Annotated in this window: 83 protein-coding genes, 1 rRNA gene and 1 pseudogene (1 of these 85 running past the window's edge); 45 read left to right on the forward strand and 40 right to left on the reverse strand. The window is 44.9% G+C overall.

Annotated elements, in window-relative coordinates; all coding sequences use genetic code 11:
- A protein-coding gene (locus BUR09_RS13680) for a rhodanese-like domain-containing protein (protein WP_084539493.1) crosses the window boundary here: on the reverse strand, nt 1-14 show its 5' portion. The gene continues 379 nt to the left of window position 1, outside the view; the window shows 14 of its 393 coding nt (coding positions 1-14); it begins with the start codon at nt 12-14; the stop codon falls past the left edge of the window.
- Nucleotides 15-60: 46 nt separating this feature from the next.
- Nucleotides 61-783 (reverse strand): SIMPL domain-containing protein, encoded by a 723-nt coding sequence (locus BUR09_RS13685; RefSeq protein WP_074217497.1) that lies wholly within the window; start codon nt 781-783, stop codon nt 61-63.
- A 506-nt stretch (nt 784-1,289) separates the two neighbouring features.
- On the opposite strand from BUR09_RS13685, the gene phnD reads away from it, so the two are divergent.
- The 5 genes from phnD (at nt 1,290) to BUR09_RS13710 (ending at nt 5,605) form a co-directional block, all read left to right on the forward strand.
- Nucleotides 1,290-2,300, forward strand: a complete 1,011-nt coding sequence (phnD, locus tag BUR09_RS13690; RefSeq protein WP_074217498.1) for a phosphate/phosphite/phosphonate ABC transporter substrate-binding protein — start codon at nt 1,290-1,292, stop codon at nt 2,298-2,300.
- A 9-nt stretch (nt 2,301-2,309) separates the two neighbouring features.
- A complete protein-coding gene (gene phnC / locus BUR09_RS13695) occupies nt 2,310-3,101 on the forward strand; it encodes a phosphonate ABC transporter ATP-binding protein (protein WP_074217499.1) in 792 nt (263 codons plus the stop codon).
- Nucleotides 3,098-3,886, forward strand: coding sequence for a phosphonate ABC transporter, permease protein PhnE (gene phnE, locus BUR09_RS13700; RefSeq protein ID WP_074217500.1), 789 nt, complete (start codon nt 3,098-3,100; stop codon nt 3,884-3,886). Before phnC ends, phnE (BUR09_RS13700) begins: the two co-directional genes overlap by 4 nt.
- A complete protein-coding gene (phnE, locus tag BUR09_RS13705) occupies nt 3,879-4,676 on the forward strand; it encodes a phosphonate ABC transporter, permease protein PhnE (protein ID WP_074217501.1) in 798 nt (265 codons plus the stop codon). Before phnE (BUR09_RS13700) ends, phnE (BUR09_RS13705) begins: the two co-directional genes overlap by 8 nt.
- Before the next feature lie 134 nt (nt 4,677-4,810).
- Entirely contained in the window at nt 4,811-5,605 is a 795-nt protein-coding gene (locus BUR09_RS13710) for an HAD-IIB family hydrolase (RefSeq protein WP_074217502.1), read from the forward strand.
- A 179-nt stretch (nt 5,606-5,784) separates the two neighbouring features.
- Here the strand turns inward: BUR09_RS13710 and BUR09_RS13715 are convergent, their stop codons facing one another.
- The 4 genes from BUR09_RS13715 to BUR09_RS13730 form a co-directional block, all read right to left on the reverse strand.
- On the reverse strand, nt 5,785-6,207 hold the full coding sequence (locus tag BUR09_RS13715; protein ID WP_074217503.1) for a hypothetical protein: 423 nt from the start codon (nt 6,205-6,207) through the stop codon (nt 5,785-5,787).
- A gap of 11 nt (nt 6,208-6,218) precedes the next feature.
- On the reverse strand, nt 6,219-6,692 hold the full coding sequence (locus BUR09_RS13720; protein WP_074217504.1) for a MoaF-related domain-containing protein: 474 nt from the start codon (nt 6,690-6,692) through the stop codon (nt 6,219-6,221).
- A gap of 40 nt (nt 6,693-6,732) precedes the next feature.
- Complete coding sequence (locus tag BUR09_RS13725) at nt 6,733-7,092, reverse strand: MoaF N-terminal domain-containing protein (protein WP_139296850.1); 360 nt, start codon at nt 7,090-7,092, stop codon at nt 6,733-6,735.
- 123 nt (nt 7,093-7,215) lie between these two features.
- Entirely contained in the window at nt 7,216-7,548 is a 333-nt protein-coding gene (locus tag BUR09_RS13730; protein ID WP_074217506.1) for a hypothetical protein, read from the reverse strand.
- Nucleotides 7,549-7,923: 375 nt separating this feature from the next.
- Between BUR09_RS13730 and BUR09_RS13735 the strand changes: the two genes are divergently transcribed.
- The 8 genes from BUR09_RS13735 (at nt 7,924) to BUR09_RS13770 (ending at nt 18,511) form a co-directional block, all read left to right on the forward strand.
- Nucleotides 7,924-8,217: a YciI family protein gene (locus BUR09_RS13735; protein ID WP_074217507.1), complete on the forward strand. Its 294-nt coding sequence runs from the start codon at nt 7,924-7,926 to the stop codon at nt 8,215-8,217.
- Nucleotides 8,218-8,476: 259 nt separating this feature from the next.
- The gene (locus BUR09_RS13740) at nt 8,477-9,772 is read left to right on the forward strand and encodes a 4Fe-4S dicluster domain-containing protein (RefSeq protein WP_074217508.1); all 1,296 of its coding nucleotides are present in this window, start codon (nt 8,477-8,479) and stop codon (nt 9,770-9,772) included.
- Nucleotides 9,773-9,907: 135 nt separating this feature from the next.
- Nucleotides 9,908-12,283, forward strand: coding sequence for a type IA DNA topoisomerase (locus BUR09_RS13745; RefSeq protein ID WP_245796737.1), 2,376 nt, complete (start codon nt 9,908-9,910; stop codon nt 12,281-12,283).
- A 263-nt stretch (nt 12,284-12,546) separates the two neighbouring features.
- Nucleotides 12,547-13,044 carry a rubrerythrin family protein gene (locus BUR09_RS13750; protein ID WP_074217509.1) on the forward strand — a complete coding sequence of 166 codons (498 nt, stop codon included), beginning with the start codon at nt 12,547-12,549 and terminating at the stop codon, nt 13,042-13,044.
- A gap of 416 nt (nt 13,045-13,460) precedes the next feature.
- Complete coding sequence (locus BUR09_RS13755) at nt 13,461-13,955, forward strand: rubrerythrin family protein (RefSeq protein ID WP_074217510.1); 495 nt, start codon at nt 13,461-13,463, stop codon at nt 13,953-13,955.
- Between the two features lie 501 nt (nt 13,956-14,456).
- Nucleotides 14,457-16,298 (forward strand): UbiD family decarboxylase, encoded by a 1,842-nt coding sequence (locus BUR09_RS13760; RefSeq protein WP_074217511.1) that lies wholly within the window; start codon nt 14,457-14,459, stop codon nt 16,296-16,298.
- 185 nt (nt 16,299-16,483) lie between these two features.
- Nucleotides 16,484-17,971: a UTP--glucose-1-phosphate uridylyltransferase gene (locus BUR09_RS13765; RefSeq protein ID WP_074217512.1), complete on the forward strand. Its 1,488-nt coding sequence runs from the start codon at nt 16,484-16,486 to the stop codon at nt 17,969-17,971.
- 117 nt (nt 17,972-18,088) lie between these two features.
- Complete coding sequence (locus tag BUR09_RS13770) at nt 18,089-18,511, forward strand: hypothetical protein (protein ID WP_074217513.1); 423 nt, start codon at nt 18,089-18,091, stop codon at nt 18,509-18,511.
- A 178-nt stretch (nt 18,512-18,689) separates the two neighbouring features.
- On the opposite strand, the gene BUR09_RS13775 is transcribed toward BUR09_RS13770, so the two are convergent.
- Nucleotides 18,690-21,236, reverse strand: coding sequence for a heavy metal translocating P-type ATPase (locus tag BUR09_RS13775; protein ID WP_084539494.1), 2,547 nt, complete (start codon nt 21,234-21,236; stop codon nt 18,690-18,692).
- A 155-nt stretch (nt 21,237-21,391) separates the two neighbouring features.
- On the opposite strand from BUR09_RS13775, the gene BUR09_RS13780 reads away from it, so the two are divergent.
- Nucleotides 21,392-21,592, forward strand: a complete 201-nt coding sequence (locus tag BUR09_RS13780; protein WP_074217514.1) for a heavy-metal-associated domain-containing protein — start codon at nt 21,392-21,394, stop codon at nt 21,590-21,592.
- Nucleotides 21,593-21,673: 81 nt separating this feature from the next.
- On the opposite strand, the gene BUR09_RS13785 is transcribed toward BUR09_RS13780, so the two are convergent.
- From BUR09_RS13785 to BUR09_RS13795, 3 genes are read right to left on the reverse strand one after another with little or no spacing between them, the layout of a single operon-like run.
- Nucleotides 21,674-22,408, reverse strand: a complete 735-nt coding sequence (locus BUR09_RS13785; protein ID WP_074217515.1) for an AMIN domain-containing protein — start codon at nt 22,406-22,408, stop codon at nt 21,674-21,676.
- Nucleotides 22,409-22,432: 24 nt separating this feature from the next.
- Nucleotides 22,433-23,236 carry a tetratricopeptide repeat protein gene (locus BUR09_RS13790; protein WP_074217516.1) on the reverse strand — a complete coding sequence of 268 codons (804 nt, stop codon included), beginning with the start codon at nt 23,234-23,236 and terminating at the stop codon, nt 22,433-22,435.
- A gap of 37 nt (nt 23,237-23,273) precedes the next feature.
- Nucleotides 23,274-23,993 carry a tetratricopeptide repeat protein gene (locus BUR09_RS13795; protein WP_074217517.1) on the reverse strand — a complete coding sequence of 240 codons (720 nt, stop codon included), beginning with the start codon at nt 23,991-23,993 and terminating at the stop codon, nt 23,274-23,276.
- Nucleotides 23,994-24,142: 149 nt separating this feature from the next.
- Between BUR09_RS13795 and BUR09_RS13800 the strand changes: the two genes are divergently transcribed.
- The 4 genes from BUR09_RS13800 (at nt 24,143) to BUR09_RS13815 (ending at nt 28,393) form a co-directional block, all read left to right on the forward strand.
- Nucleotides 24,143-24,487 carry a hydrogenase maturation nickel metallochaperone HypA/HybF gene (locus tag BUR09_RS13800; RefSeq protein ID WP_322788058.1) on the forward strand — a complete coding sequence of 115 codons (345 nt, stop codon included), beginning with the start codon at nt 24,143-24,145 and terminating at the stop codon, nt 24,485-24,487.
- Between the two features lie 9 nt (nt 24,488-24,496).
- On the forward strand, nt 24,497-25,153 hold the full coding sequence (gene hypB, locus BUR09_RS13805; protein ID WP_074217519.1) for a hydrogenase nickel incorporation protein HypB: 657 nt from the start codon (nt 24,497-24,499) through the stop codon (nt 25,151-25,153).
- A 274-nt stretch (nt 25,154-25,427) separates the two neighbouring features.
- A complete protein-coding gene (locus BUR09_RS13810; protein WP_074217520.1) occupies nt 25,428-26,663 on the forward strand; it encodes a P-loop NTPase in 1,236 nt (411 codons plus the stop codon).
- A gap of 173 nt (nt 26,664-26,836) precedes the next feature.
- Complete coding sequence (locus BUR09_RS13815) at nt 26,837-28,393, forward strand: phosphoethanolamine transferase (RefSeq protein ID WP_074217521.1); 1,557 nt, start codon at nt 26,837-26,839, stop codon at nt 28,391-28,393.
- 66 nt (nt 28,394-28,459) lie between these two features.
- Here BUR09_RS13815 and BUR09_RS13820 read toward each other — a convergent pair whose 3' ends face one another.
- The 7 genes from BUR09_RS13820 to BUR09_RS16750 form a co-directional block, all read right to left on the reverse strand.
- A complete protein-coding gene (locus BUR09_RS13820; protein ID WP_074217522.1) occupies nt 28,460-29,329 on the reverse strand; it encodes a 4-hydroxybenzoate octaprenyltransferase in 870 nt (289 codons plus the stop codon).
- Nucleotides 29,326-30,654 carry an HD domain-containing phosphohydrolase gene (locus BUR09_RS13825; protein ID WP_084539496.1) on the reverse strand — a complete coding sequence of 443 codons (1,329 nt, stop codon included), beginning with the start codon at nt 30,652-30,654 and terminating at the stop codon, nt 29,326-29,328. The genes BUR09_RS13820 and BUR09_RS13825 overlap by 4 nt, the downstream gene beginning before the upstream one ends.
- A gap of 12 nt (nt 30,655-30,666) precedes the next feature.
- The gene (locus BUR09_RS13830; protein WP_074217523.1) at nt 30,667-31,461 is read right to left on the reverse strand and encodes a MogA/MoaB family molybdenum cofactor biosynthesis protein; all 795 of its coding nucleotides are present in this window, start codon (nt 31,459-31,461) and stop codon (nt 30,667-30,669) included.
- 496 nt (nt 31,462-31,957) lie between these two features.
- A complete protein-coding gene (locus tag BUR09_RS13835; RefSeq protein ID WP_074217524.1) occupies nt 31,958-32,689 on the reverse strand; it encodes an amino acid ABC transporter ATP-binding protein in 732 nt (243 codons plus the stop codon).
- Nucleotides 32,686-33,696 (reverse strand): amino acid ABC transporter permease, encoded by a 1,011-nt coding sequence (locus tag BUR09_RS13840; protein ID WP_074217525.1) that lies wholly within the window; start codon nt 33,694-33,696, stop codon nt 32,686-32,688. The genes BUR09_RS13835 and BUR09_RS13840 overlap by 4 nt, the downstream gene beginning before the upstream one ends.
- A 214-nt stretch (nt 33,697-33,910) precedes the next feature.
- Nucleotides 33,911-34,732: a transporter substrate-binding domain-containing protein gene (locus BUR09_RS13845; protein WP_074217526.1), complete on the reverse strand. Its 822-nt coding sequence runs from the start codon at nt 34,730-34,732 to the stop codon at nt 33,911-33,913.
- 44 nt (nt 34,733-34,776) lie between these two features.
- Nucleotides 34,777-34,944 (reverse strand): hypothetical protein, encoded by a 168-nt coding sequence (locus BUR09_RS16750; protein ID WP_139296851.1) that lies wholly within the window; start codon nt 34,942-34,944, stop codon nt 34,777-34,779.
- Between the two features lie 494 nt (nt 34,945-35,438).
- Between BUR09_RS16750 and BUR09_RS13850 the strand changes: the two genes are divergently transcribed.
- Complete coding sequence (locus BUR09_RS13850) at nt 35,439-36,809, forward strand: amidohydrolase (RefSeq protein WP_074217527.1); 1,371 nt, start codon at nt 35,439-35,441, stop codon at nt 36,807-36,809.
- 205 nt (nt 36,810-37,014) lie between these two features.
- Here the strand turns inward: BUR09_RS13850 and BUR09_RS13855 are convergent, their stop codons facing one another.
- Nucleotides 37,015-40,056, reverse strand: a complete 3,042-nt coding sequence (locus BUR09_RS13855; protein WP_074217528.1) for an efflux RND transporter permease subunit — start codon at nt 40,054-40,056, stop codon at nt 37,015-37,017.
- 5 nt (nt 40,057-40,061) lie between these two features.
- Nucleotides 40,062-41,195, reverse strand: coding sequence for an efflux RND transporter periplasmic adaptor subunit (locus BUR09_RS13860; RefSeq protein WP_074217529.1), 1,134 nt, complete (start codon nt 41,193-41,195; stop codon nt 40,062-40,064).
- 459 nt (nt 41,196-41,654) lie between these two features.
- On the opposite strand from BUR09_RS13860, the gene BUR09_RS13865 reads away from it, so the two are divergent.
- Nucleotides 41,655-43,211, forward strand: a complete 1,557-nt coding sequence (locus tag BUR09_RS13865; RefSeq protein WP_074217530.1) for a sigma-54-dependent Fis family transcriptional regulator — start codon at nt 41,655-41,657, stop codon at nt 43,209-43,211.
- 92 nt (nt 43,212-43,303) lie between these two features.
- On the opposite strand, the pseudogene BUR09_RS16590 reads toward BUR09_RS13865, so the two are convergent.
- The 4 genes and pseudogenes from BUR09_RS16590 to BUR09_RS13880 form a co-directional block, all read right to left on the reverse strand.
- Nucleotides 43,304-43,687 (reverse strand): annotated as a pseudogene (locus BUR09_RS16590) (redoxin domain-containing protein); the annotation flags it as partial.
- A gap of 12 nt (nt 43,688-43,699) precedes the next feature.
- Entirely contained in the window at nt 43,700-43,954 is a 255-nt protein-coding gene (locus BUR09_RS17165) for a redoxin domain-containing protein (protein ID WP_084539499.1), read from the reverse strand.
- A 31-nt stretch (nt 43,955-43,985) separates the two neighbouring features.
- Nucleotides 43,986-44,843 carry an HAD-IA family hydrolase gene (locus tag BUR09_RS13875; RefSeq protein ID WP_074217531.1) on the reverse strand — a complete coding sequence of 286 codons (858 nt, stop codon included), beginning with the start codon at nt 44,841-44,843 and terminating at the stop codon, nt 43,986-43,988.
- Between the two features lie 93 nt (nt 44,844-44,936).
- Nucleotides 44,937-47,393 carry a PAS domain-containing protein gene (locus BUR09_RS13880; protein WP_245796738.1) on the reverse strand — a complete coding sequence of 819 codons (2,457 nt, stop codon included), beginning with the start codon at nt 47,391-47,393 and terminating at the stop codon, nt 44,937-44,939.
- A 329-nt stretch (nt 47,394-47,722) separates the two neighbouring features.
- Here BUR09_RS13880 and BUR09_RS13885 point away from each other — a divergent pair, with 329 nt between their 5' ends.
- The 5 genes from BUR09_RS13885 to BUR09_RS13905 all read left to right on the forward strand — a co-directional run bounded on the left by BUR09_RS13885 (nt 47,723) and on the right by BUR09_RS13905 (nt 53,910).
- Complete coding sequence (locus tag BUR09_RS13885) at nt 47,723-49,165, forward strand: sigma-54-dependent transcriptional regulator (protein WP_074217533.1); 1,443 nt, start codon at nt 47,723-47,725, stop codon at nt 49,163-49,165.
- A gap of 550 nt (nt 49,166-49,715) precedes the next feature.
- Nucleotides 49,716-50,741, forward strand: coding sequence for a TRAP transporter substrate-binding protein DctP (dctP, locus tag BUR09_RS13890; protein WP_074217534.1), 1,026 nt, complete (start codon nt 49,716-49,718; stop codon nt 50,739-50,741).
- 80 nt (nt 50,742-50,821) lie between these two features.
- Complete coding sequence (locus BUR09_RS13895; RefSeq protein ID WP_074217535.1) at nt 50,822-51,355, forward strand: TRAP transporter small permease; 534 nt, start codon at nt 50,822-50,824, stop codon at nt 51,353-51,355.
- Nucleotides 51,356-52,657, forward strand: a complete 1,302-nt coding sequence (locus BUR09_RS13900; protein ID WP_074217536.1) for a TRAP transporter large permease — start codon at nt 51,356-51,358, stop codon at nt 52,655-52,657.
- Between the two features lie 14 nt (nt 52,658-52,671).
- Nucleotides 52,672-53,910 (forward strand): L-serine ammonia-lyase, encoded by a 1,239-nt coding sequence (locus tag BUR09_RS13905; protein WP_074217537.1) that lies wholly within the window; start codon nt 52,672-52,674, stop codon nt 53,908-53,910.
- A gap of 866 nt (nt 53,911-54,776) precedes the next feature.
- Here the strand turns inward: BUR09_RS13905 and BUR09_RS13910 are convergent.
- Nucleotides 54,777-55,454 (reverse strand): carbonic anhydrase, encoded by a 678-nt coding sequence (locus BUR09_RS13910; RefSeq protein WP_175566040.1) that lies wholly within the window; start codon nt 55,452-55,454, stop codon nt 54,777-54,779.
- A 300-nt stretch (nt 55,455-55,754) separates the two neighbouring features.
- Nucleotides 55,755-58,088, reverse strand: coding sequence for an LPS-assembly protein LptD (locus BUR09_RS13915; RefSeq protein ID WP_084539501.1), 2,334 nt, complete (start codon nt 58,086-58,088; stop codon nt 55,755-55,757).
- A gap of 397 nt (nt 58,089-58,485) precedes the next feature.
- Here BUR09_RS13915 and rpsF point away from each other — a divergent pair, with 397 nt between their 5' ends.
- The 5 genes from rpsF (at nt 58,486) to BUR09_RS13940 (ending at nt 62,419) form a co-directional block, all read left to right on the forward strand.
- Entirely contained in the window at nt 58,486-58,779 is a 294-nt protein-coding gene (gene rpsF, locus BUR09_RS13920; protein WP_019999352.1) for a 30S ribosomal protein S6, read from the forward strand.
- Between the two features lies 1 nt (nt 58,780).
- Nucleotides 58,781-59,044, forward strand: a complete 264-nt coding sequence (gene rpsR / locus BUR09_RS13925; protein WP_019999353.1) for a 30S ribosomal protein S18 — start codon at nt 58,781-58,783, stop codon at nt 59,042-59,044.
- An 11-nt stretch (nt 59,045-59,055) separates the two neighbouring features.
- Complete coding sequence (rplI, locus tag BUR09_RS13930; RefSeq protein ID WP_074217539.1) at nt 59,056-59,580, forward strand: 50S ribosomal protein L9; 525 nt, start codon at nt 59,056-59,058, stop codon at nt 59,578-59,580.
- The gene (gene dnaB / locus BUR09_RS13935) at nt 59,534-61,018 is read left to right on the forward strand and encodes a replicative DNA helicase (RefSeq protein ID WP_139296852.1); all 1,485 of its coding nucleotides are present in this window, start codon (nt 59,534-59,536) and stop codon (nt 61,016-61,018) included. Before rplI ends, dnaB begins: the two co-directional genes overlap by 47 nt.
- Before the next feature lie 237 nt (nt 61,019-61,255).
- Nucleotides 61,256-62,419 carry a GGDEF domain-containing protein gene (locus BUR09_RS13940; RefSeq protein ID WP_074217540.1) on the forward strand — a complete coding sequence of 388 codons (1,164 nt, stop codon included), beginning with the start codon at nt 61,256-61,258 and terminating at the stop codon, nt 62,417-62,419.
- Between the two features lie 62 nt (nt 62,420-62,481).
- Here BUR09_RS13940 and BUR09_RS13945 read toward each other — a convergent pair whose 3' ends face one another.
- From BUR09_RS13945 to BUR09_RS13970, 6 genes are all read right to left on the reverse strand, one after another.
- A complete protein-coding gene (locus BUR09_RS13945; RefSeq protein ID WP_074217541.1) occupies nt 62,482-62,787 on the reverse strand; it encodes a YciI family protein in 306 nt (101 codons plus the stop codon).
- Nucleotides 62,788-62,990: 203 nt separating this feature from the next.
- The gene (locus tag BUR09_RS13950) at nt 62,991-64,112 is read right to left on the reverse strand and encodes an NADH:flavin oxidoreductase (RefSeq protein ID WP_074217542.1); all 1,122 of its coding nucleotides are present in this window, start codon (nt 64,110-64,112) and stop codon (nt 62,991-62,993) included.
- 167 nt (nt 64,113-64,279) lie between these two features.
- Nucleotides 64,280-65,188 carry an EamA family transporter RarD gene (gene rarD, locus BUR09_RS13955; RefSeq protein WP_139296853.1) on the reverse strand — a complete coding sequence of 303 codons (909 nt, stop codon included), beginning with the start codon at nt 65,186-65,188 and terminating at the stop codon, nt 64,280-64,282.
- 83 nt (nt 65,189-65,271) lie between these two features.
- Nucleotides 65,272-65,823 (reverse strand): hypothetical protein, encoded by a 552-nt coding sequence (locus BUR09_RS13960; RefSeq protein ID WP_074217543.1) that lies wholly within the window; start codon nt 65,821-65,823, stop codon nt 65,272-65,274.
- A gap of 162 nt (nt 65,824-65,985) precedes the next feature.
- A complete protein-coding gene (locus BUR09_RS13965; protein ID WP_074217544.1) occupies nt 65,986-67,044 on the reverse strand; it encodes a hypothetical protein in 1,059 nt (352 codons plus the stop codon).
- 729 nt (nt 67,045-67,773) lie between these two features.
- Entirely contained in the window at nt 67,774-68,616 is an 843-nt protein-coding gene (locus BUR09_RS13970; RefSeq protein WP_074217545.1) for a hypothetical protein, read from the reverse strand.
- 224 nt (nt 68,617-68,840) lie between these two features.
- On the opposite strand from BUR09_RS13970, the gene BUR09_RS13975 reads away from it, so the two are divergent.
- From BUR09_RS13975 to BUR09_RS13990, 4 genes are all read left to right on the forward strand, one after another.
- Nucleotides 68,841-69,731: a DMT family transporter gene (locus BUR09_RS13975; protein ID WP_074217546.1), complete on the forward strand. Its 891-nt coding sequence runs from the start codon at nt 68,841-68,843 to the stop codon at nt 69,729-69,731.
- 293 nt (nt 69,732-70,024) lie between these two features.
- Nucleotides 70,025-71,137: a hypothetical protein gene (locus BUR09_RS13980; RefSeq protein ID WP_074217547.1), complete on the forward strand. Its 1,113-nt coding sequence runs from the start codon at nt 70,025-70,027 to the stop codon at nt 71,135-71,137.
- 108 nt (nt 71,138-71,245) lie between these two features.
- Nucleotides 71,246-71,689 (forward strand): alanyl-tRNA editing protein, encoded by a 444-nt coding sequence (locus BUR09_RS13985; protein WP_074217548.1) that lies wholly within the window; start codon nt 71,246-71,248, stop codon nt 71,687-71,689.
- A gap of 11 nt (nt 71,690-71,700) precedes the next feature.
- Complete coding sequence (locus tag BUR09_RS13990; protein WP_074217549.1) at nt 71,701-72,339, forward strand: hypothetical protein; 639 nt, start codon at nt 71,701-71,703, stop codon at nt 72,337-72,339.
- Nucleotides 72,340-72,516: 177 nt separating this feature from the next.
- Here the strand turns inward: BUR09_RS13990 and panB are convergent, their stop codons facing one another.
- Nucleotides 72,517-73,374, reverse strand: a complete 858-nt coding sequence (gene panB, locus BUR09_RS13995; protein WP_074217550.1) for a 3-methyl-2-oxobutanoate hydroxymethyltransferase — start codon at nt 73,372-73,374, stop codon at nt 72,517-72,519.
- A 316-nt stretch (nt 73,375-73,690) separates the two neighbouring features.
- On the opposite strand from panB, the gene htpG reads away from it, so the two are divergent.
- Complete coding sequence (htpG, locus tag BUR09_RS14000) at nt 73,691-75,577, forward strand: molecular chaperone HtpG (RefSeq protein ID WP_074217551.1); 1,887 nt, start codon at nt 73,691-73,693, stop codon at nt 75,575-75,577.
- Nucleotides 75,578-76,267: 690 nt separating this feature from the next.
- On the opposite strand, the gene BUR09_RS14005 is transcribed toward htpG, so the two are convergent.
- Nucleotides 76,268-76,522, reverse strand: coding sequence for a hypothetical protein (locus BUR09_RS14005; RefSeq protein ID WP_074217552.1), 255 nt, complete (start codon nt 76,520-76,522; stop codon nt 76,268-76,270).
- A gap of 848 nt (nt 76,523-77,370) precedes the next feature.
- On the opposite strand from BUR09_RS14005, the gene BUR09_RS14010 reads away from it, so the two are divergent.
- The 4 genes from BUR09_RS14010 to BUR09_RS14025 all read left to right on the forward strand — a co-directional run bounded on the left by BUR09_RS14010 (nt 77,371) and on the right by BUR09_RS14025 (nt 81,700).
- Nucleotides 77,371-77,718, forward strand: a complete 348-nt coding sequence (locus tag BUR09_RS14010; RefSeq protein ID WP_074217553.1) for a DVU0772 family protein — start codon at nt 77,371-77,373, stop codon at nt 77,716-77,718.
- A 274-nt stretch (nt 77,719-77,992) separates the two neighbouring features.
- On the forward strand, nt 77,993-79,189 hold the full coding sequence (locus tag BUR09_RS14015; RefSeq protein ID WP_074217554.1) for an aminotransferase class I/II-fold pyridoxal phosphate-dependent enzyme: 1,197 nt from the start codon (nt 77,993-77,995) through the stop codon (nt 79,187-79,189).
- Nucleotides 79,176-80,465 (forward strand): homoserine dehydrogenase, encoded by a 1,290-nt coding sequence (locus BUR09_RS14020; protein ID WP_074217555.1) that lies wholly within the window; start codon nt 79,176-79,178, stop codon nt 80,463-80,465. The genes BUR09_RS14015 and BUR09_RS14020 overlap by 14 nt, the downstream gene beginning before the upstream one ends.
- On the forward strand, nt 80,465-81,700 hold the full coding sequence (locus BUR09_RS14025) for an alkaline phosphatase family protein (RefSeq protein ID WP_074217556.1): 1,236 nt from the start codon (nt 80,465-80,467) through the stop codon (nt 81,698-81,700). The genes BUR09_RS14020 and BUR09_RS14025 overlap by 1 nt, the downstream gene beginning before the upstream one ends.
- Here BUR09_RS14025 and BUR09_RS14030 read toward each other — a convergent pair.
- From BUR09_RS14030 to BUR09_RS14055, 6 genes are all read right to left on the reverse strand, one after another.
- Entirely contained in the window at nt 81,663-83,192 is a 1,530-nt protein-coding gene (locus BUR09_RS14030) for a response regulator (RefSeq protein WP_074217557.1), read from the reverse strand. The genes BUR09_RS14025 and BUR09_RS14030 overlap by 38 nt on opposite strands.
- A 248-nt stretch (nt 83,193-83,440) precedes the next feature.
- On the reverse strand, nt 83,441-85,642 hold the full coding sequence (recD2, locus tag BUR09_RS14035; protein ID WP_074217558.1) for an SF1B family DNA helicase RecD2: 2,202 nt from the start codon (nt 85,640-85,642) through the stop codon (nt 83,441-83,443).
- A gap of 24 nt (nt 85,643-85,666) precedes the next feature.
- The gene (gene aroC / locus BUR09_RS14040; RefSeq protein ID WP_074217559.1) at nt 85,667-86,767 is read right to left on the reverse strand and encodes a chorismate synthase; all 1,101 of its coding nucleotides are present in this window, start codon (nt 86,765-86,767) and stop codon (nt 85,667-85,669) included.
- A 105-nt stretch (nt 86,768-86,872) separates the two neighbouring features.
- Complete coding sequence (locus BUR09_RS14045; RefSeq protein ID WP_074217560.1) at nt 86,873-87,295, reverse strand: universal stress protein; 423 nt, start codon at nt 87,293-87,295, stop codon at nt 86,873-86,875.
- A gap of 55 nt (nt 87,296-87,350) precedes the next feature.
- Nucleotides 87,351-87,884, reverse strand: a complete 534-nt coding sequence (aroL, locus tag BUR09_RS14050) for a shikimate kinase AroL (RefSeq protein WP_074217561.1) — start codon at nt 87,882-87,884, stop codon at nt 87,351-87,353.
- A 6-nt stretch (nt 87,885-87,890) separates the two neighbouring features.
- Nucleotides 87,891-88,625, reverse strand: a complete 735-nt coding sequence (locus BUR09_RS14055; protein WP_074217562.1) for a YkgJ family cysteine cluster protein — start codon at nt 88,623-88,625, stop codon at nt 87,891-87,893.
- Nucleotides 88,626-88,824: 199 nt separating this feature from the next.
- Between BUR09_RS14055 and mltA the strand changes: the two genes are divergently transcribed.
- The 6 genes from mltA to BUR09_RS14085 all read left to right on the forward strand — a co-directional run bounded on the left by mltA (nt 88,825) and on the right by BUR09_RS14085 (nt 95,312).
- Nucleotides 88,825-90,054 carry a murein transglycosylase A gene (mltA, locus tag BUR09_RS14060; protein WP_084539502.1) on the forward strand — a complete coding sequence of 410 codons (1,230 nt, stop codon included), beginning with the start codon at nt 88,825-88,827 and terminating at the stop codon, nt 90,052-90,054.
- Between the two features lie 250 nt (nt 90,055-90,304).
- Nucleotides 90,305-91,732 carry a Na+/H+ antiporter NhaC gene (nhaC, locus tag BUR09_RS14065; RefSeq protein ID WP_074217564.1) on the forward strand — a complete coding sequence of 476 codons (1,428 nt, stop codon included), beginning with the start codon at nt 90,305-90,307 and terminating at the stop codon, nt 91,730-91,732.
- Between the two features lie 17 nt (nt 91,733-91,749).
- Nucleotides 91,750-93,312: a sulfatase gene (locus BUR09_RS14070; protein WP_074217565.1), complete on the forward strand. Its 1,563-nt coding sequence runs from the start codon at nt 91,750-91,752 to the stop codon at nt 93,310-93,312.
- Between the two features lie 52 nt (nt 93,313-93,364).
- Entirely contained in the window at nt 93,365-94,042 is a 678-nt protein-coding gene (locus BUR09_RS14075; RefSeq protein WP_074217566.1) for a Crp/Fnr family transcriptional regulator, read from the forward strand.
- Between the two features lie 17 nt (nt 94,043-94,059).
- Nucleotides 94,060-94,374: a thioredoxin family protein gene (locus BUR09_RS14080; RefSeq protein WP_074217567.1), complete on the forward strand. Its 315-nt coding sequence runs from the start codon at nt 94,060-94,062 to the stop codon at nt 94,372-94,374.
- Nucleotides 94,375-94,394: 20 nt separating this feature from the next.
- Nucleotides 94,395-95,312 carry an NAD(P)/FAD-dependent oxidoreductase gene (locus tag BUR09_RS14085; protein ID WP_074217568.1) on the forward strand — a complete coding sequence of 306 codons (918 nt, stop codon included), beginning with the start codon at nt 94,395-94,397 and terminating at the stop codon, nt 95,310-95,312.
- A gap of 905 nt (nt 95,313-96,217) precedes the next feature.
- On the opposite strand, the gene rrf is transcribed toward BUR09_RS14085, so the two are convergent.
- A 5S ribosomal RNA gene (rrf, locus tag BUR09_RS14095) occupies nt 96,218-96,321 on the reverse strand; the annotation flags it as partial.

A 96,321-nucleotide genomic window follows, 5' to 3' on the forward strand; every position in this document is an offset into this window, starting at 1 on the left:
TGTAGTTTTTTCATCTCTTACGGCTACCCTGTCTTATTTTTTCAACATTACAGTTCAGTGTTACTCAACGGAAAAAACAAGTTCAACACGAACGGTACATGTTGAAGCCTGCGGCTCGTACATGTTGGCATCTTCTGCCATAGCAGATTTAGCCATGTACATTCGTGGAGTCATTTCTCCATTAATTACGGCAGTACTAATCTTTCCAAGCTCAGCATCCATCAATTCTGCCATAATTGCAGCACGTTCTTTCCCACGTTCAACTGCGCGCTTTAATGCTTCTTTTTCACATGAACGGCGTGAAGTCTCATCAATCTGAGTGTACAGAGGAGACACCTCTTCTACTCCGCTGTTAAGAACAGCCTGTGTCACTTCCTGTGCTTTTTTAAGATTAAGCACTTTTATAGAATAGCTTGCACGAGCCTGATAGCCGATAATAATACTCTCATTATCTACACGTTTGTATCGAGGAGAAAATGAAACGTTTGCTTCAAAATCCTTAGTAAAATCCTGAGCAAACGCTAAGTTCTTTTTCAGTGTTCCGGTTAATGCTTTTGCCTGTTCTGCAAGCTTGTTCTTAGCTTCCTTGGCTGTCATTGTTTTGCCATTCTCTTTAAGCAAAGCGACAATCACCTGAGAAAACGAAAGAGTACCAGAAGTAGGCATAACTTCTGCCTTACCGGTTTCATTCAAAACGATCTGACGTGGAAGTTCCTGAGCGCTCTGAGCAACGGCAGGTGCCATCAACAACGCAAACACAAAAAAAACAGACATATATCGCATATACTTTCTCCTAATCTTCTTTGATTGTTGTCACCGTACCAATGTGTACTGTACGATGTCACCGAATACATATTTTTCTCAACTATTCGCACTTTTTCAATGTGTTTTTTCACTACATAAAAAGGACTACACTAAGATATTTGGCAATACATCTCTTAGACATCATAAGCGAATCATCACTAACTTTATTGTTTAACATAGTGATACCGCTTACGTTCCCCGCGTCACCCATTTCCTACTAATCTAGACTATATTTGCCCATACTCCCACACTCTTCGCAATACAACATAACCATATACAATATATATACTTTTTTATTGTTTTTTTGACATTTTTTTGACACAGTCCCTCTGAAAACTTGAAAAAAAAGTTTCGTTCCTATTGTCTTAACCGGTTACATGCCCTATGAGAGGCGAAGAATAGGTCGTTCGAGTTTTTTTCGTTTAACGATGTGTGCACACCGCTCCTTGGATGTGCAAATTGCTTACTCTATGCTGGAGAAACACATGAAAAAAATTATGTTGCTTGTTGCCATGGCATTTCTGTTAGCGTCTGTACCTGCTCTCGCTGCAGACTGCACCAACCGCGGTGGTCTGGACATGAACTACTGTGATGAGGACAATGACCTCGTTGCAGACCTCGCTCCTGCCGGCGAGTGTAAAGATCCAAGCACCTTAGTATTTACCTACACTCCTGTAGAAGATCCTGCTGTATACAGAGACGCTTTTGCTGATTTTCAGGCTTACCTTGAAGAAGCTACCGGTAAACGCGTAATTTACTATACTGTTCAGTCTAACGCTGCTGAAGTTGAAGCTATGCGCTCCGGTAAACTGCACATTGCAGGCTTCTCAACCGGTCCTACCGGCTTTGCTGTTAACCTCGCAGGTTACGTACCAATGGCAGTTAAAGGCTACCCAGAAGGCTTCCAGGGTTACAACCTTATCGTAGTTGTACCACAAGACAGCCCAATCAAATCCCTTGCTGACCTTAAAGGTAAAAAAGTAGCACACACTTCTGCTTCTTCTAACTCCGGTAACCTTGCTCCACGTGCACTCTTCCCGAAAGAAGGCATTACTCCTGACAAAGACTACACTGTTGTTTACTCCGGCAAACATGACCAGTCTATTCTTGGTGTAGTTCACGGTGACTACGACGCAGCACCTGTTGCTTCTGACGTATACGACCGTATGGTAGCTGCAGGCCGCGTTGATGCTGATGCACTCCGCGTTGTTTACCGCAGCCCTAAATTCCCTACTTCTTCTTTCGGCTACTCCAGCCAGCTCTGTGCTCCTCTTGCTCAGAAAATCATCGGTGCATTCAGCACTTACCGTTTCCCTGAGTCCATGCAGAAGTCTTTCCACGGCGCTGACCGCTTCTACCCAATCACCTACAAGGCTGACTGGAAAGTTATTCGCGACATCGCTGATGCAACCGGCACCAGCTACAATGCTGAAGGCCTGAAGAAAATGGCTGCTAAAGAAGCTGCTAAAAAAGCAAAAAAAGCTAAAAAGAAATAAGAGTCTTACGTGTCTGTTGAAAATACCATTAAAGGGAACGGGGAAACCCGTTCCCTTTTGATCGAGAATTTGGAAAAGGAATATGTAAAAGGAAAACCTGTTCTTAAAGGTCTTTCTTTTGAGGTTTCTGGCGAAGAAACTGTTGGTATTATCGGCCCTTCCGGTACCGGTAAATCCACCCTTCTACGTTGCATCAACCGCCTTATCGAACCAACCAAAGGTTCCATTACCGTAGCCGGTCACGAAATCACTTCCTGCTCAGGTAAAGATCTTCGTCTTGCACGACGCCGCATCGGTATGGTTTTCCAAGAGTACAACCTCGTTGAGCGCTTAACCGTTATCGAAAACGTACTCTGTGGTCGCCTTGGTTACATACCTGTATGGCGTGCTTGGCTTCGCAAATTTGATCAGGCTGATATTACCCGCGCATTCCGGCTTATTGACCATGTAGGCCTCAGTGAGTTTGCCACACAGCGTGCGGACAGCCTTTCCGGTGGTCAGCGTCAGCGCGTAGGTATTGCCCGCGCAATGATGCAGAGCCCGGACGTCATCATGGCGGACGAACCTACAAGTTCTCTTGACCCGAAAACATCTGTTGAAATTATGGAACTGCTTAAGAAAGTATCTTCTACCGAGCACATTCCAGTACTTATCAACATTCACGATGTGAACCTTGCCAAACGATTCTGCGATCGCATTATCGGTATGAGCAAAGGCAAAATCATCTTTGATGGAAAACCGTCCGATCTCAAAGACAGCCATTTATCTGAAATTTACGGCGGTGAGGACTGGCTCTCATGACCACGGATGCACAAAGAAAATCACCATTCAAACCAAGCATCGTAGCACGTCTTGGCTGGCTTCTTATTGCCTGCTACGTGTTTTATGCATTGAATGCACTTGATTTTACGTGGGTACGCTTCATTGATGGTCTTGGTAACGGTGCTAAGTTCCTTGGCGAAATGATTCCACCAAACTTTGCCCGCTGGAAGCTGCTTGTTGAGAACCTGATTGAGACCATCGAAATTGCAGTTATTGCTTCTGCTTTCGGTATTGGTCTTTCCTTGCCTATCGGCATGTGTGCAGCACGAAACCTCATGCCAGACTGGATTACATGGGTAGCTCGAACTATTATTGCAATCTGTCGATCTTTCCATCCTGTTATCTTTGCGATTCTTTTCGTAAAAGCAGTAGGTTTTGGTCCACTTGCAGGTATTCTTACTTTGATTTTCCTTTCAATCGGCTTCATCGGCAAACTGTTTGCCGAAGCTATTGAAGAGATTTCTTTGAAGCCTGTTGAAGCAATGAAAGCAGCTGGCGCACCATTTATGAGCGTACTTATCTTTGCAGTACTTCCTCAGGTGTTTAACCGCTTCATCGGTTTTGCCACATACCAGTTTGACGCAAACCTTCGAAACTCAACCATGGTTGGTATTGTTGGTGCGGGTGGTATCGGTGGTACCCTATTTGCTGCATTCCAGCGCTTTGACTATGATTTCCTCGCTGCAATTCTTCTTTCAATCATTGCACTTATCATGCTTAGCGAACTTCTTTCCGTAAAGATAAAGGCGATTTTCAATGACTGATACTATGACATGGGAACGATTCACACCCGGGCAGCGCCTTGCCCGCTTTGCGGTGTATCTTGGTGCAGTTTCCCTGTTTGTATTTTCTCTGAGCACCGTAGAAATTATTCCAGAATTTCTCTACGACGCGCCGTACCAGCTGCAGGACTTATTTGCCCGCATGTGGCCAATTGATTTTGCATCGTACACTCAAGAAAATATTCACGAAGCACTCATCGAAACACTGAACATTGCATCGCTCGGAACAATCCTTGCCCTGTTTTTAGCAGTACCTGTTGCATTGCTTTCTGCAAAAAACATTACCAAATCCCCAGTGCTCAACTGGTGCGGTAAGTTCATTCTTGTTTCTTCCCGTACTGTTAACTCACTGGTATGGGCTATCTTGTTCGTAGCGATTTTTGGCCCAGGTGCTCTGGCTGGTACCTTCGCTATTGGCTTCCGTTCCATCGGTTTCTGTGGCAAATTGCTTGCGGAAGCACTGGAAGAAGTAGATCACGGCCCTATTGAAGCGCTTCGCGCTGCCGGTGCTCCAACTGTCAGCATCCTTCTTAAAGGATACTGGCCGCAGGTTGCTCCAGCATTCTGGGGTCTTGCACTCTTCCGTTGGGACATTAACGTTCGTGAATCCTCTGTTATCGGCCTTGTAGGTGCAGGTGGTATCGGCGTAGCGCTTGATACTGCACTCAACCTCTTCCGTTGGCAGCAGGTTGCACTCATTCTGTTGTGCATCTTCACCATCGTTATTATTGCAGAAGTAGTTGTTACCAAGATTCGTCAAAGCATCATTTAGTACAACAACGCTGCACAGTAATTGCACCACGCAGTTACCGGATACAAACAAGAAGAGGGCAAATACTATTTGCCCTCTTTTTTAATAGATTGTCTCAGCAGTTATGCTGAGCATTCTTTGGGGAATACCGTTTCATGAAGCCTTTTTCTACTATGCCGGCAGATGTTAAACAAAACATTCGCTACATTCTTACAGATATTGACGACACCCTCACCGACGAAGGCCGCCTGCGCGCAGAAGCATACACTGCTCTTGAACGATTGCGTGAAAATGGCTTTGTTGTAATCCCAATCACTGGACGCCCTGCAGGCTGGTGTGATCAGATTGCCCGCATGTGGCCTGTTGACGGTGTAGTTGGCGAAAACGGCGCATTTTATTTCCGCTATGACGACACATCAAAAAAGATGATCCGTCGCTATGCTACTGAAGATGAACTGCGCGCCCAACACAAAATCAAGCTCGCAGAACTTGGCGAACTGGTAGTAGAAGAAGTTCCCGGCTGTGCAATTTCTGCGGATCAAGCATACCGTGAAACAGACATCGCTATCGACTTCTGCGAAGATGTGCCTCCTCTTTCTTCTGAATCAGTTCATAAAATAAAAGAAATTTGCGTAAAGGCAGGCACTACAGCAAAAATCAGCTCTATTCATGTAAACGCATGGTTCGGCCAGTATGACAAACTCGCCATGTCTTCCCGTATTCTTAAAGAAGAATTCAATGTTGAACTTGAAGCTGTTCGTGAACAGGTTGTCTATGCAGGTGATTCACCAAACGATGCTCCTATGTTCGGATATTTCCCTAACTCTGTAGGCGTTGCAAACGTGCTTGAGTTTGAAGACACCATTGAACACAAGCCATCATGGATTACTGAAAAACGCGGCGGATCCGGGTTTGCCCAAATTGCAGATGGCCTGCTTGCTGTTAAGTAACGAACGCCAAAGACTGACATCATCAAAAAAGCCCTCGTAATGAGGGCTTTTTTCTACCAGCTTGTAACCACTTGGCAATATATAGAAACTAGCACTAATCATAAGACCTTCCAACACACCTGACACATAAAAAATATTACTTTGGGGTTAGCTCAAAGGCTAAAAGCATAACTGTGCCCTTAGTTGTTTATAGTAAAAGGCCCTTTCGACAGATAATTAGTTTTCTCAGACACAACGACTTCGTAAATCATATTTGTTTCAAAATTAAATGTCAGAACAAGGGTTTGGTCGTACTCTTCACTTCGCCATGTAAGATAAAAAACCTGATCAGAAATCTGCACGACATCACATTTTATCGTGATAGGATCTGCCACCTCCATACCGGACTCTACTGAGAGTTGCATGGTATTCGGATCAACAACAAGTAATTTATGTGAAGCTCCTTTAAACGGTCCAGCCTGCCACGTATATAAGATAGTTTTGCCAATTAAGTCCTGCATCTTGATCGTATTGTCCTGCTCTACGGCGACGACTTCATCCTCTGCATAGGCTGAAGTTGTACACATCACCGCAAGCATTATCGCTACTAACAGCCTCTTCATAGCCCACCCACCTATTGGTCGCTTGTGGCTTCTTTTTTAAACAGCTCCGGCAAGTCTTTTCCGTCGCTGACCTCGCCTTTCGACTGTTCAATCGTAAAAGTACCCTGCAACAGGAAATCACGCTCTTCTTCCACAATTACACCAAACATTTTCATCGTCTTAAAGTTGTAGGTAACAACAGCCTGGGACCCCGTTGTTTTTTCACGCCACGACACCTGCAGTATCTCGCGCCCTACTTTGGTGCACTCATATTCAACTTCTTCACTTTTGCCCTTTAAATTTCCTGTCAACGCATACCAGCGCATGTGTGTCGACGAAAGAATAGACGTTTTATAAGAAGCTCCTACAAAACTTCCCCGCCGCCATGTCTCATTTAACGTCTTTCCAACCAGATCTTCCGGCTGGATATCAACCTGTTGAGCCATACCACATGCCGTAATCTGCACAAAAAATATAAAAAAAAGTAGAATGGGAATCTTACGCATAACTACACCCGCTATGTACCTATCCTTTAATAGCCCTGAACTACTCGAATGCAAATACACCCTCGGATAATAAATTATTGCCTTTATCTACCCGCACCAAAAAACATCGCTCTGACCCAAAATCCATTGTGATGACATAACTTACATGAGCCTGCCCGCTCCGCCATGTCAGCAATATGGTATTTGGATTTACCCTGGAAATCAGATAATCCGCCGACCCTGTCGAATTTCCGAGATTGCCAGTAATTTTCCACACAATATCTTTGGAGGAAATAAACTGCATCGTAATAGTAGAATCAGGAAATGCCCCCGACTCTAATGTCGCAATTAAGGTCTGGCCTATCAGCTCATTTGGTGCAACTTCTGATGTGCACCAATGACAGCCTGACAGAACAGACATAAGCAACAAAAGCCCCAACACTCTCTGTCTCATGGACAAAATACCTCACATATGCCGCAAGAGATCTGTTTGTCTTAAAGAACAGAAAACAACGCACCAACATGCTTTCTGCTCAACCCAAAATTATATCTTCACTCCACCAGTAACGGGATAATTCCCTTTGAAGGTATTCTTTTCGGGCATTGTCTTATCCATATCTTCTTTCATGGAACCTTCGCCCTTTTCTTCCTCTTCCTGAGACATACCCTTTTTTGCATTTTCTTCAGGCATTGCTTTCTTATCGCCAGTCTCTTCATTCTCCGTATGATCTTTTTGCATAGCGCCAGCTGATGTATCTTTTTGCACTTCCTGCTGTGTGTTTGGAGCCTTAGTATCTGTAGTGGAGTTATCGCTGCCACAACCAGCCAACAGTAATACTGCGCAACCAGCTAACAATATAGCGTATTTTCTCAACATACTATTTCCCCGCTATCTATCCGATCAATTTAACAATCTTAAAATGACACAAAATAGCATGCACTAGATAGTATAGGCATGGAAAAATAATTTAGATTTCAGCATATAATGCACATTTAAAAACTATTTAACTGTAATTATGCATCATTTTTAACACACTGCAAACAGATCAACATTTTTAACATGTTACAACAGTAGAGCACAAACCATCTGCAAACATTACAATATCTATTTTAAATATTCACAACCTATTGCTTTACAAGTCCATATTGCTCATTGCTATTGACTTCACACAACAAGCTCCTACAATGCGAAAAATTTTTTACTTAATGTACAAACATTTACACTCAACTTGCCTACCTAAAGGATAAAACTATGTTTATTGTCTCTCTCACATATACTTGCGAACTGGATCAGATTGACGCTCACCTTGCTGCCCACGTTGAATACCTTAAGGAGCAGTATGCGCTAGGTCACTTTGTAGCTTCAGGCAGAAAGGTTCCGCGTACAGGCGGGGTCATTCTGGCTCGTTTTGACTCCCGAGAAAAACTTAATGCAGCCTTACAGCAAGACCCATTTTACAAAGAGAAACTTGCTTCCTACGATGTTCAAGAATTTATTCCAACAATGGTCGGTGAGGGACTTGAGGCAATGCGCGAAGACGCGTAACTACAAACAATGACCAAATTATCTTCTGATAGAAAAACAGTGTTGGAGCAGGAAACACTGCTCCAATCCAGAGGATTTTCAAAAGCCCCTAAAGAAAAAACACCGTTACCGGGGCAATATGCAATCCTAAAAAAGTATGACACTACAACCTCGCAGACTCTGTATACCTTCCTCGTAAATTCAGGACACAGCATGCGAACGTTGAACGATTTTATAGCCACCCCCTAGCCTTCCTACACCTAAGCACAAGGACACCATCATGGGACATATCATCGCTAAAGATATCTACAAAGAACTCGGAGAAAAGCTCGACGGCTCTATGGTACGTATGCCTTGGAATGATGCCATGAAGGAAATGGTGACTTACCTTTACACTCCGGCCGAAGCTGAACTCATTGTAACAATGCCATACCGTCCAGCCACGTTGGAACGCATTGCAGGAATGACGCATCTTGATAAAACAAAACTACATTTCATGCTTGATGGAATGTGTAAGAAAGGACTTGTGTGCGACATTTGGAACGGTGAGCAATATGAGTACATGATCAGCCCTTTTGTTGTGGGCTTTTTCGAATTTACAATGATGCGCACCGGAAAAAATTTACCACAGAAAAAATGGGCAGAGCTGTTTCAAAGCTACATGTTCGGCAACAAAGATTTTCTGGATGCAAACTTTGCTGATGGGCAAAAAATTTCTGTCATGCGCGCACTTCCTCACGAAGAAGCCATCATAAAAGACCCGCATGTTGAAGTACTGGATTACGAACGGGCAACCACCCTTATTGATGCGCAATCTTCTTTCGCCGTAAGCCTCTGCTCCTGCCGCCACGAAAAACATCACCTTGGAGAACAAAAATGTGACGTCCCGTTGGATACCTGTACCACAATGGGCGACGGAGCTGAGTTTCTCATTCGAAACAACCTCGGGCGACGCTGCAGCAAAGAAGAGATGTACGACATCCTTGCCCGCTCAAAAGATATGGGATTCACTCTCACAGCAGACAATGTAAAACAGGACGTAGGGTTCATATGCCACTGCTGCGGTTGCTGCTGTAATCTCATGAACGGTATTAAAAAAACTGGATACACCAACATTCTGGTATCATCCTCATTTATTGCCACTTGTAGCGCTGATGACTGCATCGGCTGTGGTCTCTGCGCTAAGGCATGTCCTGTTGACGCCATCACTATGCAGGAGCGGTATGGCGCTATTATCGATGGCAACCGTCCTAAAAAACTTGCTGTTATCAACGAAGACCGTTGTCTTGGCTGTGGTGTCTGCGTATTTCAATGCAAACCCAAAGCATTAATCCTGGAAAAATCCACAAAGCGCGTTATTCACCCAGAAGACACATTTGAAAGGGTCATTCTTCAGTCATTAGAAAGAGACACCCTGCAAAACCTCTTATTTGACAACCCGAACAGCAAAGCAGAAAGCTTTATGCGCTCCGTTCTTGGAGGCTTCCTTAAACTTCCTGCTGTTAAAAAACGCCTTATGAGTGACACGCTACGCTCACGTTTTTTACAAACTCTACGATCAGTGTCAGGAGATTGATCTTTACAAAGCTGAAGGTAAAAAAGACAGACGACCATCACACTGCCACAAAAAATTTCCGGTGTGTTCCCAAAAATGCGGGGTAAAAAATAGCTCATTGACGCAACGCCCAGTTCGTCCTACCTGTGTCTGACAATGCCAAAGACACTAATTATTGCAGAAAAACCTTCGGTTGCACGCGAAATTGCCCCGCATGTGAACGCCACCAACCGAAAGGAAGGATATTTAGAAGGTGCCACCCATATCGTCAGCTGGGCGGTAGGCCATCTTGTAGGTATTGCTGAACCTGAAGAACAGCATGAAGCATGGCAGGGACGCTGGACAATTGAGCAACTGCCGATAATCCCCCCAAAATTTAAACTTGCCGTCCTTAAAGAAGGTCAACGGCAATACACAGTTCTTAATCGCCTTCTGAACGATCAGAACGTCTCTGATATTGTCAATGCAACAGACGCAGGGCGCGAAGGTGAACTTATCTTCCGCCGCATCTACCTCATGGCAGGCTGCAATAAGCCTGTAAAACGTCTGTGGGCAAACGACATGACCGAAGAGGGCTTGAAAAAGAGCTTAAACAAGCTCATGCCCGACGCCAAAAAACGTAATCTGGGACTCGCAGCCTTTGCCAGAGCAGAAGCCGACTGGCTTATAGGCATGAACTTTTCCCGCATATTTACCATTAAAGCGAACCGTCTCATCTCTGTAGGACGAGTGCAGACTCCTGTCCTCAAACTACTTGCAGAGCGCCGCAACGAAATCGAACACTTTGTCCCCAAAGATTACTGGACAGTTGAAGCTACCTTCTGCCGTCCTGAAAAAACCAGTACACCCAAAAAGGTAGATCCCGAATCAGACCAGCAGGAAGAAGCCCCTGCTGATTGCTTTGCTGCAACATACCATCTCCCCGAAGATGAAAAAGAAACACGTATCGACTTTGAGTCCCGTGCACAAAAAGTCGTTGACGAATGTAAGGATAAAGAAGGAAAGGTGGAAGGTGTCACCAGCCGAAAAGGCACTACTAAGCCGCCACTCCCGTTTGACCTGACCACACTTCAGCGTGAAGCAAACACCCGCTTCGGACTTTCTGCAAAGGACACGCTCACTATTGCACAGGCATTATATGAGCAGAAAAAGCTGATAACCTACCCGCGTACTGATTCACGCCATTTAACAAAAGAACTGTTTGGTGAAATCCTTACATACTTCCGCGCCATTTATCCTCTCTACAAAGAGGAAACAGTTCCCGCTGTGAACAGGATTAAAGACGGCAAAAAATTTCCATGCGTTAACGATAAAAAAGTTACCGATCACCATGCCATCATTCCCACAGCACGTAAGGCGAACATGCTCCAACTCTCCGGTGACGAGCAGAAAATTTATGACATGATCTGCCGCCGTTTCATCGCTGCCTTCAGTCAGGAAGCAACGTATCAATCATCTACCGTGCGCGTGCTGATAGGTGAACATCTGTTCATTGCTAAGGGAAAAGTATTTAAAGACAAAGGATGGCTTGTGGTTGAACCTTGGAGAACTGCACAGGACAATCCCCTACCTTCTCTCCGCAAAGGAAGTACCGTCAACACAGAAGCTGTTGACACCATAAAGCGCCAGACAAAAGCTCCGGCACATTTCACGGATGCATCACTTCTGAGCGCCATGGAAACAGCCGGTAAGTATGTAGAAGACGAAGAGCTTCGCCTTGCAATGAAAGAGCGCGGGTTAGGCACCCCAGCTACCCGTGCGCAGATTATAGAGACTCTGCTTTCACGTAAGTATATTGAGCGTAAAGGCAAAAAACTTCAGGCAACAAACTCTGGTCAGGAAGTCATTGAAGTTATTTCCGCCATGCTTCCGGATATTGTTTCTCCTGAAATGACCGGACAATGGGAAAAGAAGCTAAAGGATATCGAAAACGGCAATGCGACCTACCCAGAGTTCATGCATTCCATACGCCACATTGTAGCTGGCGGCATTCACCATATTAAGGATAGAAGCCTTGCGCCAATCTTGCTAACCCTAAAAGCCAAAGAAGTCGGAGAACGTGAACCGGACGGGAAATGCCCGCTTTGCGGCGGTGATGTTGTCGATCTGGAAAAACGATACGCCTGTTCCAACTGGAAACGTGACGACGGCGGCTGTCTTTTCGTTATCTGGAAAAACATGTTCGGTCGTACAATGGATCAAGCAATTGTCGACGACCTACTGAACAAAGGACGCACTTCCACCCCTCTTGACCTAGTATCCAAGGCTGGCAAGGAATACTCAGCCTATTTAAAAATCGAGATGGGGCAGGTAAAACTTGAATTTGCAAACTCCCCTCGTCCACCTGCACCTGCCCAACAGGCTGCACCATACTACGATGGAGTGGCGCCGGAAGACATGCCGCCTCCTGCCCCACTTCCCGGGCAAGAGGATTTTATCCCTCCGTCAGCTCAATATAATGGGTCACCTGTTATAGAGCATACTCCACCAACAGCTGCTGAGGAGCCTGTAAAAACAGCTCCTCAAGACTAGCCAACTCTACTGTTACTAGAAAGCCCGCAAACTTAGCGGGCTTTTTTATTCTCATCCGTCCAAATGAAAATATCTTTCATAAATACTGGTAATAAGATGCTACAAAGGTAGTTTACTCTTTTGAGTAATGCATCCTCTTTTGCGTTCAACAGCTAAAGAAATTTAGAAAAATAACCTTTCTACTTTACAAGCTTTCTACGCTCCTTTAAATAGTAACAGTTCTCATTAACGGTCAATGTAACAACAAACTTACGGAGTAACCCATGAGTAAAACTGCTGAAAACTTAATGGCGGCATTTGCTGGTGAATCCCAAGCTAACCGTAAATACCTTGCTTACGCTAAAAAAGCTGAAAAAGAAGGATATTCACAAGTCGCAAAACTTTTCCGTGCTGCTGCGGATGCTGAAACTATCCACGCACACGCGCATCTCCGTAATGCTGGTAAGATTGGAACCACCCTTGAGAACCTCAAGGACGCCATCGCAGGTGAGACTCACGAATTTAAGAACATGTATCCTGAAATGATCAAGGACGCTGAAGCTGAAGGTGAAAAAGCAGCACATCGCTTCTTCAGCTACGCCAACAAAGCAGAAGAAGTTCACGCTAACTTGTACCAGAAGATGATGGATACAATCGATAATCCAGTAGAGACAGACTACTACAACTGCTCTGTTTGCGGCTACACACACGAAGGACCGTTCAAAGATGCCAAGTGCCCTATCTGTAATGCCGCCCCTTCAGCTTTCTATAAGGTAGATTAGGCCAATAGAGGTAACGCTGACAATAAGTACAAAAGCAGGAGCCACTACAAAACAACTTGTAGTCAGGCTCCCGCTCTTAACAGATATCACACATACATTGCTGCGGAAAATATCCAAAAAACATGAGTAGGTCGATTCTATTAGTTTGCTGGAAAACCATTCCTACTTACACAGTTAGGATAGCCTCAGTCTTTGGCTATGTATGGTTTTCCAGCAAACAACTGTCCCTACACAACACAAACCACACTACGCTGACGGCCTTGCATTGCAGAGATCTGTATAAATTTATTTGTGAAAAATAAAATCAGATAAAAATCTTATTTTTTACTTTACAAAGTTGCACTCAAAATATAAATAGTAATCATTCCTGTTAAGGGAAACCTAAACAATAATTAAACACACTTGTGGAGTGAATAATGTCCAAGACTCTTGAAAACCTCATGGCTGCTTTTGCTGGTGAATCTCAGGCTAACCGTAAATACCTTGCTTACGCTAAAAAAGCTGAAAAAGAAGGCTACACTCAGGTTGCAAAACTTTTCCGTGCTGCTGCTGATGCAGAGACCATTCACGCACATGCTCACCTTCGTAACGCTGGTAAAATCGGCGACACCATTGCAAACCTTAAAGATGCAATCGCAGGTGAAACCCACGAGTTTGAAAACATGTACCCTGCAATGATCAAAGATGCTGAAGCAGAAGGCGAAAAAGTTGCAGCACGCTACTTCGGCTTTGCAAACAAAGCAGAAGCAGTACATGCAGAGCTCTACGCTAACGCTCTTGAAAACATTGAGAACCCAGTAGAAGTAGACTACTACAACTGTTCCGTTTGTGGCCACACCCACGAAGGTCCAACTGAAGAAAAATGTCCAATTTGTGGTGCAGCAGCTTCTGCTTACTACAAAGTAGACTAATACATCCTACTGGCCGGTATTATTTCCGGTCACCAGTAGAAAGAGTCACAACATATAGCGGCTCTTACTGAGTTGAGCGCAGGCCCCTCGTTATCGCCGTGATAAGGAGGGGCTTTTTTGTATCTGTGCCCCAATAAGGTAACCGTATCACCATTCCATTCGCTTGCCACTCAAGCTTCTTGCGGGCTGGGATGGTTTACTCTATTATTCCGCAAAATCTTCACACAGAGTACCATTACAACATGCCAAAGGTTCTGACCGTAACAGCCGCTCTTTCATCCTGGTTAGTTAGCCTGTTCATGAAGGCTGTTTTGAGTACTCATTCAGACACCTGTACCTGTACAAACAGTAGCGCCAACAGTAAGCCGTCTATTCCAATTGTATTGATGTTAAAAAGGGTCGGATGACACAGTGCAGCAATCCAGTGGTATTCACGGCATACATTTTCAGGCATGATAGTAATGTTTTCTTCACCCCAGCTTGATATAAAAGGAAGTTCTCTTGCGATACAGAAATACACAGCAGCTTATTGCTGATCTGGAACAAAGCGGCCAGCTCATCCGCATCCATGAGGAAGTAGACCCGCACCTGCAAGTGGCTGAAATCCAGCGTCGTGCTTTCCGTGCGAAAGCACCTGCTATTATGTTCACCAACGTAAAAGGCACCAAGTTCCCGATGGTATGTAACATCTTCGGTACAATGGAACGTACTCGCTGGATTTTCCGCGATACCTTGCGTGCGCTGGAAGGTATTTTCAAGCTGAAGGTTGATCCATTTGATTTCTTCAAACGTCCATGGCGCTATGCCGGTGTGCCGCGTGCCGGTTTAGCCACTATCCCTAAAAAGGTAAAAGCTGGCCCTGTACTTGAAAATACAACCACTGTAAGCCAGCTGCCGCAGCTACACTCATGGCCTATGGATGGTGGCGGATACGTTACTCTGCCGCAAGTATACACTGAAAGTCCGGACAAACCGGGTTTCATGAATTCAAACATCGGCATGTACCGTGTACAACTTACCGGTGCTCCGTTTGAAAAAGATAAAGAAATAGGTCTCCATTACCAAATTCACCGCGGTATCGGTTACCACCATGCAGAAGCGCTCCGCCGCAACGAACCTTTAAAAGTTAACGTCTTTGTTGGTGGCCCTCCTGCCATGACCATGGCAGCAATTATGCCGTTGCCAGAAGGAATTGCGGAACTGATCTTCGCCGGCGCTCTCGGTGGATTCCGTATGCCGATGATCACCCGCGAAGGCCAACTGCCTATTCTTGCTGAAGCAGACTTCTGCATCAGCGGCACAGTGTACCCGAACGAGCAAAAGCCTGAAGGTCCATTCGGGGACCATCTCGGCTATTACAGTCTTGCTCATGACTTCCCGCTCATGCGTGTGGACAACGTGTACCACCGTAATGACGCAGTATGGCCGTTCACAACTGTTGGTCGCCCTCCTCAGGAGGACACCGTATTCGGCGAATTTATCCACGATCTCACAGCAGATCTTGTTCCAACTGTCTTTAACGGTGTGCATGAAGTACACGCAGTTGATCCGGCAGGCGTGCACCCGCTTCTGCTTGCAATCGGTAGTGAACGCTATGTGCCATATGCAGAGGAACGCCAGCCTCAGGAACTGATCACCTGTGGTCTGTCCCTGCTCGGCAACACACAGACATCTCTGTCCAAGTACGCAATTCTTGCAGCGAAGGAAGACAATCCGGGACTCACCACCCACAACTACAAAGATTTCTTCACACACATGCTTGAACGTACCGATTTTGCGCGTGACTTCCATTTCATCACTCGAACCACTATCGATACACTCGACTATACAGGCATCAGCCTGAACCAAGGCTCCAAGCTCATCTGGACAGCTTGTGGTCCAGTTAAACGTACCCTTGGTTCAAACATTCCATCCCACTTCACACTGCCGGAAGGCTTTGGTGATGCAAAACTGTTCATGTCCGGTGTAGTTGTTATTAAAGGACCTAAGCACACAGCTGCACGCGACGAACACGATGACGCAATGTTCCGTCTTGCTGAACACCTGAAAAATGTAGGTAACCTTGACTCACTCCCACTCGTCGTTGTTGTGGATGATGCAGAGTTCACCGCAGCAAACTGGGACAACTTCCTCTGGGTAACATTCACCCGCTCAGACCCTGCAACCGACATGTACGGTGCTGGTGCATTCACCCACTGCAAGCACTGGGGTTGCAGTGGCCCTATGATTATCGATGCACGTCTCAAGTCATTCCATGCTCCGGCACTGGAAGAAGACCCAGATGTCACGAAGTCTGTAGACAAAATGGCAGCCAGAGGCGGTTGCCTGCACAATATCATTTAAGCATAAAGCCTGCGGTGTTGCCATTCACCGCAGGCTTTTTTGTCCATTCTCAGCTAGCTAAGCTCTCCCTTTACTCAAAAATTATACTTCCAGCTTCTCCTCAGTATGGTAGTGGGTAATTTCATCCGTAAATTCATGTCATTACCCGTGTGAAATATAACGAGTCTTGTGAAAAGGGAGTCAATATGTCTACATCCGGTTCTCGCAACACATGTTCAAATACATCCGTGCATAGTCAACTAGCTCCAGACGCACCACAACAGCAATATGCTTCAGAATCCCCACTTAATGCATTTGTTGAAAAAATGCGCCACGAAGGGCTTCCTGCAAAAGTTATCGACCTCTTCACAAGCTACATTTCTGACGTTTCCGAACAAGCAACAGGACATATTCCAGAACAGGACATATCTCCTGTAAATCAAAGTCAGTTAAAGCACGTTAACGAACTGGATCAGTACGAAAAAACAGGAAAAGCCCTTGCACGCAAGGCCGTTGCCATAAAACTTAATGGCGGCTTAGGTACCAGCATGGGCATGCAGTTTGCCAAATCTCTACTGCCCGTAAAAGATCATATGTCTTTTCTGGACATCACCATCAAGCAAGCAATCACATGGCAAGAAGAGTACGGCGGTTCACTTCCGCTTGTACTTATGAACAGCTACAACACACATAAAGATACACTTAATGAATTGCGGTACATGAATGGCTTATCTCAATTGCCGCTCTGCTTTGTTCAGCACAAGTTTCCTAAAATACAACGTGATACATTGCAGCCTGCCGAGTGTCCCGACAATCAAGAGTGCGAATGGAACCCTCCAGGGCACGGTGATATTTATGCGTCACTCTATCTTTCCGGTGTGCTGGACACGCTTATCAGACAAGGGCGACAATATGCTCTCGTATCCAACATAGACAACCTTGGTGCCAAGCTTGATCTACGCATGCTTGGATACATGGCTGAAGAACAAATTCCATTTCTTATGGAAGTTACAGCACGTACCGAAAATGACCGTAAAGGTGGCCACCTAGCCAGATTTAAAGACGGACGCCTTATCTTACGTGAAGTCAGCCAATGCCAGGAATGCGATCTTGATCACTTCCAGAACATCACACGACACTGCCTATTCAACACAAACAATATCTGGATTGACCTTGTTGCTCTGAAAAAAAATATGCAACAAAAAGGGCTTCCAAAGCTTCCACTTATTCTAAATCCTAAGACTATAAACCCTCATGACAGCTCCTCAACTCCGATCTATCAAATCGAAACCGCCATGGGCGCAGCTATTTCCCACTTCAAAAACGCACAGGCTATTATCACTACACGTGACCGGTTTATCCCTGTCAAACGTACTGATGACCTGCTCAAAGTAATGTCTGACTACTACCTTCTTGACCATTCCGGCACGCTCAAAATGAACGAAGCCAATATTACGCAGGATCTTCAGGTACATCTTGACCCTCGCTATTACAGCAAATTCGACAACATCTATGAAAAATTTAAAGAAGGTGTGCCGTCCCTTTCTTCCTGCACCAAGCTTGGAATCTCCGGTGACATTATCTTCAACCCTTCTGTATCGCTCAAAGGGGATGTCACAATAAACAACCAGACAGGCAACATCCTGCTGCTACCGGATGACATTGCCCTAGAAGGATTAGTCGAAATCAAGTAGCCATCTACGATACATAATTACAATACAATCAAGGCTATCATACGTATATAGTGATATTTTTTCGGAACCGGTACACTCCGAAGATTTACCCCCGAGACACATTGGAGGTTCTTCTGTATGCCGCAAGTTGCCGCCCGTATTACAAACGAACAGGAAAAATGGCTGAAAGACTACTTTCGCACCAAAAGTGCCGGAGCTGAATTTATTCTGCCTTGGGTAGTTGATACTTTCTTTCGTGCAATTACATCCATTAAGCACAGCTTTTCGGACAGTGAGCTTGCACTCATTATCGCTGCGCACAAAAACCTGCGTATACAGCCGGACAATTCCAGCAAAGACTACCTCTACTTACGCGTGCAGGATGCCTGTAATATTAAGCAACTGCATAACATCTACGGTATTAGCAGGGAAACACTGCAAGCAAAAATTTACAGACTCAACAACACCGATGCAACAGCACTCATGGTCTGGGCCGCCGCCTTCTGGGTGAGTAAAACCTGCTCGGCTGACAATATTTCCGAATATATTAGGCAATACTGATTATAAAAAAAGGTGACGCTGATAACGTCACCTTTTTTTATTTAACTCTATTTTTTGATAGCCTCCGTGGGGCTCCGACGGGCAGGCGGGCTCCGTCCCCTTGCCCCCCATTAGGTAAGTACACCTTAGGCGAATCATCAGAATCTAACCGGAAACCAACGTTGCCGAGTCACCCAAATTAAACGTCTTGAGGCTTGAACCACCGTAAGCGAAGCGCGTTGGAAACAACTGACACAGAACTCAATGCCATTGCACCACCTGCGATCATTGGTGACAGCGTCGGGCCATTAAACAATGCAAACAACAGCCCCATCGCTATAGGAATCCCCAACGTGTTATAACCAAATGCCCAAAAGAGATTCTGTTTAATGTTTGTTACAGCTGCACGGCTCAGTTCAACTGCGGTAATTATGCCGGTTAACTCACCAGACATAAGAACTACGTCGCCTGCTTCAACTGCCACATCAATACCTGTTCCCATAGCTATACCTACATCCGCAGTAGCCAACGCCGGAGCATCATTAATACCATCACCCACCATGGCAACAAGCTGTCCCTGCTTCTGAAGACTCGCGATTGTGTCACTCTTATCTTCCGGATGAACTTCAGAAATTACAGTATCAATACCAGCCTGCTTTGCCATTGCAGCAGCAGTAACGCTATTATCACCTGTAAGCATGACAACAGATACATCACGTTTTTTAAGCCTGTCCACGACAGCCGCAGCTTCAGGTTTGATAGTATCGGCAACAGCAAGCAGCAAAGCAGGTTCATCATTTACCGTCATTACAAGCGCAGTACGCCCCTGCTGGGCCTGTGTATTCATACGCGCCAGAACATCTTTGTTTTCTTCCACTCCGGCATATGAGGCATTACCCACACGAATGCTCTTGTCATCCACTGTTCCGTAAATACCTTTGCCAGATTCTGCGGTAGCATCTTTGGCGTCCAAAAGAGCTACACCACGCTCTTTCGCACCTTTTACTATGGCAGTTGCCAATGGATGTTCTGAAACACTTTCAAGGGAGGCGGCATAGGCGAGAGCTGTTATTTCATCAATACCGCTTAAGGATTCCACATGAACAAGCTCAGGCTTACCATGCGTAATTGTACCTGTCTTATCGAAAACAACAGTCTGGATACGCCCTGTCTGTTCCAATGCAGTACCGTTTTTAAACAATACACCCAACTGAGCACCACGTCCTGTGGCAACCATAATGGATGTTGGCGTCGCAAGTCCCATAGCACACGGACAGGCAATAACCATTACTGCAACAAAAATACGTAATGCAAATGGAAAGGAAGCTCCCGCAACAAGCCATGCAATACCGGAAAGCACCGCAATGCACATTACAATAGGCACAAAATACAAGCTCACGGTATCTGCCATGGAAGCGATTGGTGCTTTTGAACCTTGTGCGTCCTGAACCACACGAATAATACGGGAAAGAACTGTATCTGCTCCCACATGCTCTGCCTTCATAGTCAAAACGCTATGGGTGTTTACAGTACCACCAGCAAGAGAATCACCCACTGTTTTTGAAACTGGCAAAGACTCACCAGTCAACATGGATTCATCCACACTGGAAGAACCTTCAATAATGCTGCCGTCTACCGGAATGCGCTCACCCGGTCGAATAAGCAGAATATCCCCTGCCATCACATCAGTTGCAGGCACGATTTGCTGCTCTCCATCTACAATGCGAATAGCAGTGTCAGGAGTTAAATCCATCAACCCCTTAATGGCATCTGAAGTATGGGAACGAGAGCGGGTTTCAAGGAACTTACCTAACGATACAAGGGCGATCAGCACACCTGCAGACTCAAAGTATAAGTCCATAACACGCGCTATCACATCAATACCAAGGTAGATTTCTACAGTTCCCCAAAGGCTATAAGCAAAGGCAGCCCCCGTACCCACGGCGATGAGTGAATCCATATTTGGGGCACCCTTGAACAAGTTCTTAAAACCATGAGTATAGAAATCACGCCCTAACCATATGATAGGGATTACCAATATCAATTGAATCAAAGAAAAAGTTCTTGGTGAAGAATGAGGAGCCAACCATTCTGGCAAGCTAAGACCAATCATGTCGGCCATAGCGATGACCAGAAGGAGCGCAGCAAAGATAATTTTAGGAATAAGCTTTGCTTTCATCTCAGCAAGGCGTTCCCGCATAGCCTCCTGCTGCTCTTCCCACATTGCAGTTACATCCTGCACACCGCCGCCTTCGGAATCTTTTAATTCTGCCCCGAAACCCAGCATGGCTACTTTTTCAGTAAACGCAGCAACTGCAGCACCCTTCTCCACACCAGCAGCCGGTGTTACTCTAGCAGACTCTGTTGCCAGATTGACTTCAACAGAAGCAAATTCCGGCATCTGCGATGTCACTTTTTCAATACGTGTAGAACACGCAGCGCAATGCATCCCACTAATAGCAAAACGCAAAGCTTCAACTTCATCAGAGCTTCCCGCCGGTACCACAGCTTCATACCCGATATCAGCAACCTTCTGCACAATATCAGCAAGACTGCCTTGTGATGAATCGAACTCTACCTGCATAGAATCCGTCGCCAAATTAACACCAATTGTTTTTACCCCGCTCACTTCCGAAACACCCTTTTCAATACGGGCAGCACAAGAAGCACACGTCATACCTTTTACAGGCATGGTGACCTTACGGAGCACCTTTGGATCAATCGACTTGATATTAGTATCAGTCATACAAACCTCATTGTTTCACAAAGACACTATGACATATGGGTCAGCACCGACATAAACCTCTGAGAAACGGTTGAGCGGCACTAGATGTTTGGGTATGCTACGCCTGAGACTGAGTTAACACAATTCTTTCTAAACTGTTATATAAGGATGATGCAATGCCAACAATTACTGTTACCGGAATGTCCTGCCAACACTGCGTTAACGCAGTTACCAAAGCACTCGAAGACATTGACGGAGTTTTTGATGTTACCGTTGACCTGCTCTCTGGAAAAGTAGAATGGAAAGAAGAAAGCCCAATTCCAATAGAAAACATCGAAGCAGCCATCACTGGAATTGGGTTTGAAGTCAAAAAGTAACTACGCCCTCAAATAAAAAAGAGCCGGATCTTCCGGCTCTTTTTATCGACTCATCGGATGTGCTAAAAGCAGCAGATACATCTACTGTAAAACAGCAGACAACGTTCCGTTAGTTTGCGTTGCAGACCAGTTAGCAGGAAACTTCCCTTTTAAATCGAGTACAATGCGAACTCGGTCATCGTGATGACCAAGACGAACAGCCTTCACTAAACTATCCGGTGCAACTTTAGGCACCGGTACTTCATCACTGAAATGTCCAACGACATCTACAACAAATCTATCCGGTTCTTTTAATCCAAAGATTTTATACGTAAATTTATTTGTAGCAAAAACTGTAAGCTTCTTATCTGAATACGAGACAGAGACTAAGGGAGACAGCTGTGCACTATCTTTCTTAGTGCATTCCGTTAAAGAAGTTGCAACGTTTTTTGACGGCGCAACCTGAACAGTAGCTTTTGCAGAAGGAACCGCCACTGTGACCGTTTTTGTTACAAGGGTAAGTGTATTCTCTGTCTTAGCCTGAGGTGCCTTGGCTTGCGAATCTGTTACCTTCAATGAAGGAGACTGCTTTGCCTTTGTGGTCACAGCTGCCCCGTTACCTACTTCAGACACCGCAGATGCGAGGATGTCAGAGGTACTCTTATCAATAACAACATGCTGCAAAGACTGGCTATCCTGTTTTCCACCAACAACTGCCAGAGAGGACGCATCTTCAGGAGTAATATACGCATCCCGCATCATCCACTTATTATAACCAATAAGCACAGCCCCGATCACAAGCGCCAATAAAATCATCATAGAAATGTTACGGTTCATGCATCCTCCCCTCAGCGGTTTCATCTACTTTGCTGACTTTCCCTCACTGCGTACATATTCAAGAAAACGCTGCGCTGGTTTCAAATTTCCATTCAGCGCAATTGCACGATTTAAGTATCTAATTGTATTACCATAATCACCCATATCATAATACACTCGTGCAACATTAAATAATGCATGGTCATCTTCAGGGCTTAATTCCACCACTCGCAACTGGTGCTGTAAAGCAGCAGCCGGAAGTTTCTGCTTACGCAGGTCAGAACCAAATTCTGCAAACACATGTTTGTGTTCCGGCACTACCCCTTCTTTTACATCAGCTAATTTTGTAAGTTCCTTCAGAGCATTGCGCCTATCACCTTTCTCAAGCGCAGCCAACGCATCTTCAAAACTTGATTTTAAATTCTTTGTTACATTTTCAGGTGTTTTTTGCTCACGGGCAAAGACTTCTGCCTCTTTACGGGCAATGTCCAGAGCTTGCGAAGAAGAAATAAGCTCCGGCTTTACATCGTCACCATTTTTATCTTTAAGAATAAACACATATGGTTCATCAGGTAAAGAACGGGCTTCGTGCTCTACCAAATGTGCGTGTGCAAGCACTTGTGGCTGCAACAAAAAATCTTGTTCCTTACTGAACCTATGCACAAAATCCTCAACTCTGAGGCGATATTGTTTTCCAACGACAGTGCGCTGTGCTGACAAGGCTTGAATCATGACAGTGTCATCATCTGTAAACCAGACAAGCCAATAGCGTTTTTCCTGTTCTGCTGATGCAGCGTCCTGTTCAGATTCAAATGTGGAATACACACCTTTATATTCTAAATGCAACACAACGTACTTCCTAATAACGTTCGAATTACTAAGGATACTACCTGTTCTTTATTGCCTGCAGGAACTTTTGCGCAGGTTCCAACTTTGGATTTTCCACAAGAGCGCGATGCAGCCATCTTTTACAATCGGACATTTTTCGTAAATCGTAATATACACGAGCGATGTTATAACACAGATGATCATCATTAGGAGAAAGCTCAATTGCTTTCAAGTAATGTTTTAAAGCAATTTCCGGCTCCTGCACTTTTCTCAAACGCTTCCCGAAATCATTAAACAGATGTTTATGCCTAGGTTTCCATGGAACATCCTTTTCAGGAACCGCCAACAATATGCGCCTGCCCTGCTTCAAGTATCCACCGCGCAGCATTGTCATGCCCTTATCAAACTTCTCTACAGCCTCTTCCTCTTCCTGCTTCAAGCCTGTTGTCTTTGCACTATGCGTCGGGACCTGTGCCAGCAGGGCATTTACGGCTTCCGTCTCCTGCAACTGAAGTTCAAGTTGCTCAGCTCCCACATTCACTGACTTTGCATCTAAAGCAAGCAAATTGGGTTCAAAAACATATTCCTCTTCAAACTCATCCCGATCAACAACTCGCTTACCACCAACCGGAGTCAAGTTACTTGTCAGTAACTGCACATATACGTTGCCTTCAGTACCTTCGCTTGCATACCAGTACCGCTTGGAAATGCTCTTTCTTCTCGTTGCACCCGCACCAATCCAAAGGCTGGACGACGTATGATAAACACCTTCTGTCATCTATTGCCCCCAATAATACACTTATAACGTGGCTAAACATTATCACACCGCTTTTATCTTGAAAACAGTATGTTAGGACTTCAAACTAGTATTTAAAAAACATTGTGGACGGTTAATATGTTTTCCTTTACGTTTCTGGCATGCATGAAATGGCAATAGCAGCAAGTCTTATTGATATCGTCAAGGAAGAGATGGCAAAGCATAATGCCTCTAAATTACTTATGGTTCGCGTTTGCTATGGAAAACTGACCAACGTAGTGCCTGACGCACTTTCGTTTGCTTTTGAAGTGCAGACCAAACAAAGTCCTTTAGAAGGTGCTGAGCTTGAGCTTAAAGAAATTCCTGTAACTGTTACTTGCGGTGAATGCTCTACTGAGTTTACACCTGAAGGAACGGATCTTTTCTATATGCCGTGTCCTTCGTGCGAAAACTTATTCGGACACACCGTGCTTACAGGAAAAGAACTTTACGTAGATCATCTTGAAGCGGAGTAAATAATTTCCATGGAAATCCCAGTAGTACGCAATATACTTGAAGCGAACGACAAAATCGCAGTTAATTTGAAAGAACTCTTTGCCGAACATGGCATTCTTGTTCTTAACCTCATCAGTTCACCGGGCGCAGGCAAGACCTCGATTCTTGAACGCACCCTTACAGACCTTAAAGATGAATTCACCATGGCTGTAATTGAAGGTGACTGCCAAACTGACAATGATGCCCGCAGAGTTGCAGAAACTGGAGCCAAAGCTGTTCAGATCAACACCGACGGCGGCTGCCACCTTGATAGCAACATGATCACTGCTGCGCTCGCTAACTTCAACTTGGACGAAATCGATATCCTGTTTATCGAGAACGTTGGCAACCTTGTTTGCCCAGTTGAGTTTGATTGCGGTGAAGACTTTAAAATCGCCCTCCTCAGTGTTCCTGAAGGTGACGACAAGCCGGAAAAATATCCAGCCTTGTTCGAAAAATCTTCAGCTATGATTCTGAACAAGTGCGACCTGCTTCCATACGTACAGTTTGATGTTGAGCGTGCAAAACAATTTGCTACCCAGCTGAACAAGGACATGCCTGTATTCCAGACTTCCTGCACCACCAGCGAAGGTCTCGACACTTGGTACGAATGGCTGCGCAAGGCGCATGCTGCTAAACAAAAGTAGTGTCACAATAAATGTCATTACCGTGCAGTGCATAAGGAACATACGCCCCCGACTCTCGGGGGCTTTTTTTTCCAATTAAACAAAATTACAGTGAGATAGTTGGAAAACGTCCTGAGCAATATGTATAAAAAAACACATTCACCTCTGGACAACCCTCAAGTTAGTGACTACTAACTTTATACTCAGATTTCATACAGACTGCCCAAGGTAACCGCCGCACTGGACAGACTGTTTTTTTTCGTAACGCGGCATATTCTACTGTTTGGAGACCATTATGAGTTCAGACTGCAGCAGTGGTAACTGTTCTTCCGGTTCCTGCGGCGGAGCACCTACTGAATTAGATGCTGGCGAAGCACGGATGAAGCGTACCATCAGCCGTATTAAACATAAAATTGTTGTTATGTCCGGTAAAGGCGGCGTTGGTAAAAGTACTGTAGCTACCAACATTGCTATCGGTCTTTCCCTTGCAGGAAAAAAAGTCGGTCTGCTTGACGTGGACGTACACGGCCCTAGTGTTCCTCGTCTGCTGAGCATGCGCGACTCTAAAGTTCATATCGAAGAATCTTTCATTGAGCCTGTGGCATGGAGTAAAAACCTCTCCGTTATGTCTCTTGGCTTCCTGTTGCCTAACTCCTACCAACCGGTAGTATGGCGCGGCCCTGTAAAAATGGGCTTCATCAAACAGCTTCTTTCTGACGTTGTTTGGGGAGACCTTGACTACATGGTAGTAGACTGCCCTCCAGGCACTGGCGATGAACCACTGTCTGTAATGCAACTCCTCGGCAACGATGCTCAAGCTGTTATTGTTACCACTCCACAAGGGGTTGCTATCGATGACGTTCGCCGTTCTGTTACCTTCGTAGGAGATGTTGGCAACCAGGTTCTCGGTATCGTCGAGAACATGAGCGGCGTTGTTTGCTCTCAGTGTGGCAACGTTGAAAATATCTTCGGTAAAGGTGGCGGTAAAAAACTTGCTCAAGAAGTTGGTGTCCGCTTCCTTGGTGACATCCCGCTTGATCCAGAAATCGTCCGCTCAGGTGATGAAGGTTACGCCTTCCTTTCTGTAAAACAGGACAGCCCAACCGCACAGAGCATCCAGAAAATCATAAAACCAATCCTTATGCTTGATAACGACGCTGCACCATCCACAAAGCTGCGTCCTGTCCTTCCTCCTCATAAAGGAACCATTAAAGTTGCTCTGCCTGTAACCAAAGGTACTCTGTCACCATCTATGCACCTTGCTGAACAGTATATAATCGCTGTTGCAGATGCAGAGACTAAAAAAATTGTATCCACCGAAACTGTTGATGCTCCAGCATACGAGCCTAAGGCAGCAGCTTCGTTCCTTGAACGCCTTGATGCAGGCTATGTCCTTGCTAAAGACGTTCCAGAAGAGGCGTGCGATGCACTGAAAGAAAAACACATCTCTCTTGTAAAAGGCATTACAGTAAACGCACCGGTTGCTGTTGTGACTGACTTTATCGAAGGAAAACTACTCGCTGCAGGTTAGTAACTTTTCTTCATAAAAATTGTTTTGAAAAGCAACTTTCTTTCATTAGGAAAAAAGTTGCTTTTCTTTTTTTTGACTGGCATAGCGAATCGATTTACAAAAAAAAACATTTTAAAATATATTACAAAATATTGTTAAGAACTTCTAAACGATTGTTATGGAGACAAACAACGATGTTTGCATTGGACAAAAAGCACCTTGCCTCTGCTCTTACGGTTGCTTTCTCAGCTCTCATGCTTCCAGACCTTATCCGGCTCCCTGCTGTCTACGCTATTCCGTCTGCAATCTATCTCTTTCTTTTCAATTTCTGTGTAATGTACGCAGCCTGCCAACTACAAAAAGTAACTTACATTCTTATTCCACCAATATTCTTTATAAGTGCCCTAGCCAGCTATTTTCGCGGCACCTACCGTGTAAAAATTGACAGAGAACTTATCTTTCTTCTGCTCGAAACAAACAGAGGTGAAGCAGGAGAAATTATTACTTCGAAAGTTGTTCTGTTCGGCATAGCGGCCTTACTAGTGGCATTAATATTCGGCTTTTTACTGAAACACGCAAAAGGTAAATTCCAACTAAAACCGCTCGCAATTACTTTACTTTTTGTTGTTCCTACAACAGTTTTCCTAGGTAAATTTAAAAAAGATCCTCAGGTACGCCTCATTCGTCCTGCAGTAGCAACAAAGCGCGTGCTCCCATACTGTATATTTAACGCCTTCGGGCAATTCTCAAAATTTCATGTACAGAATATTATTAAGGGAAAGCCTGTCGACTCTGCCAAGTTAGAGTCTGTTGCAATCACCCCAACTGAACCATTAACCGTTATTACAATTATCGGTGAATCTGCTCGGGCTGACAGGTTTCAAATTAATGGATACCAAAGAGAAACGACACCACTCCTTAACAAGGAGAACAACCTTGTTAACTTTGGAGCCATTAAATCTTTCTCTGCATACACTCGTCTTTCTGTACCAGCTATGATCACCCCTGCAACACTTGCAAGACCAGAAACAACCATGACGTCTTTCCTTGGGGTGTTTAAAAAGCATGGTTTTAAAACAACATGGCTATCTGCAAATGACCGCACGGACAGTCACAACACTCCTACCACAAACGCTATCGGTGATATTGATCAAAAATTATTTCGAAATCGCTTTTGCAAAGTTTCGTATGGACAGTTTTACGACGAAATGCTTCTTCCCCCATTAAAGAAAGTTCTTGAAAGCACTTCCTCCAGTCAGGCCATTACAATTCACACTCGTGGCAGTCACGCCTCTTACAACGCAAGATATACTAAAGAGTTCGCTAAATTCACTCCAGACGATTACGAGCAGGGGGTTTATAGTGATGGGCTCGAAAATGCATATGACAACAGCATCTTGGCTACAGACTCATTTATTGTTTCTGTAATTAACCTCGTGCGCGATAAAAATGCAGTTGTAATATACAGTTCAGACCATGGTGAGTCTCTCGGTGAAGACGGTCGCTTTATGCATGGCAACCCTGCCATCAAAGAACAACGTGAAGTGCCTTTTTTAGTCTGGTTCTCGGACACCTACGCAAAGCTTTATCCCCATACAGTTACAGCCTTACGAAAACAACAAGGCGCTCATCTTTCCCATGATGTATTCTTCCCATGGACTGTGAATTTGGGGGGAATTCTGCTCCCAAACAGCTCTCAGCCTGTGCTATTATCTAGTTCGCCAATGCAAGCACATCTCACAGAACAATAACAACAAAAAAGGGAGAAGCTGAATCATCAGCCTCTCCCTTTTTTATCGTCAGTTAGAAAACAATCGTTAGATAAAAATTCCTGCAAGAGCGCCTGCGAAGAGCATTACGGAAATAAAACCGTTCATTGTGAAAAATGCCATATTAACACGGCTCATATCATCAGCACTAATAATGGTGTGTTCCCAGTATAGGATGCCGGAAACAACAGCCCATACAGCAAAATACGGCCATGCCAGCCCTGCTGCCCAACCTCCCATGAGGAACATTATTGAGGTTACCACATGGCAAAAAGATGAAATCACAAGGGCTGATTCTAATCCAAAATGAGCAGGCACTGAGTTCAGCCCTACAGAACGGTCGTACTCTGCATCCTGACAAGAATAGATAATGTCAAAACCTGCAACCCAGAACAGAATGCCCCATGCGAATAGCACCGCTGGCACTGTAAACTGTGGATCTACACTAATCCAGCCTGCGAGCGGAGACAGCGCAAGCACAGCCCCAAGCCAGAAATGACAAAGCCACGTAAAACGTTTGAGCAAGCTGTAGAACGCAGCAACAAACAAAGCAACTGGTGACAGCATGAAGCTCAACTCGTTAATGAAAAAACATGCAACCACAAAAATGGCAACCATGATTGCGATAAATGCCCATGTCTGCGCCGGTGAAATTTCTCCAGTAACCAGAGGGCGCTGCTGTGTACGCGGATTTTTCGCATCAAAAGGTAAGTCAATTACCCTGTTGAATGCCATAGCTACAGAGCGCACGGCCACCATGGCTACAGTAAGCAGCAAAAAAGGCTTCAACGAAGGAAATCCGCCAGCCGCAATAAACTGTCCGAGATATGCAAACGGAAGTGCAAACACAGAGTGTTCAATTTTAATCATTCGGCATACTGCACCGAACTTAGCTAAAGGGGTGGAAGCCGAGCTCATGAAACATCCTTAGTAACAATACCGTACTTGCTATACAGTACTTTTGAATAGTTAGAGAAATGCTCAAGGGCTTGATTCTGCCCTTTGCTACGTAATTCATTAATCTCATCATACCGCTCTATAAGCACTTCAACAACGATAGGGTCGAGTTTTTCTGAGTCACCAAGCTGCCTCAACACCTTCGTTGTCTGCTCAAAATCCATCCCGCGACGATACGGGCGGTCTTCAGTAATTGCAGTAAATACATCCGCTACCTGAAGAATTCGAGAGCCCAAAGAAATATCTCTACCTGCAAGCCCACTCGGGTAGCCGGTTCCGTCTATACGTTCATGGTGCTGACATGCCCAGTCCCGAATAACCTCCAACCCGGGAATTCCTGACAAAATATGCTCGGTGTATGTTGCATGGCCTTGAATGATAGCAAACTCTTCTTTGGTCAAACGACCATTCTTCTCCAGAAGAGCTGCCGGAACAGCAAGCTTACCAATATCATGCAAACGCCCTGCTATCTGGAAAAAGACCTGCTCAACTTCATTAAAGCCAAGCCAACGTCCGAGCACACTGGAAGTAACCGCAACACCTTGAGAATGCGTTGCAGTAAAACGGCTACGAAAATCAATAACCTTCGCAAACAACCCAGTGAAATCCAAGACGCCTTCCGCATCCAGAATGTCAGAATCAAATTGTGTTGAAAGAGTAAGTGTCTTTTCGGCGCGCGCAGAGTGCAATCTGTGGTAATAATTACGCTTTGCCTCTGATTCACGCAATGCTTCAACGTAGTCAGGATTAAACAACGTACCGGAATGCTTGCGGCACAGCTCAATTAAAACAGGGATCTGATGTCTTGCAGGACGATCTCTACGAGTATTAACATCAATAAAATCAGCAAGGTTAATAATGTTGCTGATTTCATAGTGCTTCTTTCGTTCCCGCAGTTCTTCCCACGGGGTATGGTGGTACTCTACAAGCTTAGAAACATCGTGCAGTTTTTTTGAGGAACTGATTATTACCGAGCCGGCAATAGAATGTTTAATCGTATCATCTTCAAATAGAAGAGAATCAACAGCTGGATACAATGAAACGGCACCGATATCATGCAACATGGCAGCCAGAACCACATTACGCTTCTCAAAACTGCTCAGCCCGTAAAAATCTGCTATACGTGAAGCAAAAAAGCCAACATTAGTATGGTGTCCCGCAAGTGTTTGCGAAACCATATCCAACGAACGAGCTAATGCGCTAACAAGATCAAATAACCGAACCTTAAAATCGCTGTCTTCAGTATATACTAACCCAGGCCCCTGACACTCATGCTGAAATACCACAGCTTCTCCTACCTAATTCCCGCAATCTGCTGGATCGCCCTGAAGTTTGGCAATAGTATGACCAAACGCAGAAAGAACAGCCTCTAAATTTTCTGCAACAGCCTTTGTGCTTCCAGGCATATTAACAATAAGTGATGTACCAAGCGTACCTGCAACTGCGCGTGAAATAACTGCATGAGGAGTTTTTTTCAGACTCGCTGCCATCATTGCCTGCTCAATCCCTCGAAGACGGCGATCGATCACCTTAAGAGTCGCCTCAGGGGTAACATCACGAGGAGCAACACCAGTACCGCCAGTAGTTAAAATCAGATCAAACTTCTGGTGCAATGCTAAGTTGGTAATAAGTTGACGAAGCTGCAATTCTTCATCTGGAATAATATAGCCACGAGCATAAGCCAGTTCATATTTTTCCCGAACCAAAGCTTCAATCAATGGCCCGCTGCCATCTTCACGCTGCACGCGCGCGCCCTTATCTGAAAGAGTAACCCATGCAAGACTTAACGCCTCTTTTACAGGCGTCACAAAACATGAAGTTCCCTCTTCAACGTCGCAGAGCATTTGAACCCACATGCCCTCAACAGAATGCATGCCAGTATGCGATGGAACGTATCCATTTTGGACAACAAGGCACTGGGGAGTGGTACTGCCGGATTCAACAGCTGTAAGTACTGTACCTACAGGGAAGTATGCAGGAGGCAGGGAGGTGTTAAGACTTGCAGCAAGATCAGCCTCCTCACCAGTTCTACCGATGAAGACAGTCTGTCCCTGAGTTAATGGCCGTTGTGCTGTGAAAGAAATTTTTGTCATATAATTACAACTGCAAAGTCTTGCAGTTCAGTCTGCTTGTAGATCTTATTTTATCATGTAATGGCATTGCCAGATGCAACATCACCATACGGTAGCAAGGGATATATTTGCTTGCCATCCAGCCGCAACAACTGAAGATTTAACAGCAAAGTGTTGTGTCGTTATCACAACAAATTAACGCTGTTCAATCTTTCGAAGTGACCTTAGTATATCCGCTTAAAATCAGTTTGATATCCTAGTGAAAAATCACAACAAAAACAATACACCTTTTTATGGCTTTCCCACTAAATCAGTCAAAAAATGTGAACGTCTACATACAATAGCATACTAACAGTATTAACAAAAATGTATCTACTCGCCCCTGTCAAAAACCAAGGCACATCACAGCAGGTTCCAAGCGCATTATGTTACACATGAAAAAAGGCACAAAAAAAGAACGACCCCTAACCGAGACCGTTCTTTTTATTAGCAAATCACAATCTAAGCCATGGTGTTCTTACAAAATCTGACTCAGGAATAACTTGGTGCGTTCATGTTCCGGATTAGTAAAGAAGTGTTCAGGCGTACCCTGCTCAACAAGCTGTCCACCATCCATAAATACAACACGGTCTGCAACCTCACGGGCAAAACCCATTTCGTGGGTAACAACAACCATTGTCATACCTTCCTTTGCAAGATTCTTCATAACATCAAGAACCTCACCTACCATCTCCGGATCAAGCGCGGAAGTAGGTTCGTCGAACAGCAGAACTTTTGGATCCATTGCTAATGCGCGAGCAATTGCAATACGCTGCTGCTGACCACCGGAAAGCTGGTCTGGGTACACATTATACTTGTGTGCAAGACCTACTTTTTCAAGCAGTTCCATACCCTTTTTCTCTGCATCTTTCTTAGAGCGCTTGCGCACAGTCATCTGTGCCATGGTGATATTATCAATCACACTCAAATGCGGGAATAGGTTAAATGACTGGAACACCATGCCAACTTCTGCACGAATTTCGTTAATGTCACAGTCTGGATCAAGCACCTCAGTGCCTTCAATGGTAATAGAACCACTGTTTGCATACTCCAGACGGTTCAGACAACGCAGGAAAGTGGATTTACCGGAACCGGAAGGACCGATAACAACAAGCACTTCACCCGCTGCAACGTCCATAGAGACATCTTTAAGAGCATGAAGCTCTTCAGGAGTGTAGAAATATTTATTAACATTCTTTGCGCTAATCATCGTACAGCTCTCCTTTCAAGGTACTGAATAGCCACAGAAAGGGCAAAGGTAAGTACAAGGTACATAAGAGTACAGGAAATCCAGAGTTCGTACGACATAAGAGACGAACTGATAACCTCACGAGTAGCTTTGGTAAGTTCACGGACTGCAATAACACCAAGAAGTGATGAGTCCTTAATCAAACTAATGAACTGCCCCGCAAGTGGAGGAAGAATACGACGGAATGCCTGTGGAAGAATAATCTTACGCATAGCCTGTGCGCCAGATAAGCCAAGTGCACGTGCTGCTTCACTCTGCCCACGATGAACCGACTGGACACCAGCTCGAACAATTTCTGCCACGTATGCGCCTGTAAAAATAGCCAGTGCGAACACACCGTACCACAATGCAGGAATAGCGCTCAGACCAATCTTAGCAAGCATAGCGTTGATAAGAGAACCAGCTACAAAGTACCATAAGAAAATCTGAACAAGCAGTGGAGAACCACGAATAAGTTCAACGTAGGTGATAGCAAGCCAGCGCAGACATGGATTTTCTGAAATACGCATCAAGCCTGTGAGAATGCCTACAATAATGCCAAGAACAATGGCCAGCATGGATACTTTAAGTGTTACGAATGTCGCTTCGAGCAAGATACCCGGCTTACTTACGCGATACTCAGCAAGAGTATCACCCATGTATACGTAATCACCTTCCATCATGAAAACATTAGCATCTGAAGGCAACTTAATAACTTCTTCGTAACCGCCGTCCTGTACTACAAGCGTGTAGCCTTCAGCAGTTTTTTCAATTTTAGTTACATCACCTTCGACTTCGGAGCGTACTTCAAGATCTTTATCAAGCCAGAAATACTGCGGCACCTGTTCCCAGCGCCAGTTGTAGTCTACAAAATCTGCAGCAGCGTAAATAAAGCCGATGCCAAGCAGGCAAATTGCCACAAACATGGCTTTCCAGAACAGGAAATACCCCGGCTTTTTAGGACGATCGAGTCCTGTATAATTCATCATCTGCGTATCCTTATCTCAACACGTTACAAACAAGTTCTTAAAAACAGTAAACCTTCCGGCTCCATATCACGCTGTGCTTACCACAGCGAGCCATGAAACCAGAAGGAAGCTTTGTATGCCTTCAATTATCGGCACTGTCCCTGCGAGGCAGGTGAGCGTGACAGTGGAATAAATGAGGTCGGCAAAACGCCGACCTCTTAGTAGACAAAAAAAACTATTTCTTCAACTGGGATTTCCAAGCCTCAGAACGGAACCATTTGTCGTAAAGACGCTGGTAACGACCATCGTTTTTAAACTGGAAGATAAAGTTGTTGAGGAAGTTAGCGAAATCAGGGTCGCCCTGTTTGTAACCAATTGCCATAGGCTCAAAGGTGAAAGGATCGTTGAGTACGAATACTTTGCCTTTCCCCTGAACAGAAGCGATGTTCTCAAGAGCAGGAATGTCGAAAACAAAAGCGTCAGCGCGACCAGCAATAACTTCCATACCGCAGTCTACTTCTTTTTCAAAAGATTTGTAGGTTGCTTTTGGCAGGTATTTTTTTACAGCTTCTTCACCGGTAGTACCAAGGCGGGAAACAACAACGTATTTAGGATCGTTCAGCTCTTTGTAACGAGCAATTTTACCCTGAAGTTTGTTGGAAACCATTACACCCTGCCCCATGAGGAAGTAAGGATTGGAGAAACCAATCTGCAGGTTACGCTGCTGGGTAAGAGTCATACCGGAAATGATAACATCAAACTTGTTAGAAAGCAGAGAAGGAATGATGCCGTCAAAATCAGTGTTAACCGGCACAAATTTCACGCCCATTGCTTTTGCAAGCTCTTTTGCAAGGTCGATATCGAAACCAATGTAACGGCCGTTTTTATCAGTAATCTCGAAAGGAGCGTAGCTTGCGTCAAAACCAACGCGGAGTTCGCCACTCTTAAGAATTTTATTGATAGTAGACTGCTTAGCAAGTTCAATATCAGCCGCAGAAGCAGGTGCTGCAAGCATAAAGGTTAATGCGAGCACCATAAGTACTTTTACAAATTTCATCCCTATTCTCCCATAATAGATAAATAGACTATAACCACAAAGAGTTAGTATTTCCCTTCGGTCAAAACTTCCTTAATGACCATATCCCGTTTGCACTTGTCACATTTAGGCAGTGACTCTTCGGGTACAGCAATAATCTGAGTTTTGCGGCAGATAGGACATACAACCTCAACAAACTCACGCTTATAACGATCTTTAAGTACTCGTTCCATACCTACTAACTCCTTACAAAGAAAATGACGCTTAAGCATTTCGCCAAAGACATCTCTTCGGCATCTTTAACATATATGTAAAAATCGATCAAAATCAAAGTTTACATGCCATCGTCTGCTGTACGTCAGCTCTTCAATGGTTAACCCATAAAACACGTCGGATTCCCTCCCAGCATATTGAAATTATACAATTACTGTAAATACAACATGACAGGTCCGACTCCGGCGACAACGGCTGTTTCCCGCAGCACGGTTGCCGATTGATATATGTAGTATATTCACTCCCTAACGTCTACTCTAAAACGCGCTACTCCGCATTATTCTTGCTAGAAAACAAATTTGTACATTTAAAATTGTCTCGCAGATTGTCTCAAGGCAGACTAAATTGACAGTATGCCCCCTCAGGCATATTCCCCTCGTGGCTTTTATGTACTGCCCCTGCTACCCGCAGTTCTGACAGTACTTTTTATAAACGATCTCTTTGCGGAGGACACATGTCACAAGTACTCTTGAGCAACGCGCTCATTCTTTCCATGAACGAAAATCGGGAGATGTTCGTCAACGGCGACATTCTTATTACCGATGACCGCATTACTACTGTTGGTGCAGTAGCTCCGCACGAAATTTCACCGGATGCAGAAATTATCGACTGTACGGGTTCCATCATCATCCCGGGCCTGATCAATACCCATGTCCACTTATGCCAGCAATTAGGCCGCGGCCTCGGCGACGATGTTAACTTGCTCACATGGCTGCACGAGCGAACCTGGCCGTACGAACTGGCTATGACTGAAGAAGACGTTGAAGTTTCCGCCCTCGCCTGCTGCGCAGAGCTTATCCGCTCCGGCGTAACATGTTTTGCTGAACCGGGAGGGCAGCACGTGGACGCCATGGGGCGTGCCGTCACCAAAGCCGGCATCCGAGGCATACTTGCCCGCTCTACCATGGACTGCGGAGAGGGAATCCCAGAAGATCGTCAGGAAACCACCGACGAGACGCTCGACATACAGCTTGATCTTATCAAACGATGGAATGGCGCAGAAAATGATAGAATCCGCTGCTGGTTCGGCTTACGCACTATCTTTAACAACTCAGATGAGTTGATCACCCGTACTAAGAAGCTTGCTGACGAACTAAACGTCGGCATCCATATGCACGTGGCAGAAATCAAAGAAGAAGTTGAATTTGCACATGAAACACGAGGGGCAACAACAGTAGAACATCTCGCGAAACTTGGTGTTCTCGGCCCTAACCTTCTTGCTGTCCACACTGTATGGTTGACCGAAAACGAAATCGCCCTGTTTGCAAAACACGACGTTAAAGTATCCCATAACCCGGGTGCTGCCATGCGTGTACTGGGCTTTGCCCCCGTACCGGAAATGCTCAAGCAAGGCGTCTGTGTCAGCATCGCTACGGATGGTGCCCCGTGTAACAACCGTATGGACATGATCGATGAACTGTACCTGACCGCCCTTATCCATAAAGGTCGCACTCTTGATCCGACTACTGTCCCAGCAGAAACCATTCTGGAAATGGCAACTGTTAACGGTGCTAAGGCCCTACTATGGGAGGATCAGATTGGTTCATTAAGCGTTGGGAAAAAAGCTGACCTCGCCATCATCAAACCTTCTCTCATGCCTGGTTCTGTTCCAGTGCATGACCCTGTATCCAGTCTTGTGTACTCCATGCACTCAAGCAACGTCACACACACAATGTGTGACGGTAAATGGCTGATGAAAGACAAAGAGATCGTAACATTTAATGAGGCATCCTTGCTGAAAAAAGCACAACAACACGCCGATGCTATACGAGAACGAGCTGGAATTAAACTCAAGCCACGTTTTCCGGTAGTCAACGTTCGCTAACAAAACAAAAGCCCATGTGAAAAATTCACATGGGCTTTTTCTTCGCAGAATAGGGCTCGAGGAGAGCGTAACAACTTAGGGGGAGCGTTACTATCCCTATTGCTGCAAGGTACATGATAGGAAACGAAATTTACTTCAAGACAACCTCAATAGTTTCACAATTACCTAATCAGGGCGTGCCGTTAACCGGCACGCCCTTCATACATTATGCTGCCTGTTCACGGATCTTGAACAGAATTACGTAAAGCGTTGGTACTACAATCAACGTCAATACGGTTGCGAAGGTAAGACCTGCCATGATTGTCACAGCCATGGAGACAAAGAATGCATCTCCAAGCAACGGAAGCATGCCAAGTACAGTAGTACTTGCTGCCATCATAACAGGACGAACACGACTTACAGAGGCGTCAAGTACTGCTGTAAACGGCTCTTTCCCTTCACGGATTTGCAGGTTGATCTCATCCAGCAACACGATTGCGTTTTTAATGAGCATCCCCATAAGACTCAAGAAACCAAGCAGAGCCATAAAGCCGAATGGCTGACCTGCAGCCAGCAGTCCCCAAGCGACACCGATAATTGCAAGAGGTACTGTAAGCCAGATGATTAACGGCTCACGCAGAGCGTTAAAGAGCGCAATGGTAATGATGATCATCAATACGATGGTTACTGGAATGGTTGCAAACAAACCAGCCTGCGCGTCAGTTGAATCTTCATACTCACCGCCCCACTCCATAGTGTAGCCAGCCGGAAGTTTCATCGATTCAATCTGCGGACGAAGCTCTTTAAATAGTGTTGTTGGCTGTCCAACTTTTGCTTCACAAGAAACGGTAATAGTCAGTTTTCTATTACGTCTGTGTAATGAGTTGTTTTTAAATTCGGTTTTAACTTCCGATACAAGCTGTCCCAGCGGAACCATGCTGTTTGAAACATTGCTGAACACCTGTACGGAATTCATAGATCCAACATCGGAACGCTCTTCTTCCGGTGGACGCATTACAATCGGGAGTAATGTGTCTCCTTCACGATATACTCCAACTGGCATACCTACGTATGCAGCCTTCAAAGCATTTGCGATATCAGGACGGTCTAATCCAGCACGACGTACGGCTTGCTCGTTCAACACCGGAACAATAACTTTAGATTTCTGACGCCAGTCATCACGGACACCACGGGCGTTATCATTTTCACTGAAGATATTCTGAGCTTCAAGAGAAAGAGCACGGAGCACTTCCAGATCCGGACCGGAGAAACGCACCTCAATAGGGTCATCTCGTCCCGGACCGAGACGAACTTTTTTGAATTTAAAGAACGCTTCAGGGAAGGTTTGGCTCGTATAGTTCCTGTACTCTTCAATCATTACCGGAACATCATGGTAATCTTTAATGGTTACAATAACCTGACCATAGTTCGGATACTCCTTCTCAGGAGCGTACACCAACATGAAACGAGGAGCACCGCTACCAACAAAGGTGGTTGTAAACTCAACCCGATCATCTTCTGCCAGTTTCTTTTCAAGAATCTTCAGGTCTTCGCTTACAGCACTGATATCAGATCCTTCAGGCTTCCACATATCAATAAAGAACTGAGGCTGAGTAGATGCAGGGAAAAACATCTGATCTACATACTTCATCGCATAACCGGATGTGAACATCAGCGCGAGCAACGCACCAACGGTCACCCAACGATGGTTCAAGCACGCTCTCAAGCACCCTCTATATGCTCTAAAAAGTTTGCTACCATACGGGTCGGCATCACCATCACCATCACCTTTATGTAAAAACATTTCGCACAACAGTGGTGTAATAGTCAGCGCAGTGACCCAACTAAGCATCAGAGAAATAAGCAATACCCAGAACAAGGAACCACAATATTCACCTGTGGAGTCAGAAGACAGGCCGATTGCAGCAAATGCCATTACAGCAACTACGGTTGCGCCAAGCAACGGCCACATAGTCTGTGCAACAACTGCACGGGCTGCAGCAATCTTGTCTTCGCCCTGCTGTATTCGTATGAGCATCCCTTCTGTAACAACGATTGCGTTGTCTACCAACATCCCCAGAGCAATAATCAACGCACCAAGCGAAATCCTCTGCAGCTGAATGTCCATCATCTTCATAAAGATAAATGAACCACACACAGTGATCAGAAGCACAGCACCAATAAGCAGGCCACTGCGCAATCCCATAAAGATCATCAAAATGACGATTACGATACCCACAGCTTCAAGTAAGCTGACAGCAAAACCGTCAACAGCCTTTGTTACATAATCCGGCTGGAAATAGACCGGCTTAATTTCAAAACCGACAGGGGTAGAACCATCTAGCTCCGCAATGCGTTTTGTAACGCGGTCACCAAGGTCTACGATGTTGCCACCTGAAGCCAGAGAAATACCCACAGCAAGAGCACGCGTGCTATCCTGTCGCATTATCTTTTTAGATGGCTCAATGTATCCACGGGTAATAGTCGCAAGGTCACTCAGGTACACCAACTTGCCGGAACCTTCATCTGTTACGTAGATGTCACCCAAATCCTCAACCGAGGTTATACCACCGGAAGGATGAATTCGAATATATTCCGGACCAACATGCGCATTACCGGCATCGGAAACAAGGTTACGCTGCTTAAGAGCATCTAGAACAGACTTTACAGTCACTCCGAGCTGACGAAGCTTTGCACGGGGGATTTCAACAAACACAGCTTCCTGCTGTTCACCCCACACTGTTACTTTTGCAACGTCTGGAATGAGAAGTAGCTCTTTACGCAAAAATGTTACGTAATCTTGAAGCTCTTTGTATGAATACCCGTCTGCTGTTACGGAATACAAAATCCCGTACACATCACCAAAGTCATCAACTACGACGGAAGAATTGGCTCCCGGAGGCAAATTAGCCTGCGCATCACCAACTTTTCTTCGCAATTCGTCCCAAACCTGAGGCAGGGTATTCTTGTCATAGTTTTCTTTAATCTCAACTGTAATAATAGATTTGCCCGGAGTAGAAACGGACTTAATTTTTTCAAGCTGACCTAGCTGTTGGATCTCACTTTCCAAACGATCAGTTACTTCTTCGGTTACTTCTTCTGCTGTCGCACCTGGATATGTGGTGATGACCAGAGCTTCTTTAATAGTAAATTCAGGATCTTCTAAGCGGCCCATGGACTGGTAAGCAAACAGTCCACCAACAATCAATATTACGGTCATCGTAAGCGTGGTCACACGCTTACGAATCGCCCATTCTCCAAGACTCATGACAGCTATTCTCCAATCTCGCCCTGCAACACTCGCACAGACTGACCGTCTTTAAGGTAATGTACGCCAGCGGTCACAATCTGCATGCCGGATTTAAGCCCTGATTTTAAGATATATTCATTCTGCTGCATGGAACCCAGTTCAACAGAAACACGTTTAACCGTATTATCTTTCTGCACTATCCACACAAACGGAGTATCTGCACTATCAACAGCTACGGCACTCACAGGTACTCGAAGACCTATAGCGTTACCATTTGCACCACCTGGGAAGTAGCCAATAACTTCCGCAGTCATACCGGAATAGATGCTTACCCCTTCAGGCTGCGGCAAAGAAACAGTTACTGTATAGGTACTAGTCTGCTCATTGGCAGTTGTCTCAAACTCTTTAAGTTCACCTTCATAAAGCTTGTTTGGCATTGCAGCAAAACGTACAGAAGGCTTCTTAAGCATTTTTGTATTCTTAGCCTGAAGAATAGCAATCACCAATTCAGGAACCTGCACTTCAACATCAAGATTGCCCACATCATCAAGACGGACAATATACTGCTGCGCCTGAACATTTTCAAAATTCTTTACATAGGTCTGTGCCACAACACCATCAAAAGGCGCGCGAAGCACAGTATACTCCAGATTGAGACGAGCCTGTTCACGCTCCTGCTCAAGCTGCTTCACCTGTGCTCGAGCATTTTCAAAAACACTAAGTGCGCTGTCATATGTTGCTTTTGAAACAATATCATCTTTCAACAACACAGAGTTACGCTTATAGTTGAGTTTCGCTTCCTGCAAAGAAGCACGGGCTCCTAACAGCTTTGAATCCAGCCCACGCAATTTAGTCTGAAAATCATTTTTATCTAATGTAGCAATGATCTGCCCGCGTTTAACATGCTGGCCAGCTTTCACAAGCAACTCGCTCAACTGTCCTGCAACACGAAAACCGATTTCAGCTTTCTCGCCAGCAACAACAGTTCCCGGAAACGCACGTTCTACAAGCTCAGATTCACCACTTACAATCATTGTTTTTACAGGTTTTGCAACGACTACTTCTTTAGCTACCCCTTCGCCGTTGCAGCCTTGAAGGCATAATAAAAAGAGTCCTGCAAGGACAAAAAACAAACTCTTAACGTTTAACTTTTCCATGAAATGCTCCCCAGCAAATTCAGATGTACGCTCCTCGAAAGTCATACTCTGTAGTCATGAATTTATACAATGAACCAATGTACTGTTATGGATTGGTCAGTCCATAACAGCTTGGTCCGTAATGAGTAGAAACTGCCGAAAGGTCGATCTTTTTAAAACAGTCTTCTTAATGAAAAGCCCACACAACAATAGTACTAGTTTTCGTACAACCATTATTGGATACAGAGCTTGCATTGAAGTGCTAATAAAAGCTGTCTTAATGATAATGTGCTGATTTATTTATTTCGGCAGCAGCACTAACAAAGCAATCTGCATGCCAATAAAACAGTTATTAGATTACAGAAGGTTAACTCGCCCCCCGTCTTCCCTCCCCTAATAACTGTTGTATTTGACAGTGCACCTGTTATATTTAACAGAAGCCGCCGCAACTATCATATGTGACAGGATGAAGGTGCCCATATGCCGCCACAAAATTTTTTTAGAAGCGTTACCAAAATCATTTGCTCAACGCTCAACCTGCAAAACGCGATTACAAACCTGTATCAATATCTTCAGAAAAACCTGCCTGTAGATACAATAAATTTCGATATTTACGATGATGAGAAGCGTGTATTACACAACATAATATCTGTGCATGAAGGTGCCACACGCCTTATTGCGGACCTTACGATCAATGAATCCATCCATCAAAAATTCATGCGTACCGCTGCTGATGTGAATATGCTCTCAGGCTATATTCCCAATTCGAACGACGAAGACATCACACGCAAAGTCAGTAAGCGCATCGGCATCAAGGATTTTTCCGGTGTAATCTGCTACCTGCGTATTGATGGTGAACTCTTAGGAGTCGCTACCTTTGCACGGTCCAAAGTACATGCCTTCTCAGAAGAAGAAATTGATACGCTTTCTTCCCTTAACGACCCTCTTACTATTGCAATGGTCAATGCTCTTCGCTTTGATGAGCTAAAAGCAGTTAAAGATCAGCTTCAAGACGACAACAAATTTCTGCAACGCGAACTTGCTAAAAAGGCAGGTGAAACTGTTATCGGTGCGCGCACTGGATTAAAAAACACACTCAATATGCTTTCACAGGTAGCAAACACCGATGTGCCTGTAATGCTGCTGGGAGAAACCGGTGTTGGTAAGGAAGTATTGGCAAATGCCCTGCACCGCATGTCACCAAGACACGATAAACCTTTCATCACAGTTAACTGTGGGGCTATTCCGGAATCCCTTGTAGACAGCGTCCTCTTTGGACACGAGAAGGGAGCATTTACAGGTGCAGCTCAACAACGAAAAGGACGTTTTGAACGCGCTAACGGTGGCACCCTGCTCCTTGACGAAATAGGCGAGCTTCCACCGGATGCACAGGTGCGTCTCCTCCGCGTATTGCAGGAAAAGACCATTGAACGTGTCGGCGGCGACACAGAGATACCTATTGATGCCCGAATCATTGCCGCAACACACAGGGACTTGAAAAAACTGGTGGATGAAGGAAAGTTCCGCGAAGACTTATGGTTCCGGCTCAGTACCTTTCCAGTTGTCGTCCCTCCCCTTCGAGAGCGCAAGGTAGATATTCCTCTACTACTGGCGCATTTCTTGACAACCTGTTCTGCTAAACTTGGCGTACCACAGCCGGCCGTAACACCTGAAGGCATAGAAAACTTAACGAGCTATCATTGGCCCGGAAATGTACGTGAAATGCACAATGTAGTGGAACGCCAAATAATTTTAGGGCAAGGCAAGCCGCTAACATTTTCTAGCCTGAAATTTTCTGGGGATTCTCAAGACTCTGTTGCAACTACTAAAGCCACCGCAACGCCTCTAGTGCTCAATAGCCAACAAGCCTTTCCGACGCTCGACGAGGTTACACGCATGTACATTGAAAAAGCCTTGCAGCACTGTAACGGAAAAATTGAAGGGGCAGACGGAGCCGCTCAGCTTCTCGGGGTTAATGCATCCACCCTTCGCCATCGGATGCGAAAGCTAGGAATAGTTTTTGGAAAAAAGCGATAATACAAAAGCCCCCTCGCATATCCATTATGTAGGCGAGGGGGCTTTAATCATTGAAATTCATTCTACTTGGTCTCCAACGAAAGCTGCTCCGTTTAAAGCGCATCAAGCTGAATCAAAATCTCTGAAGGTTCAAGCCGAACGGTATAGTCCGTATCCAAAAACGTGTACAAGATGGTACTGTCAGTATCTATAATATAGACAGCAGGAATAGGCAGTTCCCATTTTGCATTTCCATTGGCTTTTTCAAGATTGATGTTGAAGCCTTTGTATACCTCACACAAATCTTCATCCAAGGAAAAGACTATTCCGAACTGACGCGCAACGCCGTTATCTGGGTCTGTCAGCACCTCAAACGGAATAACACGTTTTTCTTCCTCTGACAGAGAGTCATCCGGTAGCTGCGGAGAAATGGCGACCAAGACTGCTCCGCGCGCTTCGATTTCTTGTTGAACATCACGTAATGCCTTCAACTGAAGGTTACAGTATGGTCACCACCCGCCCCTATAGAAGCAGATAACCAAACGTTTTGCCTTACGCAATTTTGTAGAATCAACAGGAACACCCTGAACATTTTTCAAAACAAAGTCAGGAGCACGGTCTCCTACGTGTTTGGCATTATCAAGAATACCTGAGTCCTTTAACAGCTGTGCAGAATTGTTCATGGTATCCTGCACTGACTGGAGAGCCATTCTTGTAAATTCTTCTCTTACTGCGGCAAGCTTATCTGATAATCTTTCTACCATATCTTTGTCCCGTTTCACTTACTATGCCTTACTATAACGGATTAATTGCGTTCCGATATCGTAACACGTCATAGAGTTCATTCAGATTCTCAACCGTTATGGTCGGCTCTATGCCCCATGGGTCAAATACACTGGAGGCTGAACGACGAATCCAAGCCGCCTGTAAACCAGCTACCTTTGCTCCAATCACATCAAACGGATTGGAAGAAATAAGCCAGATCTTGTGTAGTTCCGGTGTAATAGTTAAAAATGCATCGTCTTGCATTTCAGGCTCAGCATCCTCAAGACCAGATTCTACGTAGTGCAGACACTGCCGATCCTGCACATTCAGATCAACTATCCGTTTTTTCTCAAGTACGGATGAATTTTCATCCAAGCATGTACCACTATTAGAATGAAATTGCGTAATATATTCTACAAGATATCTATACGCAATGCGCGACGGCTTATACATCTTAATAGAATCCACACTCACAATATCCTGCACATATGAACGTAATCCTGCATAAGATAAAGCCGCATCGACATCATCCGCTGTACCATTACTAAATACAAAACATTCGGCATCGGTAAAGGCGAATTTAGGTAGTGCAATCTTGGCGTCCTCAAATGCAGGTAAGGCTACGTGACGGAGAAAAAGGGCTTCTTTTTCCTCACTTGTAAAGCAAACGCGAAACTCCTCGCAGGTATATTCAAAGGCATACCGCATACACTGCGAAAACGGTTCATACCGTCGCATAAGCCCCATCCGGTACGAATACTCAAGCTGCTTATTTCGCCATTGGCTGGCAAAAAAAGCAGCACATTCGCCCAACTTTATCTCAAGCAATGCGGTTACATCCGCAGTGTCCACAAGCGTTCCATATACATCAAAAACAAGGGTATGCATCTCTACTCCTGCCTGACCTTACTCTTTACTTCTATTTTTAAGAGTACCACAGGGACACCTGCTCAGCGATACCTTTATCCCACTAGGCCACAATTACAGCTTACGTCGCAGTAATTCCTGCACCGCTCTTCCCAAATCTTGTAGCTCAAAAGGCTTAAGTAATACCTTTCGAATACCGTTCTGACCTTCTTTAATAGAATCAATTGCATCGGAGTATCCAGAACATAGGATTATTGGAAGATCAGGACGTATTATATGAACAGCGGTCGCCAGTTTATCCCCAGTCAGTTTCGGCATGGTTTGATCAGTTATCAGTAAGTCAATCGAATACGGATTATCCCGAAACGCACCGAGGGCTTCAGCTGAATCATTATATGGCCTGACATCGTATCCCAAATCTTCCAATGCTGCTGAATACACCTTCACAAGGTCTTCTTCATCATCCACTAACATTATACTTCCTTCACCTTCCGTGAGAGGCACGGCTGTAGGTATTTCTCCTTCTTCCTCACCTTTGCTGTACGGAATAAGGACAGTAAAACGAGTTCCTACCCCTTCACTACTTTCAACAGAAATATGACCACGCATACTGGTAATGATGCCATGCACCATGGAAAGGCCCATACCAGTCCCTTCACCTTTCGGCTTTGTAGTGAAAAACGGATCAAAAATACGTCGAACATGATGCGCAGGAATGCCCTCACCTGTATCCTCAACAACTAGAGAAACATACCTCCCCCTCGACAACCCCATAAGCCGGGCTGTTCCGGCAAGCAGCTGTATGCTGGATATTGAAATAGTCAGGATTCCCCCGTTGGTACGCATGGCATATCCAGCGTTTGTTCCAAGGTTCATCACGACCTGATGCAATTGGCTGGCATCCGCCATAACCGTACAGCCATCGGCAAGCTTACTTTTTATCTCAATAGTAGAAGGAAGGGAGGGACGAAGGAGCTGTAAGACTTCCTTCACCATTGCCGAGACATCTACAAGTACCTTCTCTGGTTTTCTACGACGGGAAAAAACAAGAATTTGATGCACCATTGCCCGTGCACGCTCTGCCACTTGCTGGATGCGTTCCAAATTTGTGTGAGCACGACTTCCTTTTTCGGTGGATGGCAAAGCAAGCTCAGCATACCCTGAAATCGCGGCAATAATGTTATTGAAATCATGAGCAATACCACCAGCAAGCGTTCCTAGCTCTTCAAGCTTCTGGCTTTGCTTAAGATGTTCTTCCATCTTGCGTTGCTCGGTAACATCACGAATCAACTCGACAATATTTATTAGCGCACCTGTTTCATCAAATACCGGAGTCGCAGTAACTTCGGCAGAAATCTCTTCACCGTTCTTCTTCACATAAACGGTCTCACCACGCCACACTCCACCGCTGCGCAACACTTTCCATAACTCTTCAAAAAATTCCTGCGGATGTTGTTTCGCTCGCAGCATAGAGATATGTCTTCCCAGCATTTCCTCTTCTGTATATTGCGTTAGATTCAACAGAGAGGCATTCACATATTCCAAAATCCCATCTGTATCTAAAATAAAGATACCATCTTCAGCCTGATCAAGCGCTGCCAGAAAACGAGTTCTATCTTTAAGCTCACGCTTTAACTCTCTAGTTCGTTCATTAACCCGTAACCGCAAGGTTCTGTTCCAAAAAATGATTCCCACAAATGCAAGAAGCGTAAAGGAAACAATGCTAACAATTATGTACCAGATAAAACGGTTAGAAAAGAAAGCCGACAAGTAATCCTGCTGCAAATGAACCCAGCGCTTCAGAATACGTTCCCGCTCAACCGGTGTAATGTTATCCAGCGCTTTCTGAAAAATGTCCGCAAGAATGGGCATGTCTGAACGCACCCCCATACGGTAATACAAGCGGTAGTCGGTATATCCTGCTACACGCAGGTTAGTGATTCCTTTATCTTCAATAAAATAACTTGCTTGAGGTAGAGAAATGATAGTTGCATCAATTTCATTGAATGAAACATGCAGTAGCGCGGCTAGATAGTTGTATGTGGTCTGTATATGAATATCCGGATAAAACTTTTCCACATAAGAAAGAACGTCATACCCCTTCGGCAGTGCCAGCCCCATTTTCTTTTCACTTATAACAGATAAGGAGAGCGGCTCCTTACCACTCCTGTTCGCCAGAATAGCTGTAGACAATTCAAGATAGGGATTTGTAAAAAGCATAGCATCAGTACTTGCGGGATTCCCTGCAAATGCCGCAATAACATCAACTCTCCGTTGCTTAGCAAGCCAAAGTAATTCCTGCATGTTAGCCGGCTCAACAACCTCAAACTCTATATTCAATTCTTCCGCAACACGATGCACGTAATCTGCAACCATTCCCTGATATTCACCCTGTGCATCAACGAACTCAAGCGGGCGTGTGTCAGGCGTGACAGCCAACACTAATGGACGATCCAGCCTTCCCAACCATTCTCGTTCCATTTCAGATAATGGATCTGTAAGACGTGTATTCTCATAAAAATACCAATATACCGGAAGAGTTGCACACAACGGCAGCAGTAAAAAAAGCACCAGATATACTGGGCTCGACTTTCGTAAGGAAGACAAGAATTCATTAATCATAACAAGATATTTTGTATAAATGTTATTAATATTGCATACTGAAAGTTAAGACTACTTTAATGACTGCACCATGCACTTCCATTTTTCACTTTTGTACTTTTACACCCTATACCGTATTATATTTGAGTGAGTTGATTAATGTAGCGCCACTGTTTACTAAAGCATGTCTTTACTGGCAGCATATTCCATATCTATCTTACGAAGAGATTTTGTACTCCCATGCCTTTTTTGCTTCTTTTTATAACGCTATTTAGTGGTTGAACAAAGCTGGAGTCGTGATGTTTCGTATTTTAATTATTGACGATGACCCAAACATTTCCAACATCATATCCCAACTGGCGGAAGACAGCGGGTTTGAGTCCTCCATTGCCAGCAATTTAACTGATGGTATTGCCACGCTGGAAAAGAAATCATTCGACCTGGTGTTTCTTGATGTACGCCTTCCGGACGGAAGCGGAATAAGTGCCTTACCACGCATTCGCTCTTCAAAAGGACAACCAGACGTTATCATCATCACCGGTGCAGGCGACCCTGACGGAGCAGAACTGGCAATTCAAAACGGCGCATGGGACTACATAGAGAAGGGAAGCAGCTTAAAACAAATTACTTTTTCAATGGAACGAGCCCTCAAATTCAGAGAGAGAAACAAGGAGTGGTCTGAGCGCATCATTAAAAGGGATTCACTTATAGGTGACAGCCCCGCTCTGCAGTCTGTTTTGGAAAACATTTCCGTTGCAGCCACTGGTGATGCAAGTGTTTTGATTACAGGTGAAACAGGTACAGGGAAGGAAGTTGTTGCACGCACCGTTCATGAAAACAGCAGCCGTGCAGAGGGCCCTTTTGTGGTGCTGGACTGTGCCTCCATTCCAGAAAACCTTGTGGAAGGTGAACTCTTCGGACACATCAAAGGTTCATTCACCGGAGCCACTACCACCCAGAAAGGGGTTATCGAACAAGCTGACGGCGGCACTCTCTTTCTAGATGAGGTTGGCGAACTCCCGCTTCCTACCCAATCCGCATTCCTGCGCGTATTACAAGAAAAACGCTACCGTCCGATCGGTTCCACATCTGAAAAGACAAGCAACTTCCGCCTTGTTGCTGCAACAAACCGGAATCTTGAAAAAATGTGCGAAGAAGGCACGTTTAGAACCGACTTATACTACCGACTAAAATCCTGTTCCATGGAAATACCTCCCCTTCGAAATCGTCTTGAGGACGTTCCCGCTCTTACAAAATTCCACACAAAACGTCTTTGTGCCAAATACAGCACATCCACCAAAAGACTTTCAAAAGAACTTATCACGACACTTATGCATTATGAGTGGCCAGGCAACGTACGAGAACTAGTGCAAACACTTGAACGCATCATCATGCGTGCAAAAGGCGAGTCAACACTCTATCCGGAACATCTGCCTGTGGACATCCGTGCACGTGCCGCAGGTAAGATGCTGCGCCCTATTGGGGAAGAAACTCCGCTTGCAGAACAAAATGATTCCAGCATTCTTACACCAGTCCCTGCGGAGGCTCTCTCATCACTCTTCAGTGGAGAATTCCCTTCTTTCAAGTTATTCCGCACAACCTGCATTGCTCAAATTGAAAAGGTTTATCTCGAGAACCTTATCCGACAAGCTAACGGTTCTATTAAGGAAGCCTGTAAACTTTCTGGTCTGTCACGTACCCGTTTATATGTTCTCATGAAAGAGCATGACATCTCCAGATAAAGCACATGTAATCCGCAAGTGAATATAAACAAATGATTGATGTTCACTTTTACAAAACATTCTGACTGATTACGCAAACAACTCAATCCTCCATCCCTCTCCATCTTCACATCATCCGGTAAACAAAGATAAGCTCTGCTGTGCAGAAATCAGTAACTCCTTCCTTTACGCTTAACTGCTGAGCAACCATTCAATTCCTTGTGCTACCCAAAATAACTTTGACCTTATGATCAAAGAAACAAGTTTACAATAACAATCCTAAATAAAACATATAGATAACTCATCTACCCAATAAAAAAACATACTGCATGTACTGTTTTTATGAACACCCACTTTACCCTGTCCCGTTTTTGTGAACATTCCAATATGCATTTTCATTCACTTTTGCAGGACAAAAAGAGCGGTTAAATTAATAACCACTCTAAAAGATGATTTTTTCTACATATGGCACACTCTACGCATAAAGTGGGCGTGAGCTGTGATGCTCGCGTGGGAGGAAGGACTCTGAAGTGGATCAGAGTTCGATCAATAAATTCTAGGAGTTACTGTAATGAAACGTTTTGCAGCACTTATGCTATGTTTTGCAGCTGCCCTTGGTCTTACCGCATGTTCCGGCGGCGAAGAGCAACCAGCAAGCAAGAAAGACGAAAAAGTTGTTCTCAAACTCGCAACCCAGCATCCAATTGAGCATATGGCTCAAAAATCTGCTGAACGCATTAAAGCTCGCATTGAAAAAGAAACAAACGGCCGCATCGAAATTAAAATTTACCCAGCTAACCAGCTTGGTGATGCTAGCCAGTTGTATGAAGAAGTTATCCGCGGTTCTATCGACATCGCGCACATCACCGTACCGGACCAGTTTGACGCTCGTCTCGGTGTTGGCTTCCTTCCATATATTGCACGTGACTACGAACAGGCTCGTAAGGTTTACGATAAAAACGCCTTCCTTCCAAAAGAAATGGCAAAAATGCACGACGCTCTTGGCGTTAAATTCCTCGGCTACTACGGTGAAGGTTTCATCGGCGTAGGTACTGTTAAGCCGCTTGAAAACGCTAACGAACCTGGCAAAGAAAAAGGCTTCATGATCCGTGTACCAGGTCTTGATGTATTTAAATTCGGCGCAGAAGAACTCGGCTTCCGTACTTCTTCCCTACCTTACACAGATGTTTACTCCGCATTGCAGACCGGTGTTGTTGACGGTTGGCTCGGTGGTCCTCCAAACCTGAACTACCTCGGCTTCCGCGACGTAATTAAGTACTACTACCAGTACAACGTTAACTTCGAGTCTACCCAGTACGTAATGAACAAGAAGACTTTCGAAGGCATGTCTGCTGAAGATCAGAAAATTGTTGAATCCGCATTCAGCGACGAGTCCCAGAACTCCTTCCTCATGGCTGAAAGCGAAGACGAAATGTACCGTAAAAAGCTTGCTGAAGCAGGCATTGAAGTAATTATGTTTACCACTCAGGAACTCGAACAGATGGCAGACTATGTACGTGCAAAAGCATGGCCTCGCCTTGAACAAAACCTCACTCCTGAGCTGCTCAACGGTATTAAAGCCTCTTACAACGAATAAGAGCAAACCAGTTCTAAACCTACACGGCGGTGCGGAATTCCGCACCGCCGACTTCCTGAGTTGCTCAAGGGATACTTACTATGACTAAATCACTGCTAAATGCTCTTAGCATTCCATGGATTGGGCTTGGCCTTTTCCAAAAATTCGTAATGGCAAGCACCAGCATCATTATTGTTGCTATGATCTGCTATACCATTGTGATCCGCTATGTCTTCGGCTCTGACTTTTACGGTTCAGAAGAACTTATCTCTATGCTTGCCTTCTGGCTCTATTTTATGGGTGCCGCACAGGGAAGCCGTGAAAAAAGCCAAATTTCAGCAGACCTGCTCTCCTGCTACATTAGAAATGATTTTATAAGAGGCGCTGTTCTTCTTTTAAAAGATGCCATTACCTGTGGTATCTGCCTTCTCTTTACCTACTGGGCGCTGCAATTTGTTGCATGGGCTTTTGTCATGCATCCAAAGTCCCCTGTATTCCGTCTGCCAATGCTTATTCCACAATCCGCAGTCGGTCTGGGCTTTGTTCTCATGTCTTTGTACCACGTAGTATACTTTGTACAGGACCTTATCGCTTTCATTAAAGGCGAAAGATTCGGCTGCACGGGGGATTTTTAAATGTCTATAACTATCGCAATTGCAATCGGTATTCTGGTATTCACACTGTTCATTGGTGTACCAATTCCGTTTGCGTTCTTCAGCTCTGCTGCGTTCTTAATTTTTCAGGGTGGCTACGATCCTAGCTTCCTACTGCCATACGGCTTTGCTAAAATGAACTCTGTTGTTCTTCTCACTATTCCGCTCTTCATTATGGCGGGTGGTGTAATGGACAAAGGGGGCATCGGTGACAAACTAATCGATGTTGTTGACGTTATTGCCGGTCGCATCCGCGGTGGGCTTGGCGTAGTATGTGTTATTACATGTGCTATCTTCGGTGCAGTATCCGGTTCTTCTTCCGCAACCGTATCCTGTATCGGTTCCATCATGATGCCTAAGCTCAAACGTGCAGGCTACCCTACCGGACATGCTGCGGCGCTCCTCGCAAGCTCCGGCGTACTTGGTATCCTTATCCCACCATCTATGCTTATGATTCTCTATGCATGGATGGGTAACCAGTCCGTACTTGCTTGCTTCCTCGCAGCATTTGTTCCGGGTGTTATCCTTACAACCTTGCTCAGCCTTGTTAACCTGTACTTGCTGCGCAACAACAAAAACATTCAAGTTGCTGACCACGGCGACCTTGCCACTACCGGCAAACTTTTTATTAAAAAAGGTGCAAAAGCATCTCCTGCTCTTATGATGCCTGTAATTATCCTCGGCGGTATTTACGGCGGTATCATGACCCCTACAGAAGCAGCTGCTGCTGCGGTTCTGTACGCGATTCCAGTTGCACTCTTCGTATACCGTGGCCTTAAAGCTCGTGACCTGATGAAGACTCTCATTGAGTCCGCAACTACTACAGGTGTTATTATGGCTATGACCTTCGCGGTTATGATCCTTTCCCGCCTGTACATTATGGAAGATCTTCCAACTCAGGTAATGGATGTTTTAACTTCCGTATCCGAAAACAAGTATGTCATCCTTATGATGATCAACGTATTCATGCTCATCATGGGTATGCTTATGGACGACGTTTCCGGTGTACTTCTGGGCACACCGCTATTGCTGCCACTAGTAACACAACTTGGTGTTGATCCTATTCACTTTGCAGCTATCATGGGTGTTAACCTCGGTATGGGTAACGTTACCCCGCCAACTGCGCCACTGCTCTACCTTTCCGGTCGAATCTCCGGTGCACGTGTAAACACCATGCTCAAACCGACCATCATTCTCATTCTTTTTGCATGGCTGCCAACACTGCTTATTACAACTTATATTCCTGAAGTATCCCTCTGGCTCGTTAATCTGGCCATGAATTAAGGAGAGTAATCCTCATGCAGAGCATAAAAGAACTCTACCGAATTGGTCTTGGTCCTTCCTCATCACACACAATGGGACCAAAGTTTGCCGCAGAGCGTTTTCTCGCTGCACATCCCAATGCTGCAAGCTACCGAGTCCACCTGTTTGAAAGCATGGGTGCCACAGGTAAAGGGCACCTTACAGACTGGGCAATCCTTCAGGTTCTCGGTGAGGAACGGACAGAGATCGTATGGCGTCCGGACGACAAACTTCCAGACCATCCGAACGGAATGATCTTTGAAGCTCTGGATACAGACGGTAATGTAACAGCAGACTACACCGTCTACTCTGTAGGTGGTGGAGCGTTACGCGAATCAGGAAAAGAAGATGAAGCCACGGAAGCAGTTTATGACCTAACCACCATGGCTGACATCATGAAGTATTGTTCTGACAAGGGTCTTACATACTGGGAATACGTTGAGCAACGAGAAGGGAAAGACATCTGGGATTTCCTGAAAGAAATCTGGAAAGTCATGTCCTCTGCTATTGAAAATGGGCTCACCAATCAGGGCGTACTCCCTGGTTCCATCGGACTACGACGTCAAGCATGGAACTACTATAAGAAAAGCAAACTTGCCGGAAAAGAACTCCAGCATACAGGGCTTGTAACAGCATATGCGCTTGCTGTGTCTGAAGAAAACGCCGGTGGTGGAACAATTGTTACAGCACCGACATGTGGCTCCTGCGGCATTGTACCAGCAGTCCTGCGCTACATTAAGGAAAAGCATGATTCAACAGAAAAAGACATCCTGCGTGCACTTGCAACAGCTGGCCTTTTTGGCAACGTCATCAAGCACAACGGCTCCATTTCCGGTGCCGAGGTTGGCTGTCAGGGCGAAGTAGGTTCAGCCTGTTCCATGGCGGCAGCAGCTGCTACACAGCTACTGGGTGGCTCAATCAAGCAAATTGAGTACGCTGCTGAAATGGGGCTTGAACATCACCTCGGTCTGACCTGCGACCCTGTTGACGGACTGGTTCAGATTCCTTGCATTGAACGTAACGCATGCGCTGCAACACGTGCTCTTTCTCTCGCGGAAATGACGCTCTTCTCAGACGGTACCCATCATATTCCGTTTGATGAAGTGGTGGCAGTCATGACCCAAACAGGCCATGACCTCCCAAGCCTCTACCGCGAAACATCTACAGGAGGTCTTGCCGTAGCTTACGCAGACAGAAAGTCATCACCGTGCAAAGACTGCCCAGGCTGCAGTTAGAACTAGCCCACCTTCTTATATTTGCAGATTGGCGGTACCAGTATAACACCTGTCCGTAAGTGTTCATCGCTACGGACAAACTGGACACCGTGAGAGCAACAATCTGCTTGCCTAAGGCATATAGAGCACCGTAAAGGCGCCATCGGTATCATCCCTCCGATGGCGCCTTTACACGTTTATTGAACCTATAATTCTCAAATATAATGATAAGAAAACTGGCAATAAAACTTTGCCTTCTTAGTTCCGACAATTAGTACACAGGCTCTTAAACACGAATGAGACCGGTGATGGTGCACCGGTCTCCCCCATTGGCTCACTCTACGTTGCGAGAAGAGTTAGCTTTCAGCCCCTTGCATGGGCATGAATTGGTATCAACGTAAGCCTGTTGAGCTTACATTAAGATCATTCGTGTAGCCTTTTTATGCAATTCGGCATTGTCATCTATTCCTGCTAAAAAACAGTGAATCTCTCACTGCATTAGTACCACTCTACAGTGAAACTGCCGAACCAAGGCAAACAAATTTGTTAAAAAAATATGTAAGAACTAAAATGAAATACTATTTTTCTTCAAAAATGTTATTTTTGCTGCAATTCCTGTTTAGCCTTATCCTTTTAGAATAGTCAACACCCACAAACGTCTTCTTTATTCAAAAAGCAGGCATAACTTTACTTAAAAACATCAAACAGCAGTATTAACACCTTGGTTAATCTTCACTTTCCCCCCAAAGCGACTGCTTGTATTTTTTTAACCTTTTTGTAATTTTTTTATAACACACAAAAAAAGCCCACCTTTCAGTGGGCTTTTCTTTTTTTCTGGCAACCTAATGGCATCACTGTTCGCTGCTACGAACAATTGTATTGTCTGTTTATTCGTTTTCTAATTCAAGCTGGACACTGGCATACACATTGGAGACATTCTTTTCATCAAGCCAACGCACAACACCTGTCTCCACGTCATACATTCCACCAATGATTTTTACACCACCGTTGGCGTACTTATCACGGACGAGCTTACTTTTCATAAACAAATCATGCAGTCCCTGCCAGATGTTCTGCTCAACAGAAGCATCAAGGACACTCTGACCATTCAAGTCTTCTTCTCTATTAAGAACGTTCAGAACAGCAGGTCTGATTTTTGCAATTATTGCGTTAATACTAGGGGTTAGCTCATCAGCTTTTCCATACAACTTATCAATTGTTGTTTGCACTGCACCACATTTCGTATGCCCAAGGAATACCAACAGTGGAGTCGCTACGACTCCTACGCCATATTCTATTGAACCTGCTTGATCGACACCGATGACGTTACCGGCAGTACGGACAACAAAAGCATCCATTATTCCGACATCAAATATACGTTCAACAGGCATACGGGAGTCTGAACAGGCAACAAAAGTCGCAATTGCATGGTAGGTCTGATCGAGCGCCTTTGCCATAATTGTCTGCTCATAGCTCGAGCGTGGGTGTCCCGATTCGTTTGCAACGAATCGCTGATTCCCCTCTTGCAAGGCCTTGAGCGCGCTTTCTGGAGTTCTATCGCGCATATTCGCCCTCGCTTCATTTATTGTGAAACACATTAAACAACAACCTGCCAATATATAGCACAATGTTTTTTGCATACAGCCCTCTTGCGGTTATCACAGCATGACAAACTAACTCCAACCCTCTTCCTCAGGAGCCAGAATGCCTGTTGTCCACAAGTCTTAGTATGCAAAAGTCCGTAGTGATACCCTTATGATTAATAGTACGCAACCACCAACTACTCATTTGGCTAATGGGTTGTATGCCACAGGACATAAAAAAAGCGTCCTTCACGTGAAGGACGCTTTACTAAGCTTCTCTACTTAGAAAGTGAGCCCCGGTAATTCGAGGTACACCTTATAACTATCATCAAACGGTGTAAACTTTGCTTTGAAGATCAACCTAAAACATTGATGATCATAAATCAAAGAATAACTTTGCTCATAAGTCTCTTTTTTCTCAAAATCATACTCGTAGTAGGCTGCAAGCTTAATTGGAGCAAAAAAGTCTACTGTAAGACTATTCTTCCAAACATTAAGATCAGTTAAGCCTGTTCCAGCAAAATCTTTATTTTTATCAAGATTACTTCTGAAATCCACACCGGTTGAAAATACGCCATATTTAGGTGCGGTCAAAGTTAACGTATGGTCATGACGATTAATCTGGTGGTCATAATATGAGAAGAAGGTACGAGAAGAAAATGAAACATATTTCCAAGGATAGAAGCGCAGTTCTCCCTCCAAATCGCTCCAAGGACGGCGTTCATATTTTTTCTTTTCTATCAGCTTATCTTCGTCACGTTTTGCTTCTTCAAAGTCATAAGACTGAAGCATTCGGAACCAAAGTAACTCACCATATAAAGCCTTAAGAGATGGATCGATGCCCTTTTCTTCATTGCCAGCAAGCACAACTGCTTGCTTTTTGGTAAGAATATTTACCAAAGAAACAGTTAACTCGTCTTCATTACCCAAACGATCTACATAATCGTAATAAGGAGTATCGCTTAAGTTACTTCCAGAAACATGACGATACTCAAAACGTGGCTGAACAGCATGTTTAATACCTAGAAGTTCTGTCTCACCAACGTTTTCCTTAGTCGCAACCAATGTAGGCTCATAGTTGTATACTCGAGCTAGCTCTGTATAACCGGAAACGCCAAATTTGAAGAGCGTACGGGAATCTCTACTATCATCACCGGTTGCACCAGGTAACGGATCGCGATTTGTATTATACCATACCTGCTGCATTCCAACTTCAGGAGTAATTGTACCGTAAGAAGTAACCATAGGAAGACCGAGCATTGGCATAATATCAGTACGGTTACCATCGGTACCTTCCCGACGAGCAAACAACACAGACTGAAAGTCTGTTGCAAGGGTAAATGGCACCTGCTCTAAGCCCGGAATTCTGTTTTTAAACAAGTATGCATCAAATTCTGGTAAACGCTGAAGCGTAGTATCGGTTGAGTGCTTTTGATTACCATGCCCCAATTTACTATTCTGGTTATACTCACCGACAAGAGCAGTACCAAAACGGTTCCAATCACGGGTAAGAATTGCACGAGATGTACGAATAGGATCACTAATACTATTTAAAGAGCGACCAAAACGACTTTCCAACGCTCCCTGAGAATCATCAAAGCCAGCAGTCATTGGATTAAACTCTCTCAACAAATCCTGATCTGATGCGTAATCAATATCGGCCTTAAATTTCCATTTAGGATCAGGGAGCTCGCCGTTAAACATACCACGAACCCAGTAGCGGTTTTCATTTGTGCGCAACAACCCGTCGTAACCAAAGTCTTTAGACTCAGCTATAGTATCTACTGTTTTTGCATCATTAATCCAGTCCGCACGAACCCATAACTGGTTCTCACTGGAGGTACGGGAACGGTATTCAATCCCCGGCATAAATCCACGTTTACTCATATACTGAGGGTAGAACGTCATATCACGTTCCTGATCAATGGCCCAGTAATATGGCTCCGTTACCCAGAACCCCAGACGAGTAGTGCTACCAAAGTCAGGACGGAGAAAGCCTGATTCACGTCGGGTCTTTACAGGAAGAACAAAGTAAGGAACCCCGAACACAGGGACGTCCTTAATTTCGACATCTGCACCATGAATAACCGCATAGCCTTCAAGCTCAAGGGTCGCATTGGAGGTTTCCAAAGACCAAGCAGGTCTTTCACCATCACAAACAGTTATCTTAGCATTATTAAATGTATATGAATCGCCCCAGTTCTTCTGAATACGCTCGCCGGTAAAATATACATGAGGTCCTGCCATGAAGACTTTACCATTCTTCAACCAGCCTGTCTTTTTACCCAGATCAAACTCAGCGTTTTCCGCGCTCAGGTTGTCATTATTCATGAACACTTCAACATTACCAGATAAGTACACCCAGTTTGTCGCGGCGTAGTACCGGGCAAAGTCAGCTTTCAGGTAATCCTTACCTTGTCTAAGAACAACGTCCCCTTCAGCTTCAATGACTTCGGCGTCATTAAGCGTGGATACCTTCTGAGCGGATAACTGCCATTCAACAGCTTCCTGATCTTCATTTGTCGCTGTAAGCGTTGCACTCTCGGCTGTGACAGCCAACATTGTGAAAGTACATACAAAAAAGACTACAACAGCTTTGCGAAGCGATATTAACATACATTTTTCCCAACGATTTCAGATAGAAAACTAGAACTTTTTAACAACTACTACTGAGACTATGTACAACAGCATTAACGCTATACCACAGCTTAACATGCAGGGAAAGCATATAAAATAAGCGATATCACCATCCAAACCTTGCGTCTCACGGCCTACTACGGACTGAAAGGAAATCGGTTCAACATGACAAAACTCATAGCCCTCTTGACCAATATCTTTGTTGATAAATTAACAGACTTTCTCATGCTCATCGGGTGACAAATATAGCACCATCTGCTATCGTCTCGATCACATATTTAAGTTGACAGAAGCAATGCACTGCTTTATTAACCCTCGTTCTGCCTTGCTCACCCTTTTGTAGATGGGCGGGCCAACAGTCCATAAGGAGATTGGAATGAGAAAATTCGAAACACTTTTGCTTCTCTCCCCAGAGTTAGCAAGTGATGCTCGCGAAGAACTGCTGAGCACTCTTACTGGTGTTATCGAGCGCGTTGAAGGCAACGTACTCGAAGCTGACCACTGGGGCATGCGTGACCTCGCATACCCAGTACAGAAATTTATGCGCGGCTACTACGTTCGTCTTGAGTTTGAAGCTCCTGGCACCGCTGTTGCCGAACTTGAGCGTATCATCCGTATTACCGATGGTATCTTCAAGTACGTAACTGTTAAGCTTGAGGAGGCAAAATAAGATGGCTTTTAAAAGACGTTTTACTCCACGCCGTAAATTCTGCCGCTTCTGTGCAGATAAAGATCTTCCGTTGAACTACAAGCGTCCGGACATCCTCCGTGACTTTATCACCGAACGTGGTAAAATCATCGCTCGTCGTATCACCGGCACCTGTGCTTTCCACCAGCGCGCTCTCACTCGTGAGATCAAACGCTCCCGTCAGATGGCACTCCTCGTATTCACTTCCACTCACGCAAGTGAAGTGAAAAAGAAAAGCACCTTATAGGAGGATTGGTCATGAAACTTATTCTCCGCGCTGACGTAGAGAACCTTGGCGTTCTTGGCGATATCGTAGAAGTTAAAGCTGGTTACGGCCGTAACTACCTTGTACCTCAGGGTCTTGCTATGGTTGCAACTCCATCTAACATGAAAGTTTTTGAGCTCGAGCGTAAAAAACTTACTGACCAGATGGAAAAAGTTCGTAGCGAAGCTCAGTCTCTGGCAGAAAAACTCGAAGCAGCTGACGTTTCCATCGAAGTTCGTGTTGGTGAAAACGACAAGCTCTACGGTTCTGTTACCGCTAGCAACATCGCTGATGCACTTGCTGAACTCGGTCTCGAAATTGACCGTCGTCGCATCCTTCTCGACGCTCCAATCCGCGTTCTCGGCGACTACACTGTTCGTGTACGTCTCCACGCTGGTGTTGTAGCTGAAGTTAAGGTTGCAATTAAAGCTGAAGGCCGCATCATCGAAGAAGAAGCTCCTGTAGAAGAAAATGACGCAGAATCCACCGTGGAATCCGCAGAAGAATCCGCAGAATAGCTTTAATACCGATACCTTCGCCCATCAGGGCGAAGGTTCGGTTTCCGATGCATTTGAAAATGTATCGGACGAATTGCTGCGCAATGTTCCCCCTCACAGTATCGAAGCAGAACAGGCTGTGCTTGGGGGTATTTTTTTGCGTGCGGACGCTCTTAACACCCTTGTAGACATCGTCACAGAAGACGATTTCTATGCCCCTGCCCATAAAATTCTCTTTGGCGCCATGATGGAGCTCCACCGGCAAAGCATTGCCGTTGACCCTGTTACGATCGGTCAATACCTGCGCGACAAAAGCCTGCTTGAACAAGTTGGCGGTGCAGTATACATCGGCGAACTCGTAAACTCCATCATCAGTGCAGCAAACGCTGAGCACTACGCCAAAATTGTTCGCGACAAATCCTTACAACGCAACCTGATCACCTCCTGCTCAGACATTATCGGAAAGTGTTACGATCAGGGGACCGAAGTCGACAAACTTCTGGATGAATCCGAACAAGCTATTTTTGCAATTTCCGAGCGAACCTCCGGTCAAACTTTTATTGATTCTAAAACACTCATCAACCGTGTGTTTGACCAGCTTTCTGTCCGTATTGACAGCAAGGATCTCGTAACCGGTGTTACGACTGGTTTTTACAACCTCGACAAAATGACCGCAGGCTTGCAGCCTACTGATCTCATCATTATTGCAGCACGTCCTTCAATGGGTAAGACAGCGTTCACCCTTAACCTTGCTGTAAACGCAGCGTTGGAAGGCAATACTCCTGTTGTGTTCTATTCCCTTGAGATGGGTATGGAACAGCTCATGGTTCGTATGCTGGCTACCGTCGCCGGTGTAGACATGAACAAGCTCAGAACTGGCCGAGGCATTGATAATGATGACTGGGGACGCCTGCATTACGCAGCAGACGTACTGGGTAAAGCACCAATTTACATTGATGACACCCCATCCCTTTCTACTCTTGATCTTCGTGCACGTACTCGTCGATTAAAAGCAGAGAAAAATATTGGAATGGTTGTTGTCGACTACTTGCAGCTCATGCGATCAAGCCGCAAAACCGACTCTCGAGAATTGGAAATTTCCGATATCTCCCGAAACCTAAAGGCACTGGCGAAAGAACTAAATATTCCTGTTGTCGCGCTGTCTCAGCTTAACCGTAAGGTTGAAGAACGTGCAGACAAACGCCCAATGCTTTCTGACCTTCGTGAATCCGGCGCGATCGAACAGGATGCTGACGTTATTATGTTCATCTACCGTGATGCTGTGTACAACAAAAAAGAAGATCGTGCAGAAATTCATTCAGCTGAAATCATTATCGGTAAACAGCGTAACGGCTCTGTAGGCACAGCACAGCTTCAGTACAACGGACAGTTTACACGATTTGAAAACCCTACTGATCTGTATCCGTCTGAAGAAATTCCAGAAGACGTTGGCATGTAAGGTCCCTGCGACAGTACATAACATTTTGCGTATAACGACCGGTGCATCTTGATGCATCGGTCTTTTTTTATCCTTACGCACAAGCAGTTGCCAAGCTATCAACAACCTCGGTATGATAATACAATAATCTAAAAACATACAACAAAGAGGCATTGCATTATAATTTATACCGAATATACTTCATAAAAATGGCATACAGTTTGTTTTTGGCCTACTTGAAAAGATTCAGGATCTATCATGCTCGGAATACGTGAACTCTACGCCTCACTCACCATTACAGCTTTGGTATCGACAGCCACAGTCTTTTGGCTCTACTTCAGCCGTTTTTCAACACGCGGGGTTCTTTGGTGGGTTATCTCCATGTCCTGCTATCTTCTTTGTCTTATATTAATGACACTCCGCGGTATTATCCCTCCCTTCTTTTCTGAGTTTATTGCTAATATTGCCGCAACCGCAGGCTATGTCTGCTTCTGGTTCGCTATCCGCCTTTTTTTCAACCGCCCGTTAACCCGGAACATATGGGGATGCGGTTTATTCCTTACTCTGCTCATTACAGTTGCTTCAGGAATTGCTCTATATGATTCAGAACTCGTCACGGGAAAAGTGCTCATCATAGGCATTAACTACTCGACAATTAACATCTTCACTGCCTATGAATTACTACGTAACGCCCATCGTTCGAATGCTGCGAAGGTCCTTGCCGCAATCAACATCATAAATGCAGTTATTATCAACTTACGAGGTTTCCATATTGTCCAAACAGCAAGCTTCAATACCTACTTCACAACAGGCTGGACAACTTCCGCCTATGTTCTCTGGACAAACTTAAGCCTGCTCATCACAACGCTCGGCCTCATGATGCTCATTGTAGAAGACCTGCATTCCAAGCTCGCACGTCAGGCAATGGAGGATCCGCTCACAGGACTATTTAACCGCAGGGCACTCACCTCTATCACCCCTGAAGAATTTTCTGAGTTAAAAAATAACAAGATGCCATTGGGACTACTCATGTTGGATATTGATCATTTCAAAGCAGTTAATGATACGTATGGCCATACAACTGGCGACGCCTTACTCAAACAATTTGCCGATGAAGTTTCCAGTTGCCTACGCTCAACAGACACGCTTTACCGCATCGGCGGTGAGGAATTCCTCATAATCGCCCCAAACGCATCAATAACTAATCTTCAAGCACTTGGAGAACGAATCCGAAACCATATTGAACAAACGCCGCTAGTTATAACTGAAGGAACTATCTATCATACAGTAAGTATCGGCTGTGCCATCTCCTATAAGAAAGACATGTGCTTGAACGCGATTCTTGAACGCGCTGATACGGCATTATACTCTGCCAAAGCACTTGGGAGGAATAAGGTCATAATTCCCGAAGTAGCCGTTTAATCGAATCAAAAAAAATGCCCCGATATACATCGGGGCATTTTTATTATCTCTTATAACTGTCTTTATTGCTTCGTAGGCTCTTCATCAAGAAGCAATGCCAACGGAACAAATGGTCCGAGCGGAATCAAATCAAAATCAATCAATCCAGCCTGTACTAACGGCATTTTATCAATAAGATTCCGTGCTTCTTCCATAGAAGGTGCTTCCAGCACCAACACAGTACCGGAACGATCCTGACGGAAATACATTTCGCGAACCACATCAGCAAGATACATCTTCACTGTATGGTTCACTTCTTTCATAAATGTTTCTTTAACCTTATCCGGAGTCGCATCCGGCATCACTTTATCAATTGCAAGAATCTTCATTTCCTTCTCCTTTCTAACACGCTGTAAGCAGTCCTTGCAGCAGGTACAATTCGGTACAGCATTCTGCCAACATATCTCTACCGTTCTGTAACGAGACTGCGCCTACGAAGCCTGACAAGATACACTATCTGTCAATAATTGCGCTGCTTCGAAAATAATCAGCTCTCAAGGAGTACGAAATTTTCTATCGCATCTCAATCAATTTATGATGATACGTGACTTTCAGGTGATTCAGTTCGGGCAATAGGACAAAAGTACCCTTCATTTTTATGCAATACGCTAAAACACTTGTTACAGCTTATACATTCTGCCCGTCTCAAATCTCCTGAAGACCAGCGTTTCAATAAATCTGGTTCCCGCAAAAGCGGTCTACTCATAGATACAAAATCAATCAGCCCTTCTGAAAGCAATCCGTTCGCTACACTGAAACTACGGATACCACCCACAAGCATTATAGGGAGCTTAGTACGGTCTCTGACTACACGAGTTGCCTCCCGATACCAAGCCTCCTTTGAAGGAGTATCAAAACGCCCTATCCGCACTGACGACGTTGTCGGGCCATTGGTAAGAAGACCGCCGCTGATTTCAACAGCATCCAAACCAATCATCTCCAGCCCTTGAATAATGCTGGCGCTGTCCTCAAGCAAAAGCCCACCCTCGATATAATCTTCACAGTTGATCTTCATCATAACAGGATACTTGTCCCCAACAACATATCGGATGGCTTCATACACACGCACCAGCGGACGGATACGATTTTCAAGGGAACCACCATACATATCTGTACGCTTATTGATATGAGGAGACAGAAACTGGCTCAAACCATATCCATGCGCCGCATGAATCTGCACCCCGTCAAAGCCAGCCGCTACAGCTCTAGCGGCAGCCTGCTGAAACGAGTAGACCATGAAATCGATATCGTTTTCTGTCATTTCCTGACAGCTTTCTCCATCCCTTCGAACAAACGGGCTAGGCCCAAGAGCAGGCATTCCGGTTATAGCCTGTGCAGCCTGCCCACCGGCATGAGCAAGTTGTGCAACAATGAGTCCGTCACGGTCATGAACTTTTTGTACCATTGAACGCAGGCCCTTAATGTATTCATCTCCATAAATGGCCAACTGACGCTCACCGGCACGACCCTGTTCCGCTACAAAAATATGACCTGTAATGATCATGCCAACACCACCATCAATCAGCTCAAGCATTACATTCTCAAGCGCAGGCGTTACAAAACCTTCAGTGGATGCAAGGCCTTCCCAGGTAGCAGAACGGACCAATCGATTCGGTACCGTCATCCCATTAATCGTCAACTTGTCGTACAGCATCGTTCCCCCAATTATCATTAAAATTGCGTACAGCAGGGTACCTCACTCTATAGCCGATATATTCGTATCGAATCAACAACTCTAGTTCTTAATTATAAAAAAAGCCACAAACACAGTTTCCTGCACTTGCGGCTAGCAAATATCACTTCAAAGTCAGTGATGACGCACTACACTTCTTCAGCATGTAAATATTTTCTTGAACGTTGTAACCAGCCTTCGCCGGAATACAACGCAAGGGCACTCCATATAAACATAAAGGTAAACAGATGCCCCATGGTGAAAGGTTCGTTAAAGAGAAATACTCCCTGTAGGAATGCCAAACTCGGCGCGATGTATTGGAGCAAACCAAGAGTTGTGAGACGCAGCCTGCATGCTGCATAAGCAAACCACATAAGTGGCAAAGAAGTAATGATACCTGCACCCAAAAGGTACATATCTGTCAAACGGTCAACATGCAGGAACGAAGCGGTACCCTGCAATTCAAGGTTGCCAAGATAAAAGAGCACGAACGGAACAAGCAGTACTGTTTCGAACATCAAGCCCGCAAGAGATTCCACTGCGGCAAGCTTTCTCAACAATCCATACAGACCAAACGACACCGCCAGAACAAGGGAAACCCATGGAAGCTGTCCAACCATAATGAGCTGAGTTCCTACACCTGCAACAGCAAGAAATACCGCACAGAGTTGGATGGGCCTGATAGTGTCTTTGAAAACAATAACTCCAAGCAACATACTTACTAAAGGAGTTATGTAATATCCAAGACTTGTCTGCAGAACCATTCCGCTGTTAACAGCCCAAATATACAGTCCCCAGTTACCGCCAACAAGAAGACCGCTCATTGTAAGGAGCAACATTGTCTTTTTAGAAGAAAAAATTGCCTTGAACGTACCCCAGCTGGAACGCACGGAAAGCATAATCCCAACAAAAAATAATGACCATAAAATCCTATGGCATAACACTTCAAATGCAGGTACGTGCGCAACCTGTTTCCAGTATACAGGTGCCATACCCCAAAAAACAAACGCGCAGATGGCCGCTATTGCCCCTGCCTTGCCTTGGTCATCATCGTACACAATGTTATCCTTTAACATGTACCGAAGGTACATTCATAAAAAAAGCGGGAGCATAGGCTCCCGCAACATCTTGCGTTATAGTCCTATCCAAAAGACTTTTCAAAGAGCTCTTTGATTGCTCTTTTACCATTTTCTTCGAGGAAACGAGTACCAGTTGCTGTGAAATGACGATGAGAGATTGTTGGTGTTTCCACCTCTACCCACTCAGTTTTTTCCCAGCGGAACCAAGCATTCTTCGCTTGCCCGAATACATACAGAGGCTTGTTACAAATTTTTGCAAACTCAGCACCCCAACCAGTGCCGCCTTTCACTGTATTGTCATCCTGAATAACACCCACAACATAAACTTCATGTCCGCTGGAAACCTGCCAGCAGATAGACTGAAGCACTTTGCGGAACAACGGCGCTACTGAATAAGAACGACTCATCAAGCGGGACACGTAGGTAAGACTTACGTCCTTAAGGGCCAGCTCATCAGCGGTCAACACACGCAAGCCTCTGCTGCGTTCAATTTTGTGCCCGTCAAAGCTGTAGTTAACTTCTTGAAGCCCGTACTTTTCTGCAAGTTCACCAAAGTATGCTTCCGTGCCTCGTGCACCACCACTGTACAGAATATATTCTGAAGGATTCGCCATTGTGAGACCTCTCTGGGTTGGATTAAAGAAACTACGCATCCCACGCAAAATCACTTACGGGACACGCTATGCAAAAACAGGTGCTTCGTAATTAGATTACTATCTAAGAGCGTTGGCTTTTACAAGCAATTTTGCAGATTGACACATCTGAACCATCGTGCACTACAGTATTTCAGAAACTGAAAGCTGCTTCCGCAGGTATCGGCTAAACCAGTGCAAATCACCTGCCGTTAACGGTGCAAGCGGAGAGGATACATTCAGTGTAGTAAAAAGCGCACCAGATGACTGAACAATCTCAACGTGTCCCTTCCCCGGTCGTGGGACTGCTATACATATCGCTTCAATATCTCGTCGTTCAAGCATAACAGAAGCAAATTCCTTCCCGAAAAACGAAGAACCGTAACATACGGTTTCTCCATCCCAGACAATAAACCCTTTGCCTGTTAATGCGCAAATAAGCCGCCAAAGAATCCTGTATGCGAAAAAACCACAGACAAAAAGCAATATGCCCCCAGCAATAACATTGCCTTCTCCCTTTACGACTTTCCAGACGCCGAATCCACCACCGTAAAGCATCCCTAACACAGCAAAAACCATCAGGACGATATACAAATTCCCTGGAGAAAATGTCCATGAAAATCCTTTTCGCCCACCAACTGAAAACGCCTGCAGTGCCGAATCATCCGGCAAACATTCTTCAACATCTGTCATGATAGGTTCATATTCCGTCCGTGCGGTACGGGAAAAGCCAATCCCGGCATGATCTTCAATGGCAAAACCGGTCACTTCAGCAATTCTCAACGCGATAGCAGCAAGGTCTGGCCCAAGAACAGACCTATCCAATGTTTCGTAGCCTGAGGTTCGTAACACCAAATCCAAATGATATGGATAACGCCCTTTACTATTCTCGCCCGGTTCAAAACCCGGCTCCACAAGTTCACCATTTGTATTTCGTCGTGTCAGCCTTAATGCTGCAACCAAACCAAACGGAATGGCATACACATCATTCTTTCGTCTTCCGACAAAATATATACAATTATCAGCTACACTTACTTCTATTGTCCGCTGCTGACGTCGCAAAATCATACCAATGGTCATGCATACTAAACTCACATAAAAAACTGCAAAGCGGGTCAGCGTGATGCCATTCATCAAGATCCCAATAAAGCCGAGACAAAGTGCACACCCGACCAACGCACCAACGGCAGTCTGCTGTTCCACCGAGGGTACCAGCCGCAAAGTGGACGAAGATTTTCTTTCTACAGTAGTTAGACTCATACTACACTAATAACCTGCTGCAATACATACAGCAATTACATTGTTCCATACTTTCTAGTCGTCCACCATATACAGCAAGGGCGGCTCTGTTTACACAGAACCGCCCAATGTATGTGGTCATACCGCACACGTTGCCCTCAACTGCGCCGGATTCCTTCCGGCCTATTCAGCCCCCTGATATGCTGGTATTCGTCTCATCACGAATCCAAAGTATGGAGAGTTCAGGGGGCTTTTCCCCTCTAAAATCAAAACTATCTTAAATAGCACAACCATATTTTGAAACATGCATACGAAACATACTGCAATAAACTATTTCAACACTATTTATGAAATATGGCGCACATTATCTTCTAAAAAATATCTCTATTAATTTTTTAAATAAGAACTTTCTTTTTCAACGTTTTTCTATATTCAACTGCAAAAAAGAAAAAAGAAAGTTTGTTTTCCTTATTATCGTTTAAATAAGGCAGTAAATAAGACATATATCTATTTTTTACACTTTAGAATAACAAGAACCACAGCACTACACATATTAAATAGTGCTTATACAACATGTAATCAGAATCTATTGCATAGCTTTAATGCCTATCACATAAAAAAACGCTTTTACAAAGCAGATATACAATCTCATACTTCATAAAAGCGTTTTGAAAGCAAAATAAGAAATAATGGTTAACGGCTGGAATATATCTCCCGATATACATTACGTAATTCTTTTGCCCATGCAGACAAATCAAAGCCCTTAGGCCCCCCCATAAAGACAGGAGCACGCCCGTATTGATTTAACTGAGCAGCATACGCCGGAATCAGCCATCGTCCTGCCCTACTGGATGCAGCAATATACACCTGAGCCAACCTTCGATATTGATCACGAGTATATGCAGGCTGGGGTATCAACGAATCATGCGTTTTTATCGCATCAACCGCATTGGAGCGAACAGGCTGAATAAGTCCCACATGCAGGAAGCGCCCCTTTGCCTTAGCACCAGTATCACGAGCTTCAAAATATGTAGACCGCAACGGCTGAAAGAAATCAATCAAAGTTGTAGAATTTCCATCCCGCCCAATTAACACATGCCAGCGTCGCCCAAACTGACGTAAATCATTAATGTGTGGGGAAATATTTATATCAGGAGTAAATGTCCGTGTCCCAAAATTTGGTCCATCAGAATCATGTATTGCAAAAAAAAAGGCATTTTCTCCGCGTGCACGGGACACCCTCACATTCAGAGCCCCCCCAAGTTCTTCATCACGTAAGCCATGCTCTACAAAATAGGCTTCTACAGCCTCACGTGAAAAATCAAACTCACGCCCAACCAATTCATCCAGTGTTGAAGGCAGCCCTTCTTCAAGACCTCCCACAACACCGTTTGTACGTACTGTAGGAGTCAAACACAACGTCTGCTGAACAGCATCACCGCTAAACTGCATTCTCCCAGCATCCCAATAACAGTTGGTAACTGCCAACACTACCGAAGGGATAAGCAACAGCCATGCGCTTATCCAAATACTCATCGTACTGATCCTCATGCCTCAATGTTCCTCTTCATAATCTAACAGAGGGAACATACCCCCAATACATACAACAGCTGCTATTCAGTCACAGTAAACCAAACTGCTTTTCCCATGTTCTTTGCATAACAAATTAACTAAATCAATTAAACTGGTTAGACTACTTCATCAGAAACAGCTTACTGAATGACATTTTCCATGCTACAACCATCTCCGCAGGAGAAGACATGGATAGATATATTGAATACTTACAAATAATTGCCGCTGCAACCCTGTGGGGACTGCTTGGACCTATTTCAAAATATGGCTTGCAGGAAGGCGTAACACCTCACGAGCTAGCTTTCTGGCGCGCATCGCTCGGTGCTGTGTTTTTCATCCTGCATTCTGCAAAGCATAAAACCCTTGCAGTTAAACCAGCTGATATTCCAATATTTCTTCTATTCGGAGTTCTTGGGATTTCTTTATTCTTTGGTTCATACCAGATCGCCATTAAACATGCAGGCGCCGCGGTATCGGCGATTCTCCTTTACACCGCACCAATATGGGTTGCTATCTTTGCCCGTATTCTTTTCAAAGAAGAATTATCCCCTACAAAGCTTATCGCTCTTGGTATTGCACTCACAGGCACAGGCCTTGTCTGCTTCAGCGGACAGAGCGAAGATGTCTCGCTGCCACTTACTGGCATTTTCTTCGGCCTGCTTTCCGGCTTCACTTACTCACTGCACTACATTTTCGGCAAAACATTTCTTAAAAACTATCAACCGGCAACACTCTATGCATGGTGCCTGCCTGCCGGTGCTCTCTGTCTACTCCCGTGGGTTACCTTTACAGCCTATTCCCCAATCAAACTTGCTGTTGTTATCGCGCTTGCTTTTCTTTGCACCTATCTTGCCTACTACGCTTACTGCGCCAGTCTTCGACGCCTTGAAGCAACTCAAGCCGCCATTATTGCCAACATAGAACCTGTCATTGCCGCTGGTCTTGCAGTCTTATGGTGGAATGAAAAACTTACCGCATCTGCCTACATCGGCGGAGCACTCGTTATCAGCGCTGTCATAATTATTGCCCGTACTCCTTCAAAGAAAAAAAAGGCCGTGCCAATCAACACGGGCAATTAATTTCTCATATCTGGCACTCTACAAAGAACCTGATTCTTTCCCTTTCGAGATGGGCAGCACTCTTTCCCAATAAAAAAGCTTTACTGTCATTTCAACAAGTTGAACCACACACCACCAGTCTTTTATCGAAAGAATAAGACTTCACAACGCCTACCCTTAATGCTACCAAGGCTGAATACACCATCCTCCCATGGTGTTTGGACGCTTGTCATACGATCATTGTACTCTCACATCATCTTAATTGGGTGAATGTTTTCGGGGTTAACCAAGAAATGATTCCCAAGGGGGGCATCATGTCCAATAAAAAAGCGCCAAAGAATAATACTAATCTCAAACGAGCACTCTGGGTCGCGCTTGTACTATTTGCAATCGCTCTCACTGGTCTGTGGACATTTGAACCCGAAATTATCGACATAGAAAAGCCGGTTGAACCGACCGGAGATGTTACAACACAAGTACGCATTCCACTGCGCAAAAACGTAGAACAGCAGTCTGTTATCAACTCTTCCGAAACCGCAACTGCTACAGCAACAGAAGGTGAGCAAGAACAGGAAACTGATTCTACAACACCTGTTATCAAAAAAGTTACTGAAGACACTGTTGTCCAACCTACTTTTATTACAGACTTATCACATCTAATTGTCACTTCATATCATCCTAAAGGAAGCCATCCGGCGGCATCAAAAGAGTCCAAGCTTCTTCTGGATGCAAAAAGAATTAACATTCACTACGGCATTGAAATGACCGGCCTCTCTTGGAGCGGGGATGATCTTGCCATCGGCAGACAATCCGTCATGCGGTATGCCTTACGCCCAAGCATGATCAACGCTCTTTACGCGCTCTATAAACAACGCTTTGTTGATGCCATTAATACAGAACTCAACACAATTGCACGATCATTCAATGGAATAGAGCGTACTCTTACACCGGAAGAACAGAATGCATTCTATGCCCTTACTGCAAAACAGCTTCGAGCCACAGCCGGTGTTCTCAAAAGCTGCGCAAAGGTGAACTCTGCTATGGCAGACATCGCAGTCTGGTTACAGGCAGAACGTGACGTTCTTGCAGCCAACCAGCGATTCCAAGTGGCATTACATGACTATCAAGTTTCAAAAGAAATGCATGCCACCCAGTCAGTAACTGACGCTGCAGAAGCAAAAATGAAAGCCGAGGGAGAAGCCTACGAAAAGGCTATCCGCGACCGTGAAGCATACAAAGCTGCACTCGCCAACATGATACGTAAGTACAAATGGACAAAGAATCAGGACGATGAAACCAATCTGTACATCGCATCATGGGTTTTCCGTCGCAGCAAGGACCTGTCGAATCCTAAAGAGGTCATGATGACTATTCAGGACAGACTGCTCGACCTTGCGAACACGATGGACTCTCAGGTAAGCCTCTAATAACGAAAAAAAAAGCCGCAGAAAATGCGGCTTTTTTTTACACACAAAATTTGACGCTATCGTACGACTTCAGGCACAACGTTTTTTTATTCAACAGGAAAGATCATTATGGCAAAAAACTACGTTCCTCATATGCATACAGCTGAACATATTCTTAACGGAACCATGGTCAGCATGTTCGGTTGCGAGCGCTGTTATTCAGCACATATCAACACTAAAAAATCGAAATGCGATTATCACTTTGAGCGTCCGATTACTGAGTACGAAGCAATTGCCCTGCAATCCGCAGTAAACGAACAGCTTCAGCGAAACCTTGAAGTGACAGAAGAGATTGTACCTCTGAAACAGGCACAGGAACGCTACAATCTTTCCCGACTTCCTTCAGATGACATTACGACTATCCGTATCGTCCATATCGGGGATTATGACAGCTGCCCGTGCATTGGAGAGCACGTGCAGAACACGTCAGAAATCGGAGAGTTCATCATTAACTCCTACGACTTTGAAAATGGACGATTGCGCATCCGTTTCAAGTGCAAACCTGCTGACTAAACGAGGCAACTATGCGCCGACGTATTTCCATCCTGTGTACCCTTTTCGCCCTGCTTCTCACTCTGAACACTGGCTGCTTACGAAACACTGTTTTTTTCAAGGAGCCTGCCACGATAATTTCTTCCAACTACTTTGCAGTAACCAAAAAACTGCCACCGCAACTGCAAGCTAAACTTCCCACAGATGTGGTATCTTACAACCCGCAGCAACCAGCACGTAACAGCATCTTACCGGAACAATTCAGCCACATAGTGTTCGATAATCTTTCACTAAATTTTCTCTGGACAGGTGCACAGCACAATCTACCAATAGACGGCACCACATACTCAGCCATGCCGTCAGCAGGTCAGATCGCAAAACACAACGGTACAGAACTCACTATAACAAGCGAATTCTGTGAAGAAAAATTATCGCTTATCGCAATACTCGACTGGAACAACACAGGTAGCACAGACTGGCTAGTTGCTTACACCTTTAAGTCCCTTGTACAGCCGGAAATCTCTAAAAGACTTCTGCTTGTCAGGGACATACAGCCTAACACAACTCTCACAGCAACAGTTCTCTCCGCATCTGAGTGTTTCGGCAACAACTGTCAGTACTACACCGGAAACTCTCTCGTTGAATTCCTTGAGTATCAGCCACAATACTAAGTTTTCGCACGACTCAGCGTCGCTGACTTGATCTACAAAAAAAGCTGTCCCTCAATATGAAGGACAGCTTTTTTATTACTTGAACGGTAGTGGAGCTCAGACCGCGGAGTAACATTAATTACGGGCAAAACTCGCTAGCAAACGTTTCCCTCTAGCTTTCGTAGCCAAAAGAAAAAATTACTTTTCAAACTTCTCTTTTTCATGCTCAGGCATAGCAAAGCTATGTTCAGGCGCAGGGAAACTGCCATCTTCCACTTCGCGCTTATAATCACTGATAGCCGCTGCTGCGGTTTCACGCAGGTTTGCATACTGCTTTACAAATTTTGGTACAAACCGGTCGAAAAGGCCGAGCAGATCGTGGAACACAAGCACTTGCCCGTCGCACTCAGCACCTGCACCAATACCGATTGTCGGAACAGATAACTCTTGAGTTATACGCGCCGCAATCGGGGCAGGAATCGCTTCAAGAACAATACAGAAAACACCTGCTGCTTCAAGCGCTTTTGCTTCTTCGACAAGGACGTTGGCAGCTTCTGCGGTCTTACCTTGAACTTTAAACCCGCCAAGGCTTGCTACACGCTGAGGAGTAAGCCCTATGTGTCCGACAACGGGAATTCCAGCACTCACAAGTGCTTTTACTTGCGGAACTACTGTGTGCCCCCCCTCAAGCTTTACTGCACGAGCTCCGCCTTCCTGAAAAAGGCGTGCAGCGTTACGCATGGCATCTTCCACACTAATTTCGTAAGACATGAACGGCATGTCTGCTACCACGAGGGAACGCTTTGCCCCACGTACAACAGCTTTTGTGTGATGCACCATTTCGTCTACTGTAACGCTGATGGTGTCGTCACGTCCCAGCATAACCATTCCGAGGGAGTCACCTACAAGAATCATGTCGATATCACATTCATCAACAAGCGTTGCAGATGAATAGTCGTATGCAGTCAACATGGTAAGCTTACGATTCCCCTTACTCTGACGGATATCTAAAGAGGTAACAGGCTTAACACCTGTTGCAGCTGTCTGCTTGCTCATTGTCGCTCCTTTTCTAAGAACTGTGATAACGCGGTAAGTTGCAGAAATCTGCACTTCCGCACATATTTTCAATTGTACGATAATAGTGCCACCTCTGCCATTAAAGCCGACACAGCCCACTAAAATTATATAATCTACCGCTCTTATATCTAGGAACAACGCTCTCGTCGATTTCTAATTATACAGCCTGAAAAGGCTTGCCTGAAAGAGGTTGTACAGATTTTCACGATGAGTCTTGACCAAAAGAAATTCCGACTTATTATCCCGTAGTATTTCTATTTAAAACTTTTATGAAAAGTCATAGGAGCCTCTTCGTATGTCACAATCATATGAATTTAAGACTGAAGTTAGAAAACTTCTTCATATTATCACTCATTCCCTCTACACCAACCGCGAAATTTTCCTTCGCGAACTTGTTTCAAACGCATCCGATGCTCTTGATAAGCTTCGCTTTGCTGAGGCAAAAGGCGAAGAGATTGCGGCTGCCGAACTGGAACCTTCCATTAATATTGCTATCGATAAGGACGCAAAGACCATTACCATTACCGACACCGGTATTGGTATGACTAAAGAAGACCTTGTTGAAAACCTCGGCACTATTGCCAGCTCCGGTTCTGAACGTTTTCTTGCTGAATTGTCAGAAAGCAAGGACGCTGCAAGCAATATTATCGGTCGCTTTGGTGTAGGCTTCTACTCCGTATTTATGATCTCTGAAGATGTTTCAGTTACCACCCGTAACTACAAGCCTGGTTCCGAAGGCTTCACTTGGAAATCAGACGGACTCGGTTCATTCGAAATAAATCCTGCGGAAGACGCACCGGAACGCGGCACAGTTATCACTATCAACGTGAAAGAAGATGCCGCTGAATTCCTTGAAAAATTCCGTCTTGAAACTGCTCTCAAACAGCACTCAAGCTTTATTCCGTTCCCTATCTACCTTGATGGTGATCACCAGAACACAACTCCTGCACTGTGGCGCGAACCTAAGAGTTCCATTTCTAAAGAACAGTACAAAGAGTTCTACAACTACCTCACCTTTGACGACAAAGACCCGCTTACAACTGTACACAGCGCAGTTGATGCACCTGTACAGTTCACAAGCCTTGCATTCATCCCGACTTTCGGACGCGATTTAAGCAGCATCGGCCGTGACGATTACGGTCTTGACCTCTACGTTCGCCGTGTTCTGATCCAGCGAGAATGTAAAGACCTGCTCCCAGACTACCTTTCCTTTGTTAAAGGTGTAGTCGATACCGAAGATCTTCCTCTGAACATTTCCCGCGAAACTTTGCAGGAAAACATTCTGATCCGTAAGATCAACCAGACTGTTACCAAACAGATTCTCTCTCACCTTGAGCGCATGGCTAAAAACGATGCTGATGCGTACAAAGAATTCTGGAATGTTCATGGTAAAGTATTCCGTCTTGGATACAGCGACTACGCAAACCGAGACCGCTTTGCAAAACTTCTTCGCTTCAACACTTCTACTCACGAAACTGCTGATGAACTCACATCTTTCGATGAGTACGTTGAACGTGCAAAAGAAGGCCAGAAAGCTATTTACTACATTTCCTCAACCAGCCGTGAAGCAGCTAAGCTTAACCCGCACCTCGAGATCTTTACTCGCAAGGGACTGGAAGTTCTCTTCCTATACGAGCCGGTAGATGAATTTGTGATGGATAACCTTGGCAAATTGGGCGAGTTCAATCTGGTTGCAGCAGAGACTGTTGCTCCTGAAAGTCTGAAGGACTTTGCTGACGTGGTGAAGAAAGAGAAAGCTGAAGAGCTTTCTGAAGAAGAAACCGCAACTCTGAGCGATCTTTTAGCACACATCAAAGAACTGCTTGGCGACAAAGTGACCGATGTACGTTTATCTGAACGTCTTTCCGGTTCCCCTGCGGTGCTCAGCAGCCCGGACGGCGCAACATCTTCCATGGAAAAGATTATGCGCATGATGAATCAGGATGACTCCATTCCCCAAAAGGTTCTCGAACTGAATGCTGACCACCCTATTGTCCGCAACCTGCTGCGCATCTTCAAATCCGATAAGGATGATGCACTGGTTAAAGAAACCGTTGAGCAACTGTTTGAATCTTCCCTGTTGCTTGAAGGCTACCTAAAAGATCCTCACGCAATGGTTTCACGTATCAACGACCTGCTCGAAAAAGCCGGTAGCTGGTACACCGAAATTAAAAAGATCTAGTAAAAAATAAAAAAATTGGCGGTAGACAATGTCTACCGCCAATTTTTTTATGAGCTAATCTTCTGCTGGTTACGCTTAAGGCAAAAAAAAACGGCGTTTCACATACCACTGTGAAGCGCCGATTTTTTTCAACCGATTGCCATATCGGTGTGCAGATAAATCTGCAGAGTGTGGGAGGATCATTCGCCAGAAATCACTCCCAAGACCTGAAGCACTACCAACAGATCCTACTCCTAAAAAAGATGCCGGTCTTTTTTAAGAGCCGATGCACTTAAGAACCCTAAAGACTTAAGAGCACCATAGACAACACAATTTCCTTCAACAAAGGAAGAGACTTGCCGTATAAAGTTGCCACAACAAGTAAGGTCAACCTACACAGCTAGTTTTTTTTCGTCCACAAATCAGAAAATTAGATGCTGTCTTTTTTTAGTCTTCCACATTGCATTAGTATGCAAAATCAAAATTAGCTCTTTCTTTTCAAGCTATTAAACGCAAAAAATCGTTCTTACACACAGCACATCAATGTACGGCGTTCACAACCAATGCGTAAAATTGGTTGTACCAATACACTCACTTCTTCAACAAATTCAGGAAGAAGTACTGTTAACTGTGCCGTAAAAAGCCCGCCACTGCGGGGGCAGTGGCGGGCACCAGTCATGCTACAAAGTCACATAAATGAAGAGAAGAATTCTAGCCCAAAGCCTTCTCTGCGATCATTCGAAATTGCTTAAGTCCTACAGAGTCACTTTTAAATTCACAGCTCGGGCAAACATGACATTCATCTCCATAACGACGATAAATGGCGGCAACTTTGCCCTTAGAAATGTTCTTTCCCCCATCGGTAAGAATGTTACCTGACTGGGTGAACTCAACACCTAAACTTTCGGCAGTTTGGAAAAAGTGATCTGCAAATAGTTCAGGTTTTGCGAATTTCACTGGTCTCATGACAACCTCCGTTTGACTCTACAGGATTCAGCAATCAGCATGATGGCCACCTCTCACGGTGGGAGCGTACTCATTGCCTCAACCTATTTGATGCGCTTCGACCCACAAAGCAACATCTATAGAGATAGAGGACTTCTCCAGCGACGCTATAAACACATAAAACCAATACTAGGTCAAGCATTTAAAACTGTTTGACTATTCAGTTTATACTGGTTTGTGTATCTCCATCATGTTCCTAAATACCACACCAAGACCGATATCTTCGTATCGGGCTCTTCGTTTAATTACGGATAAATCCAGAATACATCGTATTCACACTTATGCAGGCATAAGAAATGGAGGCGAACGGGTCAGCAGATTTCAAACGAACAATGCTGCATAATAATCCTTTTTTAACAATATGTTGTTAAAAACAGTCAGCTCAAAGTGGATATCTCACCATTGCATACGGATTATTCGTAATTCCTACTTAGCGCAGCAAAATCGAAAAGTGCATTATTTTATAATTTGAGGTGGCTGCCGCAAACCACCAGTCTAAGCGGACTTTGAAGAATTCTTGGCTCATTAAAGTAAATTACATCCTCCTTGCTCCCCCAAAAGCGCACTTTCCCCCTTCCCTACAAAACGCATCCATCTAACAAAAATAACAATTTTTTCAAATCGTCATGCGTAATTAATTTTTTCATTTTTTTTTGCTTGACTCTTAATTAGTAATAGTTACTATTAAATCAACGAAGCGAAAAAGCATTCCTTACCTTCACAGGCAGAATATGGCGGGGAGAGTGTGGCAGTTCTTCCCGCCACTTACAGAACAGGAAAATATATCATTTGGTTATATTGGAGGAAATATGAGCAACCTTTCACAATTCAGCGATTTACAGATTGATTGGAACATGAGCCCCGAACATGCTGTAACAATGTACCTTGAGTGGGGGAATAATGATTGGCGAGCAGAATACCCTCCAGTACGTTCAAAATCAGATTACTCTACATATTTCGTAGTAGACACTTGGGGTGATCGACCTGTTGTTAGACTTGTGCGTCGTAACTCCGAAGCAGCAGTCGATCTTATCGAAGTACCTCTTCCACCACGTGTCGCAAATGTCTTCCTCGCAGAATATGGTGACCTAAAAGGTTTGTTTGAACCTACACCCGAAATCAAAAAGTGGCTTAAAAATGAGCTCTACGAAAAATAAATCGACCTCCTTACCACTCATTCATTAAATATGAATACTGGTGGTAATTCCTTGGACCGGTAGCATCATCGGGGCTGCTACCGGTCCTTTTTTTATTTTTCTATTTTTTGTTTATTTTTTTTTGATCTTTTATTCATTTTATATCTGTTTTTGTGATGAAAAAATCATAAAAATTAACATCCCCCATTAAAGACCCCGCTATTACTAGCTTTACAGGTGCAGCGTGTAATTGTACTCTAACAAAAAATGAAAACGCCTAGAGGAAGTATGCGCTATGAATGATTTTCCAAGAATCGACAGATTGCCACCCTATGTATTTGCAGTTGTTAACGATTTAAAAATGGAACTGCGACATCAAAATATCGACGTCATCGATATGGGGATGGGAAACCCTGACCTTCCAACCCCAGATCATATTGTTGATAAGCTTACAGAAGCAGCGCAAAAAGGTGTTAACCATCGTTACTCAGCCTCAAAGGGCATTCCGAACTTGCGTAAAGCTATTTGTGACTGGTATCAAAGAAAATATAATGTCTACCTCGATCCGGAAACTGAGGCCATTGCAACAATGGGCGCCAAGGAAGGCCTTGCGCATCTCGCACTTGCCATGCTCTCACCGGGTGATGTAGTTTTTGCACCGGACCCTACCTATCCTATCCATACATACGCCGCTATTATTGCGGGAGCGGATGTTCGTAGGATTCCAATAGGTAAGGGGCGAGATTTTTTTGAGGATTTGACAACCGCCACAAAACAAACGTGGCCGCAGCCTAAAGTGCTTATGCTCAGTTATCCGCACAATCCAACAACTGAGCTGGCTACTCCTGAATTTTTTCAAAAAGTCGTAGACTGGGCGAAGAAACATAATGTGTATGTTATTCATGACATGGCATACGCAGACCTTTCGTTTGACGATTACGTCCCCCCAAGCTTCCTTCAAGCAGAAGGGGCTAAGGATGTGGGCGTAGAATTTTACTCCATGTCAAAGAGCTATTCTATGGCTGGTTGGCGAGTCGGGTTTTGTGCTGGTAACAAAAAGCTGGTTCATGCACTTACCAGAATCAAGTCCTACCTTGATTACGGCATCTTCCAACCGATTCAAATTGCTGCGACGGTTGCATTAAACGGTCCTGATGATTGCGTGCAGGAAATAGTCGAAGTATACCAAAGACGCCGTGACGCATTAATTTCAGGTCTTGAGCGTGCAGGATGGAACATTCCTTCACCAAAGGCCACCATGTTTGTTTGGGCAGAGATTCCTGACCAGTTCAAAGAATTAGGCTCAGTGGAGTTTGCGAAAAAACTGCTGCTCGAAGCGAAAGTTGCGGTTTCACCGGGGCTCGGTTTTGGACACTTCGGAGACGAATATGTTCGCTTCTCACTTATTGAAAATGAGCATCGCATTAATCAGGCATGTCGAGGAATAAAAAAGTTTTTCCAGAAAGAAGGATGTATTTGTGCCAAGGAATAAACCTCTCGTTTTAGCCATTGCCGGTTTCGGTACTGTTGGCAGTGGTCTTCTGAAAGTTATTAAAGAGAACCGTGATTCAATCATTGCACGTACCGGCAGAGATATTGTTGTTAAATCTGTTCTCGTACGCGACTTATCCAAGCCTCGTGCTGCTGATCTTCCTGAGGGCACAGTACTTACAGACGATCCGGACGTACTTATTAACGATCCGGAAGTAGATGTTCTTGTAGAACTTATTGGCGGTATTGCCACTGCTAAGAAACTCATCACTTCTGCTATTAAAGCAGGCAAACACATCGTAACTGCTAACAAAGCTCTGCTTGCTGAAGACAGCCACGATCTTTTTGCCATTGCAGAAGAGCACAACGTACATCTTACATACGAAGCAAGCGTATGCGGTGCTATTCCTATTCTGGATAGCTTAAAGCAGAACCTTGCTGGCAATCAGGTACAAAACCTTATTGGTATTCTGAACGGTACAGCAAACTACATTCTGTCCGAGATGACCACCAAGAAGCTTGATTTTGACACCGCCCTCAAGGCAGCTCAGGAGCTTGGTTTTGCAGAAGCTGACCCGACTCTTGATATTGAAGGCTTTGACGCAGCACACAAACTGTGCCTGCTCACCCGTCTTGCCTTCGGTGTTGAATATCCGTTTAACAAACTGCCTGTTGTGGGTGTGTCCAAAATTCACCCTAAGGATATCGAATTTGCCCGCGAGTTCGGCTACCGCGTAAAACTACTCGGTCAGGTTCGCAATGTAGACGGCAAAATCGAAGCCGGTGTATTCCCTATGCTGGTACACCACACCCTGCTTATTGCCCGTGTAGGCGGCGCATACAACGCTGTACGCCTTGAAGGTAATGCGTGTGGCCCTATCTTCATGCATGGTCAGGGAGCAGGCGACCTTGCGACCGCTAGTGCAGTTATTGGTGACATCCTCACCATTGCCCGCGGCGCAACCCCTAACAACACCGGCTACGTAAAACAGGTTCTGCCGCTTGCAGACATTCTTGCTCCGGAAGACGCTACTTCCCAGTACTACTTCCGTGTCATGGTGCAGGATGTACCGGGCGTACTGCGTGATCTCGCAGGCACCCTTGCTGAACAGGACATTTCCATTGCTCAGGCAATCCAGAAAGATGGTATTGAAACTACAGCATCTGTAGTCTTCCTTACCCACGAAGCACGTGCAGAAGCTGTTCACAAGGCAGTGGAAGGCATGAAAGAAAAAGGCCTTGTTCTCGAAGAGCCTGTATTCTACCGAATTCTGTAATGCGGAAACTCATAGTCTGCATCGCTGACGGTGCAGCAGACGATCCTTCCCTGTGCCCTAAAGGCACACCTCTGGAACGTGCAGAGACTCCGTTTCTAGATTCTATGACCCGCCACAGTGTGGCGGGTCTTTGCTATACCATTCCTGATGGCTTCAGTCCTGACTCCGACGTAGGCAACATGTCCCTATTCGGATACGACCCAGCAAAATACCATAACGGACGTGCGCCCATTGAGGCCGCAGCACTCGGGATTCAAACATCTGAAAACGACCTCATTTGGCGCGTAACATTCTGCCGTACCGAAAACGAGATTATTACAGAGCCGTGCGCCTCCTCACTCACCCAAAAGGAAGGAAAAGTGCTCATTGCAGCACTGAACGCAGCATGTGACGATTCGTCCTACACCTTTATGGCAAACAAGGCGTACCGTCACCTGATGATACAAAAAAACGGTCGCATTCTTCTTGAAGAACACAACCGTAAACTTACCCAGCAGGGGAAATCACCACTTGTAACCTCAGGTCCCCATATGCTGCAACACATGCCATTGCATGGAGAGTTGAGCCGCTATCCAGCGTCATTACAAGCCATCATCCAAAAAGCTTCACAAGTTCTTACGAGCCATACTGCCAAAACAAACGCCCTGTGGTTATGGGGAGAAGGCAACGCATACACGTTGCCTGATTTTGCCACAAAGTATACGTCGAATGCATGTATCATTTCCGGCATTCCGCTCCTGCATGGCCTTGGGCATATGGCGGGTATGCAAGTCATCACGCACCCTGCGTTCACCGGCCATCCAGATACTGACCTTACTGCAAAAGCAAATGCCGCGTTAGCCTTCCTGCAGGAACCACAAAACAATATTGCTTTCATTCATGTAGAAGCTCCCGATCATTGCGGACACATTGGTGATGCCGAAGGAAAACGGAAAGCCATTGAACGAATCGACAGCGAACTCTTACCGATTCTTCTCGACAAGATGCCTAGCGCTTGCATTGCTATAACAGCAGACCATTTAACGCCTGCTGCCACAAAATCCCATGCGCATGGAGCAGTACCGTTTATCGCGTACCATCGAGAACTGCCGGAACAGACTGCAGTACAAAGATTTACCGAAGCAGAGTGTAAAAAAGGAGTGCATCTATCTAAAGACACAATCCTGCTCTCCGAGCTTAAACAATATTATCTTACTGCTACGGCAACAGACAAAGACCTGAATCTGAAAAAGTAAGTTCGAACTCTGTTCCATTACCACCAGTAATGACCAAGTCAGCAGATAGTTGTTCCACAAGCGCATGTACAACCTGCATTCCTAAGGAATTAGACTGAGTAATATCAAAATTGCTAGGGAATCCGATCCCATCATCAACTACTTTTAACACAATCGAACCATCAAGCAGGTAAGAGGAAAGGAACAATCTGCCCTGCTCTCTGCCGACAAACGCATGCTTGTACACGTTGGAAATTAATTCATTCAAAATCAGCCCGCACGGCACAGCTGTGTCGACGGACAAGTGTATTTTTTCCAAATCCACAACCAGCTCAACAGGAACAACAGCAGAAAACGCCTGTTCAATACGTCGCGCAAGTTGCTCAACATAGTGGCTAAAATCAATACAGGAAAGGTCGTCAGTCCGATACAATTCCTCATGCACCAGTGTCATGGACTGGATACGACGCTGAGAATCCAGAAAGCGCTCACGGTCTTCTAAGTTAGAGATCCTCTGCGCCTGAAGGCTTAATAAGCTAGATACAAGCTGCAGGTTATTTTTTACACGATGGTGCATTTCTTTGAATAACGTATCTTTTTCACGCAGCGAGGCACACAAAGCATCGTGAGAGTGTTTACGTTCCGTAATATCCTCCGCAACACCTACATGTCTGAAAACTACACCATCTGCATCGCGTATAGGAAAGATGCGAAAACTAATCCACTTTATCTGTTGCTCCTCCCCAACAATAAAACGATGTTCAAATATTAGTGGCACCGGACTGTTATTAATCTGGTAGGATTTTTCTATAGCTTGTTCGCGATCTTCGGGATGCACCATATTAAGCAACAGGTCTGAATTTAGCGCAAACTGATCAGGTGATAATCCAAACACCTCTATTGCTGCTGGGCTGACATATGTAAATTCTCTGGTATGAGCATTTCGAACAAAAAACACCTCACGCACTGTTTCCACAAGCTGTCTAAAACGAGCTTCACTTTCCGTTAACGCAGCAGCATATTCCTGCCGCTCTTTTGCTTCCCGCCGCAACAATGCGTTTGCTCTTTCCAATTCTTCTGTCCGGCTGCGTACCAACTCTTTTAAGTGCTCTCCCTCCAACGCAGCTTCTTTCAATAATTGCGCTCTGGTTAAACTACGCTCAATCGCATTAATAAGTATGTCCATGTTCTTAAGCGGCTTACGGAGATAATCCCATGCCCCGCGCTTTAACGCGTCAATAACTTCGCCAACTTCATCCGTTCCAGATACAACAATCACTGGAAGAGTGGGATTGACACTACCCAGCTTGGACAGCACTTCTCCACCGGAAATGTCTGGTAGACGCCAATCGAGCAATACAGCATCAATATTCTTCTCCTGAACCAAAGAAAGCCCCTGTAACCCGCTTTCGGCCTGTGTTACTGAATATCCTTCATCCGTCAGATATGCAGCAATGGTTTCCCTTACTACAGGGTCATCCTCCATTGTCAGCACATTGGTTGAACCAGTCACGCTATACTCCCACTAGTTTTCAGTGTCCCACCAGACAACAGCCATCCCCACACTGTAACTCTTTCTAATACTAGTTTGCCCGTACCATACTCACGGTTTTTACGCGCTGTAAAGATAACAAATTTCATTATAAAAAAAATCCCCCTGACTATTTGAATAGTCAGGGGGATTGATATTCTCACACTATTGCTCTCTATCATTAGAGATTAGAACTGATAAAAAGAATGCGAAACATGCCGAAGAAAGGCTTATTGCAAAAACTCACTTAGGCGTTGCGAAAGATATGTAAAACGCTTCTGCATTTTATTATTCTTAATTGCCATCGTTAACGCTTTCGATGCTCCTACAAGAATAACAAGCTTTTTCCCTCGGGTAACACCAGTGTAAATTAAATTACGCTGTAACAGCACATAGTGCTGAGTAAGAACAGGAATTACCACCGCCTGATATTCTGAGCCCTGTGATTTGTGAATAGAAATAGCGTATGCAGGAACCAGTTCGTCAAGTTCATTGAAATCATAGATAACATTCTTTTCATCATCGAACCGGACTGTCAGCTTCTTTTCCTCAGTATTCACAACGCAGATGCGCCCAATATCTCCGTTAAACACATCCTTGTCATAGTTATTACGCAGTTGCATTACCTTGTCATCAAGGCGATATTCACGATCACCTCGTTTCAAACACAACGGCTGCGGGTTCAACGCCTGCTGCAACAAATGATTCAAGTTACCGGAACCGGCTGAGCCTTTATGCATTGGTGTCAGCACCTGAATCTGATCAATCGGGTCAAATCGAAAACGGCGCGGGATATGGTTCTTTACCAAATCCACAATCATAGCTGCGCAACGTTCCGGATCATCCTGTCGAATAAAGTAAAAGTCCGACAACCGCTCTTTTGATGATTCCAAAAACGGTACTTCACCCGCATTAATTTTATGTGCATTGGTGATAATGTCCGATTCCTGAGCCTGACGGAAAACTTCGTGCAACTCCGTCACATCAACAACGCCAGACGAGATTACGTCCTTAAGTACGTTACCCGGCCCTACAGACGGCAACTGATGCACGTCACCTACAAAAATTACTGTCGCACCGAGGGGGATAGCCTTCAGCAGATGAAACATCAGCATGGTGTCCATCATGGATGCTTCATCAATAACAATCAGACTGCATGCCAGCGGGTTATTCTCGTTACGTTGAAAACCATCTTCACGTGGAGAATACTCCAGCAAACGATGGATGGTTTTCGCTTCCACGCCGATTGTTTCAAACATACGTTTCGCTGCACGCCCTGTAGGAGCACACAGCAGAATCTTTGCTTTAAGCTTTTTGTATGCCTGTACGATGGCCTTTGTAATAGTGGTCTTACCTGTACCGGGACCACCTGTAAGTACCATCATTTTAGTACGTACAGCCATGTGTACTGCTGCTAACTGCTCTTCTGCCAAATCAATCCCGAGACCTTCTACAACCTCGTCAACAAGTTCATCAGGATCCTTGATAAGCACTGTTTTCGGAGAACCAAGAATCTTTTTGATGTATGTTGAAATGCCGGTTTCATAGGCATAAAAACGGCTACGGTACACAGCAACCTGACCGTTGGAAAGCTCTTCGACAACAACACGTTCTTCACGTTCCAACGTGTCGATAGCATCTTCAACAAGATCGGCTCTAATATTCAGCGTATCGGATGTCTTAGTCACCAGCGCATCAAGCGGGAAATACACATGCCCTTCATCTGATGTTTTGGTGAGCATGTACAGTGTCCCCGCCTCTGCACGCAGGGGGGAATCCACATCGAACCCGATTTTCTGTGCAATGGTATCAGCAGTGACAAAACCAATGCCGTTTATGTCCATTGCAAGACGATACGGGTTTTCCTGAACAACACTCAGTGCATGTTTTCCGTAGAACTTATAAATACGCACTGCATATGCGGTAGAAACACCATGCGGTTGCAGAAACATAATAAGGTCACGGATACCGCGATGCTCTGACCATGCTTCCTGAATACCTTTTGCCGTACGCTTACCAATACCTTTTACTGTTGAAAGGCGCTCCGGTTCGTTATCCAGAATAGCAAAGGTGTCCTCACCGAAAGCATCAACAATGCGTTCTGCCGTCTTAGGACCTACGCCTTTAATAAGACCAGAAGCAAGATAATGGCGAATGCCCACCACACCAGCCGGTAAGCTGGTTTCATACGTAAGCATTTTAAACTGACGCCCGAACTTGGCATTCTCCACCCACTCGCCGGTGAGTTTCAAAGAACTCCCCACTTGAGGGTCTGCCATGTTCCCCACAACAGTGTAGTTGTCACCTGCTGTAGTTTTAAACCTGAGCACAGAATAGCCGTTCTCTTCATTATGAAAGACTATACGTTCAAGTGTACCATCCAGACTGGCAACATTCTGGCCATTATTATCGATAGGTAAGGTAGGTTGCATGTGGCTCATGTACTGACAGTTACATTATTCGTCAAACCCTCTAGGTTCTACAACGCCTGAAATAGGCGAAAAAAATTGCTTACCTTGCTGCAACAGTAAGTCTGCAAGAACAAGCGCGACCATAGATTTCAATACAGGTACTACACGCGGGATTGCACAAATATCATGACGTCCTTTAATCTGCATTGTGCATGGCTCACCGCTGCGGGTAATCGTATGCTGCTCTTTAGCAATAGACGGAATAGGCTTGATTGCCGCACGGGCAATTACCGGCATGCCATTAGAAATACCACCAAGGATGCCGCCACAATTGTTTGAAGTAAATCCATTAACGTCCATGCCGTCATTGTTCTCACTTCCCAACATACGCGCTGCTTCAAAACCTTGCCCGATTTCCACGCCCTTTACAGAGCCGACACTCATAAGAGCATGAGCAAGCATGGCATCAAGTTTATCAAACACAGGCTCTCCAAGTCCGGCAGGCACGCCCACAGCTTCAATCTGCACCACACCGCCAAGCGTATCGCCATCTTTTTTCACAGCCTTCACACGCTCATTCCATGTGTCAACGACAGCATCTTCCGCCGCAAAGTATGGGCGCTTCTGAGCACCGGCTGCATCAATTGAAGTCACAGGAATACCGCCAAGCTCTACTGTATATGCATTCACACTAATACCTTGAGTTGCAAGCAACTGCATAGCAACTGCACCACCAGCAACACGGCTTACGGTCTCACGTCCTGAAGAGCGCCCGCCACCACGGTAGTCTCTAAAACCATATTTTTGATCGAACCCGAAATCTGCATGACCGGGGCGCCATTTCTCAATGATATCACCGTAATCACGTGAACGTTGGTCTGTATTCTCTACAATAAACCCGATAGGTGTTCCAGTTGTCTTTCCCTCGAACACGCCGGAAAGAATGCGTACTGCATCCTCTTCCTTCCGCGCAGTAGCAGCAATGCCACCCTGCCCCGGTTTACGTAAATCCAGTTCACGCTGAATGTCTGCCTCAGTTAATACAATACCGGATGGGCAACCCTCAATTGTGCCGCCCAAAGCCGCACCGTGGGATTCGCCAAACGTACTTAAGCGAAACAGGGTGCCGAACGTATTACCGCTCATAATCAGGCTCCTTACTAAATAATCGTCATTGGTTGCCGTTCAAACAAAAGAAAAGGGAATCTTTCATTATGAAAAATTCCCCCTTTATATACAGAAAAATTGTTCTTAACGAATTACAGTTACAGGACACTCTGCAAGTTGCAATACTCTATGCGTTGTGCTGCCAAGGAACAAGCCTTTAATATCTGAATAGCCACGGGAGCCCATGATGATCATATCGCAGTCTTCCCCTTTTGCCACTTGTAGAATGGCATCTTCAGGAGTTCCACCTAAAACCATATCTGTAACCGGTACATGTGCTTTAGAGAAAATCTCTTTATACGGCTCAAGCAATGCTTGTGCATGCCCATCAAGATCCTTAATCGCTTTTTCGTATAACTCTTTACTTAACAGAGAAGTTACTTCCAGGCGACAAGTGAGCAATACAACAGATGCACCGACCATGGGTGCGAACTCTGCAGCATATTCAACAGCTTTTAGGGAAAAGTCTGAGCCATCTACCGGAACAAGAATCTTTTCGATCTTCATATTGCTCTCCTCGCGTCATGTTAGGAAGATATTTTCATTAATTATGATTATCTAACTATGAATCTGGTTTCGTTTCAAGTAGTTCCACGATGTTATCAATAATTTCTTCCACAGTCTGCGTTCCATCCACCGTTATCTGGGCAGATTCCATATACAAATGCATACGCTCTGCAAGTACTTCCGCAATTTCATCAATAAGAGATTTTCCTGTCAAAGAAGGACGCTGCTTATCTAGCGGGTCTACACTCAGGCGCCGTGCAAGCTCAGCAGGAGGTACGTCGATAAAAACAACCACTCCATGCTCGCGCATAAATGAACGGTTCTGCTCCCGCAACACCATGCCGCCACCAGTGGCAATAACCAGCGTATCTCCTTCAGTAGCCTTAATAAGCGCTGCAGACTCATAATCCCTGAAAACATCCCAGCCCTCAGCTTCGACAATATCCGCAACGCTCTTTCCCTGCATTTCACACAATAGAGCGTCTGTATCAGTAAAACGACTCTTCAACCGCCTAGCAAGTCCTACCCCTACAGAAGTCTTACCGCACCCGCGAGAGCCAATCAGATATACCCGTTTTGAATATTCCACGGTAACTTACCTGCTGTATGTTATGTGCTTTGCGATTGCATGCTTCAGCAACTCTGCTGCATTTCCTTCCACAGAGTTATACGCAAGGGGCAACGTTGTCCAACCACCTGCAGCCAAAGGAATTTCAAACGCTGTGGCGATATGGAGCAGTACACGGTTATACGCATCATGCACTTCATCCTGACATTTAAGCGTGTATTTTACGCTTGAAGAATTTATTCTGCACAAAAATCTAAAAGTCTTCGAAACCCACGTACGGCAAACCATCGGACGAGCCTCATAACAGGCACACTCATTGTTCAGCAAAAACGGACAAGGTGCATTCAACTTTTTAGCCAATGCCCCCAACTCGTCCCACTTGTCTTCCTGTAATGCCTTCCATAAAATCGGCTGCTGTGGCGCAAAGTTTTTCTGCCATCTTGGGAATCCCTGCTCGAAAGCAGTAACGATATCCTCACCCTCCATATAATGGATACAAGCTACCGCCTCAAATATATCCATAAAGATTGGCTGTGAACAACAGTAGCTGCACCCTTTTTTACACGTCTGAGTGTTTTTGGGCACTTCCTGCTCAACACAATCATCAACATATTTCCAAAAGCCACGCATCATTGCAGCAATACTGCCCGCAGCCTCTTCGGGAGTTTCAAAAAGTAATTCCGGCAAGGATCTTGAATCACTAAACAGCGCGTTGAAAGTTTCCTTGCGAATAATCCGTTCTTTTTTTGTTTCTAAAACCAAAATGTATCCTTATCCGTATATAATCTAACAAAAGCTCACCCATCTATTACGACATAACAGAGCCATATTATGACCATTATCGTCAATAATCAGAGCTGTAACATCACCTTTTCGGTAAAAAAGGGCTTATGGTTCGGACTTTGAACTCAAAATATTCCATGCTACAGAAACTAACCATACACTGTACTGGAGGAAGCAATTGACTGTCAGAAACATTACCCAGATTCTATCTGCCCTACTTATTATAACCACACTTTTCTTTGCAGGGTGCAGCCAGTCTCCCCCACCGCCTGAACCTAGTGATCCGGTTAAAGAACAACCGGAGGGTGCGCGCTTCATACAGCTTAGCGACACAGAAGCCTGTAGTGTGAGTCAAACTCTCACAATTGGCAAACAAGGAATGCACTCTTGGATGGATTTTGCGCCAGCTCTTGAGCGTTCTGCCAAATATGTATCCAGAAAGCCGCAGTCCAAGTTAGCACTTAATAAATACGGACTGAAAGTAACATGGAAAACACTCGCCACGTCCATTGAGCGGTTACAACTGCTGTTACCGAAGCTGGATTCCAACCCGGAACTTCTGGCGCAGCATTTTATATTCTACAGAATCGACGCAGATCCGTTGTTTACCGGCTACTATGAACCGGCCTTACAGGCGAGCCTTGTAAAAAAGCCAGGTTATGCATATCCGCTGTACTCTAAGCCTGCAGACCTTATGACTCTTAACCTTGCAGACTTTCACCCACGCTGGAAAAGTCAGCGTGCGTACTATCGTATTGAGTCCGGTAAAGCGGTTCCCTATTACGATAGGAAATCCATTGACATGAAAGGGGCACTTGAAGAACGCAATCTTGAAATTGCATGGGCAAAAGACCCGCTTGATATCTTCTTTTTACAGATTCAAGGCTCCGGTAGACTCATTCTGGAAGACGGCTCCACAAAGCACATCCTGTATGCCGGTAAAAACGGGCATAAGTATGTTTCATTGGGACGTGTAATGCGCGATAAGGGGCTGCTGCCTAAGGATGGTATCTCCATGCAGGCAATCCGGAAGTACTTTGATGAAAATCCTGAAGAGACCTACAAGCTTTTGGCCACCAACCCAAGTTATGTATTCTTCAGACTTGCAGACAACGGCCCATACGGCTCCATGGGGCAGCCTCTTACACCACGTGTATCACTGGCAACAGACCCGTCTTTCATTCCTCTGGGAAGCATGTTCCTTTTTGATGTGCCACTACCAGAAAAAGACGAAAAAGGAGCCTTCCAATATGGCGACAGCCTTAAAGGACTGGGACTTGCACAAGACACTGGCGGCGCCATTAAAAAACACCATTTGGACTTCTTCAGCGGCTACGGAGAAGATGCCACGTGGATTGCAGGTCACATGAATACAAAAGGGGCGGTATGGCTTCTTCTGCCAAAATAACCTCACCAACATACCGTTAGTTAAAAAGGAGAGCATATGCTCTCCTTTTTTTATGACAGGTGTTGTCTTTGCAACAGACTCTTGTGTTTGATTATTGCAGGGTTATTTTTTGTGAAAGCACCTACGATATACCAACGTGCATTCACAGTGAAAAAGGAGGAGGAATGAAGCGAGATTGGGAGTACCGCTTTTTATTATTCCTGGCTTGGTAAAGTGCTGTACCAATACTCCCTTGCAGTTAGGAGTTGCCATGAGCTCTGAAAGAAGAAAACCGTCACTGTTATGGGCTCTTCTCACCTTTTCCCTTCCCGTTGCCGTTATTCTATACGGAACTGTAATAATTGGAGTTCGACCTCCGGTTCTACCATTACTGGTAGCCGTTGTGCTTGCCGGAATTATGTCATTACGAATCGGCTATTCCTGGGAAGAATTGCAAGAAGGCATGCTCTCTGCTGTCGGGCGTATCCAACTGGCAGTTGCTATTTTAATGCTTGTCGGAATGATTATTCCGGCATGGATGGCATCCGGTACAATTCCTGCGATTATCTATTGGGGGTTAAAGTTCATTACTCCTGAGCACTTTCTTGTTTCAACCTTTGTTCTGTGCGCCGTTGCCTCTCTCGCCACCGGTACATCATTCGGAACCATGGGCACCATCGGCGTTGCGCTGCTCGGTGTTGGTGGAGCCATGCAATTTGACCCAGCATGGACAGTAGGGGCAATTGTCTCTGGGGCCTACTTCGGCGACAAAATGTCTCCTGTATCTGACTCGACCAATATCACCGCAACGGTATGCGGCGTTCCGTTGTTTACACACATCTCCTCCATGCTCTGGACAACCGTTCCTGCAGCCATCATCACCCTGCTCGGCTACTGGTTGCTGGGTTCCACACACACCGGAGATTCGGGCAGTGTTGCCAATATCAATGTCATACTCAGCAACTTAGAGGCATCATTCAACCTGTCCCCTGTTGTATTCATTCCACCTGCATTAATGATCATTTTCGCGTACAAGCGCCTGCCTGTACTACCTGTTATGGTCATCTGTCTCGTGAGTGCTCTTGCTATCGCCCTCTTTGAAGGCTCCACCATTGCAGAACTCGCAGGACAAATGACCCGTGGTTACAAAGCTTCCACTGCCTCACCGGAACTGAACAAACTTCTTTCCCGCGGTGGTCTTATGAGCATTATGGTCACAATACTCCTGCTCACAAGCGGAATGGCCTTTGGTGGTATTCTTGAAAAAGCACGCGTTCTTGAAGTGTTGCTTGATGCAATGCTGCGCGGTGCAAAATCTGCCACCAGCCTTGTAGGCGCGACTCTTGTTGCAGCTTATATCATCCTCCTCGGCACAGGCAGCCAAATTCTTGCTGTTGTTGTTCCGGGACGAGCCTTCAGCAATTCATATGAAAAAGCAGACATCGCTCCGCAAGTACTTTCCCGAACCTGTGAAGATTCCGGCACTCTCGGCTGTCCTCTGGTTCCATGGAGTGTACATGCATTCTACATCCTTGGTGTCCTTGGCGTAAGCGCAGTCGACTTTCTGCCATACGCATTTTTCAACTACACCATTCCACTTATCTCCATGGCATGCGCTGCCACTGGATTCGGAATTTTCAATACCAAAGGCGAAGCTGTCCGCCCTCTCGTCCTGAGTAAAGACAGCACCACAGCATAATTGTTAAAGGATTTATCATGCCCCGAAAAAATATAAAAAACGTTGTCTTCATCATGCTCGATACGTTGCAGTTCAACTACCTTGGTTGCTACGGAAACAAAGAAGTAAAAACACCTAATTTGGATAAATTTGCAGAAAAGGGATTTCTCTTTGAAAATGCATACAGTGAAGGACTCCCTACCATCCCTGTACGCAGAGCGTTGATGACCGGACGTTTTACATTACCATATAGCGGCTGGCGCCCTCTCACCACAGAAGACACTACGATCACTGACTTGCTCTGGTGTCGAGATGTGCAGACAGCCCTTATCTACGATACCCCGCCAATGCGATTGCCGAAGTACGGTTATTCACGCGGCTTTGACTATGTCCGCTTCTGTAACGGACATGAATTAGACCACGAAACATTCAGTCACGTTCATCTTGATAAAAAATTCAAAGGGGAAGATTACCTTTCTCCAAACTGGCTCAAAAAAAATGAAGACGGCGAATATGATGAATCCAGCAAATCATTAATCAGAGAAGCTGAATGTTACCTGCGCCAACGTCAAAACTGGCAGTCAGATGCAGACAACTACGCTTCAGTCGTTATCTCAGAAGCCGATAACTGGATTAAAGAAAAACGCGACCCGAACCGTCCCTTCTTCCTCTGGCTTGATTCATTTGATCCACATGAGCCGTGGGATCCACCTTCTGTATGGGAAGAAAGACCATGCCCGTACAACCCGGACTACAAAGGGAACCCGCTTCTCCTTGCACCATGGACAGAAATCGACGGAGTAATGACAGAAGAAGAGTGTGAACATATTCGAGCACTGTACGCTGAAAAAGTAACACTCGTGGACAAATGGCTTGGCAAGTTATTTGATTCATTGAAGGCTCAGGGACTATGGGAAAAAACCATGGTTGTCGTTACCTCAGATCACGGGCAACCTATGGGATCCGGAGAGCATGGCCACGGCATCATGCGTAAATGTCGTCCATGGCCCTATGAAGAGCTTGTTCACGTTCCTCTTATTGCCCACGTGCCAGGTCTTGAAGGCGGAAAACGCATCAGCAGCTTTGTCCAGAACGTAGATATTACAGCTACAATTCTCGACGCACTTGGTCTTAGCGAATCAGATGCCCTTGAAGAAACCGGACATGAAGGCATTAACACCTTCGATGCTGATGAACTCCAAGGTATGAGTTTACTGCCGGTAATGCGAGGCGAAACCGACAAGATTCGTGACTTTGCAATCGCTGGTTACTACGGTATGTCATGGTCGATAATAACCCATGATTACAGCTATATTCACTGGTTACAAAAAGAAATTGATACAGATTCCATGAATAAAATCTTCTACGACGGTTCAGGCTCAGGCGGCAACGCCGGAGAACAATCTGCCAAGTTGGAAGTGAAAGAAGAAATGTGGACATGTGTTCCAGGTGCTGAAGTTTCTATACCGCAATCCGATGAGCTTTATGATCGAAAAACAGATCAGTTCCAGTTAAAGAACATCATTGATACAAATCCGGAGAAAGCTAAAGAGCTTCTACAACAACTTAAGCTGCATATTGGCGAACTCCGAACAACATAATTAATAGATAACGAGAACCGAATCGGCTCTCCTGTATTGAAAAGGACGAATCATGATTGCACACGATGTTGACGAATTCTGGCGAGTTCACGTTGATAGCCACGCCTGGGAGCAGGTATTGCACCTCGGAAGGAAAAAAGAATTCAAGCATGGTGAAGTTATCATTAATGCAGGAGAGCTGGTTCAGGAGCTCTGCTACTTGCAATCCGGTGTTGTGCGTATGAAGCGCACGTCTTGGGATGGTGCGGAAAAAATCATCATGCATATTGAACAGAACTCGTTATTCAGCGAGGCTCCGTTCTTTATTAACAGGCCAATACGTAGCTACTTTTCCTGCTATCAGGACGCTACCGTCTATTTCTTTTCCAGGAAAACTGTTGAGACTATGCTCCCACAGTATCCGGAAATTGCAAAAGATATCATCCGGACACTTTCGGAAAAATTAAGCGTACTTAGTAACCAGACTGCATCTCTTGGTTTGGATTCGCTGGATCAAAGAATCATCAAATTTATTCTTCTGCGCTACAATTCTACGCCATTACATGCTAATGAAGTAATTTCACTGGGCTCGTTACGCATGAAGGATATTGCCAGCATACTTGGTGCGCATAGAGCAACGCTATACAAGTCACTCAAGGAACTTGAAAAGGCAAAGCTCATTAAAGTGCTACCTAAAAACAAGGTGCAAATTCTCGACATAGAAGGACTTGCTGCCCTTGTTTATGAATAATCTTTGGAGACATTACTATGAGTGCTATTACCCCAATTCCTAATGAGCATATTGAAAACTTTTTCGCATCTCTTACCGATGCAATTCTGTTCTTTCATAAGGAACAATGCCCACACTGCAAAAATATGGAAAAAGTTTTGGAAAAGTTTTCAACCAAAACACCTTCTGTAGAATTTTTCAGCATTGATTGTGAAAAACACCCTGAATTACAGGAAAAGCTCTCATTCTACCGTGTTCCAACAATAGCTTTTGTCCGCAACGGTGAAGTCATAAAAGTTCATACCGGTCTCATGAACCCGCGTGAACTCAAAACTCTTTACACTTCCCTGTAAATTCTGCTGGTTGAGAAGTTATGAATACAACATATGATTTAATTATCCTTGGTGGAGGGGTCGCAGGCATGACCTCTGCCATTTACGCTGCCCGCGCCAACCTGCGTGTTCTCATTCTTGACGAAAATGCATGCGGCGGTCTTGTAAACTGGACAAAAGTTATCGAAAATATGCCATCCTACACCAGTATTGGTGGAATGGAATTAGTCGAACGAATTCAGGAGCAAGTAGAAGCTCTCGGTGTCGACATAGAAGAAGCAGCCTGCATTGATTCTATAGACCTTACTGGTGAAGAAAAAGTCATAGAAGCAGATGACATTGTCTACAAAGCTAAAGCTGTAATAGTTGCAACAGGCCGTAAGCCAATCCCTCTGGAAGTGGCTGGTGAGTGCGAGAATGTCCATTTCTGCGCTATCTGTGACGGTGCCGCTTACAAAGACAAAAAAGTACTTGTTGTAGGTGGCGGAAACAGTGGATTTGATGAAGGCATTGCTCTGCTGGATCAAGGAATCAAAGAGTTATTACTTATTGAACAAATGGACAAATTTTTCGCAGCACAACACACTCAGGACGAATTAACTTCTCGGGACAACGCCAGAGCTATACTTTCCACTGAAGTAACAGCAGTTAACTGTGAGGAAGCGTTACAATCTGTGACATTACGAAATGTCGCAACAGGTGAATCCACCGAATATAAGTGCGACGGTATTTTCGTCTTTATGGGACAAAAACCGGGCACTGAAATCTTCGAAGGACAACTGAAGATGGATAAAGATGGCTATATTGAGACAGACGAGCTCATGGCTACATCACTCACAGGGGTTTTTGCTGCCGGAGATGTTCGTCCAAAAAAATATCGTCAAATTACAACTGCTATGGGTGATGGTACTATCGCTGCCCTTGAAGCAGAGCGCTACATACGCAGCCTTGTAGAGTAGCATATGACTACACTCCAGATAACAGTTCTGGATCCAGACACAACGCAAGCACAGATTACTGCTAGGCACCTCAGAACCATTTTAAAATGTGAAGGGCTGTCTGCCAGTGTCCAAGAAGTCACCTGCTATCTTGAAATCTCACGACGAGGCTTAACCGACAAAACCCCCGTCATTTCAGTTAACGGGCAAAACTTTCAATGCAAAAATCTTAGCACAACCATACTCGACCAGTTTGTGCTGTGGCTTTCACAAAAGCTTAATTACTAAATATGCACCTCCAGAATATCTCAATAATATTCTGAGGTAAGATGTCTGTGTTATAGAGTTTGTTCCCACCACAGATACCTTACTACCTAAAAGCGCTTATCTTCGGATAAGCGCTTTTTTTACACTCATACAACCAGTACATCGAAAAAGTTAAAAACAGACATGAAGAGCTGTTTTGAAGCATTAATCACGGCATTAATATGGAAGGCATCGAGCTTTCAATGGGATCATACGATTTCGGAAGATCATTCAACAAATACCGAAATAGACAACGCGGGAAACATTCGAAAAATGAAGAAGCAACTCAAGTCATTTCTAAGATGCCAATCACTAATTGGCTATATCCTCAGAGGCGTACGTGTTGGAAGAAAAACTAGGAGTTTGATATACAATCACTCCTCTAAAAATCTCGCCCCAGCGATATCTCCTCTAAAAAAGGCTCGCCTGTAAAATACAGCAAGCTATTGAAAGGGCTTTGCCTTAATAATGGCTAGTTATCACCTAAGGACAATAAACAAGTTTAAAAGCAAAAAGTGCCTGTAAGTTTTAGAAACTAGCAGGCACTCTCACGTTCACTACAAGCAATCTTTCAAACAAAAAAAGACCGCGTTTCGCTTGAAACGCGGTCTAGAAATAAATCTTGGCAGCGACCTACTTTCCCACAGGCTCCCCTGCAGTATCATCGGCGATGGTCGGCTTAACTTCCGAGTTCGGAATGGGATCGGGTGTACCCCAACCTCCA

Origin of the sequence: Halodesulfovibrio marinisediminis DSM 17456 (genome assembly GCF_900129975.1) — a bacterium.
GTDB classification, from domain to species: Bacteria; Desulfobacterota; Desulfovibrionia; order Desulfovibrionales; family Desulfovibrionaceae; genus Halodesulfovibrio; species Halodesulfovibrio marinisediminis.

Excerpts from the sequence above, each read along its gene's own strand:
- panB (WP_074217550.1), bottom strand. The coding sequence starts at position 73,374 with ATGAGCAAGCAGACAGCTGCAACAGGTGTTAAGCCTGTTACCTCTTTA.
- BUR09_RS13715 (WP_074217503.1), bottom strand. The coding sequence starts at position 6,207 with ATGAAGAGGCTGTTAGTAGCGATAATGCTTGCGGTGATGTGTACAACT.
- recD2 (WP_074217558.1), bottom strand. The coding sequence starts at position 85,642 with ATGCAACCTACCTTACCTATCGATAATAATGGCCAGAATGTTGCCAGT.
- phnE (WP_074217500.1), top strand. The coding sequence starts at position 3,098 with ATGACCACGGATGCACAAAGAAAATCACCATTCAAACCAAGCATCGTA.
- BUR09_RS13835 (WP_074217524.1), bottom strand. The coding sequence starts at position 32,689 with ATGATTAGCGCAAAGAATGTTAATAAATATTTCTACACTCCTGAAGAG.
- BUR09_RS13685 (WP_074217497.1), bottom strand. The coding sequence starts at position 783 with ATGCGATATATGTCTGTTTTTTTTGTGTTTGCGTTGTTGATGGCACCT.
- BUR09_RS14010 (WP_074217553.1), top strand. The coding sequence starts at position 77,371 with ATGAGCAACCTTTCACAATTCAGCGATTTACAGATTGATTGGAACATG.
- BUR09_RS14075 (WP_074217566.1), top strand. The coding sequence starts at position 93,365 with ATGATTGCACACGATGTTGACGAATTCTGGCGAGTTCACGTTGATAGC.
- BUR09_RS13755 (WP_074217510.1), top strand. The coding sequence starts at position 13,461 with ATGTCCAAGACTCTTGAAAACCTCATGGCTGCTTTTGCTGGTGAATCT.
- BUR09_RS14015 (WP_074217554.1), top strand. The coding sequence starts at position 77,993 with ATGAATGATTTTCCAAGAATCGACAGATTGCCACCCTATGTATTTGCA.
- BUR09_RS13730 (WP_074217506.1), bottom strand. The coding sequence starts at position 7,548 with ATGTTGAGAAAATACGCTATATTGTTAGCTGGTTGCGCAGTATTACTG.
- BUR09_RS13735 (WP_074217507.1), top strand. The coding sequence starts at position 7,924 with ATGTTTATTGTCTCTCTCACATATACTTGCGAACTGGATCAGATTGAC.
- rpsF (WP_019999352.1), top strand. The coding sequence starts at position 58,486 with ATGAGAAAATTCGAAACACTTTTGCTTCTCTCCCCAGAGTTAGCAAGT.
- BUR09_RS13750 (WP_074217509.1), top strand. The coding sequence starts at position 12,547 with ATGAGTAAAACTGCTGAAAACTTAATGGCGGCATTTGCTGGTGAATCC.
- dnaB (WP_139296852.1), top strand. The coding sequence starts at position 59,534 with ATGACGCAGAATCCACCGTGGAATCCGCAGAAGAATCCGCAGAATAGC.
- BUR09_RS13810 (WP_074217520.1), top strand. The coding sequence starts at position 25,428 with ATGAGTTCAGACTGCAGCAGTGGTAACTGTTCTTCCGGTTCCTGCGGC.
- BUR09_RS14045 (WP_074217560.1), bottom strand. The coding sequence starts at position 87,295 with ATGAAGATCGAAAAGATTCTTGTTCCGGTAGATGGCTCAGACTTTTCC.
- BUR09_RS13865 (WP_074217530.1), top strand. The coding sequence starts at position 41,655 with ATGCCGCCACAAAATTTTTTTAGAAGCGTTACCAAAATCATTTGCTCA.
- BUR09_RS13900 (WP_074217536.1), top strand. The coding sequence starts at position 51,356 with ATGTCTATAACTATCGCAATTGCAATCGGTATTCTGGTATTCACACTG.
- BUR09_RS13945 (WP_074217541.1), bottom strand. The coding sequence starts at position 62,787 with ATGAAGATTCTTGCAATTGATAAAGTGATGCCGGATGCGACTCCGGAT.
- BUR09_RS13815 (WP_074217521.1), top strand. The coding sequence starts at position 26,837 with ATGTTTGCATTGGACAAAAAGCACCTTGCCTCTGCTCTTACGGTTGCT.
- BUR09_RS16750 (WP_139296851.1), bottom strand. The coding sequence starts at position 34,944 with ATGGAACGAGTACTTAAAGATCGTTATAAGCGTGAGTTTGTTGAGGTT.
- BUR09_RS13875 (WP_074217531.1), bottom strand. The coding sequence starts at position 44,843 with ATGCATACCCTTGTTTTTGATGTATATGGAACGCTTGTGGACACTGCG.
- BUR09_RS17165 (WP_084539499.1), bottom strand. The coding sequence starts at position 43,954 with ATGGTAGAAAGATTATCAGATAAGCTTGCCGCAGTAAGAGAAGAATTT.
- BUR09_RS13845 (WP_074217526.1), bottom strand. The coding sequence starts at position 34,732 with ATGAAATTTGTAAAAGTACTTATGGTGCTCGCATTAACCTTTATGCTT.
- BUR09_RS13840 (WP_074217525.1), bottom strand. The coding sequence starts at position 33,696 with ATGATGAATTATACAGGACTCGATCGTCCTAAAAAGCCGGGGTATTTC.
- aroC (WP_074217559.1), bottom strand. The coding sequence starts at position 86,767 with ATGAGCGGTAATACGTTCGGCACCCTGTTTCGCTTAAGTACGTTTGGC.
- BUR09_RS13910 (WP_175566040.1), bottom strand. The coding sequence starts at position 55,454 with ATGCGCGATAGAACTCCAGAAAGCGCGCTCAAGGCCTTGCAAGAGGGG.
- BUR09_RS13740 (WP_074217508.1), top strand. The coding sequence starts at position 8,477 with ATGGGACATATCATCGCTAAAGATATCTACAAAGAACTCGGAGAAAAG.
- BUR09_RS13860 (WP_074217529.1), bottom strand. The coding sequence starts at position 41,195 with ATGGAAAAGTTAAACGTTAAGAGTTTGTTTTTTGTCCTTGCAGGACTC.
- BUR09_RS13785 (WP_074217515.1), bottom strand. The coding sequence starts at position 22,408 with ATGAACCGTAACATTTCTATGATGATTTTATTGGCGCTTGTGATCGGG.
- phnD (WP_074217498.1), top strand. The coding sequence starts at position 1,290 with ATGAAAAAAATTATGTTGCTTGTTGCCATGGCATTTCTGTTAGCGTCT.
- BUR09_RS13795 (WP_074217517.1), bottom strand. The coding sequence starts at position 23,993 with ATGACAGAAGGTGTTTATCATACGTCGTCCAGCCTTTGGATTGGTGCG.
- BUR09_RS13950 (WP_074217542.1), bottom strand. The coding sequence starts at position 64,112 with ATGCTGTACGACAAGTTGACGATTAATGGGATGACGGTACCGAATCGA.
- BUR09_RS14070 (WP_074217565.1), top strand. The coding sequence starts at position 91,750 with ATGCCCCGAAAAAATATAAAAAACGTTGTCTTCATCATGCTCGATACG.
- htpG (WP_074217551.1), top strand. The coding sequence starts at position 73,691 with ATGTCACAATCATATGAATTTAAGACTGAAGTTAGAAAACTTCTTCAT.
- dctP (WP_074217534.1), top strand. The coding sequence starts at position 49,716 with ATGAAACGTTTTGCAGCACTTATGCTATGTTTTGCAGCTGCCCTTGGT.
- BUR09_RS13780 (WP_074217514.1), top strand. The coding sequence starts at position 21,392 with ATGCCAACAATTACTGTTACCGGAATGTCCTGCCAACACTGCGTTAAC.
- BUR09_RS13830 (WP_074217523.1), bottom strand. The coding sequence starts at position 31,461 with ATGACAAAAATTTCTTTCACAGCACAACGGCCATTAACTCAGGGACAG.
- BUR09_RS13885 (WP_074217533.1), top strand. The coding sequence starts at position 47,723 with ATGTTTCGTATTTTAATTATTGACGATGACCCAAACATTTCCAACATC.
- hypB (WP_074217519.1), top strand. The coding sequence starts at position 24,497 with ATGGAAATCCCAGTAGTACGCAATATACTTGAAGCGAACGACAAAATC.
- BUR09_RS13800 (WP_322788058.1), top strand. The coding sequence starts at position 24,143 with ATGGCAATAGCAGCAAGTCTTATTGATATCGTCAAGGAAGAGATGGCA.
- BUR09_RS14080 (WP_074217567.1), top strand. The coding sequence starts at position 94,060 with ATGAGTGCTATTACCCCAATTCCTAATGAGCATATTGAAAACTTTTTC.
- BUR09_RS13770 (WP_074217513.1), top strand. The coding sequence starts at position 18,089 with ATGCCGCAAGTTGCCGCCCGTATTACAAACGAACAGGAAAAATGGCTG.
- BUR09_RS14085 (WP_074217568.1), top strand. The coding sequence starts at position 94,395 with ATGAATACAACATATGATTTAATTATCCTTGGTGGAGGGGTCGCAGGC.
- nhaC (WP_074217564.1), top strand. The coding sequence starts at position 90,305 with ATGAGCTCTGAAAGAAGAAAACCGTCACTGTTATGGGCTCTTCTCACC.
- BUR09_RS13915 (WP_084539501.1), bottom strand. The coding sequence starts at position 58,088 with ATGTTAATATCGCTTCGCAAAGCTGTTGTAGTCTTTTTTGTATGTACT.
- phnE (WP_074217501.1), top strand. The coding sequence starts at position 3,879 with ATGACTGATACTATGACATGGGAACGATTCACACCCGGGCAGCGCCTT.
- BUR09_RS13725 (WP_139296850.1), bottom strand. The coding sequence starts at position 7,092 with ATGTCTGTTCTGTCAGGCTGTCATTGGTGCACATCAGAAGTTGCACCA.
- BUR09_RS13985 (WP_074217548.1), top strand. The coding sequence starts at position 71,246 with ATGGCAAAAAACTACGTTCCTCATATGCATACAGCTGAACATATTCTT.
- BUR09_RS13970 (WP_074217545.1), bottom strand. The coding sequence starts at position 68,616 with ATGAGTATTTGGATAAGCGCATGGCTGTTGCTTATCCCTTCGGTAGTG.
- BUR09_RS13940 (WP_074217540.1), top strand. The coding sequence starts at position 61,256 with ATGCTCGGAATACGTGAACTCTACGCCTCACTCACCATTACAGCTTTG.
- BUR09_RS13710 (WP_074217502.1), top strand. The coding sequence starts at position 4,811 with ATGAAGCCTTTTTCTACTATGCCGGCAGATGTTAAACAAAACATTCGC.
- rplI (WP_074217539.1), top strand. The coding sequence starts at position 59,056 with ATGAAACTTATTCTCCGCGCTGACGTAGAGAACCTTGGCGTTCTTGGC.
- BUR09_RS14025 (WP_074217556.1), top strand. The coding sequence starts at position 80,465 with ATGCGGAAACTCATAGTCTGCATCGCTGACGGTGCAGCAGACGATCCT.
- BUR09_RS13765 (WP_074217512.1), top strand. The coding sequence starts at position 16,484 with ATGTCTACATCCGGTTCTCGCAACACATGTTCAAATACATCCGTGCAT.
- BUR09_RS13745 (WP_245796737.1), top strand. The coding sequence starts at position 9,908 with ATGCCAAAGACACTAATTATTGCAGAAAAACCTTCGGTTGCACGCGAA.
- BUR09_RS13775 (WP_084539494.1), bottom strand. The coding sequence starts at position 21,236 with ATGACTGATACTAATATCAAGTCGATTGATCCAAAGGTGCTCCGTAAG.
- BUR09_RS13820 (WP_074217522.1), bottom strand. The coding sequence starts at position 29,329 with ATGAGCTCGGCTTCCACCCCTTTAGCTAAGTTCGGTGCAGTATGCCGA.
- BUR09_RS13720 (WP_074217504.1), bottom strand. The coding sequence starts at position 6,692 with ATGCGTAAGATTCCCATTCTACTTTTTTTTATATTTTTTGTGCAGATT.
- BUR09_RS13975 (WP_074217546.1), top strand. The coding sequence starts at position 68,841 with ATGGATAGATATATTGAATACTTACAAATAATTGCCGCTGCAACCCTG.
- BUR09_RS13905 (WP_074217537.1), top strand. The coding sequence starts at position 52,672 with ATGCAGAGCATAAAAGAACTCTACCGAATTGGTCTTGGTCCTTCCTCA.
- BUR09_RS13990 (WP_074217549.1), top strand. The coding sequence starts at position 71,701 with ATGCGCCGACGTATTTCCATCCTGTGTACCCTTTTCGCCCTGCTTCTC.
- BUR09_RS13960 (WP_074217543.1), bottom strand. The coding sequence starts at position 65,823 with ATGGCGAATCCTTCAGAATATATTCTGTACAGTGGTGGTGCACGAGGC.
- rpsR (WP_019999353.1), top strand. The coding sequence starts at position 58,781 with ATGGCTTTTAAAAGACGTTTTACTCCACGCCGTAAATTCTGCCGCTTC.
- BUR09_RS13850 (WP_074217527.1), top strand. The coding sequence starts at position 35,439 with ATGTCACAAGTACTCTTGAGCAACGCGCTCATTCTTTCCATGAACGAA.
- BUR09_RS13855 (WP_074217528.1), bottom strand. The coding sequence starts at position 40,056 with ATGAGTCTTGGAGAATGGGCGATTCGTAAGCGTGTGACCACGCTTACG.
- BUR09_RS13980 (WP_074217547.1), top strand. The coding sequence starts at position 70,025 with ATGTCCAATAAAAAAGCGCCAAAGAATAATACTAATCTCAAACGAGCA.
- BUR09_RS13895 (WP_074217535.1), top strand. The coding sequence starts at position 50,822 with ATGACTAAATCACTGCTAAATGCTCTTAGCATTCCATGGATTGGGCTT.
- BUR09_RS14005 (WP_074217552.1), bottom strand. The coding sequence starts at position 76,522 with ATGAGACCAGTGAAATTCGCAAAACCTGAACTATTTGCAGATCACTTT.